This is a genomic window from Aquamicrobium lusatiense, assembly GCF_014201615.1.
In the GTDB taxonomy this organism is placed as follows: Bacteria; Pseudomonadota; Alphaproteobacteria; order Rhizobiales; family Rhizobiaceae; genus Mesorhizobium; species Mesorhizobium lusatiense.
The window spans coordinates 1,858,124-1,973,466 of the sequence record NZ_JACHEU010000001.1 but is presented as its reverse complement, the minus strand read 5'-3'; the positions used below and the strand labels follow the sequence as shown (position 1 = coordinate 1,973,466).

Here is a 115,343-nt window from a genome sequence, read left to right as displayed (position 1 = left end):
TCGATTCCGTGAAGCTGCGGCTCGACCGCGACCAGTCGCTGTCGTTCCTAGAATTCAACTACATGATCCTGCAGGCCTACGACTATGTGGAGCTGAACAAGCGCTATGGCATACGCCTGCAGATGGGCGGCTCTGACCAGTGGGGCAATATCGTCAACGGCATCGATCTCGGCCATCGCATGGGCACGCCGCAGCTCTATGCGCTGACCACGCCGCTGCTCACCACAGCTTCGGGCGCCAAGATGGGCAAGTCGCTGGGCGGCGCCATCTGGCTCAACCCGGACATGCTGAGCCCGTATGATTTCTGGCAGTACTGGCGCAACACCGAGGACGCCGACGTGGAGCGCTTCCTGAAGCTCTACACCACGATGCCGCTCGATGAGGTGGCGAAGCTGGCGGCACTGGGCGGTGCCGAGATCAACGAAGCGAAGAAGATCCTCGCCACCGAGATCACGGCTCTGCTACATGGCCGCAAGGCCGCCGAAGAGGCAGCGGAAACGGCGCGCAAGACTTTCGAGGAAGGCGCACTGGCGCAGACCCTGCCCACCGTCGAGGTTGAGGGCGCGGCACTTGAGGCCGGCATCGGCATCCTGTCGCTGCTGGTCAGTGCCGGTCTGGCATCGTCCAACGGGGAGGCCCGCCGGCACATTCAGGGCGGCGCCGTCCGTCTGAACGACCAGCCCGTCGCCGATGACAAGCTCGTCGTGACGGCTCAGGATCTGAATCCGGAAAACGTCGCAAAGCTTTCTCTCGGCAAGAAAAAACACATTCTGGTTCGTCCGGCCTGACCGGACCGGCCAAATTCCTTGTTCCGGATGGGTGCGACGTGCAGCACCCGTCCGGCCGCTTCGCCCTTGACTTGTCGCCGAAGAGAGCCCATCTGGAGCATCGGTTGCTGGCGCCTGCCGCCCGCGGATCGCATGATCCATGGTGAAGCCCAGCCTTATCGATGACCCTTCGGTTGTTTTCTCCCGGGGCGCATCATGGCAATGCGGGCTCCCATGCAGGAAGTCGCCTCCTTTTCGGAGAGACCCGACATGTCTTTATCCCTCGACACCCCATCTTCACAATCGCTGAAGACCGAGGCCAGAAACCTTCGTGAGCATCACGCCCGGTCCGGCCAGCCCATGACCCACAGCGCTGCTCTTGAAGCGGTGGCCCGATCCCATGGCTACCGGGACTGGAACACCGCGCGTGCGGTTCTGCCGGAGCGCACGGCCGTGCCCTTTCAGGTCGGCATGCGTGTGCGTGGCTTCTATCTCGAACAGCCCTTTTCAGGGGTTCTGATCGGCGCGCAGCTTGTTTCCGGCTGGCGGCACCTGAAAGTCACGGTGCTGTTCGACCAGCCGGTGAACGTCACGCCAAAGCTGATGTTCGCCGCGCTGCGCCAGCGTGTCACCGCTACCGTGGACGAACGCGGTGTTTCGCCGGCCCTGCGCGGCAATGGCCAGCCGCAGATGCGGTTGATGGCGGAGTGAGCGCGATACTGCCCTGCCTTCCAAACATAGGCGGGGCAGCCTCGCTCAGGCTCTATCTGTATTCAAAGATCGAGCGGAAGATGCCGGGTGCGATCACCGAAAGCGGATTGATTTCGAGTTCCGGCTTTTTCACGTTGCCGCGCAGCCTGTAGGTGACGCCGATCAGACCCCGGTCGCGACCATTGCCAAGAATCGCGCCGACCAGAGGCAATTCGCCGAAAATGCGATTGAAGCCATAGGCCGGCATGAAGGTGCCGGTCATGTCCATATTGTCGTTCTGATCGTAGAGGATGCCCTGGAAAGTGGTGCCGATCAGCGGTCCGCGCAACACGCCATTGGCGAGCTTCACATAGCCGGTGCCGGTCTCCACCTCCGTGAAACCGCGCTCGAACTGAACGCGGGAAGTGTCCATGTCACCGCGTACAGCCTGATTGAGGCTGCGGCTGTCGCCCTTTGGCGTGGTGGATACGATCGAGGCGAGCTTCGGCTCGTTGACCACCAGAAAATCGCGCGCATCGATCTTGCCGCGCAGCGGGCCATCAACGCCACCTTGCAGGGCGATGGAAATGCCGCCACCCTGAACGTTCCGGTAAACATCGAGAAAACGCAGCACGGCTCCCGCATTGGCGGATCGCATCGTGATGGTCCGCTGGTTGCCGCTTGTGCCGGCCTCGGCTGTCACCGTGGCGCCATCGCCGGTCATCGCGCTTGCCTTGAGCGCGTTGATGCGCGAGCCGGTCGCGTCGTAGTTCAGCCTGAAGCCGCCAAGTACCTCGCCATGGAAGCCGCTCAGCCGCGCTACGTTGGCGGTCAGGGAAATCGCGTCGCGATTCGTCCCCTTCTTGCCCGAACCGGCGGGCTCGGCGGTAAACTGCCTGATCACCGAGCGGGCATCGAGAACAGCGCCTGACACGTCCACCTTGTAACCAGACCCGTTGCGGCGAATCGAAACGGCGACATCGTCATCACGGTTCAGCCGTACCTTGTCGAAGGTCGCGGAAGACAGTGCGCCGCCTGCAAGCTGCATCTCTCCGCGCAGGGAGAAACTTTTTCCATCCAGACTGATGTTGGTCAGTCTGGTGTTGGTGCCTTCGGTCTTCATCAGCAGGGAGAGCTGAGCAGGGATGCCCGCTCCCTTGCTCCAGCCCGCCCATGGAATCGTCAGCTTTGTCGAGGTCAGATCGGTGGTGAGGGCGCGCAAGCCGTCGGGCCTGTTTTCCAGCCCAACCTTCATCGTGCCGCTGAGAAGCCCGGCAAGTCCGGGCATCATCTTCTCGCGCAGCTTATCATCCAGTATCAGAGCGACCTTGCGGCTGCGGGCATCACTCTCCCCCGGCTTCAGCGGCTCCACCAGACTGATTTCCGCCGGGATACCGTTCAGGGTGGCGTTTGCGGTAATGGTGGCCTTATCCGGGTCCACCACGATCGAGCCATTGGCTCCCGACACGTTCTGGCCGTCGAATTCGCGCTGAAGCCCCAGATCCGTGTAGTCGAGCGCAACCAGCCAGTTCAGCTTGCTGACATCGGCGCCAGACTGAAGGGGGATATCGGCCTTCACATTGCCGGTCACGTGGCCGGAAAATTCCTCCGGCTTCATGCCCACATAACGCATGGCGCTGATCGGCTCGTAGGAGGCAAGCTCGACAATCGCGTCGGCCTCGCCCTCGACATCGATGTCCAGCTTGCCGATCACCGGGCGCTTCTCCGCGTCATCAACCGTCAGCGTGCCGTTGCTCGCCGCGGCAATGCGCCCGCTCGGCATGTAGACGGTTCCGGAATCGAGCGAGATGCGCACTTTCGTGCCTTCGAACTCGATCCGCCCCACCGCATCGCGCACCGGCGGGATATGCCCGGCCGTATCGAAGCGCGTGCTTTCGACGTCGAACCGGCCGAACACTTCTTTCGGCCCCGGAGGCAAACCGGAGCCAAGACGTCCCGGCGGCAGATCATAATGCAGGCTGGCTTCCGTCACCCGCCCGCCGAAGAGATTCTTCAGCACCCACTGGCGGGCACTTCCGGCCGCCATCCATGGCCACAGCTGCTTGGCATGGGAGACGGGCATATCGTGAACCGTAAGCGCCAGAAACACGCCCGGCACCTTACCCTCGGCGAACTGGACCGCCCCCATGCCGACGGCATCGCCGCCCGCGCCCGAGCGCACAGCAATGGTATCGGCAACGAGCCTGCGGCTCGCCACGTCGTAAGTGCCGGCAATCCGGGTCAGGAATTTCAGCGCCGGCTCCGAGGAATCATCTGGAGAAAGGCTCGATCCGTCGCTGACGAAATCATAACGGTAGGCAGGCTTGCCATCCGGCGACGCGCCAACGGGCCGGGGTCCGATAGAGCCCTCAAAGGCGAAGCTAGACTGACCGGTGTTAAGCTGTAACCGGCTGACATCGATCTTGTTCGAGCCGCTTTCCAGAGCAGCCTCGATGGCAAGGTCTCCAGCCACCAGCCCGTTTTTTCCCAGATCAAGTGCCGAGCCCTGAAGTTTCAGCATCGCGTTCAGCCGCGACTGATTTTCTCCAGCTCCTTCAGCTCCGGTCAGCCGAAGCGTTCCCGAACCAACTTCATGGCCTGCGCCCGGCCAGAAAAGCTCACGCCGGTCTCCGGCTATCTCGATGGTGGCGTCGAGATCGGTGATGCGCCGCGTTCCGGCTTCCTGCGCCGCATTTCCAGCCACTGTGATGGCCCGGCCATCGATCAATGCCGAAGTGGAAAGTTCCATGCGATCGGCCCCCGCCTGCCGGACCACGGCATCGGCGATCTTCACGGATCCCAAACCACTTTCCTCAGGCAGCGCCACCTCGACATTGATCAGCCTGATACTGCGCACGGAATCGAGCCTGACGGCATCCAGCGCCTCACGAACCCCGTCAAACACAGCGGCAATGACCTTGTCGGGATCGATCAGACCCTGCCTGTCGCGCAGCGATGCCGCCCAGTCGCCCCCGGCCGAAGGCAGCGCCGCAAGGTCGATGCGCGCATCGGACAGTCTGGCGCTGGTCAGTCGAACCTCGCCCGTCACCAGCGGCAGGGCCCGCATACCGAACCGGACACTGCCCGCCTGAAGCATGGGCCTGCCATCTTCGCTCAGGAGGCTGAGGTCACGGACCTGAAGGGCAAGGAAGCTGGATCCGTCCAGCGTGACGCCTGCCGGGCCGCTCTCGACCTTCACATCGGTCTCGGCCAGCCGGCGAATGGCAGCCTCAGCCTCCTGCTGGAGGCGCGCTGTTCCGACACCCGACGCACCGATGCCATAGACCGCCACACACAGCAGCACCGCGAGAATGGCGACGGATGCAAGAAAACGCTTCAGCCAGCGCGCACGCCGCCGCAATGACGCGCGTCCAAGCGGCGGGGCGCAGCCGGCAGAAGGCAGGGCACCGAGATCCACGATCTCCGTGCGCCGAAACCTGATCTTCTCATGTTGCGGAAGTTGCTTATCCACACCAATGCCCGGTTGGAAGCTCAGACCACAAAGCCGTCTTCGGGTTTTGCTTGCCGCATCCTATGCTCTTGCCATCATCTGTGCTCAAACGCGAATCCCGGCAGAAGCTTATATTGCTGAGCCCCACCGCGTAACCTCAAACAAGGGCATAGCTATGACAGCCACAAGGGAAATCGAACTTCAGATCGGCGACACGGCCCCACTGTTCGAACTGCCGGGCGACGGCGGCGCCACGCTGCGGCTGGCCGATTTCGCCGGCAAACCGGTGATCGTCTATTTTTATCCAAAGGACGACACCAGCGGCTGTACCAGCGAAGCCATCGCCTTTTCGCAGCTCAAACCCGAATTCGACAAGGCCGGCGCGACAGTCATCGGCATTTCTCCCGACAGTGCTGCCAAGCATGACAAATTCAAAGCCAAACACGATCTGACCGTCTCGCTTGCCGCCGATGAGGAACGCAGGATCGTGGAAGCTTATGGGGTCTGGGTGGAGAAGCAGATGTACGGGCGCAGCTACATGGGCGTCGAACGCTCGACATTTCTGATCGGTCCTGACGGACGCATCGCGCAGATCTGGCGAAATGTAAGGGTGAAAGGCCATGCCGAAGCCGTTCTTGAGGCAACCCGCGCTTTGTAGCGGGAACCTTTCCTCCGCAAGAGGCGTTGAGACCGCAACAAGCCAAGGAGGACTATATGCGAAGCGTGCTGTTGTGGGCGATTGGAGTTCCGATCCCGATCATCATACTGTGGTGGATATTCGGGTAAGCTTTTTACGGCTGCCTCCCCGTCAATGGCCCGCTGTTTCGACAGCGGGCTTTTTTCATTTCGCAAGGCCATCCGGCCCTTCACCCAGCAGGAGGCAAAGCTTTGTTAACCCTAACGCCGCATAAATCGAAGGTGGGAATGGTTAACGGGGCGTATCGTGACAGCAGTTCAGTCATCGGTATTTGGCAAGCGCAGGGAGCCGCACACGGTGATCATCGCCCGGGGCGATGAGATCCGGCATTTTACCGTGCGGCCATGGATCGCGGCTCTGGCCGGGTCCCTGGCCATTGCACTGTCGATCGGTTATCTGGGCGCCACATCCTATCTGGTATTGCGCGATAACATCATCAGCGCCGCCACAGCGCGGCAGGCGCGGGTGCAGCAAGCCTATGAGGATCGCATCTCCGCGCTTCGCGCGCAGGTGGATCGCATAACCAGCCGGCAGCTGCTGGACCAGCAGCTCATGGAAACCAGGGTCACCGAACTGATCGAGCGTCAGAGCCGGCTGAGCGATCGCCATGGCCGGCTGGGGCCGATCCTCGACCGTGCCGGCCGCGAGATCTCCGGACCGTTGCCGCTCAGCGCTCCCCTGCCCTCGCAGCGCAACAGCGCCGTTCCTGAAATCACCGGCTCGATCGAAAAACCTGAGAAGCCGGTCAGCGCCGCTGCTGCCGGGGCCAATCCCTTCGCAAACTGGACCACGCGTGGCGCGGATCCGGCGTCCATGCCGGTCATGACAGCCTATGCCTCGCCTGCACAGACTGGATCGCAAGCCGATCGTGCCGACGAGCTGTTCGTCACCATCAACCGCTCGCTCAAAGAGATCGAGGACGATCAGCTTGCCCACATCACGCAGCTGGCCGATGCGGCTTCATTGAGCGCCGATGCTATCTCCAACGCCCTCGAAACGGCAGGCCTTCCGGTCGATCTGGATCTTCCGGCCGACGGCATGGCCAGAACCGATGTCGGTGGGCCACTGATTCCGGTCGACACGGCGAATCTTTTCGACATGAGGCTCAGGGAACTCGATGAAGCCCTGCAAACGCTGAGCCATGTCAAGAGCGAGGTGCGACGGCTGCCTCTGTCCAATCCCGCGCCCGGCCATGCCGTAACCAGCACGTTCGGTGTGCGCAGGGATCCGCTGATCGGTTCGGCTGCTTTCCATTCGGGCATGGATTTTCGAGCCCCCGTGGGAATGGAGGCCAGAGCATCCGCGGCGGGAACCGTGGTCAAAGCTGAATGGAGTGGCGGCTATGGACGCATGGTCGAGATCGACCATGGGCAGGGTTTCTCAACCCGTTACGCACATCTCAGCCGAATCTCGGTGAGCGAAGGGCAGAAGGTTGAAGCTGGTGACATTGTCGGACGCACCGGGAACACCGGCCGGTCGACCGGCCCGCACCTCCACTATGAAGTCCGCCAGAACGGCACACCGCTCAATCCGCTGCGCTTCCTCAAGGCCGGTAAGGCAATCGAGAAATATCTGTAGCATCCGCGGGGTCGTTCGGCGGCCGGCATCAGCATGCGATTTCAGGCCGGCCGAAAGCGAAACGCATGCTGAACGCCTCCTGAATGGCGTTTACAGCGAAGGTTCAAACAGAGGCAGGCATCCTCCGGCATGTTCAAGAGGAGGAATGAACCATGACCATCAAAACCATCGCCAAAGCCGCCATTGCGTCCGTCTTGCTTCTCGCTCCGGTCTCCGGCGCCTATGCGTATTCAATCCACGTGCTCAACGGCGTTTACACGATCAAGTGCGAAAACGGCGTGACCTCGACCGGAACCACTTTGCAGGTTTCCCACGCGCAAGCGGCCTATTTTTGCAAGGTCCGGGGCAGCAGCATGACGACGAACAAGGGCGACGCTGCACCGAAGGCGCAGGCGGCTCCAAAGAAGCAGATTGCTCCCGGCCGCTGAGACGTTTGATTATCCGAAAATGAAGCCCCGGTTCCGGCCGGGGTTTTCGTTTTCCGTGACCGGCTGACCTTTCAGGGCCGTCTACGATCGGTGAAATCTGACATGCAGGCTGTGTACGTCGTCTGCGAATTCCTCGACGGGCCCATCAACAGCCGTGCCCGTGATCACCTCGCCAATCGGCAGCGGGCGCACTCTCGATGCAGGAACGTTGAGCTCCGTCAGCCAGGTGGTCAGCTGCTTTGAAGAGCAGGCATAGACGATCCGTCCCAGCCCAACCCATCCATGTGCCGCGGCGCACATCGGGCAGTGCTCACCGGATGTGTAGACGGTGGCAGCCGCTCTTTCATCAGGCGTCATGTTTTCCGCTGCCCAGCGGGCAATCGCGAATTCTGGATGCTGCGTGTGATCGCCGCCAGCCACGTGGTTGTGATCCTCGAACAGAACCACGCCATCCCGGGATACGAGAAGCGATCCGAAAGGCTCGTCGCCAGAAGAAAGCGCCTCGGCCGCCAGCTCAACGCAGCGCCTCAGATGCTTCCTGTCCACATCACTGATCATCGTCCGGCCCCTTTCCGATATTACCAGCCGCATCAAAGCATCAGAGCTTCTCTGCCTTCAAGACGAGAGCATTCCCACAGGGGATGATTGCCCGTGCCGTTCCGCATCATAGGGCACAATCGAGGCCATGCCCTGCCCCAGTGCAACGGCAAGTGCATGTCATCCACCGGATTACCGGCGCGATATTGGCGCGTCTTCGCTGGTCCAATGAGCCCGCAGAGCGCTTCGCGACAAAACCGAAAAATCCTGAAAGCTATGGTGGGCGATGACGGACTCGAACCGCCGACATCTTCGGTGTAAACGAAGCGCTCTACCAACTGAGCTAATCGCCCATAGCGGGGCGGAGCAATACGAAGTTCCGTTCTGCTTCGCAAGCCCCAACAGGCAATTCCCCCTCTCTGCCTGTGGTAAAACAGGGCCTGAACAGGCTTTCGGGAAAAACATTCGATCTTTTCACAGAACCGTCACCGGAGCGCTTGACACCTGTCAGGGAACCCCCTATTCAGCCGCCAACGACGAACACATCAACGGTGTCCGTCCGAAGCGCGGGTGTAGCTCAGTCGGTTAGAGTGCCGGCCTGTCACGCCGGAGGTCGCGGGTTCGAGCCCCGTCACTCGCGCCATTCTTTCAAAATCTTATGAGAATAGTTTCAGGCAAAGCTTTGAATGCCTCTCTGGCAATTCGGAGCCTGATGCGCTTGTCTCCCGAAGTCATTGTTCGGGGAACATCCGGCTCTGCGAAAACAGAATCAGAAGCTGGTTCTCATCGTGGAAACCGATTCGGGATCGTCCGCCATTTTGCGTGAGCATCTGTTCCGGCTTCACTGACCGGCATTTTTTTCTTCGCCAGACAGTGCCGACCAGTCGGCGTTTGGCAGGCAAGACAGTTTCGGATTTGATGGCGGTGCTCCCTGAGGGAACTGTCGATGACATATATGCCAGAATCGGTATCGCACCCGTCTCTACTATCATTTCATCCGCTGCCGTTGCCGCGATGCCGTTGAGAAACCGCTCGGGCGTGAACCTGCATCTGAGAAGCCCTCAGCCGGCGGCCGCGATGTGCGCGGCTACTGATCACCGAAAGCCAGCACGTCCTTGGAAGCAAGCCTCTGGCGCTTGCGGGGAAAGCGAGCGTACAGCGATGCTGAATGCCTCCGGCAGGTGGTTCGCACCAGCTCCGCTTCTCCCTTAACAGGACAGCCTCTGGAAGCCCGCTGTGATGCTTCGGTGTAGCGCAGACCAAATCTGCCAGCCTTACCGGATCAGCTGAAGACAATGGCTGCTTACGTCACAGCGATGCACATCACTGCCCCCGCTATACCGGGATGACGTAGACCGAATTCAGCCGTCCTTGTTTTCGGATGCTTCGCGATAATAATTCTCGCCAAGCACGACCGGTGAGCGCCCCTGATTGCGGCGGTGAATGTTCGTGTCACGCAGAGAATAGACGCAACCGCAATATTCCTGCTGATAGAATTCCTCGCGTTTGCTGATTTCGATCATGCGGGCGGCACCACCACCCTTGCGCCAGTTGTATTCCCAATAAGACAGCCCGTCATAGGGAGCAGCGGCGCGCTTGCCGCAGTCATTGATCTGCGCCATGTTTTTCCAGCGCGAAATGCCCAGCGAGCTGGTCATGACGGGAAAGCCATGCTCGTGAGCGTAGAGCGCCGTGCGCTCGAACCGCATATCGAAGCACATGGTGCAGCGGATTCCGCGCTCCGGCTCCCATTCCATGCCTTTGGCGCGGGCAAACCAGTTGTCCTTGTCGTAATCGGCATCCACGAACGGCACGCCATGCTTGTCGGCGAAGCGGATGTTCTCGTCCTTGCGCAGGAGATATTCACGCTCGGGGTGAATGTTGGGATTGTAGAAGAAGATCGTGTAGTCGATGCCGGAGGCGAGCATCGCTTCCATCACCTCACCGGAACAGGGCGCGCAGCATGAGTGCAGCAGCACCTTGCGTTGACCGTCGGGCGGAGTGAGAACGGGGCGGACCAGATCATTCATGATGCGCCAGATAGCAGCTTTTGCCGCCGAAATCCAAGGTTGCGGCAAATCAGTCCGGACATCCGCGAGCCTGCCACAACCCGACACCGATCAATTGCCACAGCCCCCTCTTCGCGCCTGCATGGCAGCAATGAGCCCAAACGGAAAAACCCCGCCGATCAGTCGACGGGGTTTTAGCAAGTCCCGAACGAGGCATGCACTGCCCCGATGAGATGACTGCACCTTAGTTGACAGCGTCCTTGAGGCCCTTGCCGGCAGTGAACTTCGGCACGGTGCGGGCGGGGATCTGAACTTCGGCGCCGGTCTGCGGGTTACGGCCGGTCGAAGCCGCGCGCTTGGACACAGAGAAGTTGCCGAAACCGACAAGCCGGACGTCGCCACCGTTCTTCAGTTCGCCGGTGATGACGGAGAAAACCGCATCAACCGCCGACTGTGCGTCAGCCTTGGAGAGTTTCGCAGCATCGGCGACAGCGGACACCAGTTCGTTCTTGTTCATAAACTTTCCCTTTCATGAGAAAACCGGGACGAAAGACTCATCCGGCAGGAGCTGAACTTTAAAAAGAAGCGAGGCCGCAACCAAGCGAAATCACGGCTTTCAGCCCCGAAAATCCCCTGTTTTCCGGGCTTTTCAGCAAAAAAGGCCGGGCTTTTTGCCCGGCCTTTCGATTCATGCACTGCAATGTGAGCAATTTCTAATGCGCCAGCGACTTTCCGGCGTCGTCAGAAGTGTCGACGGCAGCCGGCGTACCAACCGGCTCGACCCACTCGATCGGCTCCGGCATGCGCAGCAGCGCATGCTGAAGAACCTCGCCCACACGGCTGACCGGGACGATTTCCAGACCGTTTTTCACGTTGTCCGGAATCTCGGCAAGGTCCTTGGCGTTCTCTTCGGGGATCAGCACCTTCTTGATGCCGCCACGAAGTGCTGCCAGCAGCTTCTCCTTCAGTCCGCCGATCGGCAGCACACGGCCGCGCAGCGTCACCTCGCCGGTCATCGCGATGTCAGCGCGCACCGGAATGCCGGTCAGCACCGAGACGATGGCCGTGACCATGGCGATACCGGCCGAAGGTCCGTCCTTGGGCGTGGCCCCTTCCGGCACGTGGACGTGAATGTCGCGCTTGTCGAAAAGCGGCGGCTCCACGCCGAAATCGATGGCCCGCGAGCGGACATAGGATGCCGCCGCCGAGATCGATTCCTTCATCACGTCCTTCAGGTTGCCGGTCACGGTCATGCGACCCTTGCCCGGCATCATGACGCCCTCGATGGTCAGCAGCTCGCCGCCAACCTCGGTCCATGCCAGACCGGTGACAACACCGACCTGATCGTCCGTCTCGGCCATGCCGAAGCGATAGCGCTCGACGCCAAGATACTGGTCGAGGTTTTCGCGGGTGATCTTCACCGACTTCTTCTTGGTGCGCAGGATCTCCGTCACCGCCTTGCGGCCGAGCTTCATCAGCTCGCGCTCCAGAGACCGCACGCCCGCCTCGCGGGTGTAGGTCTGGATGATCGCGCGGATGGCGTCGTCCGTAACCGAGAACTCCTTCGGCTGAAGGGCATGGTCACGCACCACCTTGGCCAGCAGGTGCCGCCTGGCGATCTCGACCTTCTCATCCTCGGTGTAACCGGCGATGCGAATGATCTCCATGCGATCCATGAGCGGCGCCGGGATGTTGAGCGAGTTCGCCGTCGTCACGAACATCACGCTCGACAGGTCATATTCAACCTCGAGGTAATGGTCCATGAAGGCGGAGTTCTGCTCGGGATCCAGCACTTCCAGCAGGGCCGAAGACGGATCGCCACGGAAATCCTGGCCCAGCTTGTCGATCTCGTCGAGAAGGAACAGCGGGTTGGACTTCTTCGCCTTCTTCATCGACTGGATGACCTTGCCGGGCATCGAGCCGATATAGGTGCGGCGATGGCCACGGATCTCGGCCTCGTCACGCACGCCGCCAAGCGCCATGCGCACGAACTCACGACCCGTTGCCTTGGCGATCGACTTGCCAAGCGAGGTCTTGCCGACGCCGGGAGGGCCGACGAGGCACAGGATCGGACCCTTGAGCTTCTTCTGGCGGCTCTGCACGGCCAGATACTCGACGATGCGCTCCTTGACCTTCTCAAGCCCGTAGTGATCGGCATCGAGCACGCCCTCGGCGAATTCGAGGTCCTGCTTGACCTTGGAATTACGGCCCCACGGAATCGACAGCAGCCAGTCGAGATAGTTGCGCACGACGGTGGCTTCCGCCGACATCGGCGACATGGTGCGCAGCTTCTTCAGCTCCGCTTCCGCCTTCTCGCGGGCTTCCTTCGAAAGCCGGGTCTTCTTGATGCGCGCTTCCAGTTCGGCGGCTTCGTCGCGGCCGTCCTCGCCCTCGCCGAGCTCCTTCTGGATCGCCTTCATCTGCTCGTTGAGGTAGTATTCGCGCTGGGTCTTCTCCATCTGGCGCTTGACTCTGCTGCGGATGCGCTTCTCGACCTGAAGCACGGAAATCTCCGCCTCCATGAAGCCCATGGCGCGTTCAAGACGCTCCTTCACCGAAAGCGTGGAGAGCATCTCCTGCTTTTCGGGAATCTTGATGGCCAGATGCGAGGCAACCGTATCGGCGAGCTTGGAATAGTCGTCGATCTGGCTGGCGGCACCCACCACCTCGGGAGAAATCTTCTTGTTCAGCTTCACGTAGTTCTCGAAGTCCGAGACCACGGACCGGGCAAGCGCCTCGATCTCGACCTCGTCCTCGGCAGGCTCCTCAAGCGTGGAAGCGTGTGCCTCGTGAAAATCCGTGCGATCGGTAAAGCTGTCGATGCGGGCACGCGAAGTGCCTTCCACCAGCACCTTGACGGTGCCGTCGGGCAGCTTCAGCAACTGCAGCACATTGGCGAGCGTGCCCACCTCATAGATAGCGTCGGCTTCGGGATCATCGTCAGCGGCGTTCATCTGGGTGGCGAGCAGGATCTGCTTTTCCTGACCCATCACCTCTTCGAGAGCCTTGATCGATTTTTCACGGCCGACAAAGAGCGGCACGATCATGTGCGGAAAGACCACGATGTCGCGCAGGGGGAGAACTGCGAACACACCGCTACCTGCGGACCGGGCTGTTTTGGCCATTGTCAAACCTTTCCTTCGCGCACGCTTTTAGCCGAACGCGAATCCTATATTAACGACCGGGGATCGTTCCGCCTACCACCGTTTGCGACGGAGGCTCATGCAGCGCGGACCAGATACCCGAACTCACCCGTTAGGTGGATGCCGGCAAAGCAAAGATCAAGTGGCGATATGCGCCATAAACCGGGTGGAGGTCGTATAAGCGGCTCTGGCGCGCTTCACTCTGGCCCGTTTACGGGGCCGGCCGGTCTGTCTGCCTTGCGGATGAGCCCGTCATTGCGCCTGCGAGACAAGAGCCCGGAGACCGCCTGGCGGCTTCCGGGCCTGATAACGTCAGGCGCTGACGTTACCCTTCTTTTCCTTGGCGTCCGAGTAGATGTAGAGCGGACGAGCATTGCCGGACACCACCTCCTCGGAGATGACGACCTCGCGCACGCCTTCCAGCGCCGGCAGCTCGAACATGGTGTCCAGCAGGATCGCTTCCATGATCGAACGCAGGCCGCGCGCACCAGTCTTGCGCTCGATGGCGCGGCGAGCGATTGCGGCAAGCGCGTTTTCGTGGAAGCTCAGCTCGACATTTTCCATCTCGAACAGGCGCTGATACTGCTTCACCAGCGCATTCTTCGGCTCGGAGAGGATCTGGACCAGAGCGGCCTCGTCGAGATCCTCAAGCGTCGCCAGAACCGGCAGACGGCCGACGAACTCGGGGATCAGGCCGAACTTGAGCAGATCCTCCGGCTCGACCTGACGGAACAACTCGCCCGTGCGACGCTCTTCCGGCGAGGCGACACTGGCGCCGAAACCGATCGAGGTCTTGCGGCCGCGGTCGGAGATGATCCGGTCGAGGCCCGCGAAAGCACCACCGCAGATGAACAGGATGTTGGCGGTATCGACCTGCAGGAATTCCTGCTGCGGATGCTTGCGGCCACCCTGCGGCGGCACGGAGGCAACGGTGCCTTCCATGATCTTCAGAAGCGCCTGCTGCACGCCCTCGCCCGAGACATCGCGGGTGATCGAGGGATTGTCGGACTTGCGGCTGATCTTGTCGATCTCGTCGATGTAGACGATACCCCTTTGGGCACGTTCAACATTGTAATCGGCCGACTGGAGCAGCTTGAGAATGATGTTCTCGACATCCTCGCCGACATAGCCTGCTTCGGTGAGCGTGGTGGCGTCGGCCATGGTGAAGGGAACGTCGATGATGCGCGCCAGCGTCTGGGCCAGCAACGTCTTGCCGCAGCCCGTCGGGCCGATGAGCAGAATGTTCGACTTCGACAGTTCGACATCGTTGCTCTTGCCGGCATGGGCAAGGCGCTTGTAGTGGTTGTGAACGGCAACCGACAGCACGCGCTTGGCGTGCGGCTGGCCGATCACATAATCATCCAGAACCGTGATGATTTCCTGCGGGGTGGGCACACCCTCGCGCGACTTCACCATCGAGGTCTTGTTCTCCTCGCGGATGATGTCCATGCACAGTTCAACGCACTCGTCGCAGATGAACACCGTGGGACCGGCGATCAGCTTGCGCACTTCGTGCTGGCTCTTGCCGCAGAACGAGCAGTAGAGCGTGTTCTTGGAATCTCCGCCGCCGCTGTTGCTGACCTTGCTCATCTTCCAGTCCTTTCATGACCGTCCACCGGGGCCCCGATCAGCAGGCGCATTCCCATGAGCCCGGGAAATCCGCCTTTACCGACCTGTCCAGCACCTGCAACGTATTCCGTACGAAACACCAATCAGAAAACGCGGCAATGATTCTCTTAAAGCCTTTGCTGAAGCTAAGCCGTCGAAAATCAACATTGCCTTAACGTAGGCAATCGCGCGAGCCGTGGGAACAGCAAATTGTGGCCGAAATGCCGCAAATCTTCTCAAAAGCGCGTCATCCCGGCCCAAGCCTGTCTTATGCCGAAGCGGTGTCTGCCTCAGCGGCCTCACGCGTGGAGTGAACCTTGTCGATCAGGCCGAAGGCCAACGCCTCTTCCGCAGTCATGAAATGGTCGCGGTCGAGCGTTTTTTCAATGGTCTCGTAGTCTTTGCCTGTGTGCTTGACGTAGACCTCGTTGAGACGGCGCTTGAGCTTGATGATGTCCTGGGCATGGCGCTCGATGTCGGATGCCTGCCCCTGGAACCCGCCCGATGGCTGGTGAACCATGATGCGCGCATTCGGCGTCGCAAAGCGCATGTCCTTATGACCGGCGCACAGCAGCAGCGAGCCCATGGACGCGGCCTGGCCGATGCAGAGCGTCGAAACAGCCGGCTTGATGAACTGCATGGTGTCGTAGATCGCCATGCCGCTCGTCACCACGCCGCCCGGCGAATTGATGTAAAGGGAGATTTCCTTCTTCGGGTTTTCGGCTTCAAGGAACAGAAGCTGCGCGCAAACCAGCGTCGCCATGCCGTCCTCAACCGGACCCGTGATGAAAATGATGCGCTCTTTCAGGAGGCGGGAAAAAATATCGTAGGCCCGCTCGCCGCGATTGGTCTGCTCGACCACCATCGGAACGAGGTTCATATAAGTTTCGATCGGGTCTCTCATGAAGTGTCCTTGTCGAGATGGTCCGGCACGGAACGATGGCAAGGCCGGCATTGAATCATTCTGGCTTCTCATCCCGTAAATAGGATGGCCTCTCACCCTTGCGCAAGGGTGAGACTGATGCAGTTATCGTTAAGATTGCCGCAAGCCGGAATGAAACGCCGGCCCACATATGAAGGCCGGCGCATATCTTCGACAGACAGGAACCGTCAGATCTTGAGCGTGCGGTTTTCCTCGCGGCCGACGCCACGCACTTCGAGGCGGTCGCCATAAACCTCGACGACCGCATAGGCGGTGGTGTCTGGCGTGTCGACCATGCCCTTGAAATTGAGGAAATGCTTGCCGCCGGTCTCGCCATAATTGCCGGCGTGGTTGTGGCCGTTGAAATAGGCGACGAAGTTGTCGTAGCCGGTCAGCATCTTCACGATGCGCTCGGAATCCCACTGGTTGTGCTCGTTGGCCGGGTAGACGGGATAGTGATTGAGAACGATCACCTTCTCGCCGGCGGCCTGCGCCTTCTTCATGGTTTCCTCGGCCCATGCGAACTGCTCGTCGCTCAGCGAGCCGTTCCAGCTTTGCGCGTTTTCGGCGCCCTGCGCCTTCAGTTCGTCCAGACGTTTGGTGGCGATTTCGCGGCGCGGATCGCCTTCCGGCGGCGCAAAGGTGCTGACATCGTTGCCGTCGAGCACGATGAAGCGATAGCCGCCGCCGGTGAAGTCGTAATAGGCCTTTTCCATGCCCACGGTGCGGACGACCGAGGCCAGATATTCTTTCGCGATGTCATAGTCGTGATTGCCAAGCACGAAGAAGTGCTCGTGCTTCAGCTTGTCGTAAAGCGGCAGGATATGGGAAAAACTCTCCCAGTGGCGATCGATGATGTCGCCGAGCGTCGCCACGAACTGGAGGTCTTCCTTGTTGAAGGCCTCGATTGCCTCGGAAAGCTTCCAGAGGCTGTTGGCATAGTAGCGGTTCATCTTCAGGCTCGGCACAACCGGCGCATATTGCGGATCGGCGACGATGCCGAAGCGGAACAACGGCCCGCCCTGCGCGGCAGCGCTGGTGGCGGTGAAACCAGCGAAGGGTGCGAAAAACGCGGCGGCAGCGCCGCCCTTGATGATGTTTCTGCGGGTGACCATGGGAGGCCTCCTTGGCTTGTTGGAAGGACAAGCCGCAGCTACCTGCCGGTCATGACACCCGGGTGACGGTCAGCCGATCGCTCAGAGGCGGATCACATATTCCTTGCGAGTCGTTTCAAGGACTTCCCAGCTTCCCCTGAAGCCCGGCCTGAGGATAAAGGAATCGCCGGCCCGTACGGTTCTGGCTTCACCACCCTCCCCGGTGATCACCGAAACGCCGGACAGGATACGGCAATACTCCCATTCGTCATATTCGATGCGCCACTTGCCGGGCGTCGATTCCCAGACACCCGCGTAAAGGCCTCCGTCACGCTCCTCGGCGTTCCAGGTGCGGAACACGGGTGCCCCCGATATGATGCGTTCCGGCGCGGGCGCACCGGCTTCCGGCTCGATGCCGGAAATGTCGAGCGTGAGGAATTTCTGTTCCGACATATCGTATGCAGACCTGAAAAAAGGGCTCCGGTCCGAACCGGAGCCCTTATTGGCGCGAAGATCAGGCCTTGGCCAGAGCCTGTTCCAGATCGGCGATGATGTCCTTCACATCCTCGATGCCGACCGACAGGCGAACCGTATCGGGGCCGGCGCCGGCAAGCGTCTTCTGCTCGTCGGAAAGCTGGCGGTGGGTGGTCGAAGCCGGGTGGATCACAAGAGACTTGGTGTCGCCGACATTGGCGAGGTGCGAGAACATCTCCAGTCCCTCGACGAACTTCACGCCGGCATCGTAGCCGCCCTTCAGGCCGAAGGTGAACACGGCGCCCGCGCCCTGCGGCGAATACTTCTTCTGCAGCGCATTGTTCGGATCGGAGGCGAGGCCCGGATAGGAAACCCACGATACCTTGGGATGCTTCGACAGCCATTCGGCCACCGCCAGCGCATTGTCGCAATGGCGCTGCATGCGCAGCGGCAGGGTTTCAAGGCCGGTGAGGATCATGAAGGCGTTGAAGGGCGAAATGGCCGGGCCGAAGTCGCGCAGGCCAAGCACGCGCGTGGCGATGGCGAAAGCGAAGTTGCCAAACGTCTGGTGCAGCACGATGCCGCCATATTCCGGGCGCGGCTCCGACAGCATCGGATACTTGCCGGACTTCGACCAGTCGAAGGTGCCGCCATCGACAATGATGCCGCCGATGGAATTGCCGTGACCGCCGATGAACTTGGTCAGCGAGTGAACGACGATGTCAGCGCCATGCTCGATCGGGCGCACCAGATAGGGCGAGGCCAGCGTGTTGTCGACCACCAGCGGCAGGCCGTGCCTGTGGGCGATGTCGGCAATGGCCGCGATATCGACGAACTCGCCATTCGGGTTGGCAAGGCTCTCAACGAAAATGAACTTGGTCTTCTCATCGATTTGCGACTCGAAGGTCGACAGATCCTTGGGATCGCCCCAGCGCACTTCCCAGCCGAAATTCTTGAAGGCATGGCCGAACTGGTTGATCGTGCCGCCATAGAGGCGGCGTGCCGCAATGAAGTTTTCGCCAGTCTTCAGCAGCGTATGCGCAACGAGAAGCTGCGCAGCGTGACCGGACGCGACGGCAAGTGCTGCCGTGCCACCCTCAAGTGCCGCCACCCGCTCTTCAAGCGCGCCCTGCGTCGGGTTCATGATGCGGGTGTAGATGTTTCCGAATGCCTGCAAGCCGAACAGCGAGGCCGCATGGTCGGCATCGTTGAAGACGTAGGATGTGGTCTGGTAAATCGGAACCGCGCGGGCTCCTGTGGTCGGATCGGGCTTTGCACCGGCGTGAACGGCGAGCGTGTTGAAGCCGGGGGCATTCTGCGACATTTCATTCCTCCAGAAAGGGAAAACCGGAAACTCAATGCTATCATTGAGACCAACAAGGCAAGTTGCAAAGCGGAAAACTCCATCCATGCAATTTGTTTGGAATGAAAATCCCCATTTTGCCCAGATACGAAGAATTAAATTCCAGCCCCGGTCATTTCACATTCCGCCACCTCTCCCAGCCGCCTGCCTGATGAGGTCTGCATGCTCCTGTTGGAAGTTTCACGGCAAATGTGCTTCTCATAGGCGGCATTCGACCGGAGCCATGCCATGCCAGCACAGACGACGCATAACCCCGGCCTGACAGTCGATCAGGTCAACGAACTGATGGGATCCATCTATCCCCAACTCAACGAAGGCGGACGCGATTATGAAGCCATAGAGGTGTTTTCCGGCGGATGCACGGTGCGCCTTAATGCTGACGAACGCCATCTGCGCCCCGGCGGCACGGTATCCGGCCCCACGCTTTTCACCCTCGCCGATATTGGCGGCTATGTTCTGGTGCTGACCCATGCGGGCGCCGATGCGCTCTCAGTAACGACCAACCTGAACATCAATTTCACGCGCAAGGCCGAGGCAGGCCCCGTCGATGCGCACTGCCGGATTCTGAAGCTTGGCAAGAGCCTCATGGTGTTCGATGCCGACATCGTGGCCGGACCCGACAGGCTGACGGTCGCGCATGCGACGGGCACCTATTCCATTCCCCCTGCCGGGAAGAAATCCGTCTGAGCAGAGGACAGACCCACATGATGCTCGACCTCCTGAACCTGATCGCGACCTCCGTGCTGGCGATTGCCGCCGTCGTCATCGCCCGCAACGCCAATTCGATCTCCCAGAACGCCAACGAGCTCGCCGATCATTCCAATCAGATCTCGAAGCAGGCGATCCGGCTAGAAGCGGACAAGCAGCTCATCGAATGGGGACAGCGCGTGCTCGGCTGCGCTTCATCCCTCGTCGCGCTGCGCACGCTGAAGCAGGGCGAGATCGACAATGAGGACTTCATTCAGAAGCGCCGCGAGCTGAGGGCGACGCTCTATGCGCTCAAGGAAGAAGGCCAGATGTTCTTCCGGGTTTCGGGAAATCTCGACGGAACGGAAACCCCGCCTGCCCTGAAAGCCATCCATGAGCTGACGGAACTCACGCATGGAAAGATTTTCAGGCTGCCAACGCAGGATTACGATGCCGACGGCGTGCGCGAGTTGCGCCGGAAGGTGCGCGCGGTCATCAGCGACATTCAGGGCCGGGTTTCCGATCACTGGGTGAGGTAAAATAATACCTGAAATATAAGATATTGTTTTTACTTTATATTTTTGGAATTCACTCAATTACGCCTGCTTGACGGGGTTGCTGACCTCTCCTATAAGCCCCTTGCTGACAGTGGCCTTGCAGGCTGCTGTTTGCTGTTGGCTGCGCAAGCTTCCAACCCAAGCAACAAGAAACGCCGTGTCGGCCGCAAGGCAGGCAGGGTCTCAAACGGAAACAAAACCATGACAACCTTTTCGCAGAAGCCTGCGGACGTGGTGAAGAAGTGGGTGCTGATCGACGCCGAAGGTCTCGTCGTCGGCCGTCTCGCATCTCTCGTCGCCAACCGTCTGCGCGGCAAGCACAAGCCCACCTTCACCCCCCATGTCGACGACGGTGACAATGTCATCATCATCAACGCCGACAAGGTGGTGCTCACGGGCAAGAAGTACACCGACAAGAAGTACTACTGGCACACCGGCCATCCCGGCGGCATCAAGGAGCGCACCGCGCGCCAGATCATCGAAGGCCGCTTCCCGGAGCGCGTTCTCGAGAAGGCCGTTGAGCGCATGATTCCGCGCGGCCCGCTCGGCCGCCGCCAGATGAAGAACCTGCGCGTCTATGCAGGCACCGATCATCCTCACACCGCCCAGCAGCCCGAAACGCTCGACGTCGGCGCGCTGAACGCCAAGAACAAGAGGGCCTCGTAATGGCTGAGCAGCTTTCCTCGCTCGCAGAACTCGGCTCCGTCGCCCAGGCTTCGCAGCCGGCCGCGCCGGTCCATGTCCAGAAGCTCGACAAGTCGGGCCGCGCCTATGCCACCGGCAAGCGCAAGGACGCCATCGCCCGCGTCTGGGTCAAGCCCGGCTCCGGCAAGATCACCATCAACGGCAAGGAGTACGACAAGTACTTCGCTCGTCCGGTCCTGCAGATGATCCTGAACCAGCCGCTCGTCGCCGCTGGCCGCGTCGACCAGTACGACATCGTCGCCACCGTCGCCGGTGGTGGTCTGTCGGGTCAGGCCGGCGCCGTGCGTCACGGCATTTCCAAGGCTCTCACCTATTACGAGCCGACACTGCGCGGCGTGCTGAAGAAGGGTGGTTTCCTCACCCGCGACAGCCGCGTGGTGGAACGCAAGAAGTACGGCCGCGCCAAGGCTCGCCGCTCCTTCCAGTTCTCGAAGCGCTGATCCGCTTCCGGTTTCAGAGATCGAAAAGGCCGCCTTCGGGCGGCCTTTTTGCTTGCGCCACTCTCAGGCCGGATCCTGTGCTCAGGCCGGATCCTGCGGCGAAACTCAGTTGATCCGCGCCGTGCGCTCGGTTTCCTCCGGGCCGTCGCTTTCGCCATCGTAGGGAATGCGGTAGCCGTTCGCAGCCAGCCATTCGATGGCGAGGCCGGGCTCGTCGGTCTGGATGATGGTGGCGCCGCGCTCGGCCCAGAAGCCCCAGCTTTCCGCCGGCATGCCGGCCAGCGTGGCCAGTTCATCGCCGCGTCCCCCGGACAGGAAACCGCCCGGCTTGTTGACGATGGCATAAGTGTTCGCCCAGATATGCCAGTTGCCGCGAACCGCCGCCGCGCGCATGCGGTTCGAGAACAGGGGACCGCCGGCGGGCGTCAGCATATCCGCGCCATTGCGCCAGTTGATCAGTTCCATCGCATTCGATGACAGGCCTGAATGAACCGTCTCGGCAAAAGCCGGTTCGTGCACGGCATCATCGGCGATGATGGGCATGAAATGCACGTCGCCGCCCAGTTGACGGACCATATCCTGCGCCCCGGCAAGGCGCTGTTCGTTCCACAGGTTTTCCTTGATGACGATCTGGTGCGCCACGCCCAGCCCGCGTGCAACGGCGACCATTTCGGGAAATGCCTGCCTGTCGAGCTTGTTGTCGATATTGACCAGAATGCGTCCCTTTGCGGCCATCAGGAATTCGGCCAGCGTCGGCACATGTTCCGCTGTTGCGGCTCCGGTACCCTCGACCACGAGGCGGCATTGCCGCAACTCCGCCAGCGTGCGCGGGGCGACCTCACCCTTGCAGGTCGTGGTGCGGTCGAGCCAGCTGTCATGCATGACGATGAAAATGCCGTCAGCCGAGCGTCGGACATCGACCTCCACCATTTCGGCGCCATCGGCGATCGACGCGTCCAGCGCTGCCAGGGAGTTTTCCGGGTAAATCGCCTTGGCTGAGCGCAGGCCCCCTGCCCGGTGCGCCACGATCATCACATGATCGCGCCAGAGGTTGGCCAGCTCGAAGCGCTGAAGGATCTGGTCGACCCGGTTTCCGGCCACCGCGCCCGCGTCTGCGAAAAACAGGCAGGTGCAGCCGAGCAGCAGGCTTTTCCAGAACATTCGCATCAGAATCACTCCGCCGAACGTGTAGAGGCCAAACGTGTCGGATGTGATCTATGCGGACGCCATGACGCCCGCGTGAACGAAGCCGGCTTATGGAGATATGAAAAAGGCCCCGACAAGCGGGGCCTTTTGGAATTTCGGGGAGAACCGCGATCAGTTACCGCCGGCCTTCGCCTTTTCCTGCTCTTCCTTGAGCTTCTTGGCGAAGTCCTCGTTGTTCTTGCTCACGAACTCCTGAAGCTTCTTCTGGCGATCTTCCAGATCCGACTGCTGAAGAGCCGGGCCGTCAAAGGCGCCTGTGAAGCCTTCCAGCGAAATCTGGATCGGGTTCGGCTGATTCTGGAAATTGACAGAGGTCAGCTGAATGACCGAGCCCTTCTTGAACGACGCAACGAGCTGATCGGTCATCGGAACCTCGGCCACGCAGCGGTCCGGGAAACAGATCACGTAATCGAGCTTCTGCGCCTTGCCGCCATCGACCTGGAGGGCGATGCCCGGAGGCACGAGACGGCCGCTCGGCACGGTGACCTGGAAGACCTTGCGGTTTACCTTGCCGCGCAGGTCGATCATGCTGACGCCGGTGACGAGCTGTCCATTGCCGGCGGTCACGATGTTCTGCACGTTGCAGATATCGACATCTTCCTGCTTGGAACAGGCCTTGAACCAGCCCTGCGGAATCTGCTGTGCCGAAGCCTGCGGCAACCCGGCTGCGAGGAACCCGGCCACGCCAGCGGCCATGACCGACAGACGGTATGCTTTGGATTTCAGGCTGGACATTAGGTGCGCTTCCTCTCGACTTTGTGCCCGCGGCGCTGGCCCACGCCGCACCGCAACGCTACCTGTTGCGCAAATGCGGCAACAGGATGGCTCGGCCGCGTGTTACACCGCCGGCTTCGCCGAATCCAGCCTGCGCAACGCATTTCTTGACTGTGACCACCGTATTTGCGCATCGCGTGGTAACTTGGCCACCGAATCATCAAGCCTTGCACAGAGACACGTCATGAGCCGCACCGCTTTCTGGCTGACCGCCGCCCTTTCGCTGCTGTCGATAGCGCCGCAGAATGCAGGGGCCCAGCATACAGGGGCAGAGCCGCGCCACGCCATTTCCATGCAGGGCGAGCCGGCCCTGCCCCGCAACTTCACCCATTTCGGCTACGCAAATCCTGATGCGCCGAAAGGTGGCGAGGTTACCTATTGCGTGGTCGGCACTTTCGACAATCTCAATCCGTTCATCCTGAAAAGCCTGCGCACCACGGCGCGCGGCGTCATCGACACGATCTTCGGCAATTTCGTCTTCGAATCGCTGATGCAGCGCAACATGGACGAGGCATTCAGCCTGTACGGCCTGCTGGCCGAAAGCGTGGAGATGGACGAGGACCGCAAATGGATCGAGTTCCACATCAACCCGCAGGCGAAGTGGTCGGACGGAGAACCTGTCACGCCCGAGGACGTGCTGTTCACCTACGACGTGTTCACCGACAAGGGCCGCCCGCCTTATTCCGACCGCATGAAGCGCGTCGAGAAACTGGAGAAGACCGGCGAACGCAGCGTGCGCTTTACCTTCAACGAGCATGCCGACCGCGAATTCCCGCTGATCATCGCCGCCACGCCGATCGTGCCGAAACACTTCTTCGACAAGGAGAGTTTCGATCGCGGCACGCTGAAACCGGTGACCGGCTCCGGGCCCTATATCATCGAGCAGGTGGTGCCGGGCCAGCGCATCGTGTTCCGCCGCAACGAAAATTACTGGGGCCGCGATATTCCGACCAAACGCGGCTTTGACAATTTCGACAAGATCACCATCGAATATTTCCTCAACGCCACGGCCCAGTTCGAAGCCTTCAAGAAGGGTATCTGCACCGCCTATGCCGGGCCGCTCTATACGGGCATGGGGCCGCTGCAGGTCGAGCGCGAGTTCAATTTCGCCGCCGCGAAGGACGGCAGGATTACCGTCGAGGCCTTCAACCTCGGCATTCCTCCGGTCGTGACCGGCTTCCTGTTCAACACGCGGCTCTACAAATTCGCAGACCCGGCCGTGCGGCGCGCGCTCGGCATGCTCTACGATTTCGAGTGGGCCAACAAGAACATGTTCGGAGGCAAGCTTGCCCGCACCACAAGCTACTGGCAGGGCTCGGAGCTTTCCGCGCTCGGCCACCCGGCCAGCGAGAAGGAGAAGGCATTGCTTGCTCCCTTCCCCGGTCGCGTTCCGGCCGATGTCATGGACGGCACATGGCGGCCTCCGGCAAATGACGGATCAGGACAGGACCGCGCGGCCCTCAAGGCTGCTCTCGACCTTCTCAAAAGCGCCGGCTTCAGGATCGAGAATGGCGTCATGCTCGATCCGGACAGCCAGCCCTTCGGCTTCGAAATCCTCACCGCCTCGCAGGATGAGGAGCGGCTGGCGGCCCTTTACCAGCGCACGCTGGGCAAGCTCGGCATTGCCGTGACCATCCGCGCGCTCGACGGCGACCAGATCCAGTCGCGCAAGCAGCGTTTCGATTTCGAGGTGCTGATCGGTTCCAGCGGTTTCAACAATTCGCTGTCGCCCGGCATCGAGCAGATCGGGCGCTGGGGCTCGGAGGCAGCCGATATCGAGGGTTCGTTCAATCTGGCCGGCGTGTCCGATCCGGCTGTCGATGCCGCCATCACCGCGATGCTGAATGCGCGCGAGAAGGACGACTTCGTCGCCGCCGTCCGTGTGCTCGACCGGCTGCTGATCTCCGGCAACTACATGGTGCCGATGCAGCACAATCCGCAGCAATGGATCGCCTACTGGAATAAGCTCGCTCATCCCGGCAAGGAACCGCTGTTTGGTTTCCAGCTGCCGACATGGTGGGTTAAACCGAACTGACAGCCCGCGAAAAGGAGCAGGCCATGACCTCCACCGCCCCCCTGACCATCGATGTCGTTTCGGACGTCGTATGTCCATGGTGTTTCATCGGCATGAAGCGACTGCAGAAGGCCGTCGCGGCGGCAGGCGTCGAGGTGCAGGTCAACTGGCGGCCTTACCAGCTTGATCCCACGGTTCCGGCCGAAGGTCTTGATCGCAAGGCCTACATGCTGGGCAAATTCGGCAGCGAGGATAAAATCCGCGAGATCCACGGCCGTATCGAGCCGCTTGGCCGGGCCGAAGGCATCGCCTTCGATTTCGACGCCATCACCGTCGCGCCCAACACGCTGGATGCGCATCGCCTGATCCGCTGGGCCGGAGCCAGCGGGACCGCCGTCCAGGGCAGGCTGGTCGCGCTACTGTTCAGCCTCTATTTCGAGAAGGGTGCGAATATAGGCGACCGCGCTGTTCTGGTCGAAGCGTCGCGCGAAGCCGGCATGGATGCGTCCGTGGTCGAAGCCCTGTTGCCGACGGATACCGGACTGGAAGAAGTTCGCAAGGAGATCGCCACCGCGGCGCAGATGGGCGTTACCGGCGTGCCGTGCTTCCTGCTGGAGAGGCGCTATGCGATCGTGGGCGCTCAGGAAGCAGACACGCTCGCCGACGCCATCCGGCAGGTCTCTGCCGCAAAAGCGCGCGGGGAACTGAACGACGCGGGCTGATCGCGGGAGCTATCGGTTGGCAGCGGCAGACTTTCAGGAGCGGTGACCGGAGCCGGGCGTGTCATCGAGGCTGCCCATGCCACCGCCCATTCCCATCCCGCCGCCGCCCATTCCGCCACCCCCCATTCCGCCACCCATGCCGCCACCTCCACCACCACCGGAACGCTGGCCTTGTCCACCTTCGCCCTTGCCGCGCCCGCCAGCGCCCGAGGGGCGGGTCGGGCCCTGCATGGGAAGGGAAAGGTCGGCGGGTATAGGTCCGATATCGAGGGCTTCGCGGATGAAATCGCGCAGCGAGACGACAAGCTCGTGCGTATGCACGGGATGGCCGGCGACCAGTTCGCGGGCTGCCCTCTCGGCCAGCCGCACCTGCTCTTCGGTGCCCAGCAGAATGATGTCGGAGAGGGCCGCTTCCACCGCATCGCGAATGCGCCGGCTGCGGTCCGAACCCTGCTCCGCTCCCGGAACAACGACGCTGACGGTCCGGACCTCTTCCGGGTCCTCATCGTCGACATCCGGCGGATCGATGGCAAGCGGCTCCTGCCGGCGCAGGTCCCGCATATGGCGCGGATCGACCGTCAGGTCGCCCGTAAAGGATCCGCCCAACACCTTGTAGGCAGCGATCAGCGTGCGCAGCCGCTCGTTGATCTGGCGGTTCATGCGTTCACGCCGCTGCTGGATGGTGAACATCATGATGAGCCTGATGCCCATGCTGATGAGCGTGAACAGCGCCAGGCCGACCACGGTGAACAGAACGCTCTGCCAGGAACTGAAATCGAGATTTCGGAACAATCAGGCCTCCGCCCGCAACCGGCCGGCACTGTTGCCTCCGGTATCAGCTTGCAGAGTTAGGGCAATTTTTCCGCCCGATCCAGAGCAACCTCAGGCAGCGGCCAGTTTTGCAAGCTGGGTCATCAGCACCGCCGAACCCGCCAGACGCTTGTCGGCGTTCGGCCAGTCACGGATGAAGACCACACTCTGATCGGGCCTGATCTTCGCCAGAATGCCCTGTTCGCCGATGAACTGCACCAGTCCGGCCGGATTGGAGAACTGCTTGTTGCGAAACTGGATGACCACGCCCTTCGGTCCCGCATCGAGTTTTTCGACATTGGCCTTGCGGCAGAGCGCCTTGATAAAGACGATCTTCAGGAGGTGCTTCACCTCGTCGGGCAGAGCGCCGAAACGGTCGATGAGTTCGGCCCCGAAGGCGTCGATTTCTTCCGGCGTCTCCAGATCGCCAAGGCGGCGATAAAGCGCCAGACGCAATTGCAGGTCGGGTACATAGCTTTCGGGGATCATCACAGCCGTGCCGACTGCAATCTGCGGCGACCAGCCGGTGTCTGCCGCGACGCTGCCCGAATCCTTCACCTCGGCCACGGCCTCCTCCAGCATCTGCTGGTAAAGCTCGAAGCCGACCTCCTTGATGTGGCCCGACTGCTCCTCGCCCAGAAGGTTTCCGGCACCGCGAATATCGAGGTCGTGACTGGCCAGCTGGAAGCCTGCGCCCAGCGAATCCAGCGATTGCAGCACCTTCAGGCGACGGTCCGCCGTATCGGTCAGCTTGCGCTTGGCCGGCAGCGTGAACAGCGCATAGGCGCGTACCTTGGAGCGGCCGACCCGGCCGCGAAGCTGATAGAGCTGAGCGAGGCCGAACATGTCGGCGCGGTGGACGACCATGGTGTTGGCGGTCGGAATATCGAGACCGGATTCCACGATGGTGGTGGACAACAGCACATCATACTGGCCCTCGTAGAAGGCGTTCATGATGTCGTCGAGCCGGCCGGGCGGCATCTGGCCGTGGGCCACCGCCACCTTCAGTTCCGGCACTTCCGCCTTCAGGAATTCCTCGATCTCGGAAAGATCGCTGATGCGCGGCACGACGTAAAAACTCTGGCCGCCGCGATAGCGCTCGCGCAGCAGGGTTTCGCGGATGACCAGCGGATCGAAGGGCGAGATGAAGGTGCGCACCGCCATGCGGTCGACAGGCGGCGTGGCGATCAGCGACAGTTCGCGCACGCCCGTCAACGCCAGTTGCAGGGTGCGCGGGATCGGGGTGGCCGAGAGCGTCAGCACATGCACGTCGCTCTTCAGCTCTTTCAGCCGCTCCTTGTGCTTGACGCCGAAATGCTGCTCCTCGTCGACGATCAGCAGGCCGAGATTGCGGAACTTTATCGAAGAACCCAGCAGCGCATGGGTGCCGACGACGATATCGACGGTGCCGTCTTCCAGCCCCTTCTTCGTTTCCGCCAGTTCCTTCGTGCCGACCAGCCGCGAGGCCTGCCGCACCCTCACCGGAAGGCCGGCGAAGCGCTGCGAGAAGGTCTTGTAATGCTGGCGCGACAGGAGCGTTGTCGGCACCACGACCGCGACCTGAAAGCCTTCCATGGCAGCGATGAAAGCGGCCCGCAACGCCACCTCGGTCTTGCCGAAGCCGACGTCGCCGCAGATCAGACGGTCCATGGGCCGCCCTGCCGACAGGTCTTCCGTCACCGCATCGATGGCGCTTTGCTGGTCGTCGGTTTCCTCATAAGGGAAGCGCGCGGCAAACTCGCCATAGATGCCCTCGGCCGGGATCATGGTGGGCGCTGCGCGCATCTGACGCTCGGCCGCGATGCGAATGAGGTCGCCGGCCATGTCGAGCAGGCGCTTTTTCAGCCGGGCCTTGCGGGCCTGCCAGGCGCCGCCGCCGAGCTTGTCCAGTGGCGCCTCGGCCGAATCCGAGCCATAGCGCGACAGAAGCTCGATGTTCTCCACCGGCAGGAACAGGCGGTCATCGCCGGCATAGTGGATTTCAAGGCAGTCATGCGGCGCGCCGACCGCCTGAATGGTCTTCAGGCCGATGAAACGGCCAATGCCGTGATCGGCATGAACGACGATGTCGCCGGCCGACAGAGAAGCGGCTTCGGAAATGAAATCGGCGGCGCGCTTGCGCTTCTTGGAGCGGCGCACCAGCCGGTCGCCGAGAATGTCCTGCTCGGCCACGACGACCATGCCGTCGGTCTCGAAGCCGGTTTCAAGTTGCAGCACGGCCAGCGCCGCCTGCCCTTTTTCGAGCTTTTCAGTTTCGGCCAGCGTGGCGACGCGCTTGAGATTGCCGAGGTGATGCTCGGCCAGAATCTGCCCCAGCCGGTCGAGCGACCCTTCCGTCCAGCCTGCGATGACGACACGGCGACCGGCGGCGCGCTCGTCGGCAACATGCTTCACCGCCTCGGTGAAAACATTGGCGTTTGGGTCGGCGCGTTCCTCGGCAAAGCTGCGGCCGGCCCTCGCGCCCGCATGGAACACCTTTCTGTCGCCCGCCTCGGGTGCGGTGAAAGGCGTGAACTCGATTGCCGTACGCGCGCCGGTCGCCGCCTTCACCTCGTCCGGCGACAGGTAAAGCAGCTGCGGCGCCACCGGCTTGTAGGGCACCGCATCCTTCAGCGCGCCTTCGGATTGCTGTTTTCGCGATTCGTAATGATCGAGGATCAGCACGTGGCGCTCCGACAGCGCTTCATGAGCCAGATGATCGAAGACGACCGGCGCATCCGGCAGATAGTCGAACACGGTATCGAGCTGCTCATAGAAAAAGGGCAGCCAGTGCTCCATGCCGGCGAAACGGCGGCCTTCGCTCACCGCCGCATACAGCGCATCGTCGCGCGAGGGCGCGCCGAAGGCTTCGATATAGGCGCGGCGGAAGCGGCTGATCGTCTCCGGTGTAAGGGCAACCTCGCTCATCGCCTGCAGGGTCAGCGCGTTGCGCTGGCCGGTGGTGCGCTGGCTGGCCACATCGAAGGCACGGATCGATTCCAGCGTGTCGCCGAAGAAATCAAGACGCAGCGCCTCTTCCGCACCCGGCGCGAACAGGTCGAGGATGCCGCCGCGCACGGCGAACTCTCCCACCTCCCGCACGGTCGCGACACGCTCGAAGCCGGACATTTCCAGCCGTCTGGCCAGCTTGTCCATATCGACCTGATTGCCCGGCTTCGCACTGAAGGTCTGCGCTTCGATCAATTCGGCCGGGGGCACGCGCTGCAACAGGGCGTTGGCGGTGGTGAGAATGACGGCCCGGTGCGGATTCTTGCCGAGCGCGGCCATGGCGGAAAGCGCATCCAGCCGTCGTGCAGCGGCATCCGAACCCGGTGATACGCGGTCATACGGCAGGCAATCCCATGCCGGCAGCTCCAGAACCGGCAGGCCGGGATCGGCAAAAGCCAGCGCCTCGACGATGGCCGGCAGGCGCTGGCCGTCGCGGGCAACGAAGACCAGTGGACGGTCCGGCGCGATTTCACGGGCGACCTGCGCCAGCGCGAACGCCTCATAGCCATCGGCCACGCCATCGATGACGAAGGAACCGATGCTGCCTTTTGGCAGGCCGATTTTCGGGATGAGGCTCATGGCTTGCGACTTTGTCCGGGGGAATGGTTGCGGCGTGCGAAACTCAGATAGTTCAGACGGTCAGGGACGCAACCCTGCCGCGCCATTCCAGAACACGCTCCAGCAGGGGCAGATCGATACCGGTCGGGATCTGCGTCTGGCCGGTGATCCATGGCAGCAGCTCGGTATCGTTGATTTCCAGCAGCCGCTCGAACTGGTCAAGTTCGTCTTCGCTCATTCGTTCGATTTCCGCATCGGCGAAGCTGCCGAGGATCAGATCCATCTCGCGCATGCCGCGATGCCAGGAGCGAAACAGCAGCTTGCGACGGCGGGTATCCAGCCCTTCGCTTGTTCTCGTCGTTCCGGTCATGGCAGCTCCTTTTTCAGGTTGTGGCGCATATAGCGTGGATAGAAGGCGGTGTCAGCCTTGCAACGCGGAGCGGAGTTTCTAATCTGCGCGCATGCGCCCTTCCCTGCTCGATCCGCTGTTTGCGCCCATCACGTCGCTGGCCGGCGTCGGCCCCAAGGTGGCGGCGCTGATCGAACGCGTGCTGCCGGTCGATCCCGGCGACCGTGAAGCGCGGGCGGCCGATCTGCTGTTCGTGCTGCCGAACTCGGTGATCGACCGGCGCAGCCGGCCGGGCATCGCCAATGCGGCTCCCGGCGCCATCGTTACGCTTGATCTCACCGTCGACGGACACCAGCCGCCGCCGCGCGGCAACCGTTCGGTGCCCTACCGGGTCTATGCCCATGACGACACCAGCGACATCACCCTGACCTTCTTTCACGCCCATGCCGCTTATCTGGAAAAGCAGCTGCCGGAAGGCGCGCAGGTGATCGTTTCCGGGCGCATGGAGTGGTTCAACGGCCGCCCCTCCATGGTGCATCCCGATCACATCGCGCTTGCGGAGGATGCCGCCGGCCTGCCGCTGGTCGAGCCGGTCTATCCGCTCACCGCCGGTCTGTCGGGCAAGGTGCTGCGCCGTGCCATCGGGCAGGCGCTGGAGCGCGTGCCGGCAATGCCGGAATGGCAGGACGCCCCCTTCCTGCGCCGCCAGTCCTTCCCCGGCTTCCACGCAGCGCTGGAGCGCATCCACAACCCGGACTCGCCGATAGACGCCGCGCCTGACAGCTCCGCCTGGCGCAGGCTTGCCTATGACGAGTTTCTGGCCGGGCAGGTTTCTCTCGCACTTGTGCGGGCGCGCGTCCGCAAGCTCTCGGGCCGTCCGCTCACCGGCGACGGGCGGCTGGTGCAGGCATTGCGGGCCGCCCTGCCCTATGCGCTGACCGGCGCGCAGGAAGCCGCACTTGCCGAAATCCATGCCGATCTGGCCGAGCCCGAGCGCATGCTGCGCCTGCTTCAGGGCGACGTGGGCTCCGGCAAGACTGTCGTCGCGCTGCTGGCCATGGCGCGCGCTGTAGAGGCCGGCGGACAGGCGGCGCTGATGGCGCCGACGGAAATCCTCGCGCGCCAGCATTTCGCCACCATCGCGCCGCTGGCAGAACGCGTCGGGCTGCAGGTCGCCGTGCTGACCGGCCGCGAAAAGGGCCGTGAGCGCAGGGAGGTGCTTGAAGGACTGGCCGATGGCGGCATCAACATGGTCATCGGCACTCATGCGCTGTTTCAGGAGAGCGTGAGCTTCAACAACCTCGTGCTGGCCGTGGTCGATGAGCAGCACCGTTTCGGCGTGCATCAGCGGCTGGCGATGACGGCCAAGGGCGATGCGCCCGACATGCTGGTGATGACGGCGACGCCCATTCCGCGCACGCTGGTGCTGACCGCCTTCGGCGACATGGACGTCTCGCGTCTCACCGAGAAACCGGCAGGCCGCCAGCCGATCCGCACCGTGACCCTCCCGCTGGAGCGGCTTTCGGAGCTGGTCGGGCGCATCCGCGATGCGGTCGCGGAGGGCCAGAAAGTCTACTGGATCTGCCCGTTGGTCGAGGAATCGGAAGAGGTGAAGCTGATGTCGGCGGAAGACCGCTTCGCTTCCCTTCAGCCTGTTTTCGGCGACCGTGTCGGCCTTGTCCACGGCCGCATGAAGGGTGCGGAAAAGGACGAGGCGATGCGCGCCTTCAAGGATGGCGAGACGCGGGTTCTGATCGCCACCACGGTGATCGAGGTGGGCGTCGACGTGCCCGACGCCACCATCATCGTCATCGAGCACGCCGAGCGCTTCGGCCTTGCCCAGCTTCACCAGCTACGCGGGCGCGTGGGGCGCGGATCGAAGCCTTCTTCCTGCGTGCTTCTCTACAAGGACCCGCTGGGGGAAACGGCCAAACGCCGGCTTTCGGTGATGCGCGAGACGGAAGACGGCTTCCTCATTGCCGAGGAAGACCTGAAATTGCGCGGCGAAGGGGAATTGCTCGGCACCCGCCAGTCGGGCACGCCGGGGTTCCGGATCGCGCGGATCGACACCCATGCCGACCTGCTCGAAGCCGCGCGCGACGATGCCCGGCTGATCCTCGCCACAGATCCCGAACTGCAGACCCCGCGCGGCGAAGCTCTCAGGCTTCTGCTTTATGTGTTCGGCAAGGACGAGGCGGTGCGCTTGCTGCGCGCCGGCTGAACCTCTTCCAGCTTCGGATTGGCGATGCTGACCGCTTCCGCCTCGGGGCCGCGCTTGCGCTTCACCTTTGGCGCGACGAGACCGGCCGAAACGATCAGGCGCGCGCCTTCCTCGATCGTCATGTCCAGCATGACGATCTCGGACTTGCGCACATACATCAGGAAGCCGGTGGTCGGGTTGGGTGTGCAAGGCATGAACACGCCGATCAGCGGATCGCCCTCGACATCAAGCTTCTCGTTGATCTCTGTTTCCTTCTCACCGGACAGGAACACCAGCGACCACACGTCCTTGCGCGGATATTCGACCATGCCGACATGCTTGAACATGTCGCCGTGGTTGGATAGCACCGTTTCGAAAATCTGCTTCAGCGAGCGATAGATGCCGCGCACCAGAGGCATGCGGCCAAGCAGCCGCTCGCCGAAATTGACGATGGCGCGGCCGACGATGTTGGCGGCAAGAAAGCCGATCAGCGTGATGAGCACCAGCGCCACGATGAGCCCGAAGCCGGGCACCGCGAAGGGCAGATAGGTGTCGGGACTGTAGCGGGTCGGAATATAGGGCTTCACCCATGAATCGACCCAGCCCACGAACGACCATGTCAGATAGGCGGTGATCGCCAGCGGGGCGCAGACGATAAATCCGGTCAGGAAATAGTTCCTGAGCCGTGTCATTGCCGATGTTCTGATAATGTCCGACATGCTCACCCGCTTCGTTGCGCCGCAACATTAAGCGAGTGAAAGCTGCTTTGGAACACCGAACTTGCCGGCCAGCCGATGCAGAATCCTATTCCACCGTAACCGACTTGGCGAGGTTGCGCGGCTGGTCGACGTCGGTCCCCATGAACACGGCCGTGTAATAGGCCAGCAACTGGATCGGCACCGCATAGACGATCGGCGAGATGATCTCCGGCACATCCGGCAGCACGATGGTCTCCATCGTTTCCACCGTGGCGTTGGCCGCGCCTTTTGCGTCGGTAATGAGGATGATCCTGCCGCCCCGCGCGGCGACCTCCTGCATGTTGGAGACCGTCTTTTCGAAGATGCGGTCATGCGGCGCGATCACCACCACCGGCATCTTTTCGTCGATGAGGGCGATGGGGCCGTGCTTCAGCTCGCCGGCCGCGTAGCCCTCGGCATGGATGTAGGAGATTTCCTTGAGCTTCAGCGCTCCTTCCATGGCCAGCGGGAAATTGGTGTCGCGGCCGAGATAGAGCACATGCTTGTAGTGAGACAGTTCGCGCGCCAGTTTCTCGATCTGGTGCTCGACCTTCTGGAGAACCTGATTGGTGTAGCGCGGCGTTTCAGAAAGCGCGCGCACCAGCGCCTTTTCCTCCTCGGCCGAGACCTTGCCGCGATCGGCAGCGGCGCGGACGGCCAGTGAGGCCAGCACCGAAAGCTGGCAGGTGAAGGCCTTGGTGGAGGCGACGCCGATCTCGGGGCCGGCCAGCGTCGGCAGCACCACGTCCGATTCGCGCGCGATGGTTGATTCCCGCACATTGACGACGGCGCCGATGCTCATGCCGGCCTTGCGGCAATAACGCAGCGAGGCCAGCGTATCGGCGGTTTCGCCCGACTGGGAAATGAAGAGCGCCGCATCGCGCGCCGACAGCGGCATTTCTCGGTAGCGAAACTCCGAGGCGATATCGATATCCACCGGCAGCCGCGCATAGCGCTCGAACCAGTATTTGCCGACGAGACCGGCAAGATAGGCCGTGCCGCAGGCCGAGATGGCAAGCCGGTCGATGGCGTTGAAGTCGAACGGCAGGTCGAGATCCCTGGCGGTGCCGTTGGCGAAGTCGAGATAATGCGCCAGCGTGTGCGAGATCACTTCCGGCTGCTCATGGATTTCCTTTTCCATGAAATGGCGGTGATTGCCCTTGTCCACCAGATAGGCAGCGCCCATCGACTGCTGTCGGCGGCGCTCAACCGGCTGGCCGTCGATGTCGAAGATGGACACGCCGCCATGACGCACGACCGCCCAGTCGCCATCCTCCAGATAGGTGATGGAATTGGTGAACGGGGCCAGCGCGATGGCGTCGGACCCAAGGAACATCTCGCCATCGCCATGACCGACGGCCAGCGGCGGGCCGTTGCGGGCGCCGACCACCAGATCCTCATCATTCCTGAACATGATGGCCAGTGCAAAAGCACCCTGCAGCCGCTTGACGGCAGCATGGGCAGCATCGACGGGCGCGGCACCGCGCTTCAGCTCACGCGCGACCAGATGCGCCACCACTTCCGTGTCGGTCTGCGAGGTGAATTTGTAGCCATCTGCGGCAAGTTCGTCGCGCAGTTCAGCGAAATTCTCGATGATGCCGTTGTGGACCACCGCGACGTCGCCGGAAAAGTGCGGATGGGCATTGGTCTCGTTGGGAACGCCATGCGTTGCCCAGCGGGTGTGTCCGATGCCGATGGTTCCGTCCAGGGGCTCATTCTTCAGGCGGTTTTCCAGATTGACGAGCTTGCCCTCGGCCCTGCGGCGCGCCAACGCACCATGCTCGATCGTTGCAACACCCGCCGAATCATAGCCGCGATATTCGAGACGCTTCAGCGCATCCACGATCAGCGGAGCCACCGGCGTTTTACCCACTATTGCAACTATGCCGCACATATATGCCCTGTCCCTGATCCTGATGGCGCCGGCTGCCTTCTAGAGACGACCGGTGCAGACGGAAAATCAAATTGCATTGCGCCGCGTAGCAAGATGCAGGCGGCGTTTATCACTTCTTCTTTGCCGCGTCGGCCCGGCGCTCGCGCAGAGCGCGCGCCTTTTCCGGCAGCGTCTTCTGGCGGGCCCGGCCAAAGGCCAGCGCATCGTCGGGCACGCTTTCGGTGATGACCGAACCGGAAGCCACATAAGCGCCATTGCCGATGGAAACAGGAGCGACCAGCGAGGAATTGGAGCCGATGAAGGCGCCTTCGCCGATCTCGGTGAGGAATTTCGAATAGCCGTCATAGTTGCAGGTGATGGTTCCGGCGCCAATGTTGGCGCCAGCGCCGATATGCGCGTCACCTATATAAGTAAGGTGGTTGACCTTCGCACCCTTTTCCACGACGGCCTTCTTGACCTCGCAGAAATTGCCGACCTTGGCTTTTTCCTTCAGATCGGTACCGGGGCGCAGGCGGGCAAACGGGCCAACCTCGGCACCGGAAGCAACCTTCGCGCCCTCCAGATGGCTGAAGGCGCGGATGGTGGCGCCTGACTCGACATGGACGCCCGGCCCGAACCAAACATTGGGCTCCACCAGCGCATCGGCCTCGATCAGCGTATCGTGCGAGAAGAAAACCGTATCCGGCGCGACCAGCGTCACGCCGGCAAGCATGGTCTCGCGGCGACGATGCTTCTGCCAGATGGCTTCTGCTTCGGCCAGTTCAGCACGGTTGTTGATGCCGAGCGCGTTTTCAAAGCTCGCTTCGGTGGCAACCACCGGAAGCCCCCGGGCTCCGGCGATCTCCACGATGTCGGTGAGATAGTATTCACCCTTGGAATTGGCGTTGCCGACACCATCCAGAAGGTCGAGCGCATGGCGGCCGGAAATGGCCATCAGCCCGCTGTTGCAGAAGGTGATGCGGCGCTCCTCCTCGCTGGCGTCCTTTTCCTCACGAATGGCGAGCAGCTTGCCTTCGCTTTCGATGAGACGACCATAACCGGTCGAATTTTCGGTGCGGAAGCCAAGAACGACAACGGCGGCTCCATCGGCCAGCCGCTGGCGGGCGGTGGCAAGGGCCGTGGCATCGATCAGCGGCGTATCGCCGAACATCACCAGCACATCGTCATGGCCGCGCTCTATCGCCTTGCGGGCGGCCAGCACCGCATGGGCGGTGCCGAGACGTTCGGTCTGCTCGAAGATTTCGGCTTCCGGCGCAAAGCTTTCGGCCGCAGAGCGCACCTTCCCGCCGCCGTGCCCGACGACCAGCGCGAGATTTCCGGCACCGGCACTCTGCGCAGCCTTCGCCACATGCGCGACCAGCGGCAGGCCGGCGATTCTGTGAAGCACCTTTGGTAAAGTGCTCTTCATGCGCGTTCCCTCGCCGGCTGCGAGGATGATCGAGAGGCAGGTTCGCTGATTCATCTGGAACAACCGCATGCTGATTGCAGAAACGAGACTGTGGAACGCCGGTGAAGCGCTGATGCCAATGCACTCGGGTCAAGTATTGGCTACAGAGCGCGACACTTAAAGCATCGCCCCTGCAAATATCAACCCAGCCTGCCCAGAACAGGAAAGGTTTCCAGCAGCCAGAACGCCAGCGTCTGCACACCGCCGGTAAGGAAGAAGATGCCCGCGATCACCAGCAGCGCGCCGATGACCTTCTCGACCCTGCCGAGATGCACCCTGAAGCGCCCGAGAAAGCGCATGAATGCGCCTGAGAACATCGCAGCGATGAGGAAAGGGATGCCAAGGCCGAGCGAATAGGCGGCGAGCAGCAAGGCGCCCTCGCCCACGGTGTCGCGTCCCCCGGCAAGGGTGAGGATCGGCCCCAGCACCGGACCGATGCATGGTGTCCAACCGAAGGCGAACGCCAACCCCATGACATAGGCGGCAATGGCGCTGGCGGGCTTGCCCTGGCTCTGAAAGCGCGCCTCGCGCGACAACAGCGGAATGCGGATAAGGCCGAGGAAGTTCAGGCCCATGATGATGATCAGCACGCCGGCGGCCATGGCCAGCGGCTCCTGCCACACCCTGAGCAGGCGGCCGATCGTCGAAGCGCCGGCTCCAAGCGCGACGAAGACGGTTGAGAAACCGAGCACGAAAGCGAGCGACGCCGCCAACAAGGGCGCACGCGCTCCAGCTTTTGCAGCCACGGCCTGGTCGCCGCGAAAATCGTCGACCGAAACGCCGGCCATGTAGCACAGATAGGGTGGAACCAGCGGCAGGACACATGGCGAGAGAAAAGACAGCGCACCGGCCCCGACCGCGCTCACATATCCGATGTCCAGTGCCATATCCTGCATTCCTGTCCGATACGCGCCTATAGCCGCGGGTGACGAGGCTCTCCAATCACCATTTCGTGGCAGGTTGAAAAGGGTGCGGCGCGACCGCAACAAACCCCGTCTCGTCGCATTGGTAAAGACGGGTGCGACGCGATCTCGCACGCTTCAGCTGCCAATGCAGGCAACTGCGGGAAGCAGAAAATATGTGCTTCCGGCCCTGTGACGACGGGCAAAGCCGGTGTCCATAAGGTCTTTCGAAATTCAGCTTACGAGGAAGGAATCCGCTTTTCCGGCAGAAATTGCAGGACGGCGAGTGCTGCGTCATCGAAACCGTAAAGTGTTCTCTGGCCAAAGGGGCGTGGGCCTCTGGCCTGCTCGTCCAGTTGCCCAATTGCGATCTACGCTATGAGAAAGCTTCTGCCTGACCGGCGTTGCGGCAAATTAACCCAGCGGCCAGCATGCTGCGAATATCCTGCCGCTAAGTCCCGAACTGAATCTCGCAGGAAAAATTCACCGGCAGTAAACCGCCATATCTGTTGCACAGTAAATGTTACGACGCATCCTTGCGCCTTGCCTGCTGCATATTGACCGGGCGTTCGCCACGAATGATGTCACTGGCTTCAATGTAAGCCATCTCGATCAGATAGGTCAGCATATCGCAGCGCTCGGCCTCCGCCATCGCCCGAAGCTGCCCCAGCATGGATTGCAGATAATCCAGAGTTTCGGTCCGTCTCCGTCCATACACATAGTGCGTTGACACGCGCCCTCCTTTCCGGTGCCTCCAGGACCAATCTGAAAGATAGATCCCCCGAACCCGCCCGGCCATCTCTGTTGCCAAGATGTTCTATTCTTATGCCTCATATATTAAAAAGTGCAACTTAATTTTATTTACAACCCCAAGTTGATAGTTGCTCATGCATGTGTTTTTGCCCTGCCCCTTGACCCGGCGCGAAAGCACGGCCATTTGACGGTACCTGAAGATTTTCCCGTCGCGGTCACAGGAAACATTCCCCGCCGCAGACCCAGCATACACGGTAAATATGGACGTCGTCGTCGTCGAGTCGCCCGCAAAGGCGAAGACAATCAACAAATATCTTGGTCGCAACTATAAGGTTCTGGCTTCCTTTGGCCATGTCCGCGACCTTCCCGCCAAGGACGGATCGGTTCGCCCGGACGAGGACTTCGCCATGTCCTGGGCGGTGGACGGGGCGTCCGCCAAGCGCCTCGCCGACATTGCCAAGGCGGTCAAGGACGCCGATGGCCTGATCCTCGCAACCGACCCGGATCGCGAGGGTGAAGCCATTTCCTGGCATGTGCTCGATGTTCTGCGGGCGAAAAAGGTGCTGAAGGACAAGCCGGTCAGCCGGGTGGTCTTCAACGCCATCACCAAGCAGTCCGTGCTCGATGCCATGGCCAATCCGCGCCAGATCGATACGCCGCTGGTGGATGCCTATCTGGCGCGGCGCGCGCTCGACTATCTGGTCGGCTTTACGCTCTCTCCCGTGCTGTGGCGCAAGCTGCCCGGCGCACGCTCTGCCGGCCGCGTGCAGTCGGTGGCGCTGCGCCTCGTCTGCGACCGTGAAGCCGAGATCGAGCGCTTCATTCGCGAAGAATACTGGAACATCGCGGCCATTCTCGATACGCCGCGTAAGGACAGCTTCGAGGCCCGGCTGACTGCCTATGAAGGCAAGAAGCTGCAGAAGCTCGACATCAAGAACAAAAGCCAGGCCGACGGTATCAAAGCGATGCTGGAAGGCGCGCGTTTCAACGCGGTTTCGGTGGAAGCCAAGCCGACAAAGCGCAACCCTGCCCCACCCTTCACCACGTCGACGCTGCAGCAGGCGGCGTCCTCGCGCCTCGGCTTTTCCGCCAACCGCACCATGCAGGTCGCGCAGCGCCTGTATGAAGGCATGGACATTGGCGGCGAAACGGCTGGTCTCATTACCTATATGAGAACCGACGGCGTGCAGATGGCGCCCGAGGCAATCTCGGCCGCCCGCGCTGCGATCGGCAAGGAGTTCGGCGACAAGTACCTGCCGGAAAAGCCGCGCTACTACACAACCAAGGCCAAGAACGCGCAGGAAGCGCACGAGGCGATCCGCCCGACCGACTTCTTCCGCACGCCGGCCTCCGTGCGCCAATATCTGGATGCGGATCAGGCCCGCCTCTACGAGCTGATCTGGAAGCGCGCCATCGCCAGCCAGATGAATCCTGCCGAGATCGAGCGCACCACCGTCGAGATCGAGGCGGTCAACGGTGCGAAGACCGCCGGTCTGCGCGCCGTCGGTTCCGTCATCCGCTTCGACGGCTTCATCGCGGCTTATACCGACCAGAAGGAAGAGGATTCGGAAGACGAGGACAATCGTCGCCTGCCCGAAATCCGCTCCGGCGAGGAACTGGCGCGCGAGGCGATCAACGCCACGCAGCACTCGACCGAGCCGCCGCCGCGCTATTCGGAAGCCGCGCTCATCAAGAAGCTGGAAGAACTCGGCATCGGCCGCCCTTCCACCTATGCGGCCACGCTGAAGACGCTGGAAGACCGCGAATATGTCACCATCGACAAGCGTAGGCTGATCCCGCATTCCAAGGGCCGCATCGTCACTGCCTTCCTTGAAAGCTTCTTCGACAAATATGTCGAATACGACTTCACGGCCTCGCTGGAAGAGAAGCTGGATGAGATTTCCGACGGAAAGCTCGAGTGGAAGGACGTTCTGCGCGACTTCTGGAACGATTTTTCGGCCTCGGTCGACGACATCAAGGAACTGCGCGTTTCGGATGTTATCGACGCGCTCAACGACGACCTCGCCCCGTTGCTGTTCCCGGCGCGTGAGGACGGATCGGACCCGCGCATCTGCCCGAAATGCGGCACCGGCAACCTGTCGCTGAAGCTCGGCAGATACGGCGCCTTCGTCGGCTGCTCGAACTATCCCGAATGCGGCTATACGCGCCAGTTCGGAGAAAACGGCGAAGGCGACGCGGAAGCCGGCGGCATGGAGAACGGCAACAGGGTTCTGGGCACCGATCCCGAAACGCAGGAGGAAGTCACCCTGCGCACCGGGCGCTTCGGCCCCTATGTGCAGCGCGGCGACGGCAAGGAAGCCAAGCGCTCCAGCCTGCCCAAGGGCTGGTCGGCTCCGTCGATCGACCTTGAGAAGGCTCTGGCGCTGCTGGCGCTGCCGCGCGAAGTCGGCAACCATCCCGAGACCGGAAAGATGATCTCGGCAGGTCTCGGGCGCTATGGGCCTTTCATCCTGCATGATGGCACCTACGCCAATGTGGATACCATCGAGGACGTGTTCACCATCGGCCTCAACCGCGCCGTCACGGTTCTGGCGGAAAAGCAGTCCAAGGGACGTGGTGCACGCGGCGGTGCCGCGGCTTCCGCCCTCAAGGAACTGGGCGACCACCCCGACGGCGGCGGCAAAATCACGGTTCGCGACGGCCGTTACGGGCCCTATGTGAACTTCGGCAAGATCAACGCCACCCTGCCCAAGGGCAAGGACCCTCAGGCGATCACGCTGGAAGAAGCGCTTGTGCTGATCGCTGAAAAGGAAGCCAAGGGCGGCGGGGCGAAGAAACCGGCCCGCAAGGCGGCGGCACCGAAGAAGGCGGCGGCGGCAAAGAAGACTACGGCGGCCAAAAAAACCGCAGCAAAGAAGAAGGAATAGAAGCTTGGCGCGAGGGATCTCCGGAAGAAACCACGGCGATCCCCGCGCCGGTGACACGCGGCGCGGGACAAAGGACCAGTATCGCCCCTCGCGTGACGAAATCCTTCGCTACATCGCCGAAAATCCCGACAGTTCAGGCAAGCGCGAGATTGCAAAGGCGTTCGCCCTGCGTGGCGACGACCGCGTATGGCTGAAGGATATGCTGCGCGACCTCGAAGACGAAGGGCTTCTGGAGAAGAAGCGCAAGCGGCTGTCGCGCCCCGGCAATCTTCCCACCATCGCCGTTCTCGACATATTCGCACGCGATGAAGACGGCGGACTTCTGGCCCGGCCGGCCGAGCAGGATGAAAACGGGAATTCTCCCACGGTTGCCATAAAGCCGCCGCGCGGCGGGCCGGCTCCCGGCATCGGCGACCGTGTGCTGGCCAAAACCTTCTCCACCGGCAAGGAGGAAGGCCCGGCCTATACCGCGCGGATCATCAAGATATTCGAGAAGCGCGCGCAGGCCGTGCTCGGCATCTTCCGCACGCTTTCCGATGGTACGTTCCGCATCGAGCCGGTCGAACGGCGCCAGCCGGAACTCATCGTCGACAAGGAATTCCGCAACGGCGCCAACAATGGCGATCTGGTTGAGGTCGAGCCTTCACGCACGCCGCGCTATGGCCTGCCCAAGGCGAAGGTCATCTCCGTTCTGGGCTCGCCGCTGAACGAAAAGGCGGTCTCGATGATCGCCATCCACGCCCATGACATTCCCCATATCTTCCCGGCAGACGTGCTGACTGAGGTGCAGGCACTGAAGGAAGTCCGGACCGAAGGCCGTGAAGACTGGCGCACCCTCCCGCTCGTGACTATCGATCCAGCCGATGCAAAGGACCATGACGACGCGGTTTTCGCCGAACCTGACAGTGACGAGAAGAACCCCGGCGGGGTGATCGTCACCGTGGCGATCGCCGATGTGGCGGCCTATGTGACGCCGGCCTCCGCGCTCGACCGCGAGGCCCTGAAGCGCGGCAATTCGGTCTATTTTCCCGATCGTGTCGTGCCGATGCTGCCCGAGCGCATCTCCAACGATCTGTGCTCGCTGCGTGAGGGCGAGGAGCGGCCTGCAATGGCGGTTCGCATGACCTTTTCGGCCGAAGGCCGCAAGGTGCGCCATTCCTTCCATCGCGTGATGATGAAATCGGCGGCGAAGCTCGCCTATCCGCAGGCTCAGGCGGCCATTGACGGCACGCCGGATGACAAGACCGGGCCGCTGCTCGACACGGTGCTGAAGCCGCTCTGGGAAGCCTATGCGGTGCTGAAGCGAGGTCGCGAACATCGCCAGCCGCTCGAACTCGACCTGCCGGAGCGCAAGATCATCCTCAAGGAAGACGGCACCGTCGACCGCGTGATCGTGCCGGAGCGCCTCGACGCTCATAAGCTGATCGAGGAGTTCATGATCCAGGCCAATGTGTCCGCGGCGGAAACGCTTGAGGGCAAAAAACAGCCGCTGATCTACCGCACCCATGACGGGCCCTCGCTCGCCAAGCAGGAGGCGTTGCGCGAATTCCTGCAAAGCATCGGACTGTCACTGGCGCGCGGTGCGCAGATGCGCCCCTCCCAGTTCAACGGGCTTCTGGAGCAGGTGCGCGGGACCGACAACGACGCGCTGGTCAACGAAGTCGTGCTGCGCACGCAAAGCCAGGCCATATACACGCAGGACAATATCGGCCATTTCGGCCTCAACCTGAAACGATACGCGCATTTCACCTCTCCGATCCGCCGCTATGCCGATCTGATCGTGCATCGTGCGCTGATCGGCGCGCTCGGACTTGGACAGGGCGGGCTCACCCGTGACGAGGAGTCGCAGCTTGCCGAGATCGCCGCCCTCATCTCTACCGCAGAGCGGCGGGCCATGGCGGCAGAGCGCGAAACCGTGGATCGCCTGATTGCGGCGCATCTGGCGGAACATATCAACGAGAGTTTTCAGGCCCGTATTTCGGGCGTCACGAAAGCGGGACTTTTTGTCCAGTTGCCGCAATTTGGCGCAGATGGTTTCATCCCGGTGTCGTCCCTGGGAGGGGATTACTATATATACGACGAAACGGCACGATCGCTGTTTGGAGAACGAAGCGGCAAAGGTTATCAGCTCGCGGACAATGTCGAGGTCCGTCTCGTCGATGTAGCGCCAATGGCCGGAGCCATGCGCTTCGAGATGTTGAGCGAACCCAAGCCTCTGTCAGGCTCCACCCGGTCGTATCACAAGGCGAAAGGCCGTATCCGCGCCCTGAAAAACAGGTCAGGTTCGCGCGGCAGGAGACGATGACATGACGACAGGCAGCACCGAACAGCAGGTTTTCGGCGGCGACAGCAAGCCGCAACGGCCGACACGGCCGGTTGGCGAGGCCATGAAGCGGGGTTTTCTTGGCCGATGCCCCGCCTGCGGCGAAGGCAAGCTTTTTCGCGCTTATGTGAAATCCGTCGACACATGCTCGGTCTGCGGCGAGGAAATCAGCCATCACCGGGCGGACGACCTTCCGGCCTATCTCGATATCGTGGTGGTCGGCCATATCGTCATTGCCGGCTTCATGGCGGTTGAAATGCGCTATGTGTGGCCGATGTGGGCACATTTCGCCGTCTGGGCGCCGCTCACCCTGATCCTCGCCCTGTTGTTCCTGCAGCCGATCAAAGGCGCGGTCATCGGGCTGCAATGGGCCTTTTACATGCATGGCTTTGGCGATGAGCCGGACCAGCTTGAGCCGCATCCGGAACATTAGGGCCTTCGGTCCGTCAGGTCCGTCGACTGGTGCAATGGCAAATGCGAAAACGGCTCTTTCGTAATGGGCGGCTTTCGGCTAGGTGCGTTGCATGCAGGGCATGAGCAAAGCTGAAGTCGACAAGGTGGAAGGTGCCGAGATGGAAACGAAGGCGCCTCCCCTGCGCCCGCGTGACGCGGCCACCCTTCTTCTTCTCGACCGGCAGGGCGGAGAATTCCGCGTGCTGATGGGCAGGCGCCACTCCAGCCACGTCTTCATGCCGGGGAAATTCGTCTTTCCGGGCGGACGCACGGATCCCAGCGACGGCCGCGTCCTTGTCGCCGACGGACTGCATCCCGAGGAAGAAGCCAAGCTGACGGTTCGCGCAAGCCGCACCACGCCGACGCGCGCACGCGCCATCGCCTTGTCGGCGATCCGCGAAACTTACGAGGAAGCCGGGCTGCTGATCGGCAACAAGGGGTCGTTCTCCACGTCACGCCCGGACTGGCAAGGCTTTGCCGAACACGGTGTCATGCCCTCTCTCACCGGGCTTCGCTTTGTGGCGCGCGCCATCACACCGCCCGGAAGGGTCCGCCGCTTCGATACGCGCTTTCTGGCAGCCTTTCGCGATGACGTGGCCGTGGAGCTTCCACAAGGCGGACCGACCAACGAACTGGAAGAGCTTGTCTGGCTTTCGCTCGATGAAGCGCGCGCGGCGGATGTGCCGGCCATCACCCGCACGATTCTGGGAGAGGTGCAGCAAAGGCTGGCCGGCGACCCGCGACTGAGCCCCGGCGGGCCCGTGCCTTTCTACCGAATGCTCAACAATCGCTTCGTGCGCGATCTGCTTTGACCGGGGTGCCTGCGTTGCCGTTTCACTGCTTCCCTCTCCTGTCCGGATGCAGCCCGCTGCCTGCATGCAGGATGATCCTGCAATGACCGCACAGGTGGAAACCCGCGACGACGAGCGGGTGCAATGGCTTCCAATGATCGCCGCGATCTCGGCAATCAGCGTTGTCGGCATCGCCATCGGCCTTGGAATGCCGCTTCTGTCGGTCATTCTGGAAACGAGAGGCTATTCGGCCTCGATGATCGGGCTTAACACGGCGATCGCCGGCATCGCCTCCATTGCAGCGGCGCCGCTGGCCACACCGCTCGCCGCCCGATTCGGCGTGGCCTGGACGATGCTCGCCATGATCACCACTGGCGCGCTTGCCTTCACCGGCTTCTATTTCGTGCCCTATTTCTGGATGTGGTTTCCGCTGCGCGCGCTGCTGCACCTTTCGCTCACAGTGCTTTTCATCCTTTCCGAATTCTGGATCAGCACTTCTGCGCCGCCGCACCGACGGGGTCTGGTGCTGGGCATCTACGCCACAGTGCTTTCCCTCGGTTTCGCCGCCGGCCCGTGGATTTTCTCCAAGCTCGGAAGCACCGGCTTCATGCCGTTCGGCACCACGGTGGCGCTTGTCGCACTCGCCGCCATCCCGATCATTGCAGCGCGCAACGAAAGCCCGCCCATTCACCGCGATGGTGAGACGAAAACCGGTTTCCTGCGCTACATCTGGCTGGTGCCCACGGCCACCGCCGCGGTTCTGGTGTTCGGCGCGGTCGAAACAGGCGGCTTTGCCCTTTTCCCGGTTTACGGAAGCCGGATCGGATATTCCGAGGCCGATGCGGCACTGCTTTTGACCATGATCGGACTTGGCAACGTGCTTTTGCAGATCCCGATCGGCATGCTCAGCGACAAGGTGTCGGACCGTCGTTACCTGCTTTTGCTGTGCGCCAGCGTCGGCATGGTGGGAACGGCCTTCATGCCGCTGTTCGCGCAGAATTGGCACCTCATGGCGGGGCTGCTCTTCCTGTGGGGCGGCGTTGTCGCCGCGCTCTACACGGTGGGTCTCGCCCATCTGGGCTCGCAGCTTTCAGGCCATGAACTGGCATCCGCCAACGCCGCCTTCGTGCTGTGCTACGGCATCGGCATGGTGCTGGGGCCGCAGGCCATCGGTATCGGCATGGATCTGTTCGGCCCGCCCGGCTTCGGCTGGTCGCTCGCCCTGTTCTTCGGCGCTTATATGGTGCTGTCGATCGGCCGGCTGCTGTTCAGGATCCGTACCGGGTGACCACCCCGGATCTGCCTCCCCACGACGCATGGCAACCGTGGCAACCGCATGAACTTGCGGAAAAACTCCGCGATGTGAAAGCCCCGTGGTGCATAGCCGGGGGATGGGCGCTGGATTTGTGGCATGGCCGCCAGACCCGGGACCATGAAGATATAGAGTTCACAATCATCCGCAGCGACTTGCCGCTTTTTCGCAGGGCGCTGTTGCCGTTGCAGTTCTGCACCGCGTTCAGCGGAACCGTAGAGCTTCTGCCTGCGCATCGCGAGCCAGGGCCGGACGTGTTCCAGATATGGTGTCTGGACACAGCAGAACACTGCTGGCGCACCGACATGATGCTGGAACCGGGTGACGCTGACATGTGGGTCTGCCGGCGCGATGTCCGCATCAGCCGCCCACGCAGCGAAGCTTTCGCAATCACCCCGGACGGCCTGCCTTACCTGAAGCCGGCAATCGTGCTGCTGTTCAAGGCAAAGCACATGCGGGCAAAGGATGAAGCGGACTTTGCGGGAGCCCTGCCCCGGATGGACGCCTCCGAAAAGGAATGGCTGAAGCGATGCCTTGATCTGGTTCATCCCGGACATCCATGGATCGGGGCTCTGCAAGGCTGACAAGGCTGATTTGACGGCATTTCATGCCCGATAACGAATGGCCGGGGTTGTGTTCGCGCCGTTTTGCTTTATAGACGCGCTCAATCTGCCGGTCCCGATTGGGGGCTGAACGGAGGGCCGCTGGTTCGTGAGAGCCATCGACAGGAAGCCTGAAGCGCTTCTGCCTCCCGTGTCTCCGCTCTCGACCGTCTCGTCCATGCTCCTTTCTTCCCCGTTTCGGGTCAAGAGAAGTTGCAGAGGCTTAGCCGTCGGGAACCGGGAGAGAAACGAAGAAAGGCAAGACTATGGCTCTTTACGAACATGTGTTTCTTGCCCGGCAGGATCTGTCGCAGCAGCAGGTCGATGAGCTCGTTGAACGTTTCAAGGGCATCATCTCCGAAGGCGGCGGCTCGGTTGGCCGGGTTGAGAACTGGGGACTGAAGTCCCTCACCTACCGCATCAACAAGAACCGCAAGGCGTATTACACGCTGATGGACCTCACCTGCCCGCCCGCAGCTCTGAACGAGCTGGAGCGCCAGATGGGCCTGTCGGAAGACATCCTGCGCTTCATGACCATCAAGGTCGAGCAGCACGAGGAAGGCGCCTCCGCCATGATGCAGAAGCGCGAAGAGCGCTCCGAGCGCGGCAATTTCGGTGACCGTCCCCGCTTTGGCGACCGTGACCGTGGTGGTGATCGCGACCGTGGCGGTGATCGTGGCGACCGTGGCCCGCGTCGTCCCCGCGAAGGCGAAGGAGAGTAATCGATGGTCGACATCAACCAGATCCCGACCCGGCGTCCGTTCCATCGCCGCCGCAAGACCTGCCCGTTCTCCGGCGCCAATGCTCCGAAGATCGACTACAAGGACGTGCGTCTGCTGCAGCGCTACATTTCCGAGCGCGGCAAGATCGTGCCTTCGCGCATCACCGCCGTCAGCCAGAAGAAGCAGCGTGAGCTCGCCAAGGCGATCAAGCGCGCCCGCTTCCTCGGCCTGCTGCCTTATCTGGTGCGCTAAGAACTTCCGGAGCGGACGGTTCACCGTCCGCTCCTCTCATTCGTGACGGGCACGTTTGAGACGCATGAAAATCCCGGGTTGGGTCCGTTTCGGTCCCTAACTGCCTTGGACAGGCAGGACAGCGAACAAGGTGCCGATGCACCACCGGCTTTCCCTGACTGTCCCCGATTCAATCGGCCGTTGCACGGCCAGATCACAGGTCTGAAAGGACAGCACATGGACGTCATCCTCCTCGAACGCATCGCGCGCCTCGGCCAGATGGGCGACACCGTCAAGGTCAAGGACGGTTTCGCACGCAACTTCCTTCTGCCGAAGGGCAAGGCCCTGCGCGCCAACGAAGCCAACAAGAAGAAGTTCGAAGCCCAGCGCGTCACGCTGGAAGCCCGCAACCTCGAACGCAAGACCGAAGCCGAGGCCGTTGCCGAGAAGCTCGACGGCACCACCTTCATCGTCGTGCGCTCCGCCGGTGAAACCGGTCAGCTCTACGGTTCGGTGTCGACCCGCGACATCGCCGATTTCCTGGCTGACGAAGGCTTCAACGTCGCCCGCAACCAGGTCGAGCTCAATCATCCGATCAAGACCATCGGTCTGACCAACATCGCCATCGCGCTGCACCCGGAAGTCGAGGTCACGATCACGCTCAACATCGCGCGTTCGACCGACGAAGCCGAGCGTCAGTCCCGCGGCGAGCTGCTGACGACTGCCGAAGCCATCTATGGCGACGACATCAACGAAAATGCCCGTCCGGACAACTTCTTCGACCCGAACGAAGAGTTCGAAGAGGGTGAGGAAGAAGCGTAAGCTTCGCCTTCCAGCTCAATCTGGACCAAGAACCCGGGCTCTGCCCGGGTTTTTTTGTGCCACATTGGAACTTTTCAAACCGGAATCATTTCTGCAAGATTGCATATCAGTGCTGTCTTGGACCGTTCCATCGTTCCAGTGTAGCGATGAAGCCGTCCAACTCTTTGGCAAAGAGCGATCCCCCGCGCCAGTTTCCGGCCGCAGGATTCGCGCAGGAAGAGGCTGGCGATGAATATTCTTCTGCAACGCATAATCGAGAAGATCGTCCACACCGGGACTTTGACCGTGACCGGACCCAACGGCGCAACCCGGACCTTTGGCGACGGAACGGGCACCAAGACCCATGTGGTCATTCACACCAGACGGGCGGAGCGCGCTATCGCCCTGCATCCGTCACTCGCCATTCCAGAAGCCTTCATGGAGCAGGAACTCGACTTCGTCGAAGGCGACGTGCTGAGCTTCCTGCATCTGGTCTACCAGAACATGGGCATCTCCTGGACCGATTCGAACTGGGGCAAGCTGCTCAACACCGCGCGTCTCGCCTTCCGCCCGTTGCAGCAATTCAACACGCACCGCCGATCCAAGAAGAATGTCGAGCACCACTACGATCTTTCAGGCGAGCTCTACAAACTCTTCCTCGACGACGACATGCAGTATTCCTGCGCCTATTTCGAGCGGCCGGACATGTCTCTCGAAGAGGCACAACTCGCCAAGAAGCGGCATATCGCGGCCAAACTGCGCATAAAGCCCGGCCAGACCGTGCTCGACATCGGTTGTGGCTGGGGTGGCCTCAGTCTCTATATCGCCAGGGCTTTTGAGACCGACGTTCTGGGCGTTACCTTATCCAATGAACAGCATCACGTCGCGACCGAGCGCGCGCAGGCGCAGGGACTCGACCGGCATGTGCATTTTGAAATCCGCGACTACCGCGATCTTTCGGAACGGTTCGACCGCATCGTCTCGGTCGGCATGTTCGAGCATGTCGGCATCACCCAGTACCAGACCTTCTTCGACAAATGCGCCACATTGCTGAAGCCTGACGGCGTGATGCTGCTGCACACGATCGGGCGCACGGCTCCGCCGACCACGACGAATGCCTTCATCCGCAAGCACATTTTCCCCGGTGGCTACATTCCCGCTCTGTCCGAGATCATGCCCGCGATCGAAAAGTCCGGACTGGCGATCACCGATGTTGAGATCCTGCGCCTGCACTATGCCGAGACACTCAAGCACTGGCGCGAGCGTTTCCTCGCCAATCGCGACAAGGTGAAGGACATCTACGACGAGCGCTTCTGCCGCATGTGGGAATTTTACCTTTCGGGCTCGGAAGCCTCGTTCCGGTGGCAGGATCTGGTCAATTTCCAGATCCAGCTCACCCGCAAGAACGATGCCCTGCCGATCACGCGCGACTACATGTCCAAGTGCGAAAAGGCGCTGGAAATGCACGAAAAGGCGCATAGCCCGGATGCACCAGCAAAGAAGCCGGCAGCGAAGCCAACGGCAAAACGCCGCGTTTCCGGCGGAAAATAACCCGGCCCGCTGCGCAGATATCCTTGAGCGGGGTTGTAAAATGGAGGAATTGCGATGAATAGGGGCTGATACCCATCATCGGAATTCCTCCATGATCTATGTGATCTACGCCGCTGCCGCCCTTGCCGAGATCGCCGGCTGCTTCGCTTTCTGGGCGTGGTGGAAACTTGGTAAATCCGCGCTCTGGCTCGTTCCGGGAATCCTTTCGCTCGTGCTGTTTGCGTGGCTGCTCGCGCAGGTGGAAAGCGTAGCGGCAGGGCGCACCTATGCTGCCTATGGCGGCATCTACATCGCCGCTTCGCTGGGCTGGCTGTGGTTCGCGGAAGGTCTGCGGCCAGACAAATGGGATGTCGCGGGCGCGCTCATCTGCCTTGCGGGCGCCTCGCTGATCCTGTTCGCGCCGCGCGGGGCCTGAGCGTGCAACTGCCGTCGCAACTCAGAGCCGCTGTCGATGCGCTTCTCGAAGACACGCCAATCGATGTGCTGAAACAGGCCGCGCGCCGGCTTTCCGAACGCTACCGTGCAGAACTGCGTGACGGTCGCCTGCACATGTCGGAAGATCTCGCGGTGAAAGCCTATCTGGCAACCCGCCTGCCAGCCACCTATGCCGCTGTCTGGGCCAGCTGCGACGCCATCGCCGCGGCCCGCCCCGACTGGTCGCCCGCCTCTCTGCTTGACATCGGTTCCGGCCCCGGAACGGCGCTTTGGGCGGCAGCCGACACTTGGCCGGATCTGAGCCATGCGACACTTCTGGAAGCCAGCGAACCCGCGCGGCGCATGGGTCAGAATCTCGCCGGCCACCTGCCCTTTGAAAGCGAGTGGAAAAGCGGTGACGCGACCCGGAACCTCAGCGATCTTGCGCCCGCCGATCTTGTAACCTGCGCCTATGTTCTGGACGAACTTGAACCGCCTGCCCGTGTGTCTCTGGTTGACCAGCTCTGGAGGCTTGCAGCCGATACGCTGCTGATCGTCGAGCCCGGCACCCCGGCCGGATGGCAGCGCATCCTCGCCTGCCGCGCACGGCTGATCGAAGCCGGCGCACATGTTCTGGCGCCCTGCGTCCACGCCGCTCCGTGCCCGCTCACCTCGCCTGACTGGTGCCATTTTTCGCGCCGAGTCGCGCGCTCGCGCATTCACCGCCTTGCCAAGGATGCGGAGGTTCCGTGGGAAGATGAGAAATTCGCCTATATTGCCGTTTCCCGTCACAGGCCCGACGGCGAATCACAGACGATGCGTGTTCTTGCGCCGCAGAGGGCAGGCTCCGGAAAGGTCGAGCTGAAGCTTTGCTGCCCGGACGGCAGTGTCGCGACAAGGCTGTTCACCAAACGCAACGGCGAGACTTTCAAAAGAGCGAAGCGCGCCGACTGGGGCGATGCCCTTACCGACTGAGCGGCATGTTCTTGATACGTTCGGCGGCGGCTGTTAAAATTTCCGTCTCGTTCCCGAGTCAACCTGATTCTGCCGGAAACCCACCTTTCGCCGGCCTCCCCTGTGGATGGCGCGTACAGGCTGTGGATCACGGGCGTAGCGGACAGATTGTCGGGAAGAGATGGACTCAGGCGATCCTTCGTCTGCTAACCACAGACATCGGCAACCCGAGGGAATCATGGCAGAGGCAGCACGCAAACTGGCTGCGGCAGAAACGCCGCTCTATCGCGAGGCACCCAATAACATTGAGGCCGAGCAGGCTTTGCTTGGCGCCATGCTGGTCAACAACGACGCATTTTATCGCGTTTCGGATTTCCTGAAAGCGAACCACTTCTACGAGCCCCTGCACCGCAAGATCTTCGAGGTCGCATCCGAGCTCATCCGGATGGGCAAGATGGCCAACCCGGTGACGATGAAAACCTTCCTGCCTGCCGACGAGAAGGTGGGCGACATGACGGTGGTTCAGTACCTCGCCCGGCTGGCTGCGGAAGCGGTGACCGTCATCAACGCCGCTGACTATGGACGCGCCATCTATGATCTGGCCACGCGCCGCGCACTGATCACCGTCGGCGAGGATATGGTCAACGTCGCTTATGACGCGCCGGTGGACATGTCGCCGTCCTCCCAGATCGAGGAGGCGGAACGACGCCTGTTCGAACTGGCCGAAACCGGCCGTTACGATGGTGGCTTCGAGGATTTCTCAACCGCGCTGAAGACGGCCATCGACATGGCCAGCGCCGCCTATATGCGAGATGGCGGGCTCTCCGGTGTCGCGACCGGGTTGCGCGATCTCGACAAACGCATGGGCGGCCTTCAGCAGTCCGACCTGATCGTGCTGGCCGGCCGCCCGGGTATGGGCAAGACCTCGCTTGTCACCAACATCGCCTTCAATATCGCCGATGCCTATCAGCCGGAGCAACAGGCGGATGGCTCGTTCAAGGCCAAGAACGGTGGCGTGATCGGCTTCTTCTCCCTCGAAATGTCGGCCGAGCAGCTCGCGACGCGTATCATTTCCGAGCAGGCGGAAGTGCCCTCCTCCAAGATCCGCCGCGGTGATCTGACCGAGGCCGATTTCGACAAGCTGGTCAACTGCACCCAGACGCTGCAGCGCATTCCGCTGTTCATCGATTCCACCGGCGGCATTTCCATCGCCCAGCTTGCCGCGCGCGCGCGCCGGCTCAAGCGCCAGCGCGGCCTCGATGTCATCATCATCGACTATATTCAGCTGATGCAGGGCTCTTCCGCCAAGGCCAGTCAGGGGCGTGTGCAGGAAGTGACGGAAATCACCACCGGCCTGAAGGCGCTGGCCAAGGAACTCAACGTTCCCATCATCGCGCTCTCACAGCTCTCGCGTCAGGTCGAAAACCGCGACGACAAGCGCCCGCAGCTTTCGGACCTGCGCGAATCGGGCTCGATCGAGCAGGACGCGGACGTTGTGATGTTCGTGTACCGTGAAGAATATTACCTGAAGAATCAGGAACCTAAGCTCGGCACCGAGGAATACATCAAGTGGGAAGGCGCCATGAACGAAGTGCGCGGCAAGGCGGAGGTGATCATCGCCAAGCAGCGTCACGGACCGACGGGCACGGTTTCGCTGGGCTTCGAAGGTCAGTTCACGCGCTTCTTCGATCTGGCGGAAGAAAGCCACCTGCCGGAGAGGTTCGAGTAGGGTTTTGCTCCACGCTCTCCATCCGGCGGCGACAGGCTGCGGCCTCCTGAAGAGGAGCGCTCCGCATGGCTAAGGCGCCACGCACCCAGTTCATCTGCCAGAATTGCGGCGCGGTGCACCAGCGCTGGGCCGGCAAGTGCGATTCCTGCGGCGAATGGAACACGCTGATCGAGGAAGGTACGGCGGGCGGCATCGGCGCGGGACCTGCATCCCTGCGCAGCACGCGCAAGGGGCGCGCCGTCACCCTCACCTCGCTCGACGGTGACATCGAGGATGCTCCGCGTATCGTTTCCGGCATTGGCGAGCTTGATCGCGCCACCGGCGGCGGCTTCGTGCGCGGTTCGGCCCTGCTGGTGGGCGGCGACCCCGGCATCGGGAAATCGACATTGCTGACGCAGGCAGCGGCGGCACTCGCCAGCCAGGGACACCGCATCGTCTATGTATCGGGCGAAGAAGCCGTCGCCCAGATCCGGCTGCGCGCGCAAAGGCTCGGCGTCGCCAAGGCTCCTGTGGAGCTCGCCGCCGAGACCAATGTCGAGGACATTCTGGCCACCATCGCCGACGGCCGGAGGCCGGATCTGGTGATCCTCGATTCAATCCAGACGCTGTGGACCGACCTTGCCGATTCGGCCCCCGGCACGGTCACGCAGGTGCGCGCTTCGGCTCAGGCGCTGATCCGCTACGCCAAGTCGACGGGGGCAGCCATCGTCATGGTCGGCCACGTCACCAAGGAAGGGCAGATCGCCGGCCCGCGCGTCGTCGAGCACATGGTGGACGGGGTGCTCTATTTCGAGGGCGAAGGCGGCCATCACTACCGCATCCTGCGCACGGTGAAGAACCGTTTCGGGCCGACCGACGAGATCGGCGTGTTCGAGATGTCCGACAAGGGCCTGCGGGAGGTGGCGAATCCCTCCGAACTGTTCCTCGGCGAGCGCCATGCCAAGGCACCGGGTGCTGCCGTGTTCGCCGGCATGGAAGGAACGCGGCCGGTTCTGGTCGAGATCCAGGCGCTGGTCGCCCCCTCGCCGCTGGGCACGCCGCGCCGCGCCGTGATCGGCTGGGACAATGCGCGCCTGTCGATGGTGCTGGCCGTGCTTGAAGCCCATTGCGGCGTGCGGTTCTCGCAGCACGATGTCTACCTCAATGTCGCGGGCGGCTATCGCATCTCGGAGCCGGCGGCGGATCTCGCCGTGGCGGCCGCTCTGGTTTCCTCCCTCACCGGTCTTGCCCTGCCGCCCGATTGCGTCTATTTCGGCGAAATCAGCCTTTCGGGAGCCATAAGGCCGGTTGCGCATGCGCAGCAGCGCCTCAAGGAAGCCGAAAAGCTGGGGTTCGCAAATGCCGTTCTGCCGCTGGCGAGATCCAGAGGCAGCGAGGAGGTTTCCGGCGGCATGGGAGACGGTTCGTTCCGGCCCGGCGAGCTTGCCGACCTCGTGGCACGCATAGCCGGCTCACGCCGCAGCCGTGCTGCGGACGATGAATGATACGGTCCATGAAGTGGGGCGAGAACCATGCCGATTACGCTGCTTGACGGAATTCTCGTCGGCTTCACTCTGGTTTCCGCCATGCTGGCCATGGTGCGCGGCTTTTCCCGCGAGGTGCTTTCGATAGCCTCGTGGGCAGCGGCGGCGGCGGCGGCCTTCTTCTTCTACAAGCCCGTTCTGCCCTATGTGCAGCCCTATATCGACAACGAAAAGTTTGCCATGGCCGCTGCTGCGGCGATCGTGTTCGTGGTCGCGCTGATCCTCGTCACCCTCATCACCATGAAGATCGCGGATTTCATCATCGATTCGCGCATCGGCGCACTCGACCGCACGCTGGGCTTCCTCTACGGCGCAGCGCGCGGCATTCTGGTGGTCGCAGTCGGCCTTCTGTTCTTCAACTGGCTTGCGGGCGAGCGCACGCCGGCATGGATTGCCGAAGCCAAGTCGCGGCCTTTGCTGGAATCTGTTGGCGCAAAACTCGAAAGCCTGCTGCCAGAAGACCCCGAAAATGCTATACTGAAGCGTCTTCACCGTGACGGACAGGCAGCCGAACCGGGTGCTGCAACAGCGCCCTCTCCGGAAGCACCTGCCGCCTCCGGCACAGGCGAGGACGACGGCGCCGGTGCGCCGCCTGCTGAAGACGCCAACTGATTGAGAAAAGCGGCCGGGAGGCGGGGCAAACTTCCACATTGCCCCGGAGCGGCCCAGGTTCTATATACCGGCTTTAGCGGAGCTTGAGCTTATGGCAAATGGACTTGGCGCTTTCGTCGCCGAAGACGATGATCATTTGCACGAAGAATGCGGCGTGTTCGGCATTCTTGGCCACGAGGACGCCGCCGCGCTGACCGCGCTTGGCCTGCACGCTCTCCAGCACCGCGGGCAGGAAGCGGCAGGTATCGTCTCCTACCATAACCGGCGCTTCCATTCCGAACGCCATATGGGTCTTGTCGGCGATCATTTTACGGACGCTGCCACCCTGCACCGCCTGCCAGGTGACCGCGCCATCGGCCATGTTCGCTATTCCACCACCGGCGAAACCATCCTGCGCAATGTGCAGCCACTGTTCGCGGAACTGGAAGTCGGCGGCATCGCCATTGCCCACAATGGCAACTTCACCAACGGCCTTGCCCTGCGCAGGCAACTGATCGCTTCCGGCGCGATCTTTCAGGCGACCTCCGACACTGAGGTCGTGCTTCACATGATCGCCCGCTCGCGTCACACCTCTTCCAGCGCGCGTTTCGTCGATGCCATCCGGCAGGTCGAGGGCGGCTATGCCATGGTCGCCCTGACCCGCACCAAGCTCATCGCCGCGCGCGATGCGGTCGGCATCCGTCCCCTGGTGATGGGTGAACTGGACGGAAAACCGATCTTCTGCTCGGAAACCTGTGCTCTCGACATCATCGGCGCGAAATATATCCGCGACGTGGAGAACGGCGAAATCGTCATCTGCGAAATCCAGAAGGACGGATCTATCACCACCGAGTGCATCAAGCCGGAAAACCCGCAGCCCGAACGGCTGTGCCTGTTCGAATATGTCTATTTCGCCCGGCCGGATTCCGTAGTTGGCGGCCGCAGCGTCTATGTGGCGCGCAAGAACATGGGCACGAACCTGGCAGAGGAAGCGCCTGTCGAAGCCGACGTGGTTGTGCCGGTGCCCGATGGCGGCACGCCGGCCGCGCTCGGCTTCGCGCAGGCAAGTGGCATCCCGTTCGAATATGGCATCATCCGCAACCACTATGTCGGTCGCACCTTCATCGAACCGACGCAACAGATCAGAGCGCTTGGCGTCAAGCTGAAGCATTCCGCCAACCGCGCCATGATCGAAGGCAAGCGCGTGGTGCTGGTCGACGATTCCATCGTGCGCGGCACGACATCGGTCAAGATCGTGCAGATGATCCGCGACGCGGGCGCCAGAGAGGTCCATATCCGCGTGGCGAGCCCGATGATCTACCACCCGGATTTCTACGGCATCGACACCCCTAACGCCGAAAAGCTGCTCGCCAATCAGCATAAGGACCTTGCCTCCATGTGCCGTTACATCGGCGCGGATTCGCTGGCTTTCCTGTCCATTGATGGACTTTACAGGGCCGTAGGGGGCAAGCCACGGGACCCGGAGGCTCCCGCCTTCACCGATCATTATTTCACGGGCGAGTATCCGACCCGCCTCGTCGATCAGGATGGCGAAAGCAATGTGCACACGCTTTCGCTGCTGGCCAGTAACGGCTGATTTCCTTACACGCATTTAGAGGACAGGCATGAGCATCGACCTGACGGGCCGTCTGGCTCTTGTGACGGGCGCTTCGCGCGGCATCGGCTATTTTCTTTCGCGCGAACTGGCAAAGCGCGGCGCGCATGTCGTTGCCGTGGCCCGCACTGTGGGCGGGCTTGAGGAACTGGACGACGAGATCAAGGCCGAAAACGCCCGCACAGGCAAAGGCGAAGCCACGCTGGTGCCGCTCGACCTCACCGACATGGAGGGCATCGACCGCCTCGGCGGCGCTCTTCATGAGCGCTGGGGCAAGCTCGACATCATGGTGGCCAACGCCGGCGTGCTGGGCGTCATCGCCCCGCTCGGCCATGTCGAGGCAAAGGTGTTCGACAAGGTTATGGCCGTCAACGTCACATCCACATGGCGCCTGATCCGCTCCGTCGACCCACTGCTGCGCCAGTCGGATGCAGCCCGCGCCATCGTGCTGTCCTCGGGGGCCGCCCATTCCGCGCGGGCTTTCTGGGGACCTTACGCCGCGTCGAAAGCGGCTGTCGAAGCCATGGTCCGTTCATGGGCGGATGAGACGCGCAACTATCCGCTGCGCGTCAACGCGGTCGATCCCGGCGCCACCCGCACCGCCATGCGCGCCCTTGCCGTTCCCGGCGAAAACCCCAACACTCTGCCGCATCCGTCAGAGATCGCCCAGCGCATCGTGGGGCTTGCCAGCCCCGAACTGACCCGCACCGGCGAAATTTATCAGGCACGACACGACCGCTGGGTTTCCTACCGCATACCGGAATAAACCGCTTCCGTTGCGGTCCGGCGCACATCCGGGCATCGCGGTTTGCGTGTTCCCCTGTTGCTGCCCTCATCGCAGGACCAGACAGGCATGTTGACGTGAACCGGGGTTCGGTTACTTTCCGGGCTTAATCGGGCTCGGACATTCTTCCGGAGCATCGGTCCGAAAAGTGGACTCCGGTTTTCGGTTGTTCCGATGCTCGATCTGTAATTCAGATCGTCCTTTGTGGATCCGAATGGACGCAGGGCGATCTAAGAACAAAGGCCGGAGCACCACCGCATATGGTCCTGATCCTCGCGTTACTGGCTGCCATTGCCCTGATCTGGGGCCTGACAGCCATAGTCGAGAAGTTCCGGCTGGGGCTCAGCCTCACGCAGGCCATCCTCTATGCGCCGCTGAAGCTCATCTACCGCATTTCCGATTCGCGGATCGGTATCGCCACGGAGGCGACAGCGCCTGTCATCTATGTGGTTACCCACCAGTCGCGCCTCGATCCGGCGCTGATGCTGTCGCTTCTGCCTGAAAACACGCTGCACATTCTCGATCCCTATTCGGCCAGATCGCTGTGGCTCGAACCATGGCGGGAACTCGCCCGCACCATAGCCTTCAACGCCGAGCATGTTTTCGTGTCGCGCCGGCTGGTAAGGGTGCTCAGGGGCAAGGGGCGGCTGGCTGTCTATATTCCGGCGGCGGTTGAGCCGGATACCCGCTCCTTCCGTCTCTATCGGGCCGTGATCCGCATCGCCATGCAGGCGGACGCGCGCATCGTGCCGATCTTCATCGGCAACGCCAATCTTCTGCCCTTCCAGATCGATGGCAAATCCCCATCGCCGCGGCGCTGGTTTCCCCGCCTTTCGATGTCAGTGCTTGAACCGATGACCGCCGAGGAACTGGTCGCGCGCAACGGCAGCCCTGCCACCAGAAATGCGCATGCCCTGTTCGACAGAATGGCGGAGGCCCGGCTTGCCGCCATCGATCCGGCTCTTACCGTGTTTCAGGCGGTGCGCGACGCCGCCGAGCGCTTCGGAACCGGCCGCATCGCCGTGGAAGACGCCACCGGCAGCCAGCTGAGCTATCGCGCGCTGCTAGGCGGTGCGCATATTCTGGGAAAGCGCTTCTCGGCCCTTGCCGAACCGGGTGAAGCCGTCGGCATCATGTTGCCCAACACGAATGGCGCGGTGCTCACCCTGCTCGGCCTTTCCAGCGCGGGGCGGACGGCAGCGCTCATCAACTACACCGCCGGCCCCGCCAATGTCTCTGCCGCCGTGGGCATGGCCGTCATCCGCACCGTGGTGTCGTCGCGAACCTTCGTTGAAAAAGCGGCCCTCGGCGACATCGTCCATTCCGTGGAAGAGGCAGGCGCGAAGCTGGTGTGGCTGGAAGACCTGCAATCCGGCATCACGGCAATGGACAAGCTGGCGGCTGCGCTGCTCTGGCGTTATCCCCTCGGCAGGCAGGATGCACGAAAGCCTGCGGTCATCCTGTTCACGTCCGGCACCGAAGGGCTGCCGAAAGCGGCGGTCCTTTCCAGCCGCAACCTGATTGCCAACGCCATGCAGGCCGAAGCGCGCATTACCATCACCACCGATGACGTGGCGCTCAACGTCCTGCCGATGTTCCATTCCTTCGGCCTGACGGCGGGAACCATCCTGCCGCTGGTGGCCGGCATGCGGCTGTTCCTCTATCCCTCGCCGCTGCATTACAAGCTGATCCCGCAGGTGGCCTGGCGGCTGAAGCCGACCGTCATGTTCGGCACCGATACCTTCCTCGCCCATTACGCGCGCACCGCCTCCGAGGACGACTTCTCCAGCCTGCGCTTCGTCGTGGCTGGGGCGGAAGCGGTGAAGCCAGAGACCCGCCGCGTCTGGCGCGAGCGCTTCGACACCGCGATCATAGAGGGATACGGGCTTACCGAAGCAGCGCCCGTCGCCGCGGTCAACACCGCTATCCATAACCGCGACGGCACGGTCGGGCGGCTTTTGCCCGGCATGAAGATGCGGATCGAGCCGGTGGAAGGTATCGCCGAAGGCGGGAGAATGTTTCTTTCCGGCCCCAACGTCATGATGGGATACATGTCGGCGGATCGTCCGGGTGAAATCCAGCCCCTACCATCGGGATGGCAGGACACCGGTGACATCGTGAAGGTCGACCGCGAAGGCTTCATCACCATCACCGGGCGAGCAGCGCGCTTTGCCAAAATCGCCGGCGAAATGGTGCCGCTGGGGGCAATCGAGATGCTGGTGCAGTCGCTGTGGCCGGAAGAGAGCCATGCGGTGGTATCCGTGCCGCATGCCAAGCGTGGAGAGCGTATCGTGCTCGTCACAACCGCGGCGGCAGCCGATCCGGAAAGCCTGCGCAAGCTCGGCAAGCAGGCGGGGCTGGCCGAACTGGCGGTGCCGGGAGACATCGTCAAAGTAGCAGAAATTCCGGTTCTGGGTTCCGGCAAGACGGATTATCGCGCCACCCGCGAACTCGCCATCCGGCATCTGGCAGCCGGAAGCGCGGCGTAGGTTTTCTGGAGCCGTTCAGTTGTTTCAGGGAATCGCTGAACGGTTCCAAGTCTTTGGTTTGTCGCGCTTCCGAACCGGAAAAGTGCTTCCACTTCTCCTGGAGACGCTCTGGCCACGCTGGCAGGGATCGCGCCGTTGCAGCTACATTTCAAACATCTGATTATGAAAAATGAAGCCCGCACGTCGGTGCTCCGCCTGTGACCGCTCCTTTAGTTTCGGTCACTCGCTTATGCGGGCATCCACATCCGGTGGCAGTTCCGTCTCTCCCTCACGCTTGGCGCGGCGCGAATAGGCGAGAACGCTGAGCGGCAGGAACACGAGATAGCCGATGACCGAAGCGGTGAGCGTGTACCACGGATAGCTGACCAGCAGCAGAAACACGAGCACGATGGCCAGGATGACCAGCAGCATGCGATCGCCCGGCACTTTGAGGCTCTTGCCCGAATAAACCGGCAGGCGGCTGACCAACAGGAAGGCCACGATGACGGTGAAGCCTGTGGCGAGGAAAGCGCCGTAGCGGGTCGGCTCGAAGCCGATGAAGGAGAGGTACAGCGGCAGCATCACCACCGCGGCCCCCGCAGGAGCAGGAACCCCGACGAAATATTCCGCCTGCCATGACGGCCTGTCCTGCGCTTCCTCCAGCACGTTGAAGCGGGCAAGGCGCATGCCGCAGGCAATGGCGAAGAGCAGCGCCGCGATCCAGCCCGGCGACCCCGCGCGGTCGAGCAGGAAAGCGTAGAGCACCAAGGCCGGGGCCACACCGAAATTGACGATGTCGGCGATGGAATCCATCTGTGCGCCGAATTTGGAAGTCGCCTTGAGAAGGCGCGCCACCCGCCCGTCCAGCCCGTCGAGGAAGGCGGCGATCAGCACCATCACCACCGCCGTCTCGAACCGGCCTTCAAAGGCAAAGCGGATGCCGGACAGACCAGCGCAGATGGCGAGAACCGTGAGCAGGTTCGGGAACACCATCCGCAAGGGGATTTCGCGGATGCGGGGTCCCCCGGATCCGTGTGGCTCGAATTTCCTGTAGGGTGGGGTCATCGGACCGGTCTACGACACGCGCACCACGGGCGCGGCCTCCTTGCCGCCGAACTCGGCAAGCACCGTCTCGCCGCCGACAGCCGTCTGGCCGATGGCGACACGCGGCACCGCCCCTTCGGGCAGATACACATCGACACGCGAGCCGAAGCGGATCAGGCCGAAGCGCTCGCCGACCATGGTGTCGGAACCGGTCTCGGCCCAGCACAGGATGCGGCGCGCCACCAGACCGGCGATCTGCACCGCCGCCACCGTGCCGTTCGGGCTTTCGATGACGAGGCCGTTGCGCTCGTTCTCGCTGCTCGCCTTGTCCAGCTCGGCATTCATGAAGCGGCCCGGACGATGCTCGATACGGGTAATGCGGCCGCGCACCGGCGCGCGGTTCACATGGCAGGAAAACACGTCCATGAACACCGATATGCGGGTCATTTCAGCGCCGCCCAGACCAAGCTCTTGCGGCGGCACCGCAGGGCCGACCGCTGTGACGACGCCATCGGCGGGACTGATCACCAGACTGTCATCAACCGGCGTGACGCGTTCAGGGTCACGGAAGAAATAGATACACCATGCCGTGAGTATAGCTCCGACCCACAGCAGGAACCCGGAAAAATAGCCCATCGCCAGTGTCACCACGGCGAAGATGGCTATGAAGGGATAGCCCTCGCGATGGATCGGCACGAATGTCTTCTTTATCGTGTCGAGGAGTTGCATCGTTGCTACACCGGCTCCGTTTCAATGCGGCCTCTCTAGCTGAAACGCCTCCGTGTCGCAATGAAACAATATGTCAGCGCAGAGCCCTTCCCCTGCACTTTCAGATCACCTCCGGCGTGCGCTGCCTGACGATGACGCCCATCTCGTCCGTCTCGCGGGCAATGCGCAGGCGCTCCTCGGCCTCGGTGGCTTCGCGCTGGCGATCCCACATCGAGGCATAAAGGCCGCCCTTGCGCAGCAGCGCCGCATGCGTGCCGCGTTCCTCGATGCGGCCGGCCTTGAGGACAATGATTTCGTCGGCGGTGATGACCGTGGACAAACGGTGGGCGATGACGATGGTGGTGCGGTCTCGACTGACCAGATCGAGCGCCGACTGGATCTCCTGCTCAGTATGGCTGTCGAGCGCCGAGGTCGCCTCGTCGAGGATGAGGATCGGCGGCGCCTTGAGAATGGTTCGGGCAATGGCCACGCGCTGCTTCTCGCCGCCGGAAAGTTTCAGTCCCCGCTCGCCCACCATGGTCTCGTAACCTTCGGGCAGAGCTTCGATGAAACCGCCGATCTGGGCCAGCTCGGCAGCCCGGCGCACCTCCTCCCCGGAAGCGCCGATGCGGCCATAGCGGATGTTGTAGGTGATTGTATCGTTGAACAGCACCGTGTCCTGCGGCACCATGCCGATCGCGGCGCGCAGGCTTTCCTGCGTGACCTCGCGCACGTCCTGTCCGTCGATGAGGATGGAGCCGGACTGCACATCATAGAAGCGGAAGAGAAGCCGCGAAATCGTCGACTTGCCCGCCCCCGACGGGCCCACGATGGCCACCGTCTTTCCGGCCGGAACCTCGAAGCTGATGCCCTTGAGGATCTGGCGGTTCGGCTCATAGGCGAACTGAACGTCGCGGAACTCGACCTTGCCCGCTGCTACCGCGAGGGGAATGGCAGCCGGGCTGTCGGTGACTTCCTCCTCAACATCGAGAAGGTCGAACATCTGCTCGATGTCGGTGAGTCCCTGCCGGATCTCGCGATAGATGAAGCCGATGAAGTTGAGCGGCACGGAAAGCTGCATCAGCATGGCGTTGACGAACACGAAGTCGCCGACGGTGTGGGTGCCGGCCTGCACCTCCATTGCCGACATGGCCATGATCACCGCCATGCCGATGCCGAAGATCACGCCCTGACCGAAATTCAGCCAGCCGAGCGAGGTCCAGATGCGGGTGGCGGCGACTTCATAGCGGGCCATGGAGCGGTCGAACCGCTCGGCTTCCATGGCCTCGTTGCCGAAATACTTCACCGTCTCGAAGTTGAGCAGGGAATCGATCGCCTTGGTGTTGGCGTCGGTGTCGCTGTCGTTCATGTCGCGACGGATATCGATGCGCCAGTCGCTCGCCTTGACCGTGAACCAGGTGTAGAGCAGCACCGTCAGCGCCACCACGGCCACATATTTCCAGCCGTAGGCGACCGCGAAGATGATGGCCGTCAGCGCGAACTCCAGCACGGTCGGCACGCTGTTCAGCACCGTGAAGCGCACGATGGTCTCGATGCCCTTTGTTCCGCGCTCGATGATGCGCGAGAGACCGCCCGTGCGTCGCTCCAGATGGAAACGCAGCGACAGGCGGTGCATGTGAACGAAGGTGCGATAAGCAAGCTGGCGCACCGCATGCTGGCCGACCCGTGCGAACAGCGCATCGCGCAACTGGTTGAAAGCGACCTGAATGATGCGGATGACATTGTAGGCCACAACCAGCATCACCGGCCCTGCCAGCACGGCCGGCAGCAGCGGCGGGGCGCTCGCATCGCCGGCAAGCGCGTCGGTCGCCCATTTGAAGAAGTAGGGAACCGCAATCAGCGTCAGCTTCGCCGCGACCAGCAGCACGGTCGCCCATATCACCCGGGCCTTGAGGTCGGCGCGGTCCGACGGCCACATGTAAGGCCACAGATTGACCAGCGTTTTCAGGGTTGATCCGGAATCGGCGGAAACTGTTTTTTCACTCACGAATTGAATGCCTTACATAAAATAGATTTGTCGCGCGCCGGAGGTTTTTCGGCAGCTAACAATCATCGGAACAGCAGGAGGACGCGAAGCAGGCCAGCATTTCGGCGACCGCCCGCAATGCCGGGCGGTCGATGGCATAGCGCGAGCGCTGACCATCGGCCTCGAAGCGCACCAGACCGGCGGCCACCAGAATCTTGAGGTGCTGGGAGACGGTCGATTGCGCGAGGTCGAGACGACCCACCACCTCTCCGCAGCAGCAGGAACTCGCCTTCGCCAGACAGCGAAGAATCTCGATCCGCGCCGGATGCGAAAGCGCACCAAGCCGGTCGGCCAGTTCGGCGTCACCCAGCTTCTGATAGCTGGCGTCACATTGGGAGGATTCTTTCATCGTATATCGACGATATACGATGAAAATCATCTATGCAATGCGCCTCCGAAAGAAAGCGCGGCCAGAACGCCTGCCCGGCAGGCAGGCTCAGTTCCCGGTTGGAACGGTCACGCGGTCGCCAAGTGCATCGAAATCAGCTTTCTCGCCGCTGTCCGTCTCCTGCGGCAGCTTGAACACCTGCCCCGGCCAGATGCGGTTGGGATCGCTGATCTGCTGCTGATTGGCGAGATAGATGGTCGAGTAGCGCGTGCCGTGGCCATAGATGCGGCGGGAAATCTGCCACAGTGTGTCGCCACGGCGAATGATGACCGAACCATCGGCATGTTCAAGCTTCGGCGCGGACGACTGGTCGGTCTGCGCACCGCCCTGCCCGGTTTCGGAAGGGGCAACGGCGGAGATCGTTTCGCCGGGCTCACGCTGGAACGGCACCGAGGCACGGACGACGACCTTGTCGCTGCCCGCCGAATCGAGCCCGTCGACGCGGATCGTGTATTCACCGACCGGCAGGTCCCTGCTGGCCTCGACAAGGAAATGACCGTCGGGCGACGTCAGGGCTTCGCCCAGCAGGATTTCGTTGGCGTAGATGCGCACCTTGCGCCCGGCATCGGCGCGGCCAGCTACGAAAACTTTCGTTCCATCGATCTCGACGGCTTCGACGACGATCCGGGGCACGCCAGTGGGCTGCACGGCCTCTTCCTGTGCATTGGGCCGATCGTCACCGCTTGTCCCGGCCGCACTCTGCTGAGCGGACGCCTGTTCGCCGACTTCACCGGCAGGCTGTGCCTCAGCGGTTGCGTCCGAAGACGCCTGCTGACCCGGCGCGGGAGCTGCCTGCGGAACGGTCAGGAGCTGTGCGGGCATGCCCGGCTCCTCGACCATTGCGAGAACCTGACCGTCGGGCTTGTCGGGAACGGAAACAACGGCGGTCTGAACCGAGGTTGAGACGGTTTTGCCGCCTTCCGTCGCCCGCAATACGATCTGGTGGTCGCCCGACTTCAGCGGATCATCCAGAACGATCGCGAAGGCGCCATCCGAACCGGCGACGGCTTTGCCGAGCACGGAGGTACCGTCGAACAACTCGACGGTCGACCCCGGCACGGCCTTTCCGGCGACAACGGCGGAACCGTCACCTTCGACGCGCAGAACGTCAAAGGTTGGAACGGTTGTTTCTGAGGTTTCAGTCCGAGGCGAGGAAACCTGCTCACCGACAGCTGCATCGACAGGCGCCTGCACCTCCGCACCCGCCTGTGCGGTCTCGCCGCTGGCAGGGGCGGTGGCCTCATTCTCAGCTTCATCAGCCGGGCTGGACGTTTCGGTTGCCGGAGCTGTTGCCTGCGGTTGCGCTACCTCGGTGGGAGTGCGTCCCAGAAAGCTGTCCAGCGCGCCGGAAAGATAGCCGATAAAGACCGCCACAAGAGCGGCGGCAGCGGCAAACAGAAGTGCCTTCAGCCCATTGTTTTTCATTGTCCTGTCCGGCCCCTCTGTCCCCGGTCGCGTGATGACATCCGATCACACCCGATCTTCGTCGGCGCAAGACCTTTACCGGTACAGTCCGGAAGATCCTGTTCCGCTGCGATCTAGCCTGTTTTGCATGTACCGACAAGAAAAACACAGGAACAGGGTTGACCCATACACAAAGCCCTAGCACCAATCCGTTATGAACACGATTCGATCCGTCTGCGTTTACTGTGGCTCTTCTCCGGGCAACGACAAAGCCTATGTCGAAGCCGGGCGCGCGCTCGGTCGCGCTCTGGCCCAGTCCAACCTGCGTCTCGTCTATGGCGGCGGCACGAAGGGCATCATGGGTGCGGTGGCCGAAGGTTCCATGCGCGCGGGCGGCAAGGTGCTTGGCATCATTCCGCGCTTCCTGATGAACAAGGAAGCAACCGAAACCGGACTGGACCGGCTGGACGAGGTCGTCATCACCGACAATATGCACCAGCGCAAGCAGCGCATGTTCGAGGAGTCAGATGCTTTTGTCGCCCTGCCGGGCGGCATCGGAACTGTCGAGGAAATCGTGGAGATGATGACCTGGGCCCAGCTTGGCCATCACCGCAAGCCCATGGTCTTCGCCAGCATCGGCGGGTTCTGGAGCCCGATGATCGCGCTTCTCGACCATATGCGCGATGAAGGCTTCATCCATACCGCGCATCACGTGCGCCCGCTCGTCGTCGAAGACGTCGAAGCCATCGTGCCGACCATCCTGTCCGCCGCATCGGCGACAGGCACGCCCGCCGAGGGCGTGCCATCCATTATCGAGAAGATGTAGCGGCTCTGTTTTCCCGCAGGGTAGACCAGGTGTAGATCGCAAGCGCAAACCAGATCAGCGCAAAAGCTGCAAGCTGGGCACTGCCGAACGGCTCGTGGAAAACGAACACGGCAATCAGGAACACCATGGTCGGGGCGATGTATTGCATCAGCCCCAGCGTCGACAGGCGCAGCGCCTTGGCGCCGAAGGCAAACATCAGAAGCGGAATCGCAGTGATCGGGCCGCAGCCAAGCAACAACAGCGTATCCAGCCAACTGCTTGAAACCATGTGTCCGGAACCGCTCGCATTCAGCCAGACAAGATATATGGAAGCCGGAACAGAAAGGATCAGGACCTCCAGCAGAAACCCCTGACTGGGGCCCAGCGGGAGTGTTTTGCGGAAGTAGCCGTAGGCGGCAAACGAAAATGCCAGCGCCAGAGATACCCACGGCAAGGTGCCGGTCTCATAAGTGAGGATAGCGACAGCGACAGTGGCGAGCCCAACCGCAAGCGTCTGCACCCTGTTCAGGCGCTCTCCAAGCATCACCGCGCCGATCAGCACATTCACCAGCGGATTGATGTAATAGCCAAGCGCTGTTTCGATCGCGCGGTCAGTGGCGATCGCCCATACATAAAGGCTCCAGTTGAAGGTGATGATGGTGGCTGTGAGGGCTGCCATCGCCATCAGGCGCGGCGAGCGTATCGCCACCTTGAAGTCTGCCGTGCGCCTGAGCCAGACCAACGCGGCCGCCGCAATAGGCAGCGACCAGATCACGCGGTTGGCGACGACCTCCATCAGCGGAAGGTGCGCCACCCATTTCATGTAGATCGGCAGCAGCCCCCACAGGAAATAGGCTCCCAGCCCCAGCGCGAAGCCGCGTCTGGCAGTTACGTCGGTCTCGCCCGGCTTTTCAATCGCTTCAATGCTCATGCCGACCATATGGACCCGCCCGACGGACAGAACCATTTCAAACTTCTCATGGTTCAATCGTCTTTCGTTGATGGATCAACGCAGGCGACGCGAGCCTTCCCTACTCGGCGGCAACCAGCCCGGCGAGTTCACGGTTCTTCATCAGCTTGAAGACGATGGAATCCATCAGCGCCTGAAACGATGCGTCTATGACGTTGTCGGATACGCCCACCGTCCACCAGCGCGCGCCGCTTGCATCCTGCGATTCGATCAGCACGCGGGTGATGGCCTCGGTGCCGCCGTTGAGGATGCGCACCTTGTAATCGACAAGCTCCAGATCCTCGATCTCGCTCTGATAGCGGCCGAGATCCTTGCGCAGCGCGATGTCGAGCGCATTGACCGGGCCATGCCCTTCAGCCACGGACATGCGCACCTCCCCTTCCACCACCACTTTCACGATGGCTTCGGAAACGGTCTTGATCTGGCCGTTTACGTCGAAACGGCGCTCCACCATGCAGCGGAAGCTTTCGACGCTGAAGAAATCCGGCACAGTGCCAAGCGTGCGGCGGGCCAGCAGCTCGAAGCTGGCGTCCGCCCCCTCATAGGCATAACCTTCCGCCTCACGCTCCTTGACCATGGCGATCAGCGTATCCAGCCGCGAATCGTCACGCGATACCTCGATGCCGCGCCGCTTGAGCTCGGCGATGAAATTGGCCTTTCCGCCCTGATCCGACACCATCACCTTGCGGCGATTGCCGATGCTTTCGGGCTCGACATGTTCGTAGGTGCTCGGCTCCTTGGCCAGCGCCGAGGCATGGATGCCGGCCTTGGTGGCGAATGCGGAAGCACCGACATAGGGGGCCTGCGCATTGGGGGCACGGTTCAGAAGCTCGTCGAACGAACGCGACAGATGCGCGATCGTCGCCAGCCGCTCCGGCGTGATCCCGGTCTCGAAGCGATCCGCATAGTTTGGCTTCAGGGCAAGCGTCGGGATCAGGGTGACGAGATTGGCATTGCCGCAGCGCTCGCCGATGCCGTTGAGGGTTCCCTGGATCTGCCGCGCGCCGGCCTCGACCGCGGCCAGCGAGTTGGCCACCGCCTGCCCCGTATCGTCATGGGCATGGATGCCGAGATGGCTTCCGGGAATGCCGGCCGCGATGACCTTGCCGACGATCTCGCGCACTTCCGCCGGCTGGGTGCCGCCATTGGTGTCGCACAGCACCACCCAGCGCGCGCCCGCCTCGAAAGCGGTGAGGGCGCAGGCCAGCGTGTAATCCGCATTGGCCTTGAAGCCGTCGAAGAAGTGTTCGCAATCGATGATCGCTTCCTTGCCGGCGGCGATCGCCGCCTCGACGGAAGCGCGGATGGCATCGAGATTTTCCTCGTCCGTGCAGCCCAGCGCCACGCGCACCTGATATTGCGAGCTTTTTGCGACATAGCAGACCACGTCCGAACGCGATTGCAGAAGCAGCGCCAGACCCGGATCGTTCGAGGCGGAGACGCCAACGCGCTTCGTCATGCCGAAGGCGGAGAAGCGCGCATGCCGGGTGCGCTTCTCCGTGAAGAATGCGGTGTCCGTCGGGTTGGCCCCCGGATAGCCGCCTTCAACATAATCGAGGCCGAATTCATCCAGCATGCGGGCAATGGCGATCTTGTCCTCGACCGAGAAATCGATGCCCGGCGTCTGCTGGCCATCACGCAAAGTCGTATCGTAGAGGTAAAGTCGCTCTTTCATTGCCCTGCTCTTTGCCTGCCCCCGAACCGGATTCCGGCCGGAAGTTGGTAGAAATTCCTGCGCTCAGGCCTTGCCTGCATATGCATCGGTGGCGCGGATCAGCCGGTCGAGAATGCCCGGCTCCGAATAGGCATGTCCTGCCCCCTCGATCAGATGAAATTCGGCCTTCGGCCATGCCTTGTGCAGCGCCCAAGCATAATGCGCAGGGCACGGCATGTCGTAGCGGCCATGGACGATGGTGCCGGGAATGTCCTTCAGCTTGCCGGCATCGCGCAGCAATTGCCCTTCCTCCAGCCAGCCGGCATGGACGAAATAATGGTTCTCGATGCGCGCGAAGGCCACCGCATAGTCGTCCACGGCGAACGGATCGCTGGTCTCGGGCTCGGGAAGGAGCGTGATGGTCTCGCCTTCCCAGATGCTCCACGCCTTCGCCGCTTCCACCTGCGCCGCGCGGTCGCTGCCCACCAGCCTCTTGCGGTAGGCCGCGATCATGTCGCCGCGCTCCTCTTCTGGGATCGGAGCGATAAAGCGCTCCCATTTGTCCGGGAACATCTGCGAGACGCCAAACTGGTAATACCATTCGAGTTCCGCGCGCGTCAGCATGTAGATGCCGCGCACCACCAGCTCGCTGACCCGCTCGGGATGCGTCTCAGCATAGGCAAGCGCCAGCGTGGAGCCCCACGATCCGCCGAACACCAGCCACGTGTCGAAGCCGCACATGTCCCGCAGCCGCTCGATGTCGGCCACCAGATGCCATGTCGTGTTGGCCTCCAGCGAGGCATTGGGCAGCGACTTTCCGCAGCCGCGCTGGTCGAACAGGATGACATCATAGAGCGCCGGATCGAACAGTCGCCGATGTTTTGGCGAGATGGTGCCGCCCGGCCCGCCGTGCAGAAACACGGCCGGCTTGCCGCCTTTCGTGCCAACCCGCTCCCAATAGATGGTGTGACCGTCGCCGACATCGAGCATTCCGGTCTCGAACGGTTCGATCTCCGGATAAAGGCCGCGCAGTTCCGTGCTCATATGGTCGTGTCCTTTGCAGGCCAGGTTTCGGTGTCATGATCGGGATGCTGGAAGGAGACGATGCGGGCGAGAAATTCCACCGCCTGCTCGTCCTCCATGGTGTCCCTGCCCGGCAGGGTGCAAACCGTGTCCACATAGGGCAGCTTTGCCTCGATGCCGAACTGGATGACGGGCGCGATGCCGGACGGGTCGTCAAAAGCACCGATGGCCAGCGCAATTCCATCCGGCGCCTCGTAAGTCAGCGGCGTGCCGCAATCGCCGCAGAAGCCGCGCCCGACCAGATTGGAGGAGCGGAACAGTTTGCGCTCGCCGCGCGTCCAGCGAAGACCTGCTTCGTCCACCGAGACCAGCGGCGCATAGAACGAACCGAACGCCTTCTGGCACATGCGGCAATGGCAGACGGACGCATCGCCCAGCGCGCCCTCGACGCGAAACCGCACCGCGCCGCACTGACAGCCGCCGGCCCAGACCGGTTTGTTGTCGAGGCTCATGGACGTCACTCCGGATGATGGCAGACGGCCTCGATATTGTTGCCGTCTGGATCGAGAACAAAGGCGCCGTAATAATTCGGGTGATAGTGCTCGCGCACGCCCGGCGCGCCGTTGTCGGTTCCGCCCGCAGCCATAGCTGCCTCATAGAACGCATCGACTTCCGCGCGCTTGTCGGCGGTGAAGGCGTAGTGACGGCCGGGACCGGCCTCCTTCGCCTCGTGCAGCCAGAACTGGGGCCGGTCATAGCCATAGCCGGCCACCTTCAGGCCGCCGGTGAATTCCTCGGGCACCGTCATCACCAGAGAAGCGCCAAGCGGCTCCAGCGCCGCATCGTAAAACTTTCGCGAGGCCTCGAAATCGGTCACTGCTATTCCGGTATGGTCGATCATCGCTTCACCTCCCATGTCGTGATGCGTTCGCCGGTGGCAGGGTCCTTGCCATCCTTCAGTTGCACGCCCTGCCCCAGCAATTCGTCGCGGATGCGGTCGGCCTCGGCCCAGTTCTTCTGTGCAATGAAGGCAAGGCGGGCGGCAATCGCCTCATCCACGGCAGCCTTGTCCACCTCGGCGCTGACATCGAAGCCGAGAAACTCAAGTGCGGCACGCAAAGAAGCCGCGGCGCTTTCGTTGCCATCGATCGCGTCTCCCGCCAGTTGCGTCAGAAACTGGAAGGCGGAATAGGTCGCGAGGTCGTCCGACAGCGCGGCAATGACTTCGGCCGGAATTTCTACGGCGGAAGCGGAAGCCAGATCGGCGGCGCGTTTCCATTTGCGCAGCGTGTTTTCCGCTTCCTCCAGCTTGCGCACGGCGAAATCGATCGGCTCGCGGTAATGCGTCATCAGCATGGCCAGCCGCAGCACCTCGCCCGGCCATTCGCGGCCACCGAAGCTATCGGTTTCCAGCAGTTCGCGGATGGTGAAGAAGTTGCCGAGGCTCTTCGACATCTTCTGCCCTTCCACCTGCAGGAAGCCGTTGTGCATCCAGTAATTGGCCATGACGGAGGTGCCGTGCGCGCAGCGCGACTGCGCGATCTCGTTCTCATGGTGCGGAAAGATCAGATCGAGCCCGCCGCCGTGAATGTCGAAGATCTCGCCGAGATAGGCCGACGACATGGCCGAGCACTCGATGTGCCAGCCCGGCCGGCCCTTCGGTTTCCCCGTCCAGCCTGCGGCTGTCCACGCCTCCTGGCCCCACGGGCTCTCCCAACCGGGTTCCTCGGGCGAGGAAAGCTTCCACAGCACGAAGTCCTGCGGGTTCTTCTTGTGCGTGTCGACGGCGATGCGCGCGCCCGCCTGCTGCTCGTCCAGAGGGCGCTTCGAGAGTTCGCCGTAATCCGGCATGGAGGCGGTGTCGAACAGAACTTCCCCTGCCGCTTCATAGGCATGGCCGCGTTCGATGAGAGATTGAATCAGGCCGATCATGTCGGTGCGCCCGTCCTCGCGGGGCTGCACGAATTCGGTCGCGCGCGGCTCGAAAGTCGGCGGCAGGCAACCGAGCGCCTTCACGTCTTTGTGGAACTGGTCGGCGGTCTTTTCCGTCACCTTGCGGATGGCTTCGTTGAGGGTGAGGCGGCCGGCGGCGATATCATCGCCGAAATCGCGCAAAGCGCGCGCGTTGATCTTGTCGTCCACGTCGGTGATGTTGCGCACATAGATGACGTGATCCGCGCCATAGATGTGGCGCAGCAGCCGGTAGAGCACATCGAAGACGATGACCGGGCGCGCATTGCCGATATGGGCGAAGTCATAGACGGTCGGGCCGCACACATACATGCGCACGTTCGAGGCATCGATCGGAGAAAAATCCTCCTTCGTGCGGGTGAGCGTGTTGGTCAGGCGCAGGCCACTGGCTGTTGCAGACATTCTTCCCCTTCCCGGCATCGCCGGCTCAATCAGACACGCGGTTGCCCTTCAGCCTGCTGGCCGGGTCGTTTGTCCGATCTGAAAGGAAGATGGGGCGAAAACGTCCGGGCCAGCGCGCGGCTAGCCAATAATCGAAATGCCACAAATGGCGAAGGACATCTTCATGCGGGCTTTATCGCCTTCGATTCTGTTGCCGTCAAGCCGCAACGCCCGACGAAAATGCAGGGCAGGCACGCCTCAGCGGCGACAATGAAAGATTTTATTAAACATGTAATCAGAGCCTGAAAGAAGTCCAAAAGAACGCACCGTCACGCCACTATTTCGACGGAATCAGGTATCATTTACTGGAAGTACAAGTTAATCTCGGCATCGGGGAAGAAAAATGTCGAAAAAGCCGCAGCAAAAGCAACCTGAACGACCGGTTCTGGCAAATCAGTACCGCGCCATCGGCCCGGCAGCCGTTGCAGCCGCGCTCATGCACATGAGCAAGAAGAAGAAGCCGGTCCAGAAGTTCATCTCGCCGCGCCCGGCGTGATTACTCAGGCCCGCCATGCAGCGGTCCTGACGGCATTCATCATGGCGAAGGCTTGCGCATCTGCATGATGGCCGGATTTTTACTATCTGGTCAAAATAATGACATCTGCGCGTCACCCGGCTTCTTGTTGCCGGAGCTCTCCGGACCGGACTTGTCTTTGGAAGAGCTCCCCTGTTCGGGAACAGCTTTCTGCTCTTCGACTGCTTCCTGTATTTCCGGACCCGTATTGCTCACCTTGTTGACAAGACTGGAGACCGGAACAGCTTCGAAGAAATCCGGATCGGCCGGCTTCATCAGATCGGCCACATCCCTCGGTTCCTGTGTGCGGCAATCCAGCCAGCGCGCAAAGTCCTTCTCCCCGATCACGACCGGCATGCGATGGTGAATATGCGCAATTGCCGAATTGGCGGATGTGGTGAGCAAGGCTCCCGTATCGATCTCCGATCCGCCCGGCTCCGAGTAAGGCTCCATCAACGCCGCGAAAGCGACGAGGCCGCCATCGCGCGGGCGCAGCCAGTAAGCCTGCCCCTTACCCGTCCCGGATTGTTTCCACTCATAGAAACCGGAGGCCGGCACCAGAGCGCGCCGATGGCGCATCGCGGTGCGGAACGAGGGTTTTGTGGCCGCCTCCTCCGAGCGGGCATTGATGAGCAGGGGAAAGCCGCGCGTATCCTTCACCCAGGAAGGGATCAGCCCCCAGCGCACCAGCAAAGCCTCGCGATCAGGCAGGTTGGAGCCGGGCGGACGCGTGGGAGCCGCCAGCGCCATCAGGATCGGCTGTGTCGGCGCGATGTTGTAGCGCGCCGGAAAATCGTGCAACTCGCCGACACCGAGAAAAGCGGCGGTCTGGTCGGCGGTTGCTGTCAGCGCAAAGCGCCCGCACATGAATGCACCCTTTTTCTGCTGTACAGCCAAGGTGGGCATGGATCAGGGCGCGTGCAACCGCTAAAGCAGCCACAGGCGCTCCTTCCACAAGAACAGTTCGGCGCAGCTGCAACATGATGACATTGGCGAGATGACGACATTGCCGGAAATCCCAGCCGTATCCGTCGCGCTCGTGCGCGGCGACACCGTGCTGCTGGTGAAGCGCGGCCGGGCGCCCTCGCAGGGTCTCTATGCCTTTCCCGGCGGCAAGCAGGAGCCGGGCGAGACACCGGAGGAGGCTGCGCGCCGCGAACTCGCCGAAGAAACAGCGCTGGAGGGAACCGGCTACAGGCCGGTGCGCACCATCTTCATCGACGGTGCTTCCGACAACCATCCGGTCGACTATCGCCTCACCGTGTTCGCGGCCGCCTATGCGGGTGGCGAAGCGGTGGCGGGCGACGACGCTGCAAGTGCCGCCTTCTATTCGCTGGACGACATGCGCGCCCTGCCGCTGGCCGCTTCGGTGATGGAAGTGGCCGAGGAACTGCTCGCCGGAACCAGGCCGGTGCGCGACATATTGTCCGGCGAGGCAGCATCATGAAACGCCTTGTCCATTCCGTTGCCGTCTGCCTTTCCATGTCGTGCATGCTGGCAGCCACGCCTGCCCCCGCGGCGGAAGCCCCTTTCGAGCCCGGCCTCATGCGCCTTGCCGAAATATTCGGCTCGCTGCATTTCCTGCGCAATCTGTGCGGTGAGGACGGTTCGGAGTGGCGCAACAGCATGGAAAAGCTGCTCGAATCGGAAAATCCCGATCCGGAGCGGCGCGCGCGCTTCATCGCCTCCTTCAACCGGGGCTATCGCAGTTTCGGCGAAACCTACAAAAGCTGCACGCCTTCGGCCATAGCGGCCATCAATCGGTACATGAAGGAAGGTGAGGCGTTGACCCGGGACATCGCCTCGCGCTACGGCAATTAGGAAACCATTAACTTTTCCGGCAAAGCGCCCGCACAAATCCGGGAAGGCATGCTAGAAGTCTTAATGGGACATTAAAGGGACGTTTCAACTTTGATCCTAATTTGAAGGATCGTTGCTTGAACAGGGTGAGTGTTGCGTATGGAACACAGTATCAGTGACATCGACGCCATCGTCAGGGAAGAAAAACGCCTGACCGCCGTCGAAAGCCATAACGAAGCCTGGGCCGAAGGCCTTTCGGCCGGTATCGAGCCTGAGATCATCGCCGAGGCTGCGCTGGAGACCGCATTCTGCGAGATGCTGCGCGCCAATGGCGAGAAGGCGGCGCTGAGCATGCTGGACCGGATGCGTGAAAAGGTGATCGGCGGCGCTTTCGAGCCGCATCGCATGCGTCACTGATACCGCTTCCGAATCGTATCGCGGCCCGAGCCCGCTCCATACGCTTCCCCACAGCGTCTTTATCTGCAAGTCTTGTCCGGAAGCCGATACGGACTTTGACGCAACTGGCGCGGTGGGGCATCATCCGGCTGGACATGGAGATGCGGACCTTGAAACTTCGACTTTCCGGCAAGACCTCTGTGCTCAGGCTTGCCGTATGTGCTCTGGGCTTTTCAGTGCTGACCACCACGGCACTTGTGGCAACGATCCCATCCGCCTTTGCACTCAGCGAGATCAAGCGCGAAGAACTGCCTCCGCCTCTTTCCGCACCAGCCGGTTCGGACGACTCATCGCCCGCGACGGTCCCGATCCCCGATCCCATCCACACCTCCCAGCCGCCATCCGGCGGCGCGGAGAAGCCGGGTGACGCGCAATCGCCGTCACAGGATGGCGAAGATGACGAAGGGCAGGCCGAAAATACGGGAGACACACCCCTGCCGGAGATCATCTACGATCTTCAGCGCCTGCCTGAACCTGTCCGGCGCATGCACGGCCTCATTCTCGAAGCCTGCAAGACCGGCGACATCAACAAGCTGAGGCCGCTGGTCGGCACCGGGGATAGCGGCACACAGCTTTCCCTCACCGAAGTCGAAGGCGATCCGATCGAATTCCTGAAGGGCCTGTCGGGAGACAGCGAGGGCCAGGAAATTCTGGCGATCATGGAAGAGGTGCTGAGCGCCGGCTTCGTGCACACGGAAGCAGGCACGCCGCAGGAACTCTATGTCTGGCCCTATTTCTTCGCCGTGCCGCTCGAAAAGCTGGATCCGCGCCAGCGGGTCGAGCTGTTCAAGATCGTCACCGCCGGCGATTACGAGGACATGCAGCAGTTCGGCGCCTATATCTTCTATCGCCTCGGCATCACGCCGGAGGGACGCTGGGCGTTCTTCGTGGCCGGCGACTGAAGCTTGAGAAAGCCCGCTGCGGCCCCGGAATGGCAGCAGCGGCTCTTCCCCGGCTTGCGGGCGCGCGACGGGAGGACTACCTAGAGGCGACCCTTTGCAGACTCAAGGCTCGTTTCCGTCCATGCCCATCGCCCGTCTTGAAGATCGCGCCGTCATCACCGTCGCCGGCCCCGAAGCAGAGCATTTCCTGCAGAACATCCTCACCGTCGATGTCGAGGCCCTCGCGGACGGCGAGGTCAAACCCGGCGCGCTGCTGACGCCGCAGGGCAAGATTCTGTTCGATTTCCTGATCTCGCGCGCAGGGCCGGATGCGTTCCGGCTCGAATGCCGGGCAGATGTTGCCGCAGACTTCCATCGCCGGCTGCTGATGTACAAGCTGCGCACCAAGGCTGAAATTTCCAAGCCGGAACAATCGGTTGTGACTGTCGCATGGCAAGATGAATCAGCATCTTCAGAGACTGATTCAACGGCACTGCGCGATGCACGCTTTCCGCAAGGCGACGTCATGCGCATCTATGGCGCGGAGCGAGGCTCCGGGGACGGCGGCGATCTTGCCGCATGGCATGCGTTGCGCATCGCCGGCGGAGTGGCGGAAAGCGGCGCAGACTACCAGCTCGGTGACGCCTTCCCACATGACGTGCTGCTCGATCAGATGAGCGGTGTCGGCTTCGGCAAGGGCTGCTATGTGGGGCAGGAAGTGGTGTCGCGCATGCAGCATCGCGGCACGGCGCGGCGGCGCGTCCTGCTCGTTTCGGCCGCTTCCCCCCTGCCCGCACCAGGCACGGAACTTACAGTGGAAGGTAAGCCTGTTGGCGCGCTGGGTTCCGTATCCGGCAAGCAGGGTCTGGCCATTGCCCGGATCGACCGGGTGAAGAGCGCCATCGACAACGGCAGGGACATCCTCGCCGATGGCATTCCGGTCACGCTTGCCATACCCGGCTGGGCGAAATTCACTTTCCCGGAAGGCGCGACTGCCGCGGAGAATGGCTGATGGCCGACCGCGCCGGAGCACCAGCGCGTGCGTGGCAGCGTATGCTCTCCGGCCGCCGGCTCGACCTGCTCGATCCCTCTCCGCTCGATATCGAGATTTCGGACATAGCCCATGGGCTGGCGCGGGTGGCGCGCTGGAACGGCCAGACCATCGGTTCCCACGCCTTTTCAGTGGCCCAGCACTCATTGCTGGTCGAGGCTATCTTCTGCGCTCAGGCCAGGACACCCTCGCCCGAGGCCCGGCTTGCGGCCCTGCTGCACGATGCGCCCGAATATGTGATCGGTGACATGATCTCGCCCTTCAAGTCTGTGGTCGGCGGCGGCTACAAGGAATGCGAGCACCGCCTTCAACGCGCGATCCACCTGCGCTTTTCCCTGCCGGCTGTTCTGCCAGCCGGCCTTGTCAAGGATATCAAGCGCGCCGATCAGGTGGCCGCCTATTTCGAGGCGACGCTGCTTGCCGGCTTTTCGACGGCGGAGGCAGCGCAGTTCTTCGGACGCCCCCGCGGCATCAGCGCCGACAGGTTCGACGTGACGCCACGATCCGTCACCTTCGCGCAGGAAGCATTCCTGAAACGCTTCAGCACGCTGGAAAAGCTGCGCGGCAACGGCTCAGTCGCGGTCAGGCGCGCCTAGCGGGAAGAAGGCGCGGTAGGGGCGCGCCTCGTCTATGGCGCGGGCGAAGGAGGGTCGATCGTTCAGCCGCTGGCGATAGGCGCTTACATTCGCGAACTGATCCGGGATCGGATGCGACCAGTCCGCGTAGAACAGCGCAGGGGCGGCCGCGCAATCTGCAAGGCAGAAATTGTCACCAGCGGCCCATTGCCGGCCGGCCATGTGGCCATCCAGCCAGCCATAGGCCTTTTCCAGCATGCGCTTTGCATCTTCCACGCCCTTCGGGTCGCGCTCGCCGGGCGCGCGCAGCACGTCGAAGACGAGCTTCTGCTGCGGTGTGGAAATGTAGTTGTCGAAGAAGCGGTCCATGAAGCGCACCTCTACGGCAAGCTTCGAATCCTCCGGTATCAGGCGCACCGGACCGGGGTGGAAAACCTGCAGATGCTCGATGATGATGGTGGCCTCATGTATGGGCCTGCCTTCATCCATGAGCATCGGAAACTTCGCCACCGGCCACAGGGATTGCAGCCTTTCCATCGCCGAAGGATTTTCCGGCGACAGCATCACATAGTCGAACGCGGTGCCGTTTTCGTAGAGTGCAATGAGCGCCTTCTGACAGAAGGAGGAAAACGGATGGGCATAGAGTTCGAGAGCCATTGCTTCAGACCTCGCTGCGTCCCGCTGCCGCCGAGCGCGTCAGCAGACGCTGATAGAAAAGGCCGATGCCGATCAGCACCCCGCCAAGCCCGATGAAGGACAGAGCCCGCAGCACACCTTCCAGTTCGGACATATCGAACAGGAATACCTTGAGCACCGCAATCGAAATCAGCGCGGCCGATGCGATGCGCAGCACCTGCGAGCCGAAGCGCACGCCGGCGACCAGCAGAACCACGCCCATTGCCAGCCACAGGGCCGAATAGGAATAGGTTTCCACCTGCTCCATGCCGCTCCACCAGGCAATGTATTCGCCCTTGAACAGGCGGCGCACCGACAGGGTGGCATAGGCGAAGGCAAGCAGCGCGCCGAGCAGCGCCAGCATCGCCGAGTACCATTTGGGGCGCTTGCCGCGCGCATACCAGGCCAGCGCGAAGGCCGCCACGGCCGGCAGCAGATAGGCGAGGAACAGGAGATTGAACACCGGAATGCGCCCGGTCGACTCGTCGGTGACCAGCGGGTTGAGGGCAATGAAATGCTGGCCGCAGATGAACAGCGCCGACACCACGCCGGCCGCCAGCGATCCGATACGCAGGACGGAACTCGGCGAACGCATGTCGAGCGAGATGAGAATGCCGCCGGCGCCAAGCGCGATCAGCGTGTAGATCGCCTGTTCGGCAAGTGTCGGCGCACCGGAGGAGATCACCCCGCCATGCATGGCGTGGCGCACCAGCATGGCCACAGTGAGCAGCGCGAACAGGGCCGAACCAGCCTCCATGATCAGGCGCGGACGCCCCGCAGTGGTGCGGGCAAGCTGCCAGGCCGCGAAGCCGAATGCCAGAGCCGGCACGCCATAGCCGGGCAGCAGCCAGTTGAACACCGGCGTGCGCGACAGGAACTCAGCTCCCACGATGGTCGGATCGAACGCCACGCGAGCCAGCACGGTGACGAGGGCCGCCACGGAAAGCCAGCCCAGCACCGGATAAGAGCGGTGACGTGTGGCCAGAGCCGGCACCACGGCAAAAGCACCGGCCAGCACCGTGGTCATGCCGGAACCGAAGCCCATATGCAGGAACAGCAACGCAGCCGCCGTTGCCCCGGCAAGCGCACAGGAAACCGCCGCGCCGCCAGCCAGCGGCGGCTGTTCAGCCCGCGCCAGCCATTCTGCGGCCGCCACAAAGCCAATGCACAGGAGCAAGGCCACGCCAGCGCGCAGATAATCCTGATCGATGTTGCCGAATGTCACCCACGACGACACCAGAAGCATCAGCGGCACGCTCACGGCCCAGAAGACCCATGTTGCGGACAACCATGGCGATCGCAGCAGATGGCGGCGCGCGGCAACAAAACCCGCAGCCAGGAACAGCAGCCCGAGGAACAGGCTGACCGGCAGGGTCAAGCCGCCCCGCACCATTCGCGCCACCCCGTCGATCATGACCGGACCTGCAGACCATCCGGCATAGAGGTCGAAGACCGGCATCATCTGAATGGAAGCAAGCACCGTGACGATACCGGCGGCATGAAGGGTGGCGACAGAGGCCGGACGCCAGAACGCGGCCACCAGCATCATCGCCACGATGAATGCCGGCTGCCACGGGCTGGCACTGGCAAGAACGAACATGAAAAGAGCGGTCACGCCGGTAAAGAAGGCCGGAATGATCGACACCAGGTCCGCTTTCTCATCTTCGTCCGCCGGCCCGGAAAGCCATATGAAGACCAGCACGGCAAGGACAACCGCGCTGAACACGGTGACGACCATGGGGGCCTGTACCGGGACGGTTCCAAGGTAGAGCAACGTCCAGATGCCTGTGCCGACGAAAACCGCCGAGATGAGGAAGCGCCATCGGCGCATGCGCGCGATGATGGCGGCCGCAACCAGAACGATTGCCAGATAGCCGAACAGCGCCCAGGCGTTGGGCGACTGGCTGGACACCAGAGCAGGCGTCGCCAGCGCGCCGAGCAGTCCGATGCCGGCAAGCGCCTGTCCGTGGACGAGCGCCGCGACTATGGTTGCGACCGCGATAATTCCCAGCAGGAAGAAGGCGCTTGCCGCCCCGAGGAAGCCATAGACGGCATGGGCGGCAAACACCGCGCCGAACAGAGTGAATGCGCCGGCGGCAGTCAGGATCGCCGGTATATAGGCAGCGGCAGCGCCGGCCACCGGCACCTTCCAGCCCCGGCGGCGCACGAATTCGCCCGCCGCGACGAGCAGCATGCCGAACAGGGCTGCCATGGTGAGGCGCACGCGGGGACCGAATATGCCGGCCTCGATGGTGTAGCGCACCAGGAACAGCCCGCCGAGCGCCAGCGCGACACCACCGACCCAGACGGCCCAGCGCGTGCCGAGCGCGGTTTCTATGTCGCGTCTGGCCTTTTCCGGTACCGGCGCGGTGGCAATTTCCGGTACCGGCGCGGTGGCAATTTCCTCTGCCTCGACTTTCGCCGCCACGGCCGTCTTTCCCCACGGTCCATCGGCGTCTTCGATGGCATCGTCCGTTTCGGGAGGAGCTGCCTCCCCTGCCTCAACCGGCTCTTTCGCCGAAAGCGGTTCAGCAAGCTCTGAAATGGAAGGCGTGCTGGCTGCCTCCACGGCGGCAACGACCGGCCGGGCACCTTCCTCATAAGACTTACGCAGTGCAACGAGGTCCGCCTCGACGCGGTTCAGCCGCTTCTGCTGTCTCGCGGCGATCACGAAGAGAACGATGACGGCAATTATTGCAAGCTCGTACATGAGCGCCCCTTAGTTCGGTGAGGTGCCGCCACGGACGATATGCCGTGCGGACCTCATGCGGCTGTGCCTCCGTCCAGCGCCCTTGCGGCGGAGTAATACCGGCGCAGCGCCGTCAGGAAACCGGCACGCGCATCGGGGGGCTCGATGCCGCGCGGTTCATAGACATGGCGGTTGAGGAAATACGATGAAAGACGAAAGGCGTCTTCGAGGGCTGCCTCGTCGGCACGGCAGCCCGGCCCCTGCTCGAGAAAGGCGGGCAGCGCCAGCATCCTGTCGTGCCAGGGCCGGCCCGCCTCCCGCGACACCGCCCGACCTGATTTCGGCGAGACATAGACGAGCTCCGTGCGCGCGCCGGTGGCCGCGCATTCGCTCAGATCGAGGCCGAAGCCCAGTTCCTCCAGCACCATAAGCTCGAACCTTGCGAGAAGCTCGCCCGCGGCCTCGGGGTCGGCAAGATGCTCGACCATGACCATGAGCGCCTCGTAGAGCATGCCATGGGAATCCCGCTCCGGCAGCAGGCGCAGATGCGCGGCGACAAGCTGGATTCCGTAGACAGCCACGGCGCTGTCCATCAGCCGCGCCGCATTCATTTCCAGAGCCTCGGCCTGAAATGTGCCCAGATGCTCGTCAAGCCGCGCGCGCCAGATCAGGTCGACGCGGTTGCCGGGCTGGAGAACCGGCTGCAGCCGGCGCGAGCGCCCGCCGCGCACCATGCCCATGTGCCGGCCGTGCGTGCGCGTCATCACTTCGAGGATGACGCTGGTTTCGCCATGCCTGCGGGTTCCGAGAATGATTCCCTCGTCTCTCCATTCCATGGCAGGAGCTTTTCACCGCTTCATCAGCGAAATCAAGCGCAGCCCGTCAATGCGGGAAATCCAGACCCATTTCACGGTAGCGCTCGGGATCGTCGCCCCAGTTCTCGCGCACCTTCACGAACAGGAACAGGTGCACCTTCTGATCGAGGATTTCGCCGATCTCCTTGCGCGAACTTTCGCCGATCGCGCGGATGGTTTCGCCCTTGTGACCGAGAACGATCTTCTTCTGGCTGTCGCGCTCGACATAGATCACCTGCTCGATGCGCACCGAGCCGTCCTTCTTCTCCTCCCACCTCTCCGTCTCGACGTGAGAGGAATAGGGAAGCTCCTGATGCAGGCGCAGATAGAGCTTTTCGCGGGTGATCTCGGCGGCAAGCTGGCGCATCGGCAGATCCGAAATCTGGTCTTCCGGGTAATACCAGGGCCCGGCCGGCAGCTTTTCAGCCAGATAGTCGAGCAGATCCTCACAGCCGGAGCCGGTGAGCGCGGAAACCATGAAGGTGCGCTCGAAGGCTACTCGTTCATTCGCAGCGGAGGCCAGCGCCAGCAGGTTCTCCCGCTTGACGCGGTCGACCTTGTTGAGCACCAGAATTTTCGGCTGGCGCACATCGGCCAGACGATCGAGCAGCGCATCGGCGTCGCCCTTGATGCCGCGTTCGGCATCGATCAGCACCAGCACGACATCGGCATCCTTCGCCCCGCCCCATGCAGTTGTGACCATCGCCGTATCCAGCCGCCGGCGCGGCTTGAAGATGCCGGGCGTGTCGATGAACACGATCTGCGCGGCATGATGGGTGGCGATGCCGCGCACCAGAGCGCGCGTCGTCTGCACCTTATGCGTGACAATCGACACCTTGGTGCCGACAAGCTGGTTTACGAGCGTGGACTTGCCGGCATTCGGCGCGCCGATCAGCGCCACAAAACCGGAGCGGGTGGCGGGCACATTCTCAGTTTCGCTCATGCTGCATGTCCTTCATCAGCCCACACTCCTTCGCGCACCAGCAAGGCGGTGGCGGCCGCCTGCTCGGCTTCGCGCTTCGACCGGCCCCGTCCCTGCGCCGGGGCAAATTTGCCGACCGCGACACTGACGGTGAACACCGGATCGTGATCCGGCCCCTCGCGACCTTCCACCTTGTAGGATGGCGTGGCCGATGCGGCCTGATGGGCCCATTCCTGCAATTCCGTCTTGGGATCGCGCTTCGCTCTGGCCATGGCCTGAGACCGCGGCTTCCAATAGCGATGAATGAAGGCGCGCGCGGCCTCCAGCCCGCCATCGAGATAAAGAACCGCGATCAGCGATTCCAGCGCATCCGCGCGCAGATTGACGCGCTTGCGCTCGGCCAGATTGCGCACATCGGCACCCGCGCGGATCAGCTCGGTGAGACCGATTTCCTCGGCGATTTCGGAAAGCGCCTCGGCATTGACCAGCGCATTCAGACGCAGGGAAAGCTCGCCTTCCACGGCGTCGGGATAGGCGGCAAGCAGCATGTCGGCCACCACCAGCCCCAGCACCCGGTCGCCGAGAAATTCAAAGCGCTCGTAGTCGAGCCCCGCATGGGCACTGCGGGCGCTGGCATGGGTCAGCGCCCGTTGCAGACGCTGCTGGTCGCGGAATGTGTGGCCGGTTCGCTCCCGAACCGCTTCGGCAAGCTGTTCGGCGGTCAACCTCTTGGGGGCAGCCATGGAACTAGCGGATGAAATCGAACAGGCGGCCGAAACGCACCTCGCTCGGCCACTTCCAGATTTCCAGCGGGCTGGCGCCCCCGGCAATCGAGAAGAAGATGATGTTGGCGCGGCCGACCAGATGGTCATAGGGCACGAAGCCGACGCTGAAGCGGCTGTCGGCGGAATTGTCGCGGTTGTCGCCCAGCATGAAATAATGGCCATCGGGCACGATGAACTCGCGCGTATCGTCGCCGATGCCGTTGGGCGTCAGGTCGAGCGTGTCGAAGCTCACGCCGTTGGGCAGCGTCTCGCGGTAAACGTCAACCGGACGGGAAACTTCCGTAATGTCGGGATTGTCGATCTGGCCGACCTTCTCGCGCGGCACCGCGACGTCGTTGATGAAGACCTGGCCGCCGCGCATCTGTACCTTGTCGCCCGGAAGGCCGATGACGCGCTTGATGTAATCAACCGAGGGGTTCGGCGGAAACTTGAACACCACAACATCGCCGCGCTCCGGCTCGCCGCCCCAGATGCGGCCGGAGAACAGGTTCGGCGAGAGCGGCAGCGAATAGCGCGAATAGCCGTAAGCCCATTTGGTGACGAACAGGTAATCGCCTTCCAGCAGGGTCGGGCGCATGGAGCCGGACGGAATGGAGAAAGGCTGGAACAGCAGGGTGCGGATGACGAACGCGAGAAGAAGCGCCTGGACGATGACGCTGAAGGTTTCGCCAAGTCCGCCCGATTTCTTCTGGGATTTATCCGCCACGCTCATGTCGTCCTCGTTCATGCGTTGGTTCTATAAGCGTTGAACGCGCCGGGGGCAACGCCCGGATAAAACGCAAGCTGGCGGTGAGGCACGATCAATGTGGCGTTATGGCGGCGAACCGTGCGCCCCGCCTTAGAGCTCCTGCCCCGCCGGCAACGCCTCGATGATCACGAAAGCCTGAGCGAGCGGATAGTCGTCAGTTATGGTCAGGTGGATGGATGCCTCATGTCCGGGCGGCAGCATCTTCGTCAGTTGCACGGCCGCACCGCCGGTCAGCGCCATGGTCGGCTTGCCACCGGGCAGGTTCACCACGCCCATGTCGCGCCAGAACACGCCATGGGAAATGCCCGTGCCCAGCGCCTTGGCGCAAGCCTCCTTGGCAGCGAAGCGCTTGGCGTAGGAGGCCGCCCGGCCGCGCCGGGCCTCGGAGCGGGCCTGCTCGATATCAGTGTATACACGCTGAATGAAGCGCTCGCCGAAACGTTCGAGCGACTTCTCCACCCGGCGGATATCGATCAGGTCGCTGCCGATGCCGATGATCATGGCGTATCAGATGTTGCGGCTGCCGGGCTTCACCGCGGGAATGGCGGCAAGCTCGGGAGGCAGCGCATCGGCCGGATAGGCCGGCACCTCATATTCGGCCAGCGCGATCAGCGGCACGCCGACATCGGTCTTGCCGGCCGAACGGTCGATGATGCAGGCGGCGGCCACGACCTCGGCCCCCAGATCGCGCAGGCAGGCGATGGTTTCGCGGATCGACAGGCCGGTGGTGACGATGTCCTCCACGATGACGACGCGCGCGCCCTTCTCCAACTCGAAGCGGCGCAGCCTGAACACGCCCTGCTCGCGCTCCACCCAGACGGCAGGCACGCCAAGATGGCGCGAAGTCTCATATGCCGGGATCAGACCGCCGATTGCGGGGCCGACAACATAGTCGATCCTGCCGTCGACCTCGGCGCGGATACGGTCCGCCAGCGCCCTGCACAGCTTCTCGGTCTTGTCGGCATGCATGAACACGCGCGCCTTCTGCAGGAAGACTGGGCTTCTCAGACCCGAGGTGAGAATGAAATGGCCCTCCAGCACGGCGCCGGCGGAGCGGAAAACATCAAGCACTTCGGCAGTATTCATCTGGTCTCGAATTCCGTTTCAGACAGGTTGCTGCAGCGGTCAGCCATTCACCCGGCGCGCGGTGCTGACGCTGCCATTCTCCTTGAGCTGCGACAGCAGCCGGTTCAGATGCTTCACGTCCCACACTTCGATGTCGATCAGCATCTCGGTGAAGTCGGGTGCGGTGCGAACCATCGACAGCGTATGGATGTTGGCGTCGTTCGATGCAACCACCTGCGCGATATCGGCAAGCGAACCCGGTGCATTGATGGCCGTGACCGAGATGCGGGCGGGGAAACGCTCGCGGTTGTTCTCGTCGATATCCCAGCGCACGTCGATCCAGCGTTCGGGCTGATCGTCAAAGGCGGTCAGTGACGGCGACTGGATCGGATAGATGGTGATGCCCGCTCCGGGCTGGATGATGCCGACGATGCGATCGCCGGGCACCGCGCCTTCCGGCGCAAAGGTCACCGGCAGATCGCCGCGCACGCCCCGGATCGGCAGAGCATCATCCTTTGGCTGGCTCTTGCCCTTGCGGGAAGAACGCCCCGGCATCTGGAAAATCATGCCGGCGGCGTTGCGGATACGGGACCAGCCTTCCTCGCGCTGCTTCGGGACCGGCGTGGTGACACGCTCGTCCTTGTAGTCGGGGAACACCGCCTTGATGACATCGGCCGAGGACAGCTCGCCGCGCCCCACCGACGAGAGCACGTCTTCGATATCCTTGCGCGCCAGCCGCGGCAGCACCGGCTTCAGGCTCTCCTTGGTGAAAGGCTTGCCGGTGCGCTCGAAGGCGCGCTCGAGAATGCGCATGCCAAGGCCGGAATACTGTTTGCGAATGGCGTTCTTGGTCGCGCGGCGAATGGCGGAACGCGCCTTGCCGGTGACGACGATAGATTCCCACGCCGCCGGCGGCACCTGCGCCTTGGAGCGGATGATCTCGACCTCGTCGCCGTTCTTCAGCTCGGTCATCAGAGGCATGATGCGGCCATTGACCTTGGCGCCGACGCAGCTGTCGCCGACATCAGTATGCACCGCATAGGCGAAATCGATAGGCGTCGCACCGCGCGGCAAAGCGATGACCATGCCCTTTGGCGTAAAGCAGAACACCTGATCCTGAAACAACTCCAGCTTGGTGTTCTCAAGAAAATCTTCGGGATTGTCGCCTTCCGAAAGCTGCTCGATGGTACGCCGCAGCCAGGCATAGGCGCTGGTTTCGCTGGAAACGTCACGCCCCGCCCCGTTCTTCGAGGTTCCATCCTTGTAGATGGAGTGCGCGGCCACGCCGTACTCCGCCACTTCGTTCATGGAGAGCGTGCGGATCTGCAATTCGACACGCTGGCGCGACGGCCCCACGATCGTGGTGTGGATCGACTGGTAGCCGTTCTGCTTGGGCGTCGAAATGTAATCCTTGAAGCGGCCGGGCACCATCGACCATGTGGTGTGGATGGCACCCAGCGCCAGATAGCAATCCTCGATCTTGTCCACCACGACGCGGAAGCCGAATATGTCGGAGAGCTGCTCGAAGGACAGCGCCTTGGTTTCCATCTTGCGGAAGACGGACCACGGCTTCTTCTGACGGCTGGTGACTTCAGCCTTGATGTCATATTTCCCGAACAGTTCCGACAGCGCCTTTTCGATGTCGGACAGAACACCTTTGGCCCGCTCCGAAATCTCGGCCAGCCGCTGGGTGACCATGCGGTGCGCTTCAGGATTGATGTAGCGGAAGGCCAGTTCTTCCAGCTCTTCGCGCATTTCCTGCATGCCCATGCGTCCGGCCAGCGGCGCATAGATCTCCATCGTTTCCTCGGCGATGCGCAGGCGCTTGTCCTCGCGCATGTGGCCAAGGGTGCGCATATTGTGGAGCCGGTCAGCCAGCTTGACCAGAAGAACGCGCACGTCCTCCGAAATAGCCAGCAAAAGCTTGCGCAGGTTTTCCGCCTGCTCAGCCTTCTTGGAAACCAGATCGAGTTTCTTGAGCTTGGTCAGCCCCTCGACGAGCTTGCCCATTTCGGGGCCGAACAGTTCGTCGATCTCGGCGCGGGTGGCAGTGGTATCCTCGATCGTGTCATGCAGGAGAGCGACGGCAATGGTCGCCTCGTCAAGCCGCATGTCGGTGAGAATCGCGGCAACTTCGAGAGGATGCGAAAAGTAGGGATCGCCCGAAGCGCGCTTCTGGTGGCCATGCTTCTGCATGGCGTAAACATAGGCCTTGTTGAGCAGAGCCTCATTGACGTCCGGCTTGTAGCGCTGGACGCGCTCGACAAGCTCATACTGACGCATCATGGGCGCACTCTCGCAACAAAAAATAAAACATGCGCCGCGAACACCGCGACGCATGTCATAGATAACTGCGAATAAGCGCCGGCGAAAGAGCCGGTCTCGCCTCTAAGGGTCAGAAATCGTCGCTTTTTTCCGGTGCGACAAGGCCTTCGATGCCAGCCAGCAGATCCTCTTCCGACATGCGGTCGAACGTGATGTTCTCTTCCGGCTCGTCGGCAGCCTCTGCGAGAAGCTCGCCCGTCTGAACTGCGACGGCCTCGGCCTCCGGCTCGTCGACCTCGACATGCTTCTGAAGCGAGTGGATCAGATCTTCCTTGAGGTCGCCCGGCGAAAGGGTTTCCTCGGCGATTTCGCGCAGCGCAACGACGGGGTTCTTGTCGTTGTCGCGCGGAACGGTGATCTGCGCGCCCTGGCTGATCAGGCGGGCACGATGACCGGCCAACAGGACCAGCTCAAAGCGGTTATCGACCTTGTCGATGCAATCTTCAACGGTGACGCGGGCCATTGGATGCCCCTTTCATGCGAAGGATTTGACGGAAAACAGGCGCGCTCATTAACCCGGATGCCGGAAAAACACAAGCCATGCCCTTGAACGCTGCAACGCAGGTGCCACAAACTTGTGAGCAATTTATACGGAAACAGCATTGGACTGCCACGAAGCTGACGCTATTTGGAGGAATAGCTCTTTTGGATGGGCAGGGGCTCGGGCGTATCGTTGAAAGATGCAGTCGATGCTTGTTTCATCTTCTTTTTTATATTTGCCACAAGGATATTTTCCATGTTCGATCCTCGGGAGAAGATTGCTCTCTTCATCGACGGAGCAAATCTTTACGCAACATCGCGTTCACTCGGCTTCGATATAGATTATCGCAAATTACTGTCGAGCTTCCAGAAACGCGGATATCTTCTTCGCGCCTACTATTACACCGCGCTGGTAGAAGATCAGGAATATTCGTCGATCCGCCCGCTGATCGACTGGCTGGATTACAATGGCTACAAGGTCGTCACCAAACCGGCCAAGGAATTCACCGATGCGGCGGGACGCCGCAAGATCAAGGGCAATATGGACATCGAGCTTACCGTCGATGCCCTCGAGCTTGCCGATGTGGTCGATCACTATGTGATCTTCTCCGGTGACGGCGATTTCCGCACGCTCGTTGAAGCGCTGCAGCGGCGCGGACGCAAGGTTTCCGTCGTCTCCACCATGGCATCCCAGCCCTCGATGATCTCCGACGAACTTCGCCGGCAGGCCGATCATTTCATCGACCTTATGACGCTGAAGAGCGAGGTCGGCAGAGAACAGGCGGTTCGCCGCGCTGAACTTGCTCATACCGACGAGGATGAGGAAGACGACGACTGAGCGTGGCGACAATGCTGGCTGTGACCGATCCGGACCGCAACTGTCCGCTGTGCCCCCGTCTTCATGATTTCATCACAGAATGGCGCGCGCGGGAACCAGACTGGTTCAACGCTCCCGTACCGCCGTTCCTGCCCCCGCAGGGGCGGGAAGCGGTGCGCTTTCTCATTGTCGGGCTTGCTCCCGGCCTGCGCGGTGCCAACCGCACGGGGCGCCCCTTCACCGGCGACTATGCCGGCGATCTTCTCTATTCCACGCTGATCCGATTCGGCATGGCCCGCGGCCGTTTCGAAGCAAGGCCCGACGACAGCCTGCAACTGATCGATACGGCGATCGTCAATGCCGTGCGCTGCGTGCCGCCGCAGAACAAGCCGACGGGTCCCGAAATCTCCACCTGCCGCAGCTTTCTCATTCCCACCATCGAAAGCTTTCCGAACCTCAGTGCCGTGCTGGCGCTGGGCTCCATCGCCCATCAGTCGATGGTGCGCACACTGGGCGGCCGGGTGGCGGCGCATCCGTTCAAGCATGGCGGACGCCACGAGATCGCGGGCCTTACCTTGTTCTCAAGCTATCACTGCTCGCGCTACAACACCAATACAGGTGTGCTGACGGAAGACATGTTCGTCAGCGTATTCAGCGATATAGCCGCATTTCTGGGCAAATAGATTCAAAGCCGCAGGGACCGGCGGGCTGAGTATTGGCTGCCCTGCGGCTCAGCCCCGCTCCTTGAGCAGACGGCCCTTCTCGCGATTCCAGTCGCGCTGTTTTTCGGTCTCGCGCTTGTCGTGCAGCTTCTTGCCGCGCGCCACGGCGAGCAGCAGTTTGGCGCGGCCGCGATCGTTGAAGTAGATTTTCAGCGGCACCAGCGTCATGCCTTCGCGCTCGACGCTCTGGGCCAGCCGTGCCAGTTCCCGCTTCGACACCAGCAGCTTGCGGCGGCGGCGTGGCTCATGGTTGAAGCGATTGGCCTGCAGATATTCCGGCAGGTAGGAATTGATGAGCCACAGCTCCCCACCCTCCACCGAGGCGTAGGATTCCTGGATGTTCGCCTGGCCGCCGCGCAGCGACTTCACCTCGGTGCCGCTCAGAACCAGTCCGGTTTCGAGCGTATCGAGCACCTCATAGGAGAAGCGCGCCTTGCGGTTTTCCGCGGCGACCTTGTTGTTGGGATCTGCTTTCCGGTTCTGGCTCATAATGCGCACAGATGGCGCATCGGCCTCAGTTTATCAAGCCGGCGCTTTTCATTGCCGCCTCGATCTTCGCTTCGGTTTCCGGCTCGGCCGTCACCAGCGGGGAGCGGACGACGTTGGAGATCCGGCCAAGCCGCGACAGCGCATATTTCGCTCCGGCCACGCCGGTGTCGACGAAGATCGCCTTGTGCAGCGGCAAAAGCCGGTCCTGCAATTCCAGCGCTCGCGCGCTGTCGCCGGAAAGCGTGGCCTGCTGGAACTCGGCGCACAGGCGCGGCGCGACATTGGAGGTGACGGATATGCAGCCGACGCCCCCATGCGCGTTGAAGCCAAGCGCCGAGGCATCCTCGCCCGAAAGCTGGATGAAATCCTTGCCGCAGGTGGCGCGCTGCTCCGAGACGCGCTCGACCTTGCCGGTCGCGTCCTTCACCCCGGCGATGTTCGGGAAATTATGCGCCAGACGACCCATAGTTTCCGGCGTCATGTCGATGACCGAGCGCGGCGGAATGTTGTAGATGATGATCGGCAGGCTGGTCGCCCGCGCCACAGCCGCGAAATGCTCGTAGAGCCCGCGCTGCGTGGGCTTGTTGTAATAGGGCGTGACCACCAGAACGGCATCCGCACCGACGCTTTCGGCATGGCTGGCCAATCCGATGGCTTCCTTCGTGTTATTCGATCCGGCTCCGGCAACGACAGGCACCCGCCCCTTCGCCACCTCGACGCAGACCTCGACCACACGCCGATGTTCGTCATGCGAGAGCGTGGGCGACTCGCCCGTGGTGCCGACCGGCACGAGACCCGTCGTTCCTTCCGCTATCTGCCACTCAACAAGGTTGCGAAAGGCTTTCTCGTCGAAACGCCCGTCCTGATCGAACGGCGTAACGAGCGCGGTAAGCGAGCCTCTCAGCATTATGTCCAACTCCATGAACCCTGTACGGGGAACCTTGTAAGGGCGAAATGCCGGCTTCTAGCGCAAAGCCGCGCAGCGCACCATAGGACAAGTTCAGGAATTTGGCGCTACCAGGCGATCACGTTCATTCTGGCTTGTCGCTCGCAGGCGGCATCGTGAATAATGCAACCTGAAATTGATGCCCAGCGCAGCAGACTTCGTTGAAGGGGGGATGATGACGGGACCATATTACGCGCATTCGGGCACGAAAGACCACCGCAGTGACTGGCAGACGCTTGAAGATCACCATGAGGCGTGCAGCGAGCTGGCCGAAGCGCGCGGCGCGCCTCTCGGCCTTGGCGCCGCAGCAGCGCTGGCAGCCCGGTTTCACGATTTCGGCAAGTACACGCCGGAGTTCGACCGCGTGCTGCGAGGCGAGAAAGTTGAAGTCACCCACTCTACTGCAGGCGCGCGCCTGCTGCTCGACCGGGTTCCAAAGCCCATGCGCCTTGTGGCCGAGGCGCTGGCTTATACCATACTTGGCCATCATGCCGGACTTCCGGACCGCCACGGCGCCTCCGCCGCATGTTTTGAACATCGCGTCAAAACCGACAAGGATCGGATCTCGAAGGACATTATCGAGGCTCAGAGGCCAGACTTCGAGCCCGCAGCACGGGAGCTCATGGCACGCATGAGGCCGGCGCATGCCGGCTTCGACTTCTCCGTCGCCGTCCGCATGATCTTCTCATGTCTCGTGGATGCCGATTTCCGCGATACGGAAGGCTTTTATGACAAAATCGAGAATCGCCAGCATGATCGCGCGTGGCCGACTTTCGGTGACATCCTGCCCGATCTGACCGCCGCTTTCGATGCGCATATGTCCGGTTTCTCCGGCGAAGGCCGCCTCAACCGTCTGCGCGGAGAGATTCTTTCCCATGTCCGGGCACAGGCAGCGCTTGCCCCCGGCCTGTTCACCCTGACCGTGCCCACCGGAGGCGGCAAGACGCTGGCATCCATGGGCTTCGCGCTGGATCACGCCGCCCGGCACGGACACCGTCGCATCATCTACGCAATTCCCTACACTTCGATCATCGACCAAACGGCGGACATTTTCCGCGGAATCTTTCGCGATACCGTGTTGGAGCACCACGCTTCGATCGAAGAGGAAAAATACGGCTCCGAACAACGCGACAGGCTACGCCTCGCCATGGAGGATTGGGCGGCACCGATTATCGTGACCACCAATGTGCAGCTGTTTGAAAGCCTGTTTGCCGCCCGTCCCTCGCGCTGCCGCAAGCTGCACAACATAGCCGGTTCCATCATCGTTCTGGACGAGGCTCAATGCCTGCCACGCAAGCTGCTTTTGCCGGCGCTGCGCATGCTCGACACACTGGCCACGCACTATGGCTGCACCATCGTCTTCTGCACGGCGACCCAGCCGGCATTCGACAGCAAACAGCTCAAAGAAGGCGTGCTCTCGCTGGCGGGGAGAGAACTCGCACCGAATCCCGACCGGCTGGCCCGCGAGCTTCGCCGCGCCACCATCAGGCGCGGCGGCGAGATGAGCGACGAAGCGCTGATCGAGGCGATGCGAAATGAATCGCAAGGGCTGGTTGTCGTCAACAGCCGCAAACATGCGCTGCAACTCTATCAGACCGCGCGCGCAGAAGAACTGGAGGGCGCTGTGCATCTGACCACACGCCAGTATCCAGTTCACCGGAGGCGCATCCTCGAGGAGGTCAGGCGACGGCTGCAAGCTGGCGAACCTTGCCGGCTGATCGCCACCAGCCTGATCGAGGCGGGTGTAGATGTCGATTTCCCTGTCGGCTGGCGGGCCGAAGCGGGGCTCGCTTCCTGTGTGCAGACGGCAGGCCGCATCAACCGCGAAGGCAGGCGGCGGGTGGAAGAAAGCACGCTGACCCTGTTCTCCGCGCCTGATCACCAACCGCCGCGGGAAATAGAGGCGCTCGCCGAAGCGATGCGCAGCACCGCGGAGCGCTTTCACAATCTGCTTTCACCCGAAGCCATCCGCGACTGGTTCGAGGAGGTCTACTTCAAGCAATCGGCCGAACGCCTTGGAAAGAAGATGGTCACGGACTTTCTGATCACGCCCGGCGGAACGGATTTTCCATTCCGCAGGATCGCGAATGATTTCCGAATGATCGACAGCGCCATGGTCCCGGTCATCATCGCGATCGAGGAAGAGGCGCAGAGCCAGGTTAGACAGCTTTCGGTGCCCCAAATTTCCTCAGGCACCCTCGCCCGCGCCCTGCAAGCCTATACGGTCCAGATACCGCAGAGGGACCGGACGCTGCTGATCGCCAACGGCCACGCCAGCTTCCATGCGAAGGCGCAGCGCGGCGATCAGTTCTGCGTGCTCGACAATGAACGGCTTTACCGGGAGGACGTCGGGCTGATGTGGGAAAACGCACCTTATCTGGGCATTGAGGGCGGCATTATATGATTGAAAAGCAAGTTCAGGAAAATCCCGAACCGGTCTCATCCTCAACTGCCCACGGAAACAACGCACCTTCAAAATCCGTTGCCAGAAGACTTTTATCGGATAAGTTGCATTCAGGTACTTGGGGGAATCATGTCATATGGCATTCGGTTGCATGTCTGGGGGCAGCATGCACTGTTTACGCGTCCGGAACTCAAGGTAGAGCGTTACAGCTTCGATGTAATAACACCTTCCGCGGCGCGCGGTGTTCTTGAAGCGATACACTGGAAGCCGGCCATCCGATGGGTGATCGACCGCGTTCATGTGCTCAAGCCGATACGATTTCAGACCATCCGCCGAAACGAGGTCGGCCACAAGGCCCCCGCCGGCAAGATCAAGCAGGCGATGAACCGCGGTGATCTCGCAGGCTTGCAGCTTCTGGTCGACGAAGACCGCCAGCAGCGCGCCTCGACCGTTCTCGTCGCACCGGCCTATGTCATCGAAGCGCATTTCGAGCTGACGGCAAAGGCAGGCCCTGACGATACCGAGGGCAAGCATCTCGACATCTTCAACCGCCGCGCGGCACGCGGGCAGTGCTTCAATCAGCCGTGTCTCGGCACCCGTGAATTCGTGGCTCATTTCGAGCTTGTCGCCCCCGGCGCGCGCCTCCCCGAACGCGACCCGGACATGGTCAATGCGCAGCACGGATTCGGCGGCAGCCCGCGCGACCTCGGCACGATGTTATGGGACATCGATCACACGGCACCGGGCCGCCCCTCACTGTTTTTCCGCGCATCACTCAACGAAGGGGTAATGGAGGTTCCCGCGTCCGACAGCCCTGAGGTGCTGCGATGAGCATGATCGCCTCGCTGGTGCGCGCCTATGAACGCCTGCCCGATGCGCCCCCGTTCGGGTTTTCTTCCGAGAAGATCGGGTTCTGCATCGTGCTGAACAGCGACGGAACGGTGGCCGAGGTCATTGACCTGCGCGGCGACGACAAGAAACGTAGCCCGAGAATGGTTCTGGTGCCGCAGGCGGTGAAGCGCACAGTGGGCATCGCGCCGAACTTTCTTTGGGACAAGTCCGCCTATGTGTTGGGCGTAACCGCTGGCGACGGCAAGCGCACCGCGGATGAGCATGCGAAATTCCGAGAAGCGCATGCCGAATGGCTTTCCGACACCGACGATGCCGGGCTCCTTGCACTTCTGCGCTTTCTGGAAAGCTGGCGTCCCGAACATTTCGTGCCGCCCATCTGGCCGGAAGAGATGCGCGACCAGAACATCGTCTTTGCTCTGGCCGAGGAATATCGTGAACGCTTCCTGCATGATCGTCATGCCGCCCGGCAAGCGTGGAACGGCATCGGTGCTGCCGGGGCCTCCGCCCCGCAAATCTGCCTTGTAACCGGAGAACGGACGGCCACCGCACGGCTGCACCCATCAATCAAAGGAGTATGGGGAGCGCAATCGTCAGGCGCCAGCATCGTCTCGTTCAACCTCGATGCCTTCACCTCCTACGGGCACGAACAGGGCGACAATGCGCCCGTCTCCGAAGCTGCGGTCTTTGCCTATACGACCGCCCTCAACCGCTTTCTGGAAAAGGGCAGCGGGCACCGCATCCAGATCGGCGACGCCTCGACAGTGTTTTGGGCCGATGCTGAAAAACATATGGCCGAACTGGCGGAATCCTTCTTTGCCGCCATGTTCGATACAGGCGAAGCGGAAGACACATCGAAGACCGAAGACAAGCTCCAGACAAAAATTCTCGCCACCCAGCTTGAAAGCATAAGGCTCGGACAAAAACTCACGGACGTGCTGCCGGAGATCGACCCCGGCGTGCGCTTTCACGTTCTGGGGCTTTCCCCCAATGCGGCGCGGCTCTCGGTGCGTTTTTACTGGGAGGACGATTTTGGCCAGCTGACAGCCAACTACCAGAAATATTTGAAGGAGATGGCGATAGAGCCTGCGCCGGACGGCTGGCCGCCACTTTGGCACTATCTCAACGATCTGGCCGTTCTGGGCAAGCGCGACAACGTGCCGCCAAATCTGGCCGGCGACTGGATGCGCTCGATACTGACCGGAACGCCCTACCCGCTCACGCTTCTGACCATGGCACTCACCCGCATCCGCGCCGATGGGAAGGTCAACGCACTGCGCGCGGCCATTCTCAAATCCGTTCTCATCCGCAACCTGAACATGGAGGCCCCCGTGGCGCTTGATCCCGCCTATAAGGACAATAAGGGCTATGTGCTTGGGCGGCTGTTCGCCGTCTATGAGCAGGTCCAGCGCGCCGCGCTCGGCCGCAACGTCAACGCGACCATCAAGGACAAGTTCTACGGGTCCGCCTCGGCTACACCCCAGAAGGTTTTTCGGACACTCGATGCCGGCTCACAAAACCATTTTTCCAGGCTGCGTAAACAGAACCCCGGTTGGGCGGTAAATCTGGAAAAACTTCTGGCCTCCGTTACCGATCTCATGGACCCGGCGGGAGACCCCATTCCGGTTTCGCTCAATTCGGCCGAACAGGCCATGTTCGGCATCGGCTATCACCATCAGCGCAGCGAATTCTTCCGTGAGCGCGACGACAAGAATACTGACCCGACGGAGGCAGATGAATGACCACCCTTTCCCGCCGCCATGACTTCGTGCTGATCTTCGACGTCAAGAACGGAAACCCCAATGGCGACCCGGACGCCGGAAACCTGCCGCGTCTCGACCCCGAAACCAGCCATGGCCTCGTTTCGGACGTCAGCCTGAAGCGCAAGATCCGCAACTATGTCGAGCTTGCCAGAGAAGGCCAGAGCGGCCAGCACATCTATGTTCAGGAAGGAGCAATCCTGAATGAAAAGCACAGGCAGGCCTATGTTGCGCTCCGGCCGGATGACAAGAAGGCGGAAACCGACAAGAAACTGAATCCGAAGGGCGAGGATGAGGCAAAACAGCTTCGCGACTGGATGTGCGCCAATTTCTATGATGTGCGCACCTTTGGCGCCGTGATGTCCACGGGCATCAATTGCGGGCAGGTCAAGGGCCCGGTGCAGATCACCTTCGCCAATTCCGTTGAGCCCATCCTTCCCGCCGAAATCACCATCACGCGCATGGCCGCCACCAACGAGGCGGAGAAGAAGAAGGCCGCCGAAGGCAGCGAAGGCGACGACCGCACCGACAACCGCACCATGGGCCGCAAGCACATCGTGCCTTACGGGCTTTATGTCGCGCATGGCTTCGTTTCCGCGAAGTTCGCGGAGCGCACAGGTTTTTCCGAGGCGGATCTGGAGCAACTGTTCGAAGCGCTGCAAAACATGTTTGAACATGATCGTTCTGCCGCCCGAGGGGAAATGACTACGCGCAAGCTGGTCGTCTTCCGGCACGAGAACGCCCTTGGCAATGCCCCCGCTCACACCCTTTTCGAGCGCGTGAAAATCGGCCGCAATGTCGATGGCGAATTCCGGGAGGTGGACGATCGCGGCCTCGGCAATCTGGGTCCTGCACGCAAATTCGACGATTACCTCATATCCATAGACCGTGATGCCCTGCCGGCCGGCGTCGAAATCCTCGAAATGCCCTGACCATGAACTCTGTGCTGCACGCCGAAGAGGACCCCATTCCCCTTTCGGCGCTGCAGCATGCTGTCTATTGCCTGAGGCAGGCTGCCCTTATCCATATCGAGAAGCTGTGGGCGGAGAACCACTTTACCGCCGAAGGCGACGTGCTGCATGCTGTTGCCGACAAGGGCGGCACCCGCAAGACGCGCGGTGCGCGGCGGGTGCTTTCACTTCCGCTTGCCTCCCGGCGCCTGAACCTGACGGGCGTTGCCGATCTGGTTGAGTTTTACCCCACGCCGCAGGGCGAGGTCTCGTACCCGGTCGAATACAAACGCGGCAAACCCAAGCTTCACCGCGCCGACGAGGTGCAGCTTTGCGCCCAGGCGCTTTGCCTGGAGGAAATGACCGGTATCGCGGTTCCGGAAGGTGCGCTGTTCTATGCCCAGACGAAGCGCCGCGTTGTCGTGCCGTTCGACGACACGCTGCGCGCTCTTACGGAACATGTGGCGGCGGAACTTTCTGCCGTTTTCGATGCTCGAAAGACACCCGCGCCGACGACGCACAAGTCGCGCTGCCGCGCCTGTTCGCTGATCGAGCTGTGCCGCCCCGAAACCTTTGCCCGCCCGGTTCGCAAATGGCGCGACAGGATGCTTGATCTCGTTCTGGGTACGGAATGAAGAAGCTTCTCAACACCGTCTATGTCACCACCGAAGGCTCGGCGCTGAAGAAGGATGGGGAAAACCTCGTCGCCGACGTTGATGGCGCCGAACGCGCACGCGTTCCGCTTCATATGCTGGCTTCTGTCGTCGCCTTTGGTCCCATACTGATCTCGCCGGCGCTTATCGGTGCCTGTGCCGAAAGGGGGATAACCATCTCGCTAATGGACCGCGCCGGCCGCTTTCAGGCCCGCATCGAAGGCCCCGTCACGGGAAATGTGCTGCTGCGCCGGGCGCAATACAAAGCGGCCGATCAGGCGGAAGACATCGTTCGCTCTATTGTCATGGGCAAGATCGCCAATCAGCGTGCCGTCATCCGCCGTGCACTTCGCGACTATGGCACAGAAATGGAGGTGCCTGCGCGCACCGAACTGGAGCACGCTGCGGACAGAATGGCGGCCATTCTTCGCCGCGTTCAGCTCGCAGACGACACCATCGACCGGCTGCGCGGTTCGGAAGGGGAAGCCGCCAACCTCTATTTCGGGGTGTTCGACCATCTCATTCGCTCTCCCGATGCCGAACTGCGCTGGACCTGCCGATCGCGCAGGCCGCCACTCGATGCCATGAACGCGCTTTTATCCTTTCTATACACGCTTCTCACTCATGACTGCCGCTCCGCCTGCGAAACAGCCGGGCTCGATCCGGCGGTCGGCTTTCTCCATCGCGACCGCCCCGGACGGCCGAGCCTTGCGCTCGACCTGATGGAGGAGCTGCGCGCGCCGCTCGCCGACAGGTTGGCACTTTCACTCGTGAACCGGCGTCAGATCCGGGCAGGCGATTTCCGCCATATGGACAGCGGCGCGGTTCTGCTTTCCGACGAAGGACGCAGGACGGTGCTGACCGCATGGCAGGAGCGAAAGAAGGAAGAGCGCCAGCATCCCTTTCTGCAGGAGAAAGCGCCTTTCGGCCTTGTGCCATGGCTTCAGGCGCAAATGCTGGCACGCCACCTGCGCGGCGACATCGACGCTTATCCGCCATGGTTCTGGACCTGACATGCTCGTTCTGGTGACATACGATGTGAACACCATGGAAGATGGCGGCAGGAAGCGGCTGCGCCAGGTGCCCGTGCCTGCAAAGATTTCGGGCAACGGGTTCAGTTTTCCGTCTTCGAGATCGAGGTGGATCCTGCGCAGTGGACGAAATTGAAAGCCCGCCTTGAACTCATCATCCGTCCGGAACTGGATTCCTTGCGCTACTATTATCTTGGCTCAAACTGGGCGCGGAAGGTAGAACATGTCGGCGCCAAACCGGCTGCAGACCTTAATGGGCCTCTGATCATCTGACAGGTGATCTGAAAACGCTTTTGCGAACCCCAAGCGTGCCGGCTCCGCCCACAAGGTTCGCAAACAGGCCAGCTCTTTGAAATCGTTAAACATCCGAACAACATCGCATAAGAATTGCTGATCGCGCGCAGGATTATAAGAAGGTTCGCATTTACAAGCCGCTTTTTAATTCGAAAACAAATAATTACATAGATTGGGGTCGCTCCCTTCGCGGGAGCGTGGATCGAAACCATAGCGAAACGAGCATCGTATACGATGGTTCGCGGTCGCTCCCTTCGCGGGAGCGTGGATCGAAACCGAAATTGTTATGAGCCGCCACGCCTTCGCCGGTGGTCGCTCCCTTCGCGGGAGCGTGGATCGAAACTGTGATCGGCCGCGCTCAATCGGAGCGGGAGAAGGGTCGCTCCCTTCGCGGGCGCGTGGATCGAAACCACAAGGTGGTTGCGCTCGGGACCGGCGAACTCGAGTCGCTCCCTTCGCGGGAGCGTGGATCGAAACATCAACGAGGCGACGACCTTTTGCTGAAGGTCATGTCGCTCCCTTCGCGGGAGCGTGGATCGAAACACCGGATATATCCCATAATACTCACGGGCAATGGGTCGCTCCCTTCGCGGGAGCGTGGATCGAAACAGGGACGCGGGTGGTCAATACACTCGCTCCGGGTCGCTCCCTTCGCGGGAGCGTGGATCGAAACCCAGCCTGACACAGGGCCTGCTCTACGACGAGCGGTCGCTCCCTTCGCGGGAGCGTGGATCGAAACGATGAATGGGATGCCAGAGAGGCAGAAGCCGATGGTCGCTCCCTTCGCGGGAGTGTGAATCGAACTCTCGAAATGTCTTACATTGAAACTTTTTGATGTCATTGCTCCGCTCTCCACGGAAGCGGTCGACGTTGGCCGGCATACATAGGTTGAGTCGGTTTTCAAAGACACAGACTACCTCGACTGATTTTTCGGACAGGGTGTTTTGTCCGCTGGTCATCGGTGCTGGCGCATGGTACCGCGACCGTGACATTTCATCCTGCTGGCCGCCCGGAAATTCGCGGTGGTTGGCATCATCGGCAAGACAAACATTCATGACCAAATTCTGCCTGCGCGTTACCTGTGTTTCGGCCCGTGGAATCGTTGCCGCGATTTCGTCTTTTCTGGCCCAAGAAGGTTGCAACATCACCGACAGCGCCCAGTTCGACGACAATCACACAGGCCGCTTTTTCATGCGTGTCAGCTTTCGAAGCGAAGACGGACGCACTCTCGATGAGTTGCGTTCGGGGTTTGCATCGATCGCGGACAGGTTCGGGATGGAAGCCGAATTTTTCGACGAAATCCTTAAGCGCAAGGTCATCCTCATGGTGTCCCGGTTCGGCCATTGCCTGAACGACCTGCTCTATCGCTGGCGCATAGGCGCCCTGCCGATCGAGATAGTGGCCGTGATTTCCAACCACATGGATTATCAGAAGGTTGTCGTGAACCATGACATTCCCTTCTATTGCATACGCGTGACCAGGGAAAACAAGGCGGAAGCCGAAGCCGCACAAATGCGCATCGTGCGCGAGACCGGCGCCGAGCTTATCGTTCTTGCCCGCTACATGCAGGTTCTGTCCGATGATATGTGCCGGGAGATGTCGGGCCGGATCATCAACATTCATCACTCGTTCCTGCCAAGCTTCAAGGGAGCCAATCCCTATAAGCAGGCCTATGAGCGCGGGGTGAAGCTGATCGGTGCTACCTCGCACTATGTCACTGCGGATCTCGACGAAGGCCCGATCATTGAGCAGGACATCGTGCGCATCACCCATGCGCAGTCGTCGGAAGACTATGTCGCACTCGGGAGGGATGTGGAGGCTTCGGTGCTTGCCCGCGCCATTCACGCGCATATCCACGGCCGGGTGTTCCTCAATGACGGCAAGACCGTCGTGTTCCCCGCCTCACCAGGCTCCTATGCCTCGGAACGCATGGGCTAAGCCTTCGTCCGGAAAGGCGAGCCAATGCAAAGCGGCTTGCTTGCAGCGACAGGAAATGCAGAAAGCATGTGGGCATCTTTGCCGATATTCCACCTCGTCCCTTCGCCTGTTCAGGCGATGTTCCACATAAAGCTGTATTTATCTGCAAGATAGGACCTTGCCAAACTGGCGGAAACGCTTAGAAAGCGCCGTGTGGAGAGGTGGCCGAGTGGTCGAAGGCGCTCCCCTGCTAAGGGAGTAGAGGTCAAAAGCTTCTCGTGGGTTCGAATCCCATCCTCTCCGCCACTTGCCCTCGCGAAAGCGTTCTCCCGATCCGGCTGTGGCCGGATTTTTCCGTTGTTTTCGAGGGTTATGCGGGAGGGGCTGAGCACTGCCCCTGCTGCCAGGTGGCTCGGAAGCAGTCTCTCAGGGCCGATATTCTCCGGACCTCATGACTGCGTCGATTTGGTGAATTTCTTGCAGGCGACTGAAATCATGACGTTTTTCGGCATCCCGCGCTGAGCACTTCGACAGGAGTCGCGTCCGGTCAAATGGAACCGAAATCGAACCTGCGTTGATGGCGCGGCGATCGCTCATGTCTTGGGCTGTCGCTGTTTGCGTCCATGGCTTCAAGGTCCAAAGTCATAACATGGCTCTCGGCACCGGGCTCCGATAGTCTGCGCCGCACAACTCGCCGAAGTGGGCCGCGTCGTCTCCACGCAACGCCTCGCTGCTAAGATCACAACGCTCCGCAGGCCCAACCGTGTAGTTTTCGACCAGCAACTCTGGCTTCAGATGGATAGGTGATCGCGGGTCAACGCCGATTGGTGGGTTCGTCACCGCTTATTGCAAGGTAATTCATCAATTGGTTTAAACGCGCATTCGAACACTGTAGGTTTTAAGTCGAGCTCTGCTTTCAGATCCCTTATCTCGCAACAGACAGGCTTGTTCCTGACGTTACCGACCCTCAGAATGAGAAATTGATCGGTATGCTGTTCGGCACAAGCAATCTCGTTTGCACTGATGAAAAATCGCGTCGCCAGCGGCCCTTCTGTCGCTTTGACTTCGACATATCGGACACGCCCGTCCGTCTCGAACGACATAATATCATAGCCGAGCGTGTCGTCATCGAGTGAGGCATGGACGATCTTCGCTGCTAATTCCGGAAATTCTGCGAGCCGCCACTTCTCGTAGGCAAACGCGAAAGCTTCGCCAAGTTGTCCAACCTCGCTGTTGCGCTCTTGCCTCCTATTGTAGTCTACTTTTTTCGGGCCGCTGCTGCCCGTGCCACTCTTCGATTTGGCTCGCTTCGGCACGGGCTGCAGCGCGGTTGAGAAGTCATAGTTCTCCACTTGAGCGCCCGGTTCATTGCTGACTTCGTCAGGCTTGGCAGAAGCTGCGCCTGCAGCTGCGCCTGTGACGGCAGGAAAGTCGTCGAAGCCAGCTACAATTTTGAGCAAATTCTCGGCCTGATCCGCGCTAAATTTACTCCAGTCGTGAGGACGTCGTGGCACTCCGAAGCGCGCGACTAGCGCGTTCCTTTCTTCGGGACGTCGCAGCAGAAGCTCCATTGCCAGACAACATGTCGCGCGGGCGCGCCCACGTGGTACCTTGCCCGCTATGCCGCTGCGGACTTGCCTAGCGCCCTTGCGAACACGCTCGGAAGCACCCTGCTCTTCAGCGAAGGCATCAAGATCGTAGACGATGTCCGCAACTCTAATCCCTTCGTCCCTGAAGGCGTCACCGGGTGCGAAGCCATTAATGCGGAAGTCGAGGTAATTGAGTGAGAATAGGTTATCCCAGCCGTTGATCAACGCTGCGGGATCGAAGGCGGCGCGTAGTTCTGCCCAGTAAGCGAGAAAGGTGACATAGGGCTCGGCCCCCATTTCCCTTGCTGTTCCGTAGACGATCACGGTGCGTGCGGTCTCGTCTAGCTTGTCCTGGTTGGCGACGCCGGCAACGCGCCATCGCTCCAGCACAGCTGCTCCGAGGCTGGACAGAACAGGGGCACCATCGGGAGTCTCGATAAGGCCTGCCGACCGAAGGTCGGCGACTCTCTGCGTCGGATCGGTATGCTCGATCGCGCCGTTCTTCTTCACGCCTTCGAGGTTGGCAGCTACATCATCAAAGTCGCGCATGGAGGTTGCGAACGGGTCTAGCCGCCTCTCACGCGTCGCCTTCCTCCTCCCAGTCTCATCTAGCCAAGCCGTGATCTCGACTGCTAGCCCAATGCCTTCCCAGTCCACTCAAGCACCTCACCGCGCCGTTCATTGGCGATGATGCTACTCGTCCGAGCGGTGAAAAGATACTCGCTAACTTTTTTCGCTTTGAAGCCTCCGTAGCTCTGGTAATTGAGCCTGTCGACGGGGATGCAGCGTGCGCTACCAGCCTCGAAGAGATCTGACGCCAAGAACTCTTCGATCGCTTTTCTGCCATCACTTTCGGCATGCTCTGATTTAAACGAACCCCAGTGGTTTCGACCATCGAAATAACTGATGACCACGTGTTCGGTGTCCGCGCGCTCGATGATTGTGCGCAAGGACGGCATAAATGCTTTTTTGCTACAGAATGTTGACTTGAAATCATCGGCCATGTTCTGACCACGAACATACTCCAGTTCCGAAAAGAACTCGTCGAGGTCATCGACCTCAGCGTGCTTAGACAGCAGATTGAGCATGAAGTAGTACGAGGTGTACTGTCGGAAGTTGTACGGTGGGTCAAGGTACAACACACGGTGCGCAGGCGCGCGCCTCACAAAATCAAGACTGTCTTCAGCGCGCCCAATGAGCGGAGATTCCGGTCCTAGAAAGATCTCGTCGGGCGGCACCTCAATCTTCAGCGGGCGTAGCGCCCGTGTATCGATAAACTCTCGTGGGAAGTCGTGGTAAGTGCCTTGCGTGTTGCTGACGCGTTCGACACCGGAGATCAGCATGGCGGACAGTATACACCGCGTGCGCTGGTCGATGCGTCCGTTGCGCCACCAAAAGCGTATCCGCGAGAGCGCGCGATCGATAGTTGCCGCATTATCCGCACTGAAAAACCGACGCCGTCCTGATCGGCCACGAGCACTGAGGAAGCTGCTCTTTCCACCTTCCTCACAATAATGGTCGTATATGTCAGTCCGAAAGATGGAAGCCGCATCGCCATGGCCGACTGGTGCGACGAGTTCGTCAGCTAGTGCGCGCCACTGCTGGTGGCGTTCACCAGGGCTGCCCAACCTTCCGTTCGGGCCGATTGGTTGGCTTCCAGTCAGGAACGCAGTCGCGAACAGCCAAGAGAAGTGATTGATGTCGTTCGGGACGACCCGGAGTCCTGCTTGACGCATCGCAAAGGTTGCGGCCAGCGAGCCGCTGAAGGCGTCAACAACCGTGTCTCCAGGCTCGGAGAGTGAGCGAACCAACGCGACAATGTCGGGCGCAATCGAAGATTTATTGCCCAAATACCTTTGGATCAGGCCGACCTGCATAGAACCAGTACCTCCTTATCATCGCGGCCTTTGTTGGCGTTCTCTCCGCTGTTGAACTGGCGGTAGCGGTGCGCGAATTCGATCATTTCGACACGACGGCTGCCGAACTCCTGTCGGCAGACCGCCATCAATTCCTCCAAACTTATCATTCGGGCATTTCCATCGGACCCGCGTGCTGATGCAGAGTAACTAATAATTGCGGTCGCCTTGAGCGACGCTAGATGGCCTAAAACTAGTGCAAGTGCCGTAGCGGCGTGTCGTCGGGAGGAAAACGCCGATTTGTAGCGATTGTCCGGATACAGGCCCATCGTCGGCGCCGAACCAGCTGGAAGACGCGGCAAGGTGTTTGTCGCGATTGTCTCCAGTATGTGATAGAAGCGTGAATATTGCTGTGCAGTGTATGGCGGATCAAGATAAAAGAGTTTGGCGGTTCCGCCCTCCTTGGCCACAAATCGCTCAGCCGTGTCTTGAACTGCGTGATGCCCGGCGTCGCTCTTTGGTGCAACGCTGGCTATCGTGGCACATGCCTCGCGGAATACTGCCGACACGTCGATCGCCCGATCTGACAGAAGTCGTTGGTCGTGGAACGCTGCGTTGCCGGCTCTGGTCTTGAGCGGTTGCGCGAAGTGCTTGCCTGCCGAATGAACTATACGGGAGGCAGCATGCATGAGCGCCGTCTGCGCTGCCGCGCGCTGCCACGGAGTTAAACCCGTTGTTGGAGACGCGATGACCGACCCGAGTGCATCTAGTTGGAGGGCCTGCCTCACTCCAAAATAGCTTCCTGCATAGAACGAAGTCAGCGGCGCGTCACTGTCGGCCTCTATTCTTCCATGCCGCCACGCTAGGGGTAGACGGGCCTCAAGGTCGCGCAGCGCTGTCGCGTCGGATTGTTCGAGAGAATTTCGCTCCTCCTGCGCGAAGGCAGCCCATGTGTAGTCGCGGTGAATTGAGTTCTCAGCGTCGCGCAACAGGGCCTCTGCATCGACCCCAGCGGCGATTTCACGGTCGATGCCCAACAGCGCTTGGGCGAACACCCGGGAGTAGGCCTGCGTGTCGACCGAAGTGGTGCGAAATCCAGAGGCTGCAAATGCCTGCGAGACGACGGTGGATCCAGCAAAAAGGTCGACGGCTTCTCCCTCCTGCGGAACGACGTCGCGGGCGAGCGAAGTGATAGCTTCCAACACTCGAAGCTTGCTGCCGAGGTATTGGACCGGCCGGAACACGCTCGCGCCTGCTCCTTTTGGCAAAGGTAGGCATAATGTCTCCGACGGTGCCAAAGTTGTCGCGTCGCACGTCTCACTGCCTGCAGTGATTACTTCCGATTCTTGGAGATTCACCAAATTCTCGTAATTAGTTAGTAACTCAGAATTAAACTCAGTGGGCACTGTCTTCGTCCTCCAATAGAAGCGGCAGCGCCAACTGTTTTGATTTGACCGCAGAAACGAGTCTTAGAACCGCGTACTCTACCAAGTATGACTTAGATAGAGGTGGCCTATGATCCGCCGCCAAGGCTTCCAGTTCCCTATTTGTCTCGTCACTCAAACTTACTGAAAACCTGACCTTGGCTCCCATAATCAACTCCACCTGCTCGCGTTTGCACCATACTGCACCAAACCGGTGCGGAAGGAAAGCGTTTGCCTGAGGCAGGGTCAAACCGTGCGCACAGCCCGAAGCATGCGGCGCTGTTCTTCCCACTCCCCCGGAAGTGCTACGAGCAGGTCGTCCAGTTGGAATTTGGTCGGCTGCCGACTGTCAAGAATGGCCTCGACGATGCCGGGTGCGAGGAGCGTCAGACGCAGGACTCGTGTCATATAGGACGACGCGATCCTCTCGCGCTCGGCAAGTTCGGCAATGGTGGTGTACTCGCCCGATTCCAGCATCCGCTTCCATCGGAAGGCGCGCGCCAGCGCCTTGACCAGTGTGTTGTCGATCCTTCGCGGCTGTGTGGCGCCCTCGGGCAGTTGCATCTCCTTGCGCCCGCCGCGCTTCACGACGCGGAACGGAACGTGGAGCGTCACGGTCTCGGGGACCGCTGTACCGCGGGTCATGCAGCTTCTCCGATCCCGCCGGCCAGCATCTCACGCGCGAGGCCGCTGAGGCCCTCCACGCGTAGCCGGACGTTCAGGCCGTCCACGCCGATTTCCACGCGCTCGACCAGCAGCGCCGCGATGCGCGCCTGCTCGGCGGGGAAGAGTTCGTCCCACAGCGGATCGAGGCGCTGCAGCGCCGCGCGAGCGTCGGCTTCGGTGAAGTCTTCGGCGTGGACTCGCGCCGCCTTCCAGGTCCCCGCGACGATCTCGGGCTGGCGAAACACGGCGCGAAGCTGGTCTATGACGGTGCCCTCGATCTCGCCCGCGGGCACGCGGCCGATAGGGCAGGATCCTGCGCCATGCTTCAAGACGGTCTGGCTGACGTAGTAGCGGTAAAGCCTGTCGCCCTTGCGGGTGTGGGTCGGCGAGAAGGCCGCGCCATCGGGGCCGAACAGCAGCCCCTTCAGCAGCGCGGGCGTGTCGGCGCGGGTGCGTGCGGCACGCTTGCGCGGGCTTTCCTGCAAGATGGCGTGGACGCGGTCCCAAATCTCGCGGTCGATGATCGCGTTGTGCTCGCCGGGGTAGCTGTCGCCCTTGTGGACCGCCTCGCCGATGTAGGCGCGGTTGCTCAGCATCCGATAGATGTACTTCTTGTCGATCCGGTTGCCGCGCGGCGTGCGGATGCCGCGTTTCGCGACCTCGCGCGCAAGTTCGGTGCCGGAGCCGATCTCGAGGAAACGGGCGAAGATCCAGCGGACATGCGCAGCGGCTCCTTCGTCGACCAGCAGCTTCCGGTTTTCCACCCGGTAGCCGCAGGGCGGCACCCCGCCCATCCACATCCCCTTCTTCCGGCTCGCGGCGACCTTGTCGCGGATGCGCTCGGCCGTCACTTCCCGCTCGAATTGGGCGAACGAGAGCAGGATGTTCAGCGTCAGCCGCCCCATCGACGTGGTCGTGTTGAACGACTGCGTGACCGAGACGAAGGTCACCCCGTTCCGGTCGAACACCTCGACCAGCTTGGCGAAATCCGCCAGCGAGCGGCTGAGGCGGTCGATCTTGTAGACGACGACCACATCGACCAGCCCGTCCTCGATATCCTCCAGCAGCCGCTTCAAGCCGGGCCGCTCCAGCGTGCCGCCGGAGATGCCGCCGTCGTCATACTGATCGCGGACCAGCATCCAGCCCTCGGATCGCTGGCTGGCGATATAGGCCTCGCAGGCCTCCCGTTGGGCGTGGAGCGAGTTGAATTCCTGCTCCAACCCTTCCTCGGAGGATTTCCGGGTGTAGATGGCGCACCGCAGCTTGCGGACGACCTTCGATTTTTCCGGCGGCTTCGTCATGTCCGCCCCCTGTGGTTCTTGAGCCCGAAGAAGACCCAGCCGTTCCAGCGCGTGCCGGTGATCGCGCGGGCGATCGCGGACAGCGACTTGTACGGCCGCCCCTGCCATTCGAAGCCGTCGGCAGTTACGGTGACTATCTGCTCGACGCCCTGCCACTCGCGCAGCAGCCGCGTGCCGGTGATCGGGCGGTCGCGATCGGCGCGGATGCTCCGCTTCGCCCGGTCGCCGCCGTCAAGTTCCTCGCCCAGCCGCTCAAGGCGCCGGATCGTCTCCGGCTTCAGCCCGCCATACGCAAGTTCCTGGATGCGGTAGGCCAGGCGGGATTCGAGGTAGCGCCTGTTGAACGGAGGCGGCTCGCTGTCGAACAGGTCGCGCCACTGCTCTTTCAGGTCAGGCGTCGGCGTGGTCTTGAGCGCCGCCAGGCGCGCGGGGATGGGATCGGGCTTGTTCATGCATTTCTCCGGTGCGTTGGAGTTGCATGACGGCATTGGTCGGGCGGATAGTGTAGGCAACGTTCTCCAGTATCGTCAGATACTTCGCCCCTATCCCGCATCCGCAACCGAACCAGCCCGAGCGCCAGCAGGCCGCACAGCTCGGTGCGGCGCTCTGCCGGCGTCATCTGGTCGGGCGGGAGGGGATTGGGGCGTTTCATGCGGGCCTCGGAGCAGTCGTCTCCTCTGGCCTCTACTCGTCGATGTCGGAAAGCGTCCCAGCCGATCCCGCACAGGTTGAAGAATCGATCAAAAGAACGTAACAGGAACACTTGTCTTGCAGGAAAGGGGATTCGTCGTGGCCGGCAATTTGAAGAAGTTCGTGAACCCCCGGTTCATCAAGACCATTGATCTCGCCCTGATGAAGCCGCTGCTGGCGCGGCACGAGGGCAAGTACAAGGGCTTCTCGGTCGACCAGCTGGACCAGGAGGAGGATGCCGCCCGCGAGGCGCTGGAGAAACTGCTGACCGGCGCCGAGGACAGCTATCCCGAGGGGCTGCGCGGCGATCTGCACCGCATCGCGGAACTTGGCGATGCCCGCGGCCTCGAGATCATCCAGGCGCAGGCCGCCCGTCAGGGCGTCGATCTGTTCCCCGACATGAAGACCGGCGACGAGGACTCGCCGAACAAGGCGCATGATCCCAAGCACATCGCCGTCCGGGTGTTTCTGGAGCATCCCGATCTGTTTGACGCGGCCGCCGACCACATGGCGATGCTCACTGCCGACCGCCTGCATGAATATGCCGGACGGGAACGGGGCGTCGCGATCGACCTGACTGAGGATAAGGTCGAGGCGTTCCGGACGACCGTCGCCGCGCTCTTCCGTGACGCCTTTCTCGGGGACTACTGCCGGGTGGGCGACTACGACGACGATGACGAGATCAACCTCGTGGTCAGCCACGGCTCCATGGTCTCGACCATGCCGGTCGTCGAGGGCCAGGTCGAACGGGTCATCAGCGTGCGCCAGATTTCCCACGCCGTGCTGCGATACTCCGAGAACACCGGCATGCTGCGAATGGCCCGCATCCGGAAGGCGCATCAGCCCGAGATCGCGGAACTGTTCGCCTCGATCATCCTTGACAGGCCCGGCTTCTTCGACGGCGACGATGCGCAGGACCTCTATACCCTGCGCCCGGTCGAACTGGCCGGACCGGGCTTCGCCTTCGATACTGCCTACGATCCGCTGATCGACAAGGTGCTGATCATCGAGGCGGCGGCGGACCTGATGGCGCCCGGCAAGAAAGGGTATCCCCGCGTGGTGCGCACGTTGCGGTCGCGGGACCTCGGCGGTGACGCGCTCCAGCATTTCGGCAGCACACCGGTGTCGTTCGGCGGCGCCTGGCGGCTGGGCGAGCTCGTGTTCCGGATCCTGTTCAAGGGCGACGGCAGGCGCCAGCCGCAGGTCACGGTCAAGCTGCGGCCCCCGGGCGTCGTGCAGTTTCGCCGCACCCAGCATGAGGCGCGGGTAATGAAGCTGATCGAACGGAACGGGCTGATGAATGACCGAGACGATTTTGAGGTTGTTGACGCGGCTGAGTGAGGCTGGCAGCGACGCGATCCTGCCCGGCGAGCTTGCCGCGCCGTTCTTCGGTCCGGTCTTCGACCGGCTGCTGGCGAAACGTGTCCTCGTCGAACAGGCGCCGCTGGCCGATTGGGAGGTCTGCGATGCCTGCGAATGCGGACTCCCCTGTCGGCCGATCCGGAAAGCGGGCGATGGATATCGTGCTGAGTGCCCGCTCGACCGACGACACGACGTCGATCTCACCGAGGACGATTTGCGCGTGTTCCGCATCGGCGGCGGGGCGCTGGCATCCGTGATCGGCACCGCGGCAGGGTTCGGCACACCCCCGAAGCTCGCCGCGGAAAAGGTCTGGCGGCTGGGCGACACGCCATCGGGGCGCGCAGTGTTTCTAGTGCTGGAGTCCGCCGCCCTGTCCGGCGACGGCATCATAGCATCCTTGCGCCAGGCGGCGCAGGGCTCGGACATCACTATCCTCGCACCGCAGTTGCGAGCGGAAGCGGCGCGGCGACATCATGATGCGGGCTTCCACGTGATCGAAACGCTCGGGGTGCTGATGCCTGCCTCGGATGGCCTCGGCGTCGCAATCGATGTCGCGGCTCTGGCGCCAATTCCGCTGACGCCCGTGCTTCGTGTGCGAAGGGCAACGGCCGAGGTTCAATGGGACGGTCGCTCCGTCATTCTGTCGCGTCAGATTTTCCCCGTGTTCGAGCGCCTGCTCGAGAAGGCGCAGTCGCGCGACCAGGTCGCCTCCGGATCCCATGTCGAAGGCACGACTGCGCGCGAGGCCAAGGATCTGATCCGCGAGTTGCGCGACGCGTTCAAGGCTGCGGGGTTCACCGATGCCGAGAGCAAGGTCATGATCGAGACGGTACGCAACCGTGGCTATCGGCTTGGCGTCCCTGCGACCGGGATTTTGGTCGACGGCTGGTAGGGGCGCTTCGGTCTCTCTCCCCTCACCACGAGTTGTGGGCTGACCCGCGCCTGCTATGCTTCGATCAACTGATGACCTGCAAGTCGCGTGAGGGGATAATTGAATTGGAAATCGAGTTTCTGACGGGGAACGACGTAGAGAATGCCATCCAGGGCCTTCTGGCCGAATATGACGAGCTTCATTGGGCGGTCGCTTGGGGCACATCCACCTCCCTCGCCCGAAAACTGCTATCCCATTCAGCAAAAATCAGAGCAGTGACATTCGGCCTCGCGTTCGCTCAGACCGATCCAGACCTTGTAGACTCCCTCATCGGGGTCGACGGATGCTACGTCGTCACGAAATTTCCTGGTGGGACATTCCACCCAAAGGTCTACGCGTTCCGTTCTGGGAAACGGGCTGCTGCAATCATCGGGAGCGCTAACTTCACTCGCGGCGGGCTGGGCAAGAACCACGAGGCCTGTGTCTTGGTTAGGGGTTCCGTCAGCGACAAGATGCTCGCTGATACTCTTTCCTTCGCAGCGCGAAGTGCCTCACTCGGAGAGCGCGTAACAGAAGAATTGGCGGCGCGATACCGGCTCGGATGCAAACTCGCCGCAAGAAGGCCAGGTCCGCCTCGCGATCCGCTGGCAGAGGTGCCGCCTGCAAGCGTGAAGAGCCTATCGTCCCCCTTGGTGGGTATGGATTGGGATCAGTATGTCCGCGCCGTGCGAGGGTCCGCTCACCACGACGTTGATGAAAGTCTGGACCTGCTCCGAACTGCGCAGGGTTGGCTATCTGCCGTGCCTTCGTTCCACGACCTAACAACACCGCAAAGGAAAGCAATCGCAGGTGCAATAGGGGTTCAAGAAAAGGCCGGTGACGAATCGCTCGATAGAGATTGGGGTTGGTTCGGTTCAATGCGCGGCGCGGGAGACTTCAAGAATCGCGTTGCAGAGAACGACCGGTTTCTAGCTCGCGCCGTTGACAGCATTCCACAGAAGGGAGAGGCCACAAGAGAGCATTTCGATCGATTTGCCCGCCTTTTCGTCAAGGCGTTTGCCAATTCGAGCAGAGTTGGGGGCGTCGCGACGGCGTCACGGCTGCTTGCCATGAAACGGCCCGACGTATTCCTCTGCATCTCCAATCCCAATATTGTAGCCGCGGCGAATGGGATGGGCTTCGCCAAGTCGACTCTTAATCTTGAAAATTACTGGGACCGAGTCGTGGAAGTGATCCGCGCATCGGAGTGGTACAACATCGACAAGCCCGATACTCGCGATGGACAGCTTTGGGAGTGTCGGGCGGCAATGCTCGACGCGATTTATTATCACCCGGGGTAGGCAGAACGCAAAACCCGCCCGACAATAAGCAGTCCAGCCACAAGGGCTGAGTGAAGCGCCACACTCGTCGCCTTGGGCAAAGGGCCAGACCCACCAAACCCCCACCTTATTCCCACCCCGTTCCCACCTGCGCGCCGACCGCATCCGGCACCTTGGGCTCATCAGAAACGATGACCGAGGCGCACAGCGATGCAGATCGAACTTTCCCCCGACGACATTGAAACCATCATCCGCGAGGCCGATGCGGCGGCGCAACGGCTGCGGCGCAAGCTGTGCCTGCCGGTCTGCGAGCGCGAGGATCTGGGCCAGGACCTCCTAGTCGATCTGCTGCGCCGCTTGCCCGCCTACGACCCCGCGCGCGGCAGCATCGGCGCCTTCGCCAACATCGTGCTCCGCAACCAATCCTCGCGGATCGCGATGCGTCACCACCGCAAGCGCCGCGCGCAGGGTGGGTCGCTGCTCTCGCTCGAGGTGCCGCTGGCCGGTACCCGCGAGCCGGTCGGCGACACGCTGACCGAGGACGACGGCCTTGCCGCCTGGCACGGCCAGACCTGCTGCGCCGCCGCTGTCACCGAACTTCACCACGCCCTGCAGGCCGCCCTCGCGCGGCTGCCGGCCGAGGATCGCCGGTTCTGCGCGGCGCTGGCGCATCGCCCCGTCAGCGCGCTGGCGGCCGAGGGTTTCGGCAGCCGGTCAGCGCTCTACCGCCGCCTCGCCGATCTCCGCCACGTCCTCACCGCCCACGGTCTCGGTCCCGCCTGGGACGATTTCGCGGCGGCCTGAGTAGAGGCGAAAGGAGGAGATCATGTTCATGGGCACCACCCCCTTCATCACGGTCCGCGCCCGCCGGCCGCTCACCGAGATCGAGTTCTGCGCCTGGGTGGCGCAGGCCGTGCCGGGCGACCGGCTGGAATACCATCGCGGCTTTCTGGTCCTCGACATCTTCCCGATGTTCGCCCGGCTCCCGGATCAACAGCGCGCGGAATTGGCCCGGCTCGGGTCGCGCGCCTTCTGGGCCGCCGAACAGGGCCTCGTGCATCTGGTGCAGGAGCGCACGGGCCCCGACCAGTTCGCCTACATCGCCGTCGCCCGCCCCAAGCCGAAGGCCGCAGCCGTGTCGCTGTCCGCGCTCCTGCTCGCCGAGCAGGGGCAGCCCGACCACGCCACCGGTTCGAGCGGTCGGGCTGCCGCGTGATGACCGCCTTCCAATCCCTCTTCGCCGATCATGGAGACCCTTACATGCCGTTCCCCGCGAACACCCCCACCGTCGACGACCTGCCGGGCCTCGGCTTGCAGGACATCGCCCAGCTGCCCGTCGAACTGCTGGCCATCCTGCAGCGCGACGTCGACGAGCGCATCAAGCGCGACAAGGCCGCGAAGGCCCGCCTCGATGGCGCGCTGACCGTCCGCTACGCCACCCGCGCCGCCGAGGAGCGGCAGGCCGCAGGCAAGGACACTGGCACGATCCGGTTCGATGAAGGCGACTTCACCGTGGTCGCCGACCTGCCGAAACGGGTCGATTGGGATCAGGATCGTCTCGCTGCCATGGTCGAGCGCATCCGCGCCGCCGGGGACGATCCCGCGCAGTATGTCGACATCGCGTTCAAGGTGCCCGAGCGCAAATACGCAGCCTGGCCCGACGCCATCCGTGCCGGTTTCGAACCCGCGCGCACCGTCCGGCCCGGCACGCTGAAGATCGAGATCGTCCCGCAGGGGGGCGACCAATGAGCCTGCGCATCATCTCCGCCGACGACCGGCTGCGCGAGGCGCAGGGCAAGACCACCATGGCGCTGTTCGGGCCGAGCGGCGCGGGCAAGACCACGCTGCTGAAGACCCTGCCGCCCGCCGAGACGCTCTGCATCGATCTGGAGGCGGGCCTCAAGTCCGTCCAGGACTGGCCGGGCGACAGCATCCCGATCCGGCGCTTTGCCGATGCGGTCGACATCGCCTGCCTGATCGGCGGCGCGAACCCGGCCGCCCAGCCCGAGGAGCATTTCTCGGAGGCGCACCATGCGCATCTGCGGGCGCATCATTCCGAGTTGGCCGAGAAGATCGACACCAAGCGCATCATCTTCGTCGACAGCATCACCGACCTGACGCGCCAAGCCATGGCATGGGCCAAGACCCGGCCCGAAGCGCTGTCGGAACGCACCGGCAAACCGGACACGCGTGGCGCATACGGGCTTCTGGCGCGCGAGGTCATCGGGCTTCTCAAGCACCTCCAGCATGCGCCGGGGCGCACGGTCATCTTCGTCGGCATCCTCGAGAAGGTCGTCGACGACATGAACCGGGTGACCTGGCAGCCGCAGATGGACGGCGGAAAGGTCGCCCGCGAACTCCCCGGCATCGTCGACCAAGTGCTGACGATGAGCCTGTTCTCGCAGGATCCCGGCGCGGGCCCCGATGCGCTCCCGACCTGGCGTCACGATCCCGACAAGGGCAACGCGCGCCGCCTTGTCTGTCAATCCGGCAATCCGTTCGGCCTGCCGGCCAAGGATCGCAGCGGCAGGCTCGACCTGACCGAGCCGCCCGATCTCGGCGCGCTCCTCACCAAGATCAATCAACCCCGGAAAGGATGACGACATGACCTTCGACATGAACGACGTGGAGCCGCAGCAGTCCGGCGACCTGATCCCCGACGGCACCTTCGCCAAGCTGGTGATGACGCTGCGCAAGGGCGGCACCGACGGGTCGAGCGATGTGGATCGCGGGCTTCTCAAGGCCTCGAACCAGCCCGGCAGCGACGTGCTGATGCTCGATGCCGAGTTCACCGTCGCCGAGGGTCCGCATGCCCGGCGCAAGTTCTGGCAGAACTTCACCGTGAAGGGCGGCAAGCTCGACGAGCAGGGCCAGTCGATCGGCTGGAAGATTTCGAAATCGA

At 62.0% G+C, this 115,343-nt stretch carries 105 protein-coding genes, 3 tRNA genes, 1 pseudogene and 1 CRISPR repeat array (2 of these 110 running past the window's edge); of the genes and pseudogenes, 58 read left to right on the top strand and 51 right to left on the bottom strand.

What is annotated here, in order from left to right; translation table 11 throughout:
- Together tyrS and HNR59_RS09385 are read left to right on the top strand one after the other, a co-directional pair.
- A protein-coding gene (gene tyrS, locus HNR59_RS09390) for a tyrosine--tRNA ligase (protein ID WP_183829059.1) crosses the window boundary here: on the top strand, positions 1–788 show its 3' portion. It extends 466 nt beyond the left edge of the window; the window shows 788 of its 1,254 coding nt (coding positions 467–1,254); its start codon lies off the left edge, out of view; the stop codon is at positions 786–788.
- Between the two features lie 249 nt (positions 789–1,037).
- Positions 1,038–1,478, top strand: coding sequence for a glyoxalase superfamily protein (locus HNR59_RS09385; RefSeq protein WP_183829055.1), 441 nt, complete (start codon positions 1,038–1,040; stop codon positions 1,476–1,478).
- A gap of 52 nt (positions 1,479–1,530) precedes the next feature.
- On the opposite strand, the gene HNR59_RS09380 is transcribed toward HNR59_RS09385, so the two are convergent.
- Positions 1,531–4,929, bottom strand: a complete 3,399-nt coding sequence (locus HNR59_RS09380; protein ID WP_183829053.1) for a YhdP family protein — start codon at positions 4,927–4,929, stop codon at positions 1,531–1,533.
- Between the two features lie 154 nt (positions 4,930–5,083).
- Between HNR59_RS09380 and bcp the strand changes: the two genes are divergently transcribed.
- From bcp to HNR59_RS09365, 3 genes are all read left to right on the top strand, one after another.
- Positions 5,084–5,566, top strand: coding sequence for a thioredoxin-dependent thiol peroxidase (bcp, locus tag HNR59_RS09375; RefSeq protein ID WP_183829050.1), 483 nt, complete (start codon positions 5,084–5,086; stop codon positions 5,564–5,566).
- A 282-nt stretch (positions 5,567–5,848) separates the two neighbouring features.
- Positions 5,849–7,183 carry a peptidoglycan DD-metalloendopeptidase family protein gene (locus HNR59_RS09370; protein ID WP_183831478.1) on the top strand — a complete coding sequence of 445 codons (1,335 nt, stop codon included), beginning with the start codon at positions 5,849–5,851 and terminating at the stop codon, positions 7,181–7,183.
- Between the two features lie 152 nt (positions 7,184–7,335).
- Entirely contained in the window at positions 7,336–7,611 is a 276-nt protein-coding gene (locus tag HNR59_RS09365; protein WP_183829047.1) for a hypothetical protein, read from the top strand.
- An 81-nt stretch (positions 7,612–7,692) separates the two neighbouring features.
- On the opposite strand, the gene HNR59_RS09360 is transcribed toward HNR59_RS09365, so the two are convergent.
- Positions 7,693–8,202 carry a nucleoside deaminase gene (locus HNR59_RS09360; protein ID WP_246374664.1) on the bottom strand — a complete coding sequence of 170 codons (510 nt, stop codon included), beginning with the start codon at positions 8,200–8,202 and terminating at the stop codon, positions 7,693–7,695.
- Between the two features lie 223 nt (positions 8,203–8,425).
- A tRNA-Val gene (locus HNR59_RS09355) sits at positions 8,426–8,501 on the bottom strand.
- A 213-nt stretch (positions 8,502–8,714) separates the two neighbouring features.
- Between HNR59_RS09355 and HNR59_RS09350 the strand changes: the two genes are divergently transcribed.
- Positions 8,715–8,791, top strand: a tRNA-Asp gene (locus HNR59_RS09350).
- A 718-nt stretch (positions 8,792–9,509) separates the two neighbouring features.
- Here the strand turns inward: HNR59_RS09350 and HNR59_RS09345 are convergent.
- From HNR59_RS09345 to HNR59_RS09310, 8 genes are all read right to left on the bottom strand, one after another.
- Positions 9,510–10,178 carry an epoxyqueuosine reductase QueH gene (locus HNR59_RS09345; RefSeq protein ID WP_183829041.1) on the bottom strand — a complete coding sequence of 223 codons (669 nt, stop codon included), beginning with the start codon at positions 10,176–10,178 and terminating at the stop codon, positions 9,510–9,512.
- A 223-nt stretch (positions 10,179–10,401) separates the two neighbouring features.
- Positions 10,402–10,674, bottom strand: a complete 273-nt coding sequence (gene hupB, locus HNR59_RS09340; protein WP_183829038.1) for a DNA-binding protein HupB — start codon at positions 10,672–10,674, stop codon at positions 10,402–10,404.
- Positions 10,675–10,870: 196 nt separating this feature from the next.
- Positions 10,871–13,282, bottom strand: a complete 2,412-nt coding sequence (gene lon, locus HNR59_RS09335) for an endopeptidase La (protein ID WP_183829036.1) — start codon at positions 13,280–13,282, stop codon at positions 10,871–10,873.
- Between the two features lie 330 nt (positions 13,283–13,612).
- Positions 13,613–14,890, bottom strand: a complete 1,278-nt coding sequence (gene clpX, locus HNR59_RS09330; RefSeq protein WP_183829033.1) for an ATP-dependent Clp protease ATP-binding subunit ClpX — start codon at positions 14,888–14,890, stop codon at positions 13,613–13,615.
- A 286-nt stretch (positions 14,891–15,176) separates the two neighbouring features.
- A complete protein-coding gene (locus HNR59_RS09325; protein ID WP_183829031.1) occupies positions 15,177–15,812 on the bottom strand; it encodes an ATP-dependent Clp protease proteolytic subunit in 636 nt (211 codons plus the stop codon).
- A gap of 206 nt (positions 15,813–16,018) precedes the next feature.
- Entirely contained in the window at positions 16,019–16,945 is a 927-nt protein-coding gene (locus HNR59_RS09320) for a metallophosphoesterase (protein WP_183829028.1), read from the bottom strand.
- Positions 16,946–17,026: 81 nt separating this feature from the next.
- Complete coding sequence (locus HNR59_RS09315) at positions 17,027–17,377, bottom strand: cupin domain-containing protein (RefSeq protein WP_183829025.1); 351 nt, start codon at positions 17,375–17,377, stop codon at positions 17,027–17,029.
- 61 nt (positions 17,378–17,438) lie between these two features.
- On the bottom strand, positions 17,439–18,722 hold the full coding sequence (locus HNR59_RS09310; protein WP_183829022.1) for an O-acetylhomoserine aminocarboxypropyltransferase: 1,284 nt from the start codon (positions 18,720–18,722) through the stop codon (positions 17,439–17,441).
- A 267-nt stretch (positions 18,723–18,989) separates the two neighbouring features.
- Between HNR59_RS09310 and HNR59_RS09305 the strand changes: the two genes are divergently transcribed.
- From HNR59_RS09305 to rpsI, 4 genes are all read left to right on the top strand, one after another.
- Positions 18,990–19,448: a PaaI family thioesterase gene (locus HNR59_RS09305; protein ID WP_183829019.1), complete on the top strand. Its 459-nt coding sequence runs from the start codon at positions 18,990–18,992 to the stop codon at positions 19,446–19,448.
- Positions 19,449–19,465: 17 nt separating this feature from the next.
- Entirely contained in the window at positions 19,466–19,987 is a 522-nt protein-coding gene (locus HNR59_RS09300) for a hypothetical protein (protein ID WP_183829016.1), read from the top strand.
- A gap of 219 nt (positions 19,988–20,206) precedes the next feature.
- Positions 20,207–20,671: a 50S ribosomal protein L13 gene (gene rplM, locus HNR59_RS09295; RefSeq protein ID WP_183829013.1), complete on the top strand. Its 465-nt coding sequence runs from the start codon at positions 20,207–20,209 to the stop codon at positions 20,669–20,671.
- Complete coding sequence (rpsI, locus tag HNR59_RS09290; protein WP_183829010.1) at positions 20,671–21,150, top strand: 30S ribosomal protein S9; 480 nt, start codon at positions 20,671–20,673, stop codon at positions 21,148–21,150. Before rplM ends, rpsI begins: the two co-directional genes overlap by 1 nt.
- Before the next feature lie 105 nt (positions 21,151–21,255).
- Here the strand turns inward: rpsI and HNR59_RS09285 are convergent, their stop codons facing one another.
- Positions 21,256–22,317 carry a glycerophosphodiester phosphodiesterase family protein gene (locus HNR59_RS09285; protein ID WP_183829007.1) on the bottom strand — a complete coding sequence of 354 codons (1,062 nt, stop codon included), beginning with the start codon at positions 22,315–22,317 and terminating at the stop codon, positions 21,256–21,258.
- 150 nt (positions 22,318–22,467) lie between these two features.
- Entirely contained in the window at positions 22,468–23,091 is a 624-nt protein-coding gene (locus HNR59_RS09280) for an invasion associated locus B family protein (protein ID WP_183829004.1), read from the bottom strand.
- 223 nt (positions 23,092–23,314) lie between these two features.
- On the opposite strand from HNR59_RS09280, the gene HNR59_RS09275 reads away from it, so the two are divergent.
- Together HNR59_RS09275 and HNR59_RS09270 are read left to right on the top strand one after the other, a co-directional pair.
- A complete protein-coding gene (locus HNR59_RS09275; RefSeq protein ID WP_183829001.1) occupies positions 23,315–25,165 on the top strand; it encodes an extracellular solute-binding protein in 1,851 nt (616 codons plus the stop codon).
- Positions 25,166–25,188: 23 nt separating this feature from the next.
- The gene (locus HNR59_RS09270) at positions 25,189–25,866 is read left to right on the top strand and encodes a DsbA family oxidoreductase (protein ID WP_183828998.1); all 678 of its coding nucleotides are present in this window, start codon (positions 25,189–25,191) and stop codon (positions 25,864–25,866) included.
- 33 nt (positions 25,867–25,899) lie between these two features.
- Here HNR59_RS09270 and HNR59_RS09265 read toward each other — a convergent pair whose 3' ends face one another.
- From HNR59_RS09265 to HNR59_RS09255, 3 genes are all read right to left on the bottom strand, one after another.
- The gene (locus tag HNR59_RS09265; RefSeq protein WP_183828996.1) at positions 25,900–26,658 is read right to left on the bottom strand and encodes a hypothetical protein; all 759 of its coding nucleotides are present in this window, start codon (positions 26,656–26,658) and stop codon (positions 25,900–25,902) included.
- Positions 26,659–26,748: 90 nt separating this feature from the next.
- Positions 26,749–30,243 (bottom strand): transcription-repair coupling factor, encoded by a 3,495-nt coding sequence (mfd, locus tag HNR59_RS09260; RefSeq protein WP_183828994.1) that lies wholly within the window; start codon positions 30,241–30,243, stop codon positions 26,749–26,751.
- Between the two features lie 52 nt (positions 30,244–30,295).
- Entirely contained in the window at positions 30,296–30,592 is a 297-nt protein-coding gene (locus tag HNR59_RS09255) for an FAD assembly factor SdhE (RefSeq protein WP_183828991.1), read from the bottom strand.
- A gap of 91 nt (positions 30,593–30,683) precedes the next feature.
- Between HNR59_RS09255 and recG the strand changes: the two genes are divergently transcribed.
- Entirely contained in the window at positions 30,684–32,792 is a 2,109-nt protein-coding gene (gene recG, locus HNR59_RS09250; RefSeq protein WP_183828988.1) for an ATP-dependent DNA helicase RecG, read from the top strand.
- Here recG and HNR59_RS09245 read toward each other — a convergent pair.
- From HNR59_RS09245 to HNR59_RS09225, 5 genes are all read right to left on the bottom strand, one after another.
- Complete coding sequence (locus tag HNR59_RS09245) at positions 32,744–33,490, bottom strand: DUF502 domain-containing protein (protein ID WP_183828985.1); 747 nt, start codon at positions 33,488–33,490, stop codon at positions 32,744–32,746. The two genes, recG and HNR59_RS09245, sit on opposite strands and share 49 nt — an antisense overlap.
- Before the next feature lie 85 nt (positions 33,491–33,575).
- Entirely contained in the window at positions 33,576–35,402 is a 1,827-nt protein-coding gene (gene glmS / locus HNR59_RS09240) for a glutamine--fructose-6-phosphate transaminase (isomerizing) (RefSeq protein ID WP_183828982.1), read from the bottom strand.
- Between the two features lie 109 nt (positions 35,403–35,511).
- The gene (gene glmU, locus HNR59_RS09235) at positions 35,512–36,864 is read right to left on the bottom strand and encodes a bifunctional UDP-N-acetylglucosamine diphosphorylase/glucosamine-1-phosphate N-acetyltransferase GlmU (RefSeq protein ID WP_183828979.1); all 1,353 of its coding nucleotides are present in this window, start codon (positions 36,862–36,864) and stop codon (positions 35,512–35,514) included.
- 125 nt (positions 36,865–36,989) lie between these two features.
- Positions 36,990–37,736 (bottom strand): cytochrome c biogenesis CcdA family protein, encoded by a 747-nt coding sequence (locus tag HNR59_RS09230; protein ID WP_183828977.1) that lies wholly within the window; start codon positions 37,734–37,736, stop codon positions 36,990–36,992.
- A 538-nt stretch (positions 37,737–38,274) separates the two neighbouring features.
- A complete protein-coding gene (locus tag HNR59_RS09225) occupies positions 38,275–38,484 on the bottom strand; it encodes a hypothetical protein (protein ID WP_183831613.1) in 210 nt (69 codons plus the stop codon).
- A gap of 280 nt (positions 38,485–38,764) precedes the next feature.
- Between HNR59_RS09225 and topA the strand changes: the two genes are divergently transcribed.
- From topA to HNR59_RS09135, 18 genes are all read left to right on the top strand, one after another.
- Positions 38,765–41,392, top strand: a complete 2,628-nt coding sequence (gene topA / locus HNR59_RS09220; RefSeq protein WP_183828974.1) for a type I DNA topoisomerase — start codon at positions 38,765–38,767, stop codon at positions 41,390–41,392.
- Positions 41,393–41,396: 4 nt separating this feature from the next.
- On the top strand, positions 41,397–43,697 hold the full coding sequence (gene rnr, locus HNR59_RS09215; RefSeq protein ID WP_183828971.1) for a ribonuclease R: 2,301 nt from the start codon (positions 41,397–41,399) through the stop codon (positions 43,695–43,697).
- Between the two features lies 1 nt (position 43,698).
- Entirely contained in the window at positions 43,699–44,148 is a 450-nt protein-coding gene (locus tag HNR59_RS09210; protein ID WP_183828968.1) for a DUF983 domain-containing protein, read from the top strand.
- A gap of 91 nt (positions 44,149–44,239) precedes the next feature.
- The gene (locus tag HNR59_RS09205) at positions 44,240–44,980 is read left to right on the top strand and encodes an NUDIX hydrolase (RefSeq protein ID WP_183828965.1); all 741 of its coding nucleotides are present in this window, start codon (positions 44,240–44,242) and stop codon (positions 44,978–44,980) included.
- Positions 44,981–45,062: 82 nt separating this feature from the next.
- A complete protein-coding gene (locus HNR59_RS09200; RefSeq protein WP_183828962.1) occupies positions 45,063–46,247 on the top strand; it encodes an MFS transporter in 1,185 nt (394 codons plus the stop codon).
- Positions 46,244–46,855: a nucleotidyltransferase domain-containing protein gene (locus HNR59_RS21035; RefSeq protein WP_425488634.1), complete on the top strand. Its 612-nt coding sequence runs from the start codon at positions 46,244–46,246 to the stop codon at positions 46,853–46,855. Before HNR59_RS09200 ends, HNR59_RS21035 begins: the two co-directional genes overlap by 4 nt.
- A gap of 284 nt (positions 46,856–47,139) precedes the next feature.
- The gene (gene rpsF, locus HNR59_RS09190; RefSeq protein WP_183828957.1) at positions 47,140–47,595 is read left to right on the top strand and encodes a 30S ribosomal protein S6; all 456 of its coding nucleotides are present in this window, start codon (positions 47,140–47,142) and stop codon (positions 47,593–47,595) included.
- 3 nt (positions 47,596–47,598) lie between these two features.
- On the top strand, positions 47,599–47,847 hold the full coding sequence (gene rpsR / locus HNR59_RS09185) for a 30S ribosomal protein S18 (RefSeq protein WP_035025637.1): 249 nt from the start codon (positions 47,599–47,601) through the stop codon (positions 47,845–47,847).
- A 216-nt stretch (positions 47,848–48,063) separates the two neighbouring features.
- On the top strand, positions 48,064–48,648 hold the full coding sequence (gene rplI, locus HNR59_RS09180; RefSeq protein ID WP_183828954.1) for a 50S ribosomal protein L9: 585 nt from the start codon (positions 48,064–48,066) through the stop codon (positions 48,646–48,648).
- A 228-nt stretch (positions 48,649–48,876) separates the two neighbouring features.
- Positions 48,877–50,178 carry a cyclopropane fatty acid synthase gene (locus HNR59_RS09175; RefSeq protein WP_183828951.1) on the top strand — a complete coding sequence of 434 codons (1,302 nt, stop codon included), beginning with the start codon at positions 48,877–48,879 and terminating at the stop codon, positions 50,176–50,178.
- 91 nt (positions 50,179–50,269) lie between these two features.
- A complete protein-coding gene (locus HNR59_RS09170; protein ID WP_183828948.1) occupies positions 50,270–50,593 on the top strand; it encodes a YnfA family protein in 324 nt (107 codons plus the stop codon).
- A gap of 2 nt (positions 50,594–50,595) precedes the next feature.
- Positions 50,596–51,567: a small ribosomal subunit Rsm22 family protein gene (locus HNR59_RS09165; protein ID WP_183828945.1), complete on the top strand. Its 972-nt coding sequence runs from the start codon at positions 50,596–50,598 to the stop codon at positions 51,565–51,567.
- 217 nt (positions 51,568–51,784) lie between these two features.
- Positions 51,785–53,275 (top strand): replicative DNA helicase, encoded by a 1,491-nt coding sequence (locus HNR59_RS09160; protein WP_183828942.1) that lies wholly within the window; start codon positions 51,785–51,787, stop codon positions 53,273–53,275.
- 65 nt (positions 53,276–53,340) lie between these two features.
- Positions 53,341–54,759 (top strand): DNA repair protein RadA, encoded by a 1,419-nt coding sequence (gene radA, locus HNR59_RS09155; protein ID WP_183828939.1) that lies wholly within the window; start codon positions 53,341–53,343, stop codon positions 54,757–54,759.
- 27 nt (positions 54,760–54,786) lie between these two features.
- The gene (locus HNR59_RS09150; RefSeq protein WP_183828936.1) at positions 54,787–55,410 is read left to right on the top strand and encodes a CvpA family protein; all 624 of its coding nucleotides are present in this window, start codon (positions 54,787–54,789) and stop codon (positions 55,408–55,410) included.
- A 91-nt stretch (positions 55,411–55,501) separates the two neighbouring features.
- On the top strand, positions 55,502–56,986 hold the full coding sequence (purF, locus tag HNR59_RS09145; protein WP_183828933.1) for an amidophosphoribosyltransferase: 1,485 nt from the start codon (positions 55,502–55,504) through the stop codon (positions 56,984–56,986).
- 28 nt (positions 56,987–57,014) lie between these two features.
- Positions 57,015–57,770 carry an SDR family NAD(P)-dependent oxidoreductase gene (locus HNR59_RS09140; protein ID WP_183828930.1) on the top strand — a complete coding sequence of 252 codons (756 nt, stop codon included), beginning with the start codon at positions 57,015–57,017 and terminating at the stop codon, positions 57,768–57,770.
- Between the two features lie 278 nt (positions 57,771–58,048).
- Positions 58,049–60,277, top strand: coding sequence for an AMP-binding protein (locus tag HNR59_RS09135; RefSeq protein ID WP_183828927.1), 2,229 nt, complete (start codon positions 58,049–58,051; stop codon positions 60,275–60,277).
- Positions 60,278–60,496: 219 nt separating this feature from the next.
- Here HNR59_RS09135 and pssA read toward each other — a convergent pair whose 3' ends face one another.
- The 5 genes from pssA to HNR59_RS09110 form a co-directional block, all read right to left on the bottom strand.
- Positions 60,497–61,321 carry a CDP-diacylglycerol--serine O-phosphatidyltransferase gene (gene pssA / locus HNR59_RS09130; RefSeq protein ID WP_183828923.1) on the bottom strand — a complete coding sequence of 275 codons (825 nt, stop codon included), beginning with the start codon at positions 61,319–61,321 and terminating at the stop codon, positions 60,497–60,499.
- A gap of 9 nt (positions 61,322–61,330) precedes the next feature.
- A complete protein-coding gene (locus tag HNR59_RS09125) occupies positions 61,331–62,029 on the bottom strand; it encodes a phosphatidylserine decarboxylase (RefSeq protein WP_183828920.1) in 699 nt (232 codons plus the stop codon).
- 100 nt (positions 62,030–62,129) lie between these two features.
- Positions 62,130–64,016, bottom strand: a complete 1,887-nt coding sequence (locus HNR59_RS09120; RefSeq protein ID WP_183828917.1) for an ABC transporter transmembrane domain-containing protein — start codon at positions 64,014–64,016, stop codon at positions 62,130–62,132.
- A gap of 55 nt (positions 64,017–64,071) precedes the next feature.
- The gene (locus HNR59_RS09115) at positions 64,072–64,404 is read right to left on the bottom strand and encodes an ArsR/SmtB family transcription factor (protein ID WP_183828914.1); all 333 of its coding nucleotides are present in this window, start codon (positions 64,402–64,404) and stop codon (positions 64,072–64,074) included.
- An 87-nt stretch (positions 64,405–64,491) separates the two neighbouring features.
- Positions 64,492–65,868, bottom strand: coding sequence for an Ig-like domain-containing protein (locus HNR59_RS09110; RefSeq protein WP_183828911.1), 1,377 nt, complete (start codon positions 65,866–65,868; stop codon positions 64,492–64,494).
- Positions 65,869–66,061: 193 nt separating this feature from the next.
- Here HNR59_RS09110 and HNR59_RS09105 point away from each other — a divergent pair, with 193 nt between their 5' ends.
- Positions 66,062–66,673: an LOG family protein gene (locus HNR59_RS09105; RefSeq protein WP_183828908.1), complete on the top strand. Its 612-nt coding sequence runs from the start codon at positions 66,062–66,064 to the stop codon at positions 66,671–66,673.
- Here HNR59_RS09105 and rarD read toward each other — a convergent pair.
- From rarD to cysS, 6 genes are all read right to left on the bottom strand, one after another.
- Positions 66,657–67,583 carry an EamA family transporter RarD gene (gene rarD / locus HNR59_RS09100; RefSeq protein ID WP_183831476.1) on the bottom strand — a complete coding sequence of 309 codons (927 nt, stop codon included), beginning with the start codon at positions 67,581–67,583 and terminating at the stop codon, positions 66,657–66,659. The two genes, HNR59_RS09105 and rarD, sit on opposite strands and share 17 nt — an antisense overlap.
- A 100-nt stretch (positions 67,584–67,683) precedes the next feature.
- Positions 67,684–69,297 carry a citramalate synthase gene (cimA, locus tag HNR59_RS09095; RefSeq protein WP_183828905.1) on the bottom strand — a complete coding sequence of 538 codons (1,614 nt, stop codon included), beginning with the start codon at positions 69,295–69,297 and terminating at the stop codon, positions 67,684–67,686.
- A 63-nt stretch (positions 69,298–69,360) separates the two neighbouring features.
- On the bottom strand, positions 69,361–70,320 hold the full coding sequence (gene pip, locus HNR59_RS09090; RefSeq protein WP_183828901.1) for a prolyl aminopeptidase: 960 nt from the start codon (positions 70,318–70,320) through the stop codon (positions 69,361–69,363).
- Positions 70,317–70,811 (bottom strand): GFA family protein, encoded by a 495-nt coding sequence (locus HNR59_RS09085; protein WP_183828898.1) that lies wholly within the window; start codon positions 70,809–70,811, stop codon positions 70,317–70,319. Before HNR59_RS09085 ends, pip begins: the two co-directional genes overlap by 4 nt.
- 5 nt (positions 70,812–70,816) lie before the next feature.
- Complete coding sequence (locus tag HNR59_RS09080) at positions 70,817–71,200, bottom strand: VOC family protein (protein WP_183828896.1); 384 nt, start codon at positions 71,198–71,200, stop codon at positions 70,817–70,819.
- A complete protein-coding gene (cysS, locus tag HNR59_RS09075) occupies positions 71,197–72,672 on the bottom strand; it encodes a cysteine--tRNA ligase (protein WP_183828893.1) in 1,476 nt (491 codons plus the stop codon). Before cysS ends, HNR59_RS09080 begins: the two co-directional genes overlap by 4 nt.
- 382 nt (positions 72,673–73,054) lie before the next feature.
- On the opposite strand from cysS, the gene HNR59_RS09070 reads away from it, so the two are divergent.
- The gene (locus HNR59_RS09070; protein ID WP_183828890.1) at positions 73,055–73,207 is read left to right on the top strand and encodes a hypothetical protein; all 153 of its coding nucleotides are present in this window, start codon (positions 73,055–73,057) and stop codon (positions 73,205–73,207) included.
- Between the two features lie 90 nt (positions 73,208–73,297).
- On the opposite strand, the gene HNR59_RS09065 is transcribed toward HNR59_RS09070, so the two are convergent.
- Positions 73,298–74,092: an SOS response-associated peptidase gene (locus tag HNR59_RS09065; RefSeq protein ID WP_183828887.1), complete on the bottom strand. Its 795-nt coding sequence runs from the start codon at positions 74,090–74,092 to the stop codon at positions 73,298–73,300.
- A 130-nt stretch (positions 74,093–74,222) separates the two neighbouring features.
- On the opposite strand from HNR59_RS09065, the gene HNR59_RS09060 reads away from it, so the two are divergent.
- From HNR59_RS09060 to HNR59_RS09035, 6 genes are all read left to right on the top strand, one after another.
- On the top strand, positions 74,223–74,672 hold the full coding sequence (locus HNR59_RS09060; RefSeq protein WP_183828884.1) for an NUDIX hydrolase: 450 nt from the start codon (positions 74,223–74,225) through the stop codon (positions 74,670–74,672).
- Positions 74,669–75,046: a TIGR02301 family protein gene (locus tag HNR59_RS09055; protein ID WP_183828881.1), complete on the top strand. Its 378-nt coding sequence runs from the start codon at positions 74,669–74,671 to the stop codon at positions 75,044–75,046. The genes HNR59_RS09060 and HNR59_RS09055 overlap by 4 nt, the downstream gene beginning before the upstream one ends.
- Positions 75,047–75,184: 138 nt before the next feature.
- Positions 75,185–75,442, top strand: coding sequence for a hypothetical protein (locus HNR59_RS09050; RefSeq protein ID WP_183828878.1), 258 nt, complete (start codon positions 75,185–75,187; stop codon positions 75,440–75,442).
- Between the two features lie 149 nt (positions 75,443–75,591).
- Complete coding sequence (locus tag HNR59_RS09045; RefSeq protein ID WP_183828875.1) at positions 75,592–76,383, top strand: hypothetical protein; 792 nt, start codon at positions 75,592–75,594, stop codon at positions 76,381–76,383.
- Between the two features lie 121 nt (positions 76,384–76,504).
- A complete protein-coding gene (ygfZ, locus tag HNR59_RS09040) occupies positions 76,505–77,374 on the top strand; it encodes a CAF17-like 4Fe-4S cluster assembly/insertion protein YgfZ (protein WP_183828872.1) in 870 nt (289 codons plus the stop codon).
- Positions 77,371–78,009, top strand: a complete 639-nt coding sequence (locus HNR59_RS09035) for an HD domain-containing protein (RefSeq protein ID WP_183831474.1) — start codon at positions 77,371–77,373, stop codon at positions 78,007–78,009. Before ygfZ ends, HNR59_RS09035 begins: the two co-directional genes overlap by 4 nt.
- Here HNR59_RS09035 and HNR59_RS09030 read toward each other — a convergent pair.
- The 10 genes from HNR59_RS09030 to rpoZ all read right to left on the bottom strand — a co-directional run bounded on the left by HNR59_RS09030 (position 77,986) and on the right by rpoZ (position 88,514).
- On the bottom strand, positions 77,986–78,645 hold the full coding sequence (locus tag HNR59_RS09030) for a glutathione S-transferase family protein (protein ID WP_183828870.1): 660 nt from the start codon (positions 78,643–78,645) through the stop codon (positions 77,986–77,988). The genes HNR59_RS09035 and HNR59_RS09030 overlap by 24 nt on opposite strands.
- Before the next feature lie 4 nt (positions 78,646–78,649).
- Entirely contained in the window at positions 78,650–81,373 is a 2,724-nt protein-coding gene (locus tag HNR59_RS09025) for a DUF2339 domain-containing protein (protein ID WP_183828867.1), read from the bottom strand.
- 53 nt (positions 81,374–81,426) lie between these two features.
- Positions 81,427–82,188, bottom strand: a complete 762-nt coding sequence (gene recO / locus HNR59_RS09020) for a DNA repair protein RecO (RefSeq protein WP_183828864.1) — start codon at positions 82,186–82,188, stop codon at positions 81,427–81,429.
- A 46-nt stretch (positions 82,189–82,234) separates the two neighbouring features.
- Positions 82,235–83,149, bottom strand: coding sequence for a GTPase Era (era, locus tag HNR59_RS09015; RefSeq protein WP_183828861.1), 915 nt, complete (start codon positions 83,147–83,149; stop codon positions 82,235–82,237).
- Positions 83,146–83,871, bottom strand: coding sequence for a ribonuclease III (rnc, locus tag HNR59_RS09010; RefSeq protein WP_183828858.1), 726 nt, complete (start codon positions 83,869–83,871; stop codon positions 83,146–83,148). Before rnc ends, era begins: the two co-directional genes overlap by 4 nt.
- A 4-nt stretch (positions 83,872–83,875) precedes the next feature.
- Entirely contained in the window at positions 83,876–84,625 is a 750-nt protein-coding gene (lepB, locus tag HNR59_RS09005; RefSeq protein ID WP_183831472.1) for a signal peptidase I, read from the bottom strand.
- Between the two features lie 126 nt (positions 84,626–84,751).
- Positions 84,752–85,162: a holo-ACP synthase gene (gene acpS / locus HNR59_RS09000; RefSeq protein ID WP_183828855.1), complete on the bottom strand. Its 411-nt coding sequence runs from the start codon at positions 85,160–85,162 to the stop codon at positions 84,752–84,754.
- Positions 85,163–85,168: 6 nt separating this feature from the next.
- Complete coding sequence (gene pyrE, locus HNR59_RS08995) at positions 85,169–85,747, bottom strand: orotate phosphoribosyltransferase (protein ID WP_183828851.1); 579 nt, start codon at positions 85,745–85,747, stop codon at positions 85,169–85,171.
- Between the two features lie 39 nt (positions 85,748–85,786).
- Positions 85,787–88,012, bottom strand: coding sequence for a RelA/SpoT family protein (locus HNR59_RS08990; protein ID WP_183828848.1), 2,226 nt, complete (start codon positions 88,010–88,012; stop codon positions 85,787–85,789).
- Between the two features lie 109 nt (positions 88,013–88,121).
- Positions 88,122–88,514: a DNA-directed RNA polymerase subunit omega gene (gene rpoZ, locus HNR59_RS08985; RefSeq protein ID WP_183828845.1), complete on the bottom strand. Its 393-nt coding sequence runs from the start codon at positions 88,512–88,514 to the stop codon at positions 88,122–88,124.
- Positions 88,515–88,787: 273 nt separating this feature from the next.
- On the opposite strand from rpoZ, the gene HNR59_RS08980 reads away from it, so the two are divergent.
- Complete coding sequence (locus HNR59_RS08980; protein WP_183828842.1) at positions 88,788–89,369, top strand: LabA-like NYN domain-containing protein; 582 nt, start codon at positions 88,788–88,790, stop codon at positions 89,367–89,369.
- 11 nt (positions 89,370–89,380) lie between these two features.
- Positions 89,381–90,031, top strand: coding sequence for a uracil-DNA glycosylase (locus HNR59_RS08975; RefSeq protein WP_183828839.1), 651 nt, complete (start codon positions 89,381–89,383; stop codon positions 90,029–90,031).
- Positions 90,032–90,079: 48 nt separating this feature from the next.
- Here the strand turns inward: HNR59_RS08975 and smpB are convergent, their stop codons facing one another.
- Together smpB and dapA are read right to left on the bottom strand one after the other, a co-directional pair.
- Positions 90,080–90,559 carry an SsrA-binding protein SmpB gene (gene smpB / locus HNR59_RS08970; protein ID WP_183828836.1) on the bottom strand — a complete coding sequence of 160 codons (480 nt, stop codon included), beginning with the start codon at positions 90,557–90,559 and terminating at the stop codon, positions 90,080–90,082.
- Between the two features lie 25 nt (positions 90,560–90,584).
- Complete coding sequence (gene dapA / locus HNR59_RS08965) at positions 90,585–91,466, bottom strand: 4-hydroxy-tetrahydrodipicolinate synthase (protein ID WP_183828834.1); 882 nt, start codon at positions 91,464–91,466, stop codon at positions 90,585–90,587.
- 211 nt (positions 91,467–91,677) lie between these two features.
- Here dapA and cas3 point away from each other — a divergent pair, with 211 nt between their 5' ends.
- The 9 genes and pseudogenes from cas3 (at position 91,678) to HNR59_RS08920 (ending at position 101,669) form a co-directional block, all read left to right on the top strand.
- Positions 91,678–93,909, top strand: a complete 2,232-nt coding sequence (gene cas3 / locus HNR59_RS08960; protein WP_246374546.1) for a CRISPR-associated helicase Cas3' — start codon at positions 91,678–91,680, stop codon at positions 93,907–93,909.
- Between the two features lie 129 nt (positions 93,910–94,038).
- The gene (gene cas5c, locus HNR59_RS08955) at positions 94,039–94,740 is read left to right on the top strand and encodes a type I-C CRISPR-associated protein Cas5c (RefSeq protein ID WP_183828832.1); all 702 of its coding nucleotides are present in this window, start codon (positions 94,039–94,041) and stop codon (positions 94,738–94,740) included.
- Complete coding sequence (cas8c, locus tag HNR59_RS08950; protein ID WP_183828830.1) at positions 94,737–96,500, top strand: type I-C CRISPR-associated protein Cas8c/Csd1; 1,764 nt, start codon at positions 94,737–94,739, stop codon at positions 96,498–96,500. The genes cas5c and cas8c overlap by 4 nt, the downstream gene beginning before the upstream one ends.
- Positions 96,497–97,450, top strand: coding sequence for a type I-C CRISPR-associated protein Cas7/Csd2 (cas7c, locus tag HNR59_RS08945; protein WP_183828828.1), 954 nt, complete (start codon positions 96,497–96,499; stop codon positions 97,448–97,450). Before cas8c ends, cas7c begins: the two co-directional genes overlap by 4 nt.
- A gap of 2 nt (positions 97,451–97,452) precedes the next feature.
- On the top strand, positions 97,453–98,103 hold the full coding sequence (cas4, locus tag HNR59_RS08940) for a CRISPR-associated protein Cas4 (protein WP_183828826.1): 651 nt from the start codon (positions 97,453–97,455) through the stop codon (positions 98,101–98,103).
- A complete protein-coding gene (cas1c, locus tag HNR59_RS08935; RefSeq protein WP_183828824.1) occupies positions 98,100–99,134 on the top strand; it encodes a type I-C CRISPR-associated endonuclease Cas1c in 1,035 nt (344 codons plus the stop codon). The genes cas4 and cas1c overlap by 4 nt, the downstream gene beginning before the upstream one ends.
- 1 nt (position 99,135) lies before the next feature.
- Positions 99,136–99,425, top strand: a pseudogene (gene cas2, locus HNR59_RS08930) (CRISPR-associated endonuclease Cas2).
- A 197-nt stretch (positions 99,426–99,622) separates the two neighbouring features.
- Positions 99,623–100,251: a CRISPR direct-repeat array (repeat unit 33 nt; unit sequence GGTCGCTCCCTTCGCGGGAGCGTGGATCGAAAC).
- Positions 100,252–100,499: 248 nt separating this feature from the next.
- Complete coding sequence (purU, locus tag HNR59_RS08925) at positions 100,500–101,384, top strand: formyltetrahydrofolate deformylase (RefSeq protein WP_183828822.1); 885 nt, start codon at positions 100,500–100,502, stop codon at positions 101,382–101,384.
- Positions 101,385–101,578: 194 nt separating this feature from the next.
- Positions 101,579–101,669: transfer RNA gene (locus HNR59_RS08920), tRNA-Ser, on the top strand.
- Between the two features lie 530 nt (positions 101,670–102,199).
- Here HNR59_RS08920 and HNR59_RS08915 read toward each other — a convergent pair.
- From HNR59_RS08915 to HNR59_RS08890, 6 genes are all read right to left on the bottom strand, one after another.
- Positions 102,200–103,501: a protein NO VEIN domain-containing protein gene (locus HNR59_RS08915; protein WP_183828816.1), complete on the bottom strand. Its 1,302-nt coding sequence runs from the start codon at positions 103,499–103,501 to the stop codon at positions 102,200–102,202.
- An 83-nt stretch (positions 103,502–103,584) separates the two neighbouring features.
- Positions 103,585–104,829: a DNA adenine methylase gene (locus HNR59_RS08910; RefSeq protein WP_183828815.1), complete on the bottom strand. Its 1,245-nt coding sequence runs from the start codon at positions 104,827–104,829 to the stop codon at positions 103,585–103,587.
- Positions 104,814–106,052 carry a DNA adenine methylase gene (locus tag HNR59_RS08905; RefSeq protein ID WP_183828814.1) on the bottom strand — a complete coding sequence of 413 codons (1,239 nt, stop codon included), beginning with the start codon at positions 106,050–106,052 and terminating at the stop codon, positions 104,814–104,816. The genes HNR59_RS08910 and HNR59_RS08905 overlap by 16 nt, the downstream gene beginning before the upstream one ends.
- Positions 106,053–106,478: 426 nt before the next feature.
- Entirely contained in the window at positions 106,479–106,877 is a 399-nt protein-coding gene (locus HNR59_RS08900; RefSeq protein ID WP_183828811.1) for a hypothetical protein, read from the bottom strand.
- The gene (locus HNR59_RS08895) at positions 106,874–108,199 is read right to left on the bottom strand and encodes a recombinase family protein (protein WP_183828808.1); all 1,326 of its coding nucleotides are present in this window, start codon (positions 108,197–108,199) and stop codon (positions 106,874–106,876) included. Before HNR59_RS08895 ends, HNR59_RS08900 begins: the two co-directional genes overlap by 4 nt.
- Positions 108,196–108,651, bottom strand: coding sequence for a DUF2924 domain-containing protein (locus HNR59_RS08890; protein WP_183828805.1), 456 nt, complete (start codon positions 108,649–108,651; stop codon positions 108,196–108,198). Before HNR59_RS08890 ends, HNR59_RS08895 begins: the two co-directional genes overlap by 4 nt.
- A gap of 337 nt (positions 108,652–108,988) precedes the next feature.
- On the opposite strand from HNR59_RS08890, the gene HNR59_RS08885 reads away from it, so the two are divergent.
- The 8 genes from HNR59_RS08885 to HNR59_RS08850 form a co-directional block, all read left to right on the top strand.
- The gene (locus HNR59_RS08885; RefSeq protein WP_183828802.1) at positions 108,989–110,230 is read left to right on the top strand and encodes a type 1 periplasmic-binding domain-containing protein; all 1,242 of its coding nucleotides are present in this window, start codon (positions 108,989–108,991) and stop codon (positions 110,228–110,230) included.
- Complete coding sequence (locus HNR59_RS08880; protein ID WP_183828799.1) at positions 110,190–111,143, top strand: helix-turn-helix domain-containing protein; 954 nt, start codon at positions 110,190–110,192, stop codon at positions 111,141–111,143. Before HNR59_RS08885 ends, HNR59_RS08880 begins: the two co-directional genes overlap by 41 nt.
- Before the next feature lie 104 nt (positions 111,144–111,247).
- Positions 111,248–112,462 carry a phospholipase D family protein gene (locus HNR59_RS08875; protein WP_183828796.1) on the top strand — a complete coding sequence of 405 codons (1,215 nt, stop codon included), beginning with the start codon at positions 111,248–111,250 and terminating at the stop codon, positions 112,460–112,462.
- 189 nt (positions 112,463–112,651) lie between these two features.
- On the top strand, positions 112,652–113,245 hold the full coding sequence (locus HNR59_RS08870; RefSeq protein ID WP_183828793.1) for a sigma factor: 594 nt from the start codon (positions 112,652–112,654) through the stop codon (positions 113,243–113,245).
- Positions 113,246–113,267: 22 nt separating this feature from the next.
- Entirely contained in the window at positions 113,268–113,657 is a 390-nt protein-coding gene (locus HNR59_RS08865; protein WP_183828790.1) for a hypothetical protein, read from the top strand.
- Positions 113,657–114,190 carry a hypothetical protein gene (locus HNR59_RS08860; protein ID WP_246374545.1) on the top strand — a complete coding sequence of 178 codons (534 nt, stop codon included), beginning with the start codon at positions 113,657–113,659 and terminating at the stop codon, positions 114,188–114,190. The genes HNR59_RS08865 and HNR59_RS08860 overlap by 1 nt, the downstream gene beginning before the upstream one ends.
- The gene (locus HNR59_RS08855) at positions 114,187–115,041 is read left to right on the top strand and encodes an ATP-binding protein (RefSeq protein WP_183828787.1); all 855 of its coding nucleotides are present in this window, start codon (positions 114,187–114,189) and stop codon (positions 115,039–115,041) included. Before HNR59_RS08860 ends, HNR59_RS08855 begins: the two co-directional genes overlap by 4 nt.
- A 4-nt stretch (positions 115,042–115,045) precedes the next feature.
- On the top strand, positions 115,046–115,343 hold the beginning of the coding sequence (locus HNR59_RS08850) for a hypothetical protein (RefSeq protein WP_183828784.1). 428 nt of this gene lie beyond the right edge of the window; only the first 298 of its 726 coding nucleotides appear in the window; it begins with the start codon at positions 115,046–115,048; the stop codon falls past the right edge of the window.

Coding starts and splice junctions, on each gene's coding strand:
- HNR59_RS09360 (WP_246374664.1), bottom strand. CDS start 8,202: ATGCGGCTGGTAATATCGGAAAGGGGCCGGACGATGATCAGTGATGTG.
- purF (WP_183828933.1), top strand. CDS start 55,502: ATGGCAAATGGACTTGGCGCTTTCGTCGCCGAAGACGATGATCATTTG.
- rplM (WP_183829013.1), top strand. CDS start 20,207: ATGACAACCTTTTCGCAGAAGCCTGCGGACGTGGTGAAGAAGTGGGTG.
- glmS (WP_183828982.1), bottom strand. CDS start 35,402: ATGTGCGGCATAGTTGCAATAGTGGGTAAAACGCCGGTGGCTCCGCTG.
- HNR59_RS09230 (WP_183828977.1), bottom strand. CDS start 37,736: ATGGCACTGGACATCGGATATGTGAGCGCGGTCGGGGCCGGTGCGCTG.
- HNR59_RS09080 (WP_183828896.1), bottom strand. CDS start 71,200: ATGATCGACCATACCGGAATAGCAGTGACCGATTTCGAGGCCTCGCGA.
- HNR59_RS09320 (WP_183829028.1), bottom strand. CDS start 16,945: ATGGTCACCCGCAGAAACATCATCAAGGGCGGCGCTGCCGCCGCGTTT.
- HNR59_RS09105 (WP_183828908.1), top strand. CDS start 66,062: ATGAACACGATTCGATCCGTCTGCGTTTACTGTGGCTCTTCTCCGGGC.
- HNR59_RS09315 (WP_183829025.1), bottom strand. CDS start 17,377: ATGTCGGAACAGAAATTCCTCACGCTCGACATTTCCGGCATCGAGCCG.
- HNR59_RS09150 (WP_183828936.1), top strand. CDS start 54,787: ATGCCGATTACGCTGCTTGACGGAATTCTCGTCGGCTTCACTCTGGTT.
- HNR59_RS09175 (WP_183828951.1), top strand. CDS start 48,877: ATGAATATTCTTCTGCAACGCATAATCGAGAAGATCGTCCACACCGGG.
- HNR59_RS09065 (WP_183828887.1), bottom strand. CDS start 74,092: ATGTGCGGGCGCTTTGCGCTGACAGCAACCGCCGACCAGACCGCCGCT.
- topA (WP_183828974.1), top strand. CDS start 38,765: ATGGACGTCGTCGTCGTCGAGTCGCCCGCAAAGGCGAAGACAATCAAC.
- rplI (WP_183828954.1), top strand. CDS start 48,064: ATGGACGTCATCCTCCTCGAACGCATCGCGCGCCTCGGCCAGATGGGC.
- HNR59_RS09115 (WP_183828914.1), bottom strand. CDS start 64,404: ATGAAAGAATCCTCCCAATGTGACGCCAGCTATCAGAAGCTGGGTGAC.
- HNR59_RS08980 (WP_183828842.1), top strand. CDS start 88,788: ATGTTCGATCCTCGGGAGAAGATTGCTCTCTTCATCGACGGAGCAAAT.
- HNR59_RS09160 (WP_183828942.1), top strand. CDS start 51,785: ATGGCAGAGGCAGCACGCAAACTGGCTGCGGCAGAAACGCCGCTCTAT.
- pyrE (WP_183828851.1), bottom strand. CDS start 85,747: ATGAATACTGCCGAAGTGCTTGATGTTTTCCGCTCCGCCGGCGCCGTG.
- HNR59_RS09325 (WP_183829031.1), bottom strand. CDS start 15,812: ATGAGAGACCCGATCGAAACTTATATGAACCTCGTTCCGATGGTGGTC.
- HNR59_RS09030 (WP_183828870.1), bottom strand. CDS start 78,645: ATGGCTCTCGAACTCTATGCCCATCCGTTTTCCTCCTTCTGTCAGAAG.
- cas7c (WP_183828828.1), top strand. CDS start 96,497: ATGACCACCCTTTCCCGCCGCCATGACTTCGTGCTGATCTTCGACGTC.
- rnc (WP_183828858.1), bottom strand. CDS start 83,871: ATGGCTGCCCCCAAGAGGTTGACCGCCGAACAGCTTGCCGAAGCGGTT.
- HNR59_RS08895 (WP_183828808.1), bottom strand. CDS start 108,199: ATGACGAAGCCGCCGGAAAAATCGAAGGTCGTCCGCAAGCTGCGGTGC.
- recO (WP_183828864.1), bottom strand. CDS start 82,188: ATGGAATGGAGAGACGAGGGAATCATTCTCGGAACCCGCAGGCATGGC.
- pssA (WP_183828923.1), bottom strand. CDS start 61,321: ATGACCCCACCCTACAGGAAATTCGAGCCACACGGATCCGGGGGACCC.
- glmU (WP_183828979.1), bottom strand. CDS start 36,864: ATGAATCAGCGAACCTGCCTCTCGATCATCCTCGCAGCCGGCGAGGGA.
- HNR59_RS09345 (WP_183829041.1), bottom strand. CDS start 10,178: ATGAATGATCTGGTCCGCCCCGTTCTCACTCCGCCCGACGGTCAACGC.
- HNR59_RS09305 (WP_183829019.1), top strand. CDS start 18,990: ATGCCAGCACAGACGACGCATAACCCCGGCCTGACAGTCGATCAGGTC.
- HNR59_RS09270 (WP_183828998.1), top strand. CDS start 25,189: ATGACCTCCACCGCCCCCCTGACCATCGATGTCGTTTCGGACGTCGTA.
- recG (WP_183828988.1), top strand. CDS start 30,684: ATGCGCCCTTCCCTGCTCGATCCGCTGTTTGCGCCCATCACGTCGCTG.
- acpS (WP_183828855.1), bottom strand. CDS start 85,162: ATGATCATCGGCATCGGCAGCGACCTGATCGATATCCGCCGGGTGGAG.
- HNR59_RS09365 (WP_183829047.1), top strand. CDS start 7,336: ATGACCATCAAAACCATCGCCAAAGCCGCCATTGCGTCCGTCTTGCTT.
- rpsF (WP_183828957.1), top strand. CDS start 47,140: ATGGCTCTTTACGAACATGTGTTTCTTGCCCGGCAGGATCTGTCGCAG.
- clpX (WP_183829033.1), bottom strand. CDS start 14,890: ATGAGCAAGGTCAGCAACAGCGGCGGCGGAGATTCCAAGAACACGCTC.
- ygfZ (WP_183828872.1), top strand. CDS start 76,505: ATGCCCATCGCCCGTCTTGAAGATCGCGCCGTCATCACCGTCGCCGGC.
- HNR59_RS08915 (WP_183828816.1), bottom strand. CDS start 103,501: ATGCGCGACTTTGATGATGTAGCTGCCAACCTCGAAGGCGTGAAGAAG.
- lepB (WP_183831472.1), bottom strand. CDS start 84,625: ATGAGCGTGGCGGATAAATCCCAGAAGAAATCGGGCGGACTTGGCGAA.
- HNR59_RS09085 (WP_183828898.1), bottom strand. CDS start 70,811: ATGAGCCTCGACAACAAACCGGTCTGGGCCGGCGGCTGTCAGTGCGGC.
- dapA (WP_183828834.1), bottom strand. CDS start 91,466: ATGCTGAGAGGCTCGCTTACCGCGCTCGTTACGCCGTTCGATCAGGAC.
- HNR59_RS09285 (WP_183829007.1), bottom strand. CDS start 22,317: ATGCGAATGTTCTGGAAAAGCCTGCTGCTCGGCTGCACCTGCCTGTTT.
- HNR59_RS09255 (WP_183828991.1), bottom strand. CDS start 30,592: ATGACCGGAACGACGAGAACAAGCGAAGGGCTGGATACCCGCCGTCGC.
- HNR59_RS09135 (WP_183828927.1), top strand. CDS start 58,049: ATGGTCCTGATCCTCGCGTTACTGGCTGCCATTGCCCTGATCTGGGGC.
- HNR59_RS09245 (WP_183828985.1), bottom strand. CDS start 33,490: ATGTCGGACATTATCAGAACATCGGCAATGACACGGCTCAGGAACTAT.
- pip (WP_183828901.1), bottom strand. CDS start 70,320: ATGAGCACGGAACTGCGCGGCCTTTATCCGGAGATCGAACCGTTCGAG.
- purU (WP_183828822.1), top strand. CDS start 100,500: ATGACCAAATTCTGCCTGCGCGTTACCTGTGTTTCGGCCCGTGGAATC.
- lon (WP_183829036.1), bottom strand. CDS start 13,282: ATGGCCAAAACAGCCCGGTCCGCAGGTAGCGGTGTGTTCGCAGTTCTC.
- rpoZ (WP_183828845.1), bottom strand. CDS start 88,514: ATGGCCCGCGTCACCGTTGAAGATTGCATCGACAAGGTCGATAACCGC.
- HNR59_RS09170 (WP_183828948.1), top strand. CDS start 50,270: ATGATCTATGTGATCTACGCCGCTGCCGCCCTTGCCGAGATCGCCGGC.
- cysS (WP_183828893.1), bottom strand. CDS start 72,672: ATGTCTGCAACAGCCAGTGGCCTGCGCCTGACCAACACGCTCACCCGC.
- rarD (WP_183831476.1), bottom strand. CDS start 67,583: ATGAGCATTGAAGCGATTGAAAAGCCGGGCGAGACCGACGTAACTGCC.
- HNR59_RS09060 (WP_183828884.1), top strand. CDS start 74,223: ATGACGACATTGCCGGAAATCCCAGCCGTATCCGTCGCGCTCGTGCGC.
- HNR59_RS09200 (WP_183828962.1), top strand. CDS start 45,063: ATGACCGCACAGGTGGAAACCCGCGACGACGAGCGGGTGCAATGGCTT.
- cas3 (WP_246374546.1), top strand. CDS start 91,678: ATGATGACGGGACCATATTACGCGCATTCGGGCACGAAAGACCACCGC.
- HNR59_RS09110 (WP_183828911.1), bottom strand. CDS start 65,868: ATGAAAAACAATGGGCTGAAGGCACTTCTGTTTGCCGCTGCCGCCGCT.
- cas5c (WP_183828832.1), top strand. CDS start 94,039: ATGTCATATGGCATTCGGTTGCATGTCTGGGGGCAGCATGCACTGTTT.
- HNR59_RS09140 (WP_183828930.1), top strand. CDS start 57,015: ATGAGCATCGACCTGACGGGCCGTCTGGCTCTTGTGACGGGCGCTTCG.
- HNR59_RS08870 (WP_183828793.1), top strand. CDS start 112,652: ATGCAGATCGAACTTTCCCCCGACGACATTGAAACCATCATCCGCGAG.
- HNR59_RS08990 (WP_183828848.1), bottom strand. CDS start 88,012: ATGATGCGTCAGTATGAGCTTGTCGAGCGCGTCCAGCGCTACAAGCCG.
- HNR59_RS09070 (WP_183828890.1), top strand. CDS start 73,055: ATGTCGAAAAAGCCGCAGCAAAAGCAACCTGAACGACCGGTTCTGGCA.
- cimA (WP_183828905.1), bottom strand. CDS start 69,297: ATGAAAGAGCGACTTTACCTCTACGATACGACTTTGCGTGATGGCCAG.
- smpB (WP_183828836.1), bottom strand. CDS start 90,559: ATGAGCCAGAACCGGAAAGCAGATCCCAACAACAAGGTCGCCGCGGAA.
- HNR59_RS08855 (WP_183828787.1), top strand. CDS start 114,187: ATGAGCCTGCGCATCATCTCCGCCGACGACCGGCTGCGCGAGGCGCAG.
- HNR59_RS08910 (WP_183828815.1), bottom strand. CDS start 104,829: ATGCAGGTCGGCCTGATCCAAAGGTATTTGGGCAATAAATCTTCGATT.
- hupB (WP_183829038.1), bottom strand. CDS start 10,674: ATGAACAAGAACGAACTGGTGTCCGCTGTCGCCGATGCTGCGAAACTC.
- mfd (WP_183828994.1), bottom strand. CDS start 30,243: ATGAGCCTCATCCCGAAAATCGGCCTGCCAAAAGGCAGCATCGGTTCC.
- cas4 (WP_183828826.1), top strand. CDS start 97,453: ATGAACTCTGTGCTGCACGCCGAAGAGGACCCCATTCCCCTTTCGGCG.
- radA (WP_183828939.1), top strand. CDS start 53,341: ATGGCTAAGGCGCCACGCACCCAGTTCATCTGCCAGAATTGCGGCGCG.
- cas8c (WP_183828830.1), top strand. CDS start 94,737: ATGAGCATGATCGCCTCGCTGGTGCGCGCCTATGAACGCCTGCCCGAT.
- HNR59_RS09055 (WP_183828881.1), top strand. CDS start 74,669: ATGAAACGCCTTGTCCATTCCGTTGCCGTCTGCCTTTCCATGTCGTGC.
- HNR59_RS09210 (WP_183828968.1), top strand. CDS start 43,699: ATGACGACAGGCAGCACCGAACAGCAGGTTTTCGGCGGCGACAGCAAG.
- HNR59_RS08880 (WP_183828799.1), top strand. CDS start 110,190: ATGACCGAGACGATTTTGAGGTTGTTGACGCGGCTGAGTGAGGCTGGC.
- HNR59_RS09125 (WP_183828920.1), bottom strand. CDS start 62,029: ATGCAACTCCTCGACACGATAAAGAAGACATTCGTGCCGATCCATCGC.
- HNR59_RS08890 (WP_183828805.1), bottom strand. CDS start 108,651: ATGAACAAGCCCGATCCCATCCCCGCGCGCCTGGCGGCGCTCAAGACC.
- HNR59_RS09385 (WP_183829055.1), top strand. CDS start 1,038: ATGTCTTTATCCCTCGACACCCCATCTTCACAATCGCTGAAGACCGAG.
- HNR59_RS08900 (WP_183828811.1), bottom strand. CDS start 106,877: ATGACCCGCGGTACAGCGGTCCCCGAGACCGTGACGCTCCACGTTCCG.
- HNR59_RS09205 (WP_183828965.1), top strand. CDS start 44,240: ATGCAGGGCATGAGCAAAGCTGAAGTCGACAAGGTGGAAGGTGCCGAG.
- HNR59_RS09025 (WP_183828867.1), bottom strand. CDS start 81,373: ATGTACGAGCTTGCAATAATTGCCGTCATCGTTCTCTTCGTGATCGCC.
- HNR59_RS08860 (WP_246374545.1), top strand. CDS start 113,657: ATGACCGCCTTCCAATCCCTCTTCGCCGATCATGGAGACCCTTACATG.
- rpsI (WP_183829010.1), top strand. CDS start 20,671: ATGGCTGAGCAGCTTTCCTCGCTCGCAGAACTCGGCTCCGTCGCCCAG.
- HNR59_RS09280 (WP_183829004.1), bottom strand. CDS start 23,091: ATGTCCAGCCTGAAATCCAAAGCATACCGTCTGTCGGTCATGGCCGCT.
- HNR59_RS08975 (WP_183828839.1), top strand. CDS start 89,381: ATGCTGGCTGTGACCGATCCGGACCGCAACTGTCCGCTGTGCCCCCGT.
- era (WP_183828861.1), bottom strand. CDS start 83,149: ATGAGCGAAACTGAGAATGTGCCCGCCACCCGCTCCGGTTTTGTGGCG.
- HNR59_RS09275 (WP_183829001.1), top strand. CDS start 23,315: ATGAGCCGCACCGCTTTCTGGCTGACCGCCGCCCTTTCGCTGCTGTCG.
- HNR59_RS09050 (WP_183828878.1), top strand. CDS start 75,185: ATGGAACACAGTATCAGTGACATCGACGCCATCGTCAGGGAAGAAAAA.
- rpsR (WP_035025637.1), top strand. CDS start 47,599: ATGGTCGACATCAACCAGATCCCGACCCGGCGTCCGTTCCATCGCCGC.
- HNR59_RS08865 (WP_183828790.1), top strand. CDS start 113,268: ATGTTCATGGGCACCACCCCCTTCATCACGGTCCGCGCCCGCCGGCCG.
- bcp (WP_183829050.1), top strand. CDS start 5,084: ATGACAGCCACAAGGGAAATCGAACTTCAGATCGGCGACACGGCCCCA.
- HNR59_RS09300 (WP_183829016.1), top strand. CDS start 19,466: ATGATGCTCGACCTCCTGAACCTGATCGCGACCTCCGTGCTGGCGATT.
- HNR59_RS09310 (WP_183829022.1), bottom strand. CDS start 18,722: ATGTCGCAGAATGCCCCCGGCTTCAACACGCTCGCCGTTCACGCCGGT.
- cas1c (WP_183828824.1), top strand. CDS start 98,100: ATGAAGAAGCTTCTCAACACCGTCTATGTCACCACCGAAGGCTCGGCG.